Here is a 100,459-nt window from a genome sequence, read left to right as displayed (position 1 = left end):
TTATAAAGTTCTAAAGATTGCAGAAACAGGGGTTCGGCTTGGTCGTAGCGTCCTTGAGAATCGTAGAGTCTTGCCAGGTTGTTCAGGCTGGTGGCAACAGAGGGATGTGCATCTCCGAGCAGGCGTTTATAAAGTTCTAAAGATTGCAGAAACAGGGGTTCGGCTTGGTCGTAGCGTCCTTGAGAATCGTAGAGTCTTGCCAGGTTGTTCAGGCTGGTGGCGACATCGGGATGTGCATCTCCCAGCAGGCGTTTTCTCAGTTCTAAAGCTTGCAGATACAGGGGTTCGGCTTGGTCGTAGCGTCCTTGAGAATAGTAGATATGTGCCAAGCAGGCTAGGCTGGTGGCGACAGAGGGATGTTCTTCTCCCAGCAGGCGTTTTCTCAGTGCTAAAGCTTGCTGATAAAGCGGTTCGGCTTGGTTATAGCGTCCTTGAGAATCGTAAATTGATCCCAGGTTGTTGAGGCTGGTGGCAACATTGGGATGTTCTTCTCCCAAACGAGTTTGCACCGTTGATAAACATTGCTGACACCAAGATTCTGCTAGGGCATATAAACCTTGTTCTTCATAGAATCTACCCAAGCCAACGAAAATGTAAATTAAATCTTCATCTTGTACAGCAGCAGTCAGATTTTGTGCCACCTCAGCCAAATGGGGAATTGCCAGTTGCACTGACTTGATATGCTCAATAGTGAGAGAGTCAGGTATTGTCTTAGCAATTTCTACAAAAATTGTGGAAATCGCTTGTTGTAACTCGTTGGCGATTTTTGACTCTACCTGTTTCCCTTGCAAAAACTCCCTAATTAATGGATGAATTTTGTAGCAACTTTCACCTTCTGTTATGCTTTGAATCAAATGGTACTTATAGAGTTGCTTTCTTGCTTGGTCAACATTTGCTTTAGTCCAATTTAGCTGCTGACTAGCAGACTCGACTAATTGCCAAGGAATGATATCTGGGGCAAATAAACTCAACAATTTACCGACACGCTGTGTCATAGAGTCGAGTTGTTGCCAGCTTAATTCAAATACGGCTTCTAATTGAGATTTTTGCTGGGCTGGTAATCGCTGTAAAATCTCTGTTAAAGACAAATTTGGATCTTCTGCCAAATACGCGCCGACTAATTGCAAACCTAAAGGCAGATATCCCAGCCATTTACATAAATTTGCTGCCGTTTGTGGTTCCCGTTGCACCCGCCTATCATTCTCACCCAACAAAGCTATCAACAAATTCAAAGCATCGTTTGGTGAGAGTTCATCCAAAGTTATCTGTTGAACTGTTGAACCGAGATTTCGCAACCGAGTTGTCATCAATATACGGAAGCGGTTATCTGTTGGCAGTACTTGGCGAGAATTTTCCCAGTTAGTCACATCGTCAACATTGTCCAATACTAATAAGACTAACCCTGTTTGTGGTTGCCAATTATACCAGCACCATTTTGCTTGTTCCTGGGAAGTCAATAAGGTTTGCGGTACTTCCAGTTTCATATAAAACTTAGCAAACTCCACAATCTCTGCTGCTAAATCTGGTTTTCTGGCATCTAACCAGCAAAGCCCACCAGGATAATTGACTTTGTAGCGCTGTGCGTATTGTGTCGCCAGTTCAGTTTTACCGATTCCTCCCATAGCAGCCACAGCCAAAATTGCCGCGTTGTCATTTTGCAGCAACTTTTTATGCACTTCTACAAGTTTCTCATCCCGCCCGACAAAATTGGCGACACCCCGATAAGGAATATTATTAGGAGAAGATGACTGTAACTGCTGAGTCGGGTAATTGTTGATACGAATATCGCCTTGATAAACTGTTCCACCCTTAACCTCAGTTTCCCATCCCCTGGCATTATCCTGGTTGCTTTGGTTCATGATGGCTCAATTCAAGAATTGGGCGGTGCATGATGAATGTTAATCTCACCTTGATAAACTGTTCCACCCTCAACCTTAGTTTGCCATCCTTTGGCATTGTCTTGGTTGATTTGAGTCATATTGCTTTTGTCTACTATCTTACCAGCCTCAATTTCACGAGCCAGCGTTTCTACTTCTTTAGCAAACTCCGGTTCTTCGTGTAAAACTATCTGCAAGTAAGCAGCAACTCTGTCTAAATCTGGTTTCGAGCCTTTTTCAGCAGCAACGAGAGCTGTTTCTGCTTTCAGATTTCCCCGTAACTTACCCCAAATCTTTTTTCGCAGCTCATCCATTTTAACAAGGGCTGCTTCAGTGAATTTCTCGATAGTTTTCTCAAATGCTTTGGTAAAAGCGAGAGTTGCGATCGCACTAGCTGTGATTGGTTCCAAATTATCCTACCTTATCTGGCGACATCTTCACTGATGGATACAATAACAGATGTTTAGATTCCAGATAGATAGAGGCTAATCCAGTTTCTCTGGTGAAAGTTGAGGGTAGGCTGTCAGGGAAAACTTTCAACATTAGTTACAATTGTTTCAACATTGATAAGCAACATTTGAATGTTCGTAATAAATGCTTAAATGTTAGTCACAATTGTTTCAACATTGATAAGCAATATTTGAAGGTTTACCACAAATGCTTAAACGTTTTTTATCAATGTTTGAATGTTAGTCACAATTGCTTTAACATTGATAAGAAACATTTGAATCTTTACCACAAATGCTTCGATATTGATAATTATGAGCCGCCCCAGCCTTTGCTTATCCTACCTCGCCTCTACGTGAGATTTTTATCCCAACTCTACGTTGAGGATTTAAATAGGACAGATGTAAACAGCATCTGGAAGCAATTTACTATAATTTAATTCCAAATTTCACAAAATCTCTGCCAACTTTACCAGCAGACTATTTGCTAAATCTGTATCAATACTATTTTCTTCACCAGCTAACAAGTGTATTACAGCAGATAGCCTGTCATCTACTTCAGAAATTCTCCAAGATTCATCTAAGCTTACTGCAAAATCAAAGAGCGATCGCTCTCCTAAATGCTCTCTTACCCTAACAGCTACACTATCATTACTTACCAGAAATTCTTTAATAGTATCTAATTGAAAATTACCTAGTATTTCATCATGTCCCCACGTTTCTAGCCAGTCTCCCTCTACATCTTCAACGTAAATATTGACAAAATCAACTCCATAAGTCAGCCAGTTCTGCTGCATTTGTCGCGCCGTCGCTAAAGCTTCAGCAAATGTATCTACTTGATTGTTGCAGTGAGTTTCTCTTTTATTAGGCATAAAAGCTGTAATTAGCACGTAAGTATATAGGCTAGACACAAATCTGAAATATCAAATTCCTGAAAAGTCACGAAAATTTTAAATATTTGCCACCAGAAAGGTAATCACTGTTATACAGGGCCACGTTGACTAACTGGTTCACAAAATTAGTATCCTTGGGATTGTAGCTTAAGAACAATCCTCTCTCTATTTCCCACGATCGCAGTGTATTTTGCCAAGCTTGGTACTTTTGTTGATTGAGTTCTTCACTAACACTGGTAATTTGAATGCACAGTGGTTGATTGTTACGACTAACAATTAAATCTGTTGCCATTGAAAGGTCGGCAATATAACGCTGCCAAAAACTGCCTTCTCGGTGAACAATATCTTGAGCTATTGATCTAATGATATCATTATCAACCTGATTAAATTCGCCTGCCATCAATTTTTGCTTCCAAATATAAAACTTGGAGTCACTTGCATTAAACCATCTGGGAAAGAGATAACCATACCAATATCTCTCAATCGGTGTCATCATCTCGAACTTTGCTTTTTGTTCATCTTCTGAAGGTAAGGATTTAATCATCAGCCATATTGTCGAATCCGTAATCACCTCTAGCAGAAAGGCGATGACAAAGGGTTTTGCAGTCAGAGAACCTGGCTTGATGTTTTTTACCCAACGATTGATCTCATCTAATCTTCTCGCTAAATTATGATCTATCGAGGAGGCTTGCTCGATAAGGGACTTTAGCTGATCCTTAATTTCTTGTGCTTGCAATCGATGCCCTACTTTCAGAAGATTACGCTTTTTTTACACATTGATAACTAGATTTTAACTTGAAAATGTCTTTAGTTCGTTTCCTGATGTAATCAAATATTCTCTAGGTCGATGCCCTGTATACGTAAAGCCTCGCGCAGTCGAGCAATTTCTTGCTCTGCTCGTTCGGCACGTTCTTCTGCCTGTTCAGCGCGTAAACGTTCTTGTTCAGCCAATTCTTCTGATGATAGTATTAATTGATTTTCAGTAGTGAAGAATCTTAATTTACCTTCATAAACTCCTAAATAAAGTTCTAACTGCTGACTCTACAAACGTCCATCAGTGGTTACTTGGATTTCTTGATACTTACCATCAACTAAATGAAATCCCTGAAGTTCCATTGTTACAGGATCAAACCAGAAATAATCTGGTGTACGGAAGGTATCTTGGTAAACTTGTTTTTTAAACCTTTATCAACTGCTGTCGTTGAACTTGACAAAATTTCCACAATCAAGTTGGGATATTTGCCGTCTTATTGCCAAACTACCCAACTCTTACGGTCTTTTTTTGGGGTTCCCAAAACTACAAAAAAGTCTGGGCCACGAAAATATTCTGATTTTTTCTGGTTAGGACTATAGTAAATCGTCAAATTGCCAGAAGCATAAAAATCTTGCCTATCTCGCCACCATAATTTGAGAATGCGAATCAGCAAATCGATTTGTTCCCGGTGTAAGTCACTTTCCAAAGGTGGTTCGTCACTCAGTATATCGCCAGGAGGAAAAATAACTTCGTCTTCTGAAATCCCATCAGCGATCAATCCTAAAGTACCAGGTTCAGACATTAGCGATCGCTCCGCAATTTTCGTTCATTTTACTGAAAATTCGGTAATTTGCAGATAGCTTGGAAAATTTGTAATAACTCGATTGCATCTGGAGATTCATTCAGATTTAATAATGGCATTAACTGATAATTAGGCTGCTCACCATGTCTTAAATAAACAAATTGATAAAGCTGTCCATTAGTTACCAAACCCCAAACTGAGGGTTGTTGATCTAAACTTTTAAAAGCATAAGTGAGTAATTGAGGTAAACCCTCAATCACACTGACCGAACTATTTTTTGTTTCAATCACTAGAACCCAAAATGGGGGCGCAATATTACTTTGAGGACTGTTGATTGCTAAAATATCCATCCGTCCGGTAATTCTTCTGTCTTCATCTTCGACTGCGATCGCAATGCTGTCTTCCATTGTCAACCGAATCGGCACATCGTAAAATCCTGCTAACCGCATTAAGGGTGCGATCGTTAAGAATTTAACCAACCCTTCAGAAATTTTTCCTGCGCTTAAATAGCGATCAAAGTCGTTTCTGATTCTTAATAAATCCTGCTGTTCAAAGTCAGAGAGTGGTTCTAGAGTTAAGAAGTCTGTAAATGAAGCATTGGAAAGCTTTTCCAGTTTTAGAAAGCGATGAATATCATTAAGGGATAGGCTGCTAGCTTCGACGGTGAGCGTCATAGTTTCAGGCTTTATTTGTCAAGACTACTTACATTTTGCAACATTCCTGATAGATAGGTTGCAATGTAACATCTTTACATTTATCGATCGCTTGCTTTTGCTAGATGAAAATCAATGTAAACTAAATAACTCAGCAATTTATACCTAGCTTAACGAAAATCTAAACACTGTCTAGCACAACTGGGCTAAGAATAGTTTTTAATCACAATAGCGATCGCACTCATAACTAACCATGTCTCAACCAACTATAGAATCAATCCTCCAAGAGAATCGCCTCTTCCATCCTGCCTCAGAATTCTCGCAAAATGCTCATATCAAAAGCTTGGATGACTATCAGCGTCTCTACGATCAAGCCAAAGCCGATCCACAGCAATTTTGGGCAGATTTGGCTGGAAAAGAATTAGAATGGTTCCAAAAATGGGACACAGTATTAGACTGGCAACCACCTTTTGCTAAGTGGTTCGTTGGTGGTAAGATTAACATTTCTTACAACTGTCTTGACAGACATCTCACTACTTGGCGCAAAAATAAAGCAGCATTGATTTGGGAAGGAGAACCAGGTGATTCGCGTACCCTCACTTATGCCCAACTGCATCGGGAAGTTTGCCAGTTCGCCAATGTTTTGAAGCAACTAGGAGTACAAAAAGGCGATCGCGTTGGTATTTATATGCCGATGATTCCCGAAGCTGCGATCGCAATGTTAGCCTGTGCCAGAATTGGCGCACCCCATAGTGTAGTATTTGGTGGTTTTAGTGCCGAAGCTTTGCGCGATCGCTTAATTGATGCTCAAGCTAAACTGGTAATCACGGCTGATGGTGGTTGGCGCAAAGATGCGATCGTTCCTCTCAAGGCACAGGTAGATAAAGCCTTAGCTGATGGTGCTGTTCCTAGTGTAGAAAATGTCCTCGTTGTCAAGCGCACCGGACAAGAAACTTATATGCAGTTGGGAGGACGCGATCGTTGGTGGCATGATTTGCAAAAAGGTGTATCAGCAGATTGTCCCGCCGAGCCAATGGACAGCGAAGATATGCTGTTTGTCCTCTACACTTCTGGCAGCACGGGCAAACCGAAGGGCGTTGTGCATACAACTGCTGGTTATAATTTGTATACCCATATAACCACTAAATGGATATTCGACCTCCAAGACACTGATGTATATTGGTGTACCGCCGATGTAGGTTGGATTACGGGACACAGCTACATTGTCTACGGCCCGCTTTCCAACGGTGCAACCACGGTGATGTATGAAGGTGCGCCCCGTGCTTCTAATCCAGGCTGTTTCTGGGATGTAATTGAAAAATACGGCGTTAATATTTTTTATACTGCACCTACGGCAATTCGGGCATTTATTAAGATGGGCGAACAACATCCCAACGCCCGAAACTTGTCTTCGTTGCGTTTGCTGGGAACCGTCGGCGAACCGATTAACCCGGAAGCTTGGATGTGGTATCAGAAAGTAATTGGTGGCGATCGCTGTCCAATTGTTGATACTTGGTGGCAAACGGAAACCGGCGGTATCATGATTACACCGCTACCAGGAGCAATTCCCACCAAACCCGGTTCCGCAACTCTTCCTTTCCCTGGAATTATTGCAGATGTCGTAGATTTAGAAGGAAATACCGTACCCAATAATGAAGGCGGTTATCTAGCGGTGCGCCATCCGTGGCCAGGAATGATGCGGACAGTCTACGGCGATCCAGAACGCTTCCGCCGCACCTACTGGGAACACATTCCACCCAAGGATGGTAACTATACTTACTTTGCTGGTGATGGCGCGAGGCAAGATGAAGACGGCTATTTCTGGGTAATGGGTCGTGTTGATGACGTGTTGAATGTATCAGGACATCGACTCGGTACAATGGAAGTAGAATCAGCCTTAGTTTCGCATCCAGCAGTTGCAGAAGCGGCAGTAGTGGGTAAACCCGATGAACTTAAGGGTGAAGAAGTAGTTGCTTTTGTGACTTTAGAAGGCACTTATCAGGCAAGTGAGGAACTGATTAAAGAACTCAAACTGCACGTTGTCAAAGAAATTGGTGCGATCGCACGTCCGGGAGAAATTCGCTTTACAGACGCTTTGCCCAAAACGCGATCGGGTAAGATTATGCGGCGCTTGCTGCGGAATCTAGCTGCGGGGCAAGAGGTATCTGGAGATACTTCGACATTGGAAGATAGAAGCGTATTGGATAAGTTACGAGAAGGTGCGTAAATAATTTCAAATGAGCTTAGTAGGGGCGCACATATATGCTGCCCTTACCGTCTGTCTTGTGATGCATTACGCGCTAACGCAGGCTAATTTATCATAAAGATTAGAACATTATTGAGGCATTCAGGGCGATGAAGGTGAAGTGCAAATCCAAATCAGCATTTGTTCAACCTATTGGCTGCATGATGCTGAGTATTATCAGTGTAATGGGGATATCACCATTAGTCTTAGCGGTTCCTGGACAAGTTTCTTTACATTCGTCAGAACAGTCTGCACAGAGACAATCACAAAAAATAGCACAAGCTTCAGGTACAGATGCACCAGAGCGATCGCAACTCCTGCAACAAGCCAATGGTTTATTTAGTCAGGGAGACTTAACAGGTGCAGAGGAAAGTTTACGCAAATTAATTAAAAAATTCCCAGACGATGCCTTCGGACACTTTCAACTGGGAAATGTACTTTTTCGGCAAAAGAAACCAGAAGATGCAATTAGTTCCTATCGAGAAGCCATTCGCCTCAAGCCAAAATACGCTCTAGCTTACAATGCGATCGGTATTGTTTACGCAAGCCAAAGTCGCTGGCAAGAAGCTATTACTGAATATAAAAAAGCTCTGGAAATTAATCCTAATTATGGCGAAGGGCTGACCAATTTTGCAATAGCATTGTGGCAAACAAATAAAAAAGACGAGGCACTATCTTCTTTAGAGAAAGCTTTAAATATTTTCAAAGAACAGAATAGAGGTGAAAAAGTTAACCAAGTAGAGCGAATTTTAAAAGAGATCAAAACTGCTGAAGATCCTAGTGTTTCCTGAAAATCATATTATTCAGTGGATAAAAGTTAAGAAGAATTGCTGCGATCGGCTATAAGGATGCTTTGCTAGAAATGCGATCGGATACGAAGATTATGCGACAACTGCCGCATAATCTTCGCTTATGAATAAAAAACAGGTTTGAAACTGATGGTGATAAACTAGGAGAACCGTGTATGCAAGTAAGACAAGAAATTTTTGATACTTATTGGCGATTTGCTGCTATGCGCCAGGAAGTATTTTTCAACAAGATTAACAACTTACCACCACCGTGGACGAGTGACCCGATTATTAATACTTATAAATTTTGTAATGCATATCGAGCAAGCGATCGCGTTTCACAATATCTGATCAAAAACGTAATTTACGATCAGAATAGGAGCCAAAATCAAGAAGAAGTAGTTTTACGTATTCTACTATTTAAAATTTTTAATAAAATAGAAACATGGGAATATTTAGAGAATAAAATAGGAGATTATATTACACTGTCTAATTTCAACTCAAATGCATATTCAGATATATTAGAAGAGGCTATGAATATTGGATATGTTATTTACACTAGTGCATATATGTCTTGTGCCAGTAAAGAGTTTGGTTATGATAAGAAGCACCAGAATCATTTGGCATTAATTGATAAAATGGTTGTCCAAGATAGGGTAGATAATCGCATAGTCAAAGCTAAAAAATTTGAAGATGTTTTTCAGATTATTCAAGAATATCCATTGCTAGGTAAGTTTATGGCTTACCAATTAGCGACAGATATTAATTATAGTGAAATTATCAACTTTGACGAAAACAGTTTTACTATAGCAGGCCCAGGAGCCGAACGTGGTATTAGTAAGTGTTTCGTTGATACAGATGGTAAAACGTATACTGATGTAATTCATTGGATGACTGAAAACCAAGAAAAAGAGTTTCAGCGTTTGGGGTTAAATTTTCAATCACTCTGGGGTCGTCCATTACAAGCTATAGACTGTCAAAATCTTTTTTGTGAAACTGATAAATACTGCCGAGGAGCATTTCCAGAGTTGAAAAGTAATCGCAAAAAGATAAAATCAAAATTTACTTCAACCCCTCAAGCAATTGATTATTTTTATCCCCCTAAATGGTGTATTAATGATAAAGTTCAAGTAACTTTATCACAGAGATTACCACGATTAGATATTTCTGATTTGCAACAACTCAATAAGAGTAATTATCGGCAATTATCTTTGGAATTAGATTCGATTCTAAAAGCAACTTCTATAATTCCAGAAGATGTATCAAAACTAGATAAAACTTATGAGCAAGAGTCTCAATCTAACTATAAAAGTAATAAGAGTAAAAAATCAAAAGCTTTACAAAATACACAAATAGAAAATTCTCAACAGTTGTGCTTATTTTCATCAGACTGGGTACTATAAATCAGCAGGAATTCAAAATCAAGTAGATTGATATGGAAAAATATGCCAATATCGATGTCACTAGAAAGTATCGCTACTTACTAGGACGTAGATGGGATGCAAATTTGCCGCAAGTTACTTTTGTGATGCTTAACCCAAGTAAGGCTGATGATAATCAAGATGATCCTACTCTCAATAAATGCATTAAGTTTGCTCACCATTGGGATTATGGTTCTCTTGAAGTGGTAAATCTATTTGCTTATATTACTCCAAAACCTCGTGAACTTCGTCAAGTAGATGACCCTGTGGGTTCAGAAAATAACTCTTATATTAAATCAGCAACAGAACGCGCTAACTTAATTATTTTGGCATGGGGTTCAAGTAAGTATCCCAAAAAAAACTGTGACCGTGACAAAGAAGTTTTAAGTCTAATTTCTGATAAAAAAACTCTTCACTGCTTAAAGCTAACAAAGAAGGGATACCCAAACCATCCGCTATATCTTAAAGTTGAAGATAGTACAAAACTAATTATTTTCCCTAACTGTTCCCTACAAATATAGCTGAATTAAAAACTTTAATAGCAATGCTTTTTAAGCATGAGCATATTTGTATTTTATCCATATAAAAATCGCTATAATCAATAACTTTTAAATTAAAGGAATTTCATTATGAATTTTTCTGACTATCAAAGACAAGCACTGAATACAGACCAGATTCCTGCTGTGGAAGGTACTGAATTAATTATACCGCTATTAGGTTTAGTAGGTGAAGTTGGTTCATTGATGACTGAGTATAAGAAACATTTACGCGACGGTGAAGCACACAAACTGTTTAAAGAAGGCATTGCAGAAGAATTGGGAGATATGCTTTGGTATATTTCCAACTTTGCAAGCAAGTTTAACCTTAATTTGGAAGAGATTGCGGAAGATAATCTGAGAAAGTGCCGTGACCGTTGGGGATGGAGAGATTCAGCACAGATAGATGATAAAGCTACAATCTATATATTCGACAATGATTTTCCCAAAAATGAAAGTTTACCACGACAGTTTGAAGTAGAAATTACGGAGGTAAGCAAAGATAACTCAATCAAAATGAAGGCATTTATCAACAAACAACAAATTGGAAATGACCTCACCGATAATTCCTATACAAGCGATGGCTACCGCTTTCATGATATTTTCCATTTTTCCTACGCCGCAGTTTTAGGTTGGTCTGTTGTTACTCGTGGTATGCTTAAACGTAAGCGTAAAAGTAATTTTAGTATTGACGAAGTTGAAGACGGCGGTCGTGCAGTAGCTATTGAAGAAGGTATATCAGCACTCGTATTTGGCTATGCAAAAAATCACGGTTTCTTAGAAGGCGTTTCAACATTAGATTACCAACTATTAAAGACTATCAAAAATATGACATCCCATTTAGAAGTTTCTCAATGTTCGCTGGGTGATTGGGAGAAGGCAATTCTGATGGGCTATGATGTCTGGCGACAGGTAGAGAAAAATCGAGGAGGAAGGGTAGTCGTTGACCTTGATGCACGCTTGATAAGTTATTTAAAAGAGTCTAGTCTGCATTTAGCCTCTGTGGAAATAAAACATTCACTTAACAATATCTTGCAAGGAAAAAAATGAGTGTTTGGTCATCGCAAACTTTGAGTTCTCGTCTTCCTAGTACGGCAACAAAGTTTGTTAGATTTATTGAGATAATAAATAAAATACAAATATAATCTTGGTTGTGCCTATGACTTCCCTATCGGCATTAACTTTACCCGATCACACTCAGTTACCAGACTCAGACGGTACATTTGTGAAAAATCTTCAGGAGCATCCGCAAAGCATTTTAATCACAGATTCAATTAAACCTGTTCTAGAGCAACTTCATCCTGATGGTCAATATTGTATCGGACAAGATTCTGGTATCTACTGGCGATTGACAGATCCTCCTGAGAAAGGGGCTGAAGCACCAGACTGGTTTTATATACCCAATGTCCCACCGACACTTAACGGTAAAATGCGCCGTTCTTATGTGCTGTGGAAGGAGTATGTTGCACCCCTAATTGTGATTGAATTTGTCTCTGGAGATGGTTCAGAAGAACGAAATAACACACCGCCATCTCAAGGGGAAGGTGGAAATGTTGGTAAATTTTGGGTTTATGAGCAGGCAATTCGAGTGCCTTATTATGGAATTTATGAAGTAGCAAAAGCACAAGTGGAAGTTTACCACCTAGTTGATAATACTTATCAACTGATGCAACCCAATGAACGAGAACATTACCCAATTGCTCCTATGGGTGTAGAGTTAGGAATCTGGCAAGGATTTTATCAGAATGCAGAGTTACCTTGGTTGCGGTGGTGGGATGCACAAGGAAATTTATTGCTAACGGGTGAGGAACGTGCTGTGATTGAACGAGAAAGGGCGGAAGTTGAGCGACAAAAACGAGAGAGAATTGTAGAGAAATTGCGATCGCTCTCTGCTGATCAACTTAACGCTTTAGGAATTGATCCAGAAATGTTAGATTAGGAAATATTTTCATCTACCAATATTACATCTTCATATATTTCTGCGATCGCACAACGAAGATCAACGCTAGCTAAATGCACTTCTTCTCCTTTTTCATAAGGGTAAAGTACCCAATGTCCTTCCTCATTGCGGCGGAAGCATTCTACACTCATTCTATCTGGTGAAATTAGCACATATTCTTGTAGTGATTCTAAGTGTCGATAACTAGCAAATTTCTTCCCTCTGTCATAGCCTTCGGTTGATTCAGAAAGCACTTCAATAATTAAGGAAGGATAGCACTTAAAATATTCAAATTCTTTATCTCGTGTATCGCAAGTCACCATTACATCGGGATAAAAATAGCGATTTATAGCCTCGATTTGTGCTTTCATATCTAACATATAGACACGGCATCCACCACCCCGGAGATGGTTTCGCACTAGGGAAAACAAGTTTCCTACTATAGTGACATGAGCATCACTCGCTCCTGCCATTGCGTATACTTGCCCATCAATATACTCGTGTTTGATTTCACTTACTTTCTCGCCTTCTAAATATTCTTCTGGAGAGATATAGTACTCACTTTGGCTAATGACCATTTTAGTACCTTAGTAGTTTTATCAAACATTTTAACCCATACGACACAAATCTAATGAGCGACAGCGCCACCAGTTGGCTTAACCTTTTTGAGGAATAAAATAGCAATTCCACTGAGTAATAATGCAATCCCAATAAAGTAGAAACAATCGTTAAAAGCCATTACAAATGCTTCCCTGCGGACTATATTGGATATAGATGCGATCGCTTGATTTTGGGCTGTACTTAAATCTGCTCCGCGACTAATAAAATACTGCGTCATTTGGTCAATTCGCTGTTGAGTTTCTGGGTTATATAAAGATACTCCATCACCCAATCTATTCGAGTGAAATTGCTCTCTATTTGCTAATAAAGTCGCTAAAGAAGCAATTCCGATAGAACCGCCCAGATTCCGCATCATATTAAATAAACCACTTGCCGAACCTGCTTCTTTCGGATTCAAACCAGCAGTAGCAATAGAACTAAGCGGCACCATAATTAAGGGTTGTCCCATTGCACGCACAAATTGCGACCAGCGTAATTGATCTAACCCTGTTTCATTAGTCATTCCAGAGTTCATAAATGCACTGATGGAAAACAAAGTCACACCAAAAGCTACCATGAAACGCACGTCAATACGTTGCATCAATTTCGGGATGAGGGGAATAATAAATAGTTGGGGAATACCAGCCCAAATCAATACTTCACCGATTTGCAGAGCATTGTATTTTTGAATTTGGGCGAGATACAACGGTAAAATATAAATTGAACCATATAATCCTACTCCCAACGACACATTAACAATACTGGCTAAACCAAAGTTACGCCTAGATAAAAGCCGTAAATTAATAAATGGTTGCTTCCGAGTTAATTCTATAAAGAAAAATATTGCCAAGAAAATTGCCGCAATTACACTTAAGCGCACAATCAACGGTGAACCGAACCAATCTTTGCGGCTACCTTCTTCTAAAACAACTTGCAGAGAACCTAAGCCAATAGCCATTGCAATAATTCCCCACCAGTCACCTTGTTTAAGTAAACTGATTTGGGGTTTTTCTTGCTTAATTCCATACCAAACACCAGCTAGCATTAATGCGCCTGGAATTACATTTATATAAAAGTTGTATTCCCAACCAAAATTTTCTGTTAACCAACCTCCTAATGTTGGGCCAATTGAGGGTGCAAAAACTGCACTAAACCCAAATGCAGCCAGTCCGACTGATTGTTTTGATTGGGGTAAAGTTGTTAATACAACTGTCATCGCGGTGGGAATTAGTACTCCTCCGCTAAAACCTTGTAAAGCGCGAAAGAAAATCATGGAATTAAGATTCCACGCCCAACCACAGCAGATAGAAAAGAAAATAAATAGTGCAGTATTCACTAACAGATAACGCTGCAATGAAAACACCCGTGATAACCATCCTGTTAGAGGAATTACCACAATTTCTGCTACGAGATACGCGGTAGAAATCCAAGAACCTTCTTCGAGAGTTGCTCCTAAACTTGCTTGAATATCTTGCAGAGAAGCATTAGTGATTTGAATATCTAATACCGCCATAAATGCACCAAGCATACTGGCTAATACACCAATCCAGGTTCTTAGCGGTACACGCTCTGGTGGTAAAGCAGGATTTTGCCCTTGCTGACGAATTACACCTGTATTAGCCATAACTTTGTTCCAGTTTCAAGGTTAAGTAGCAAAAAACTTTATTATTAAATCTTATACCAATATTTTCTTTGCCCCTGCATGAGCTTGAATCAGCAACGCTAAAAATTAAAAAATAATTACTACAGAAAGCCCAATTAAGATAAATATAAATTTAAGTGCGGTTATTTATCTTAAACTTCTGGAGCCGTAAGAATGCCCTTTTGCTCATAAATTGGACGCATTATTTTCCTTAAAGCAGGTAACTGTCTGCTAAAAATGATTGACCCTAAAAGACAAGCTATGCCATCAATAATTAAAGTATTTGGAGCGCCAATATGACTTGCTAGGAAACCTCCTAATAAATTACCCACGGGAATCATTCCCAAAAATGACATTGTGTATAAGCTCATCAATCGCCCACGTTTGTCGTCTTCAACAATGGTTTGTAAAAATGTGTTGCTAGCTGCAATCTGGAGAATTGTTCCTAAGCCAACAAATAACATTGTAAATAAAGAGAGTGGTAAAAATCTAGATAAAGAAAAGGCAATTAAACCAGTTCCTAAAATTGCTGGAGCTAACGCAATCAATTTCCCAATTCCCAAGATTGTTTGGCGAGTAGCTAGATAAATACCACCAGTTAAAGCTCCAACTCCAGATGCTGCCATCAAAAATCCCAAACTTTCTGCACCACCTTTGAGAACTTGTTCGGCAATAACTGGGACAAGAATAGTGTTTTGCAGTCCCATCAAGCTGACTAAAGCTGATAGCAATAGAACGGCTCTAATGGGTGGGAAGCTAAAGGCATATATAAATCCCTCTTTAACTTTTTGCAAGGGATTACCGTCAGTTACGACATTTTTCCACGGTTTAACTTTCATCGCCAATAAAGCGGCGATTACAGCAACGTAGCTCAAACCATCAATTAAAAAACAATACCCAGTTCCAACGCCAGCAATTAATAAACCCCCGATCGCAGGGCCAATTAATCTAGCACCATTGACCATTGTAGAATTAATAGCGATCGCATTGGCTAAATCTTCTCTGCGTTCAACCAATTCTGGCACAAAAGCTTGGCGGGCTGGCGCATCTAAGGCATTAATAAATCCTTGCAACAAACTCAAGGCGATGATGTGCCATACCTCAATCACTCCAGTTAACGCCAGCGCTGCTAATGTTAATGATTGAATCATCGCCAAGATTTGCGTACCAATTAAGGTACGATACCGAGAAAAGCGATCTACAAATACTCCGCCAAAAGGAGCTAAAAAAAAGTTAGGAATTTGACTAGAAAATCCCACAACTCCTAGCATTAATGGGGATTTTGTCAAGTCATAAACTAGCCAAATTGTGGCAAGTTGTGTCATCCACGTCCCAATTAGGGAAATACCTTGCCCAGCAAAAAACAGCTGGTAGTTTCTTGACCTTAATGCAGGTAGTAGCGGTTTTTTCATCTCAGGCTTGTTTTATACCAATCTGCTTTCATAGATATCATCTCACCTCATCTCTATACGCCTCTCTTTAGATGTAGGAGAATGTCATAGATAGAAGGAGGTTTTTCAATCTGTTTGCAGCCAATTTCGTATTATGAATGATGTCCGATTGATTACTTACTAAACCCCAAGAACCCCACCCCGCCAAAGCTACGCTTTGTCTCCCCTCCCCGCAGGCGGGGAGAGGCTGGGGGGTGGGGTTCTTGGGGTTATGGGCAATTTACCGAACATCATATTACTTGACTTCCACCGCAACCTCCGCAGACATCCCAGGAGTAATCCGCGATTCGTATCCTTGAATGCTCTTTTGGTCGAAAACTACTTTTACTGGAATGCGTTGGACAACTTTAGTAAAGTTACCTGTAGCATTATCCGGTGGCAATAAGGCAAACTGAGCGCCGGAAGCTGGCGAAATACTGTCAACACGACCAATAAAGGTGTGATGAGGGAAACTATCCAGCTTGATTTCTACTGGCTCTCCTGGGCGCATCTTTTCTAATTGAGTTTCTTTGAAGTTCGCAACTACCCAATAGCTGTTATCCACGATCGCCATTAATGGTGTTCCTACTGCGACGCGGTTGCCAACTTCCACATTTTTCCTACCTACCCGTCCGGCACTGGGGGCGGTAACATTTACATAGGATAGTTGCAATTGCGCGTCTTTTAGCGATGCTTCTGATTGGGCGATCGCTGCTTTTGCCGCTTCGTATTGACTACGCTTAACTGTGGTATCTTGTCCGCCTGCGGTAGCTTGTTGCAATCCTCCCTTAGATGCTGCTAATTTAGCTTGGGCGTTGGTGACATTTTCTTGCGCTTGTGCTAATTGAGATTGGGCTTTGGCGACACCAACTTTAGCAGAAGCTAACTTGGCTTGAGCTTGTTGTACTCCCTGAATCGCAGCGTTTTTCTGTGCGGTCGCCACATCATAAGCAGCCTTCGCTGTATCTAATTGCTGACGAGGAATCGCACCTGTTTTATACAATTCGTTGTAACGATTGTAATCTGCTTGTGCTCTTTCCAAATTCGCGTTTGTTTGGGCTACCTGCGCTTGAGCGGCGGGAATCCCAGCTTGGGCTTCTTGGACTGCTGCTTGGGCGGCGGGAATCCCAGCTTGGGCTTCTTGTACTGCTGCTTGGGCTGTAGAAATTGCTGCTACTGCACCACTGACATCTCCTTGTGCTTGAGTTGTCTTACCAGTGGTGGTTTGTGAACTTAAAGCAATATTTGCTTGAGCGGCTTGCGCTTGACCACGAGCATTTTCGAGGGCGGCTTGTGCCTGTTGCACCTTACTTTGATAGTCCCGTGGGTCTAACTTCACCAACAATTGTCCCGGTTGTACCAGTTGGTTGTCATTCACCAGCACTTCACTTACTGTTCCGGGAATGCGACTACTAACTTGGTGAATGTTTCCCGCAACGGTGGCGTTGTCTGTTTCCTGGTGGGTGGAGGCGTATTGCCAGTAGTGATAACCAAAAGTACTTGCGGCGATCGCGCCCACACCTAATCCTGCCAAAATTAAACCAGTCGGTCTTTTCCGTTTCGGTGGAACTTCTTTCTCGATCTCAGGAGTTACGACAGGTGCTTCTGCTGTTGCGGGTGTCTCTGTGGTGACAGTTTCTAAAGTCTCTAAATCAGGAATCACTTCTTTTTCTAAAATTATGGTCTTGTGTCCGTTGCGTCCGTTAAAACTACTAGCACCCATGATTCTTACCTCGCTTGTTCGTTCAATAACTTGATTAATAGTCGTTTATTTAGAATGCGTAATATCACCTGAAAAAAATTCTTATTTCCTTAGTATGCGTAATATTATCCCAAAACATATCTTTACACTGCCTCCCCCGGTCGGGTGATTATAAAATCATCTTTAAGACAGGTTAGCGATCGCTCGATTCAAGATTTGGGAAAACAGTTCTCGGTCGGCAAAGGAAATACCATCCATTGCTTCATCACGCACGGCTGCGGCGATTGGCGGTAAAACAGCTTCTAGTTCCTTACCTGCATCCGTTAGCCAGATGCGCCAGATGCGGCGATCTTGAGTGTCGCGTTCTCGACGCACTAAACCGCGTTCTTCCATCCGATCTAGTACGCCTGTTAAAGTCCCTCCCACTTGTTTGAGTTTGTCCCCAATACTAGAAGTAGGTAAACCATCTTCTTGCCAAAGACAGCACAACACTAACCAGTGAAATGGCGTCAATCCAAAAGGTTCTAGCTTCTCAGTAAACTTGCGACTGAGCAGTTGTGAGACTAATTTGATTCTGTAGCCCAAATTGTATGGTGCCAGATTTTGCTGCCACGACTCTAAAGTTGGGGAGTGATTAGATGTAGAAACCATTTAGCAAAATACTTAGTGTACGTAATATTATAACTAAATTAATATTTTTTAGCAATAGTTACTTTACATCTATCTTAGGGAAGAACTTGAATTAACACCAAGAATATGGTAAGACCGAGGTAATTTAGGGGACTGGTCAGCATAGATCCAAGCATAGCTCAAAACTGGTATTTGCGAAATAGAGGCTACTTGTTGAGCATGAATGGGAAGATATAAATCGAGCATTACTTGGGTTTTCTTGTCAATTTGCACATATTAGGTAGGCTGAGAATGGAGCGATCGTTCTCTCGGTACACCCCTGAACGGCTACAATGATTTGTCACATTAAACTTGGCACATTGCATAAATTTTAGCTGAAATCTTGCATGGGTAAGCGACACCCCATCCTTTTAATCTAGACAGTTCGGCTTTCATGACCTTTCGTTCTGGGTAAAAAACAGAGCGTTGCTAGAATTATTGGTTTTATAAATTACCGCTCAGTACTTAAAGATTGTACAATCAGAAAAATTGAAAAAAGCTTTTGATTTTCCTAATTAACATCATTTTTTCAGACATAGACGCGTACAATGCTAATTTCACGATTACAAAAAGTTTTAACAGCACCTATTACTCAAAACAGCAAACAAAATCAATCTAGATTGACTGTTATTTTTTGGTACATTCTTAGCCTAACTTTTGCTGTTGGTTATATTTTGATGGGGCTGCGACAAGCTTTCACCAGCAAATATATAGTGAGCGACGATGCACGAGAATATATTTCTTGGATCTATCGTTACTTTAACCCAGATTTATTTCCTGGGGATTTAATTGCTGATTATTTTCAGTCAGTGACACCAATTGGGTATGGTATTGTTTATAAAATAATTGCAGCTTTAAATATAGATCCAATTTTATTTGGCAAAATTTTTCCATTAGTACTGGGACTAATTACAACTAGCTATTGCTTTGTAGTTTCTATGGAGATATTACCAGTACCAATGGTAGGATTTATCGCCTCTTTACTTTTAAATCAAAGCCTTTGCCTTCATGATGACCTATTTTCTGCTACACCTAGAGATTTTATTTATCCCCTGGTTTTAGCCTTTATATATTATTTAATACGCTCTTCTGTATTTGGCATATTAATTGTATTTGCGCTTCAATTTTTAATATACCCTATCATAGGTTTTATCAATTTATTAATTTTACTTTTGAGACTATTTCGCTGGCAGAATGGGCAGATAACTATTTCTCATAACCGAAAAGATTTTATTTTATTTGTAGCAGCCACTATAACTGCTGGCATCCTAATTTTACCTTATACTATTCAATCATCACAATTTGGCCCGACAATTACTGCTGCTGTTGCGAGAACTATGCCAGAGTACTGGGATGGAGGAAGATTCAGGTATTTTACTCATAATATTATTAGTTATTGGTTTGATGGTAGAGATAGCGGTTTTTTTGCTTTAATTGCACCTCCTCAACTATTATTTGGTTTATTATTACCAATTATCCTGAAATTCCAGTCTCACTTTCTTCTAACCAAACAAGTAAAGGATGAAGTCAAACTATTACTACAGGTAGTAATAGCTAGTCTAATCATGTTTTTTACTGCCCATGCCTTAGCTTTTAAACTGCACTGGCCTAGCCGCTATACCCATCATACTTTTAAGATAGTACTTGCTCTTGCAGCAGCAATCTCTATTACCTTAATTTTAGATGCTACATTTCGATGGTCGAGACAAAATGGCAGACAAATTTTAATCTTGGGGACTATTTCGATCCTTGGTGCAGGACTCGTTTTGTACCCTAGTAGCTTAAAAGTTTTTCCCAAAACCCCTTATTTAGAAGGTCAAGCCCCAACATTATATAATTTTTTGCAAAAGCAACCGCAAAATATTGTCATAGCCTCTACTTCCCAAGAAGCAGATAACATACCCATCTTTGCTCAAAGAACAATTTTGGTGGGTAAAGAATATGCATTACCGATCCATACAAAATATTACGCTCAATTTCACCAGCGGATGATTGACCTGATTAATGCCCAATATACTGATGATATTAATCAGATTAAAGACTTTATTCAAAAATACCACGTAACTTTTTGGTTATTAGAACGTTCTGCATTCCTTCCAGAATATATAACTAAAAACACTTGGCTACAACAATATCAGCCAGCGGCACAACAAGCGAACGCAAATTTACAGAAGGCTCTACCTGTTTTAGCAACATTAATTAACTCTTGTGCAGTTATTGAGACTGATAATTTAGTCCTTCTCAAAACAGAATGTATCAAAGCAGTAGCGAAGACTTGAATATAATGTCTTAGGGAAGAACTTGAATCAACTGGTACTCTTTGACAGCGCCGATAATGCGGTGAGGTCGAGATAATTGAGAGGACTGGTTAGCATAGATCCAAGCATAGCTCAAAGCTGGTACTTGGGAAATAGAGACTACTGGTTGAGGGCGAGTAGGAAGATAGAAATTAAGCAATACTTTTGTTTTAGCGTCCATGTCCACATAGTACGTAGGATGAGATTGGAGAATTGAAGCGATCGCACTTTGTTGTAAAAAAGTTTTTAAACCAGAGTTATAGTCACTTAATAGACCAATGCTACCTATCGCCGCCAAGGCCAGCCAACAGGGAATTAACCAACCTGCAATCCAATAACGCGCTGTGAGAAACTTTTTGTCAAAGTGGTAACGAGCAATCCACACCACAGGTAAAATTAACCAACCCAAGCCCATAGCCAAGCCAATACTTGCATACTTGCGGATATCAGAACTACCCCAACTAAAAATGCCAATACTCGCTATAACAAGTAAAATACCTAATCCACCCAAGCTATAACTGAGGTTTCGGGGAAGATTCTTCCTTGTAAAAAGGTTCAATATCTTTTTTTTACTTTTTTTAAGAGGTAATTGTGGGATAATTCCTATTTGATAAATATTCCCTAGCCAGTTTAAACCCACAGATGCAAACAAAGCGATGAACGGATAAAGGCAAAGACTATAGTGAGATAAACGAGTGCTAAAAATAGTAATTTCTACAAATAAAACAAGTGGAAAGCCAACTAATATTAACTGGTAACGAGGAATGGGACTACGGAGAGTTAAAAACAAACCTACAAGTCCGAAAAAAGCCCAAGGAAATGCGTTTACAGGAATATTCCAGACATAGAATAGTAGCCCATTATGCTTCCGCTCTTCAGAACCTAGTTGTACAACAAACTTGAGTAACTCTTCAAAACTATTATTTCCGAAGTGCAGCCAGCTTAACCACAGCCAAACACAGGTTGGTATTAAACCTACGAAAAAACCTAAATATAAAATTGGGTTAGTAAGATGATGATGACGGCGATGTTCCCAAATTAAATAAGGTAATAAAGCTATAATTGGCAAAAAAATCATCAAGCTTCTAACTAAGAAGCCTAAACCTAAACTTAAACCAGCTAGAAAACTCCACCAGGAGCGGTATTTGGGATGTAATTCCGTTTTGATTAAAGACAAAATAGCTAAAAGCACCAAGAGAACCATCGGTACATCAGGTGTACTTAAGCGAGAGTATTGTAGCCAGAGAAATTCCAGACTTAAAATTGCAGCAGCTAGCCAACCTAATTTTTTGCCTAGCATAATTTTGCCAATTTCATACACAAGCCACAAACTAAAAATGCCAGCAATCATACTAGGAAGACGCGCACTAGTATCACTGATACCAAACAGCTTGTAAAAACTGGCAATTAACCAATAAGGGCCAGGAGTTTTATGATGTGCTGTTTCCCAAGGAGCTATCCAATTACCAGAATCAAACATTAGACGGGCACGTGATGCGTAAAGCCCTTCATCATGTGCCATCAAGCTATTATGTCCAGAAGTAAATAGTAATAAGGGTAGTATCCAAACTAACAAACTAAAATAAGGTAATGATGCGACTAGGCGGATTTGTCGCCAAATATGCTGCAAGAAGTGTAGTTTATATAACATTGAATTGATAAAAATTGAATACTGCTATTTAGGTATCCTGCTGTTATTAAAATATGTTACATAGTGTTTGTGAAAAAATATCTGAAATTGCCGCAAATTTCGCAAACAGTACTCCAAAACAGAGATTTATGCAGTTAAGACCGAATCAGCGCCTGAAATTAGATGACACAGACGATAAACTGTTCTACGCCTATCCTCGCTTCGTCACCCATGTCGATGAAGGATTTATTCAACAGTTAACGGATTTATACCGCGATCGCCTCAAACCCAACACCCGCATTTTTGATATGATGAGCAGCTGGGTGTCTCATCTACCAGAAGAGATAGAGTTTGACCATGTGGAGGGGCACGGACTCAACGCTGAGGAATTAGCACGTAATGCCCGCTTAAATCATTACTTTGTGCAAAATCTTAACGAAAATCCGCAGCTACCTTTACCAGATGGAGATTTTGATGCTGTTCTCAATTGCGTATCTGTGCAATATATGCAATATCCCGAAGCAGTATTTTCCGAAATTTATCGCATTCTGAAACCCGGTGGTGTGGCAATCATCAGCTTTTCTAACCGGATGTTTTTTGAAAAGGCGATTCAAGCTTGGCGGGAGGCTTCAGAATCACAGCGAGTCGAATTAGTCAAAGCTTATTTCGCGTCAGTTTCAGGATTTACAACCGCAGAAGTTATAGCTCATAAATCAACATTACCAAATTTATTACAGTGGTTAGGTGCAGCTGGAGGAGATCCGTTTTACGCCGTTATAGCTTACCGTAGTTAAGTCAAATATTCATTAGTGCAAGAAGGCTTGTAGTAAGCACTTTAGTGCTTAAAAAATAAGGACTAAAGTCCTTACTACGAACTTATTTACCTACTCAAAATTAAAATGCTTTTGTATATGCATAATTTCTGTAAATGAATTATTGGTTAATGAAATCAGAACCAGAAGCCTATAGCATTGTTGACCTTCAACAGCAGAAAGAGACTATCTGGGACGGCGTTCGCAATTATCAAGCTCGCAACTTTTTGCGCCTTATGGATGAAGGAGACTTAGCTTTTTTCTATCACTCCAGCACGAATCCTCCCGGTATAGCTGGGTTAATGCGTGTAGTGAAAAAAGATATTGCTGACCCGACCCAGTTTGAGCCAGAAAGTAAATATTACGATCCAAAATCAAGTTCTGAATCGCCTCGGTGGCAAACAGTTGTAATGGAATTTGTTGAGGCTTTTTCTAACCCCATCTTGCTATCAATACTCAAAGAGAAGTTTAGTGCCCAAGAGTTAATGTTGCTGAGACAAGGAAATCGATTATCAGTGATGCCCGTCCCTGAAGCAGTAGCTTTGAAGATTCTGGCGATGAAAAACTCCTAGTTAAAATAATTCGTAATTCGTAAAATATTTTGAAGGAAGGTTGATTAACTGAACATAATCTGATTTATTAATTACTTAGTTCACACCCATTGCAAAGGATCTAATTGATAGTAACGTTGCAGTTGCTCATAAAGTGCCGGATGCTTAGACAGCAATTGGTGTGGTTTCTCAAAGAATGTCTCAGTCGCTACGGCGAAAAATTCTGCGGGATTTGTTGCACCATAGCTATCCATTACCGTCTTTGCACCTTGTAGAACATCATTACAAAGTTGCTGATATTCTTCTGTCATCACCTTCGCCCAAATAGCATAGTCTGAGTTGTTTTGCAGTATGGGAACTCCTTCAGCTTTACCATCTTCTTGATCTAACTGATGGGCAAATTCATGTAGCACAACATTACGTCCATCTCTCCAGTTATTAATGTCTTGTTTCACCTGTTCCCAAGACACTACTACTTGGTCATTTGTCCACGATTCACCCAGTCTTGCTACACGCCTTTCCTCAACAACATATTTTCCGACGGAATTCGTTTCCTGAACAAAATAAGCGTTGGGATACACCAGAATTGAACGAAGTCTGGGGAAGTACTGCCCACGTTCATTTAATAGAAGCAAACAGGCAACAGCAGCAAGAGTCAGTTGCATTTCTTCCGTTATCTGTAATCCTCTACAGCCAATAAATTGCTTTTCTGCTAAGAATACTTGAATATGTCCCTGAAGTCGTCTGATTTTATCGGGAGAAAGACAGAGATAAATGGGAAGATTATTCTCAATAATGGCATTCCAAAGTGGGGGAAAAGGACGATGTTTAAGACGATTCCTTCGCCTTTTTACCAGAATCGGATTGAGTAAAATCCCAGCGATAATCAACCCAATGATAAGAAAGAAAACTATTATTTTAATCATTGACTTTTGATCAGCTTACATATTTAATTCACTGGGAAGCAGAAAATTTAGAATAATGTTATTGTTGTGGCTCACTAACTACCGCTATTGGATCAGAATTATGCAAGATTGAACCTTGGTGGAAAGGCTATTTTGAAGTCCTTGCTCAACTTTAACAATCAGTTTATCAAAAGCCTCTTGATTTGCTGTTAGTTGCTCTTGAAGAACTTTTTCTAACTCAGGCTTTATTTGCTCACACATATTCTCAATTTTTTTGTCGCTCAAAAAATTAGAACGCATCCAACTAGGGACATCCACATTTGTCTTAATTACTTCTTGAACACTCTTACGATTTAGCTCCATTCCTGCTGCCATCACCGAAGCCCCATATACTAGTGCAATCGGCCAAGTTAAATGTCCAGTTAGTATGAGAGTGATGATGCTAGCCACTGCGCCTCCACCAATTACTACATTCACGATAAATGCTACTGTCTCAGCCAGAATAGCATCTCCAATTTGTAATTCTGGGTTAACAAAAGTTGGGTCAATACTATCCTCGAACCTTAAGCTGCTTCTAGGTATCTGAAACTTTCGACAGATTGGATCGGTTTGTGCGGCTAAATCTGGTTGTATTTTATTGCTAAACCAAAAAGCGCATTGATGATTAATTATCTGCACGGCGCGATCGCTTTTGAGCCACTGTTCTGCCCTACCGATCAAAGCTGTTTCCAAATCGGCTAAAGTCCGTATTTTGTTTTTTTGCCAATCTTTTAAACCTGGTTTAACTGCGTTGACAATTAAGCCATCCGCCAAAGGCTTAGTTAGTGATGCGATTAACTCTGGAATATGCCTTTCAATCAAACCTTTAAGCTGATTCGAGGTAAACAGTTTGTTCACTTCTTGCTTAAAAGCAGCAGCACGCAGATCCCATCGTCCTACTCTTGCTAAACCCATAGCAATGCACCGTTCTGGTTCAGGATCGGGGCGAAGCAGGGTTTCTGGTTCGGGAAATATTTCCTGACAAAGAATGTGCGTGAACTTCATGCGAGATGCACCGCCAGTCATCAACAAAAGTTTCGGCACGATTCCAAGTTTTTCCAGCTTTTCTTTTGCCTCCTTTAAAGAGTCACGAAATGATTTAATCCAACTATGATTTTCCAGTTCAGGTAAGGGTTGATTTAAAATTTCCTCCATCATCAATTTATTTACTTGGGGAATAAAATAAATCTGTTCGTTGATTGACTCGAACCCACGCGCAAAGGATTCAGAATCGCTGTATAACTGTTCATTAGAAAAGTAATCTTCTTTAGCTTTGCGGCAAGCAAGTTCACAACGAGCTTGGTGATGTGGATATTCCTGAAATACTTTTTCGAGTAATGCTTTTTGTTCGTGGTTGGCGAGAGTCCGGGCAAAAATAGCTTTGTCAATTAGGGATGCACCTAAAGTATTACTCCCGAAATCTATCGGGATTTCTTCTAAACTTTTAACCAGAGTAAAATCTGTGGTTGAAGAACCAATATCGACAATTAGCACCGATGCCAGAAGTTTGTCATACTCCAACTTCCCGGCTTCCTTGGCTTGCATGAAAGCAGCCCGCGATTCGGGTACAACATTGAGTTGGTGAATGCCAGCTTCTTGAAGTAGCTTTTGATATTCGGTGCGATCGCTAACTGACCATCCTGAAGGGCAACCAATGTAAAAATAGCTACTTTCTCCACCTGCAAGTTGTTTGCTTTCTTTCAAAAGGCGGTAGTAGGTTGCCACAAAAGTGCTAATTGTTTCTCGATATTTGGGATCGTTGTTGGGCTTTTGCTTGAAAGAAATTGTCAGTTGGGTAACACCAGCTTGAATTAATGCTTGTTCGCCGACCAGATAACCGAGTTTGGGATGCCAACCAAGGGCTGTAATTTGGTTCTTCTTGTTATTAATCTCCAACATCTGGGGAGGTTCGATGCTTTCCACGATCGCTTTAGCTACAGCCGTTTCACCGTGTCCCAAATCAAAACCGATTGTTTCTAAAATTTCCATACCCTTATTGTCTATTATTCTCTAGCAGAGGAATATGCTGGTTCAATTACCCTACCGCGTCTAATCAAGCGATCGCCTTTCAACAAAGCCGGTGTTAGAGTCACGTGTTCTTTGGTATCGGGGTCGATACTTGGCTCAAAGTCAAAATAATCGCGATCGCTATTCGATCGGTAAATTTGAGCGTTAATTCCCTGAGACATTAAAATCTGTGGCAGAAGTTTCGCCAGTTCATAAGCCATTTGGGGTTTATCAAGTTTGGATGCGCCCATTAGTCTTTGGAGAAAATTCAATAGCTCTGGCAGTTCTTCTATTGCTAAGTCGCCTTCATGTTTATTTGATTCTTCTACTCTAGCCACTGCTAGGTCAATAGTGTTGAGAGCATCGCCAAGATGATCTAGAAATACTTTGCTATCAATCCGAAGAATCGGTTGAGGTAATTCCAATACTCCTTCAGATATAGAATTATTTTGCTGGTTGTTTGATTCGAGTTGAAGTACAATTTCTAGTCCGATAAGTAGAGAGGTTAATAAGATAGCCATCCACGCACCTGGGGTAGTTTTAGTTAAGGAAAACAACGAACCCAAGATGCCTATATAAATTAGTCCCTTTAGCAGTTTCAGAATGAATCTGCTGCTAAACAACTTTGTCCCTGTATTAGTAATTTGCCATTGTTCTGTTGGAGCAACTTGAACATAGTTAGCCGCAGCCAGAGTGGCGATAGACTGCCGCAGCGTATCCAGGAAAAAGGAAGCCAGACGAACTTGAGCCAAATTAAGCTTTTCAATGTAAATTCTTTCGAGATTATCGAGCCGATTTTGAACCAGTTTAACTATTTGCTCAATGCCGATTGTATTATCAATATCTATCTGGAGTTGGTTGCGTTCTTCGCTAAAAAGTGAAGTAATTGTTTTCATTGCGTTGATTAAGACTTTAACGTTATTAATTAGGAGTGAAATGAACACTCGTTTTTTCATTTCACCCTGTAATCAGATAATGACGAAATAATTCATAATTACTAATTATGAATTAGGTTGATTGCAAATTACCCCATCAAAAGGAGGAGCAGAATGTTTATCTGCGTCATTGCAGACTACGGTACAGGAGATCCGGCATTTACTGAAGTCACACAACGTCTGCTGATGACTTTTCCCCATGCCCAAATTCATTTGCTTTCGGTTCCAGCATTCAGTACCTTAGCAACGGGATTCTGGATTGCCCAACTAGGACTTAACCCTGGCCCTAGCGATCGTCTAATTTATCACAACTGTGCGCCTCGTCAGGACGACCCTGAAGCTCGTCGAGATAATGAAGGTGAAGGGCTAACTTATGCCCTTCTATCCAATGGTGTAAAAGTAGTGGGTGTGAATGCAGGCTACACCCTCTCATTTATCAAAGACCATACAAAGGAGTTGCGAGTAGTCAACGTTTCCCGTGGTGGTTCGCAGTTTCGCTCGCGGGATGTATTTCCTCCGGCTGCGGCTGCGATTATGAATGAAGATTTTAGCATTCTGGGAGATAGCCTCAAGAGCGAGCAAATCCCAGATGTTCCATCAGATCGCATTGCCTGGATTGATGGCTACGGCAACATTAAAACAACTATTGGGGCACATACAGTTAACTTGGAGCCTCAAAGCAAGATCGCAATCCGAATTGGAGATGTGGTTAGTGATGCGGTATATTCTGATGGCAGTTTCAAGGTGTCTGAAGGGACTTTAGCCTTTGCTCCTGGTAGTTCCGGTTGGTCAAGAGGCGATTCAGGAGAACCATTGCGCTTTTTAGAGCTATTTTTGCGAGGAGGGAGTGCTTGGGAACGCTTTGGCCGTCCTCGTGTGAATCAGCAAGTAACTCAAATTGGGTGAAATTGGGTAATTAGCCTCTGTGTACTGTCAGTAGACCGAAAAGTTTTCCAGAACCCTTACCAGCCATTGATTAGAGTTTAGGAACACAATTTGCCTAAAGTCTGCTTTTCAAGGAACGAGCGTTGTTGGTGGTTTAAGGGGGCAGTACAAGCGTAGGCGCAGCTCGCACTTCGACATGGTTCGACTCCGCTCACCAGTCGCTCATTGACCATCGTAAACATCGCGATCGTCAACAGAAAAACTTCGTCTGAAACCCTCATTCTTTCGTTAACTTACAAAATTTTTCGATCTACTGACATTTAGTCTTAGCGTCAGTCTTAACGTGTTATTATTTGCTTCGAGATTCCTAGCTGTTTGTTCTGATAAAATACAGTGCTTGTTTTTGTTATCCCACTCAAAAGTGCACAAGTTTCCAACTCCTGGGAGCGTGTTACACAATTATTTGAAAGATGTGTTAAATCAGTTTGCAATCAAACTTCACCTAACTTTCACGTTATTGTTGTTTGTCACGAAAAGCCCAAAATAGAATTTACTCATCCTCATATTACATACATTACAGTTGATTTTTCCCCTCCAAACGAGCCTACTCCTGTAGCCAAAGGAGACACAGATAAAGGGCGTAAAATCTTAAAAGGATTGATGTATGCTCGTCAATTTTATCCCACTCACACGATGACAGTTGATGCTGACGATTGTGTGAGTGAAAAGTTAGCGAAATTTGTTCAACAACACCCTGATTCTAATGGATGGTTTATAAATAAAGGTTATAAATATCAAGAAGGCAATAATTACATCTATATTAAGAGAAGCAATTTTTATAAAATGTGCGGTACTTGTAACATTATTCGATATGATTTGAATGATTTGCCAGAAACCGCAGAATATAATCGTGGCTACGGATACTATAAATATTATATAGACCACGCTAAAGTCAGAGATATTTTAAAGAACAAAGGAAAATCCATTAAATCATTACCATTTCCAGGGGCGGTTTATATTTTGGCAACAGGAGAAAATCTTTTTGAAAATTCAAAAAGATTAAGATTTAGCATTTTTAATCGTAAATTATTAAATCAATCATTGAGAGACGAATTTGGATTATACAATCTACAGCAATCCAAAGAGATTTATCAACTATCAGAATTGTAAATTGTTTTTGAAAAAATCTCATAAATGGTCTTATCTGACAATACGGTTCAGTTAAGGAGAATTGTAGGTTGGGTTGAGGAACGAAACCCAACATTTTCAGTGGTTTGTTGGGTAACACTAAAGTTCAACCCAACCTACGCAGTTTATGGTTTTTGACGCTAACCCAAGCGTATTGTCTTATATGGTGTGTTAGCGGCGTGTAACGTACCAAAAGCTTGAAATTGTGCCGTAGTTTCTGCGCTAACACAACGCCAGTTACTACAACTTAAAGCCTTCTCTTCTCCCAAAGGGAGACGCTATGCGTAGCTTGCTTCCCTGTAAGGGTACGCCAACGGCATGACTTCTCTACGAGACTACGAGAGGCTGCGCCAACGCTTAGAGCAAGTCTCATGTGTCGGGAACCTCCGCAACGCACTGGCCCTACGTGTATTTTAAAATCAAATATTAGTCCTATATAATGGAGTATTTTGCGAGGCTGATAGGCTACAGTGCCACTATGCCAAAATTTAAACCAAAATCTCAGAAATCTAAAAAATCGAAAAAGCAGGCTAAAAAGGAAACTTCTACCCTTAGTCTCAAAGAACAGTTAGCCCAAAAGCGCAAATCTGCTCAAGTACGTAAAGAACTCACTAGCTTACTCACCACCGCCACTTTTGGCGGTGTCTTCGTTGGCATTCTACTTTTTTTCGTAGCTGGAATTAAAGCAGCAGTCCCTGGCGTGTTAGGGATAATAGTCATGTCCCTTTCCTACAAATATCCGCGCCAAGCCCTATATGCTTTCATCATTTACATACCTGTGGGAGGTACTGTTACCTACTACTTGGGCAATAGTCCCATACTCCAATTAGCTAAAGATGCTTTTTACGTTCCAGCGCTAATTGGACTTTGGCAGACTTGCCGTAGACAGGGGCTACCTATAATTATTCCCAAAGGTATTAAAATCCCACTTTATATTGTTTTGGCTTGCAGTCTGCTAACACTGTTGTTTGTCAATGGTGGACAGCAATTTAACCCGCCTAGTGCAGGACTATTAGAAAAAGCAGCCCCAGAAATACCATTAGGTATGGGAATTCTGGGATTAAAAGTATTTTTAGGCTATGTCCCCCTGATTGGTTGTGCCTACTATCTAATTCGCGATAAGCGGGATTTTCTATTTTTATTGCGCCTCCAGATTGTCCTCACACTGATTTGCTGCGCGCTGGGATTTATTCAATATTTTTTACTACTAACTGGTGTATGTCAGGGTACTAGAGGTCTTGAAGGAGATGCTTTATTTAGAGCAACACTTGAAGCCCGATGTTATTTTGGTGGAGCGCTAGTATATAGTCCCGAAGAAGGAGTTATTCGCCTACCAGGGACATTTGTAGCTCCTTGGCAGTGGGCATGGTTTTTAATTTCTAGCACCTTTTTTACCTTTGCCACCGGCTTCACCGATCCCTCGCCAATATGGCGGATCATCGGTTTAGCTTCTATAGTGGGAGTCTTTATCGATGCTGTCATCTCTGGGCAGAGAATCGCCTTAGCTTTAGTACCAATCTGCTTTGGGATTTTGCTATTGCTTACCGGACAACTTGGCAACCTGAAACGATTTATCCCCATAGGCGTAGGACTTGCCTTTATTCTGGGAATTGCGATGGTGAGTAACCCTGCTGTCGTACAAGAGAGAACCGAGAGTTTTATCAGTCGTTGGAACGCTTCACCACCTCAAGATTTTATCATCCAGCAATTTGAAGAAAATTGGAAAAACGTAGACGGGCCATTGGGAAGCGGCTTAGGACGAGCAACTAACTCTGCCCGTGTGATGGGTCAAACTAAGCTTGTGGAAACTTACTACCCCAAAGTACTTTATGAAGTGGGAATTTTTGGATTACTAGCGTTTCTGGGTTTGGTAACAAGTTTAACAATTCTGGGCTTTAAAACTTATCGCTCTATAAAGAACCGTAATTTCCGTAGTTCCGGAGCAGCTTTGTGGGTGTTTATATTGTTTATTAGCACCAACACTTACTACTATCCTCTGGATGTCGATCCTGTTGCTGCCTATTATTGGTTTTTTGCGGGAGTTCTTTTTAAGTTACCAGAACTGGAGAAACAAGATAAGGAAGATGCTAACCCTGAGCAAAAAAAGAAGAAAAAACGTTTAAAAACAATTTAAGTGAAATGAAAATGGCTAAAGATATGATTGAGGGTCAAAAATACCTCAGTATTTCAAACCTACCTCGAAATTCTCGCCATACACTTATTTTTCGATGATACTTATTGATGGGTAAGCAATTTCGTAGTCAGAGAAAAGAATGAAAGTAAGGTTTTCCAAAATCCGTGAAAATACAGTATGTAAATTAAAGCAATAGCCGCTTACTGAATTTCATGAAAATTAATTTCTACAAGGCTATTATAAAAACAGTAAAATTACTTAATAAAGGTTATGAATAATTGGCCATTAGTTACTGTAGTTATCCCGACCTACGGACGAGAGGAAGCGCTACGCGATAGCATTGTGGATGTCTTAAAACAGGACTATCCAAATTTTGAAGTTTTAGTTGTTGACCAAACCGCAAAACATCAACCAGAAATTCAAGCCTATCTAGAAGAGATGGCGGAGGCAGGTAAAATTAAATGGTTGCGCTTAGATTGGGCAAGTTTACCAGGGGCGCGGAATTATGCTGTCCGGCGGTCATCTGGTGAAATAATATTGTTTATTGATGATGATGTTCAGTTAACCCCTGGATTGGTAGCAGCCCATGCGAAAAATTATGTGCAAAACCCAGAGGTGGGGGCTGTAGCCGGTCGGGTCTTTGACAGAATGAAATTAGGTGATTCTGGAGGAGATTTACAGATTGAATATCTGCCTCCCGAAGCTATGGACCCAGGAATTGCTTGGTATCATATTGATTTGGTACATACCATCAAACCCCAACAAGTGCTGACAGCGAGGGGTTGTAATATGTCTTTTCGCCGCGAAATTTTTACGAAGTATGGATTGAGGTTTGATGAGAGGTTTGGCGGGAGTGCAGTGCGCGAAGAGTCAGATTTTTGTTTGCGGGTGAGACAGACGGGGTATAAGATTTGGTACGACCCAGAAGCCCATTTGGTGCATTTAGGCGAAGAAACAGGGGGTTGTCACGATATTAGTATGCGATCGCTCAAATATCAACTCACCTTTTACCACAACCATTTTTTACTAGGACTGAAAAACCTGACTGCAACTCAAGCTTTGCGCTTATATGGTCGTTTATTTGACTGTCACGTTCTCGGACGCCCACCTTGTCACAAAAGTGGTTCCCCCATCAAAATTGCCACTCGCGCTATTTTCTACATTTTGGGTTTTTTCAAAGCCTTGGGTACTGTCATCCAATCACTATGGAACGATGGTCAAATTTACAGTCGATTGGATGAACAAGTTTAGTTATTAGTCATTGGTCATTAGTCATTAGTGAATAACAAAGGATAGATGAAAATCTTAGTTGCTAGTCACACTTATATCGTAGACCTCAACTGTGAGAAATTACGCGCTTTATCTCAACTAGAACCTGACATTGAAGTGACAGTTGTAGTCCCAAAGCGCTGGAAACCAGGCGGTGTACAAAACAGAATTATTGAAACTGAATACCGTGATGAAGGCAGATTTAAAATAGTTCCAGTTTCTAATTTTAGTCAAAATCATCAGGGACTTCTTACCTTTGGCGCTGATTTAATATCTTTATTAAAACAATTTCGCCCGCAAATCATCCAAGTTGAACAAGGTTCTAGAGCCTTGGCTTATACTCAAATGATTGCCTTAAATCAGCTATTAGGACTCAAGGCAAAAAATGTATTTTTTACCTGGTGGAATCTTCCTTATGAACTGAAACTACCAATTTCTTTATTAGAAAAATATAACCTCAACCACAGCCACGGCATTATTTCTGGCAATCAGGATGGAGCAGAAGTTTTGCGACAACGGGGATATACAGGTGCAATTAAAGTCATGCCACAACTGGGTGTAGATGAAAGTTTATTTACTCCCAAAGCCAAACCAGAGTTAGCAGCTAAGTTGGGCATTGATAAAGATGATTTTGTAGTAGGTTTTGTAGGGCGCTTTGTGCAAGAAAAGGGTTTATTAACGCTTTTGCAAGCCTTAGCTACTTTGAAAAATAAACCTTGGAAATTACTGTTATTAGGACGCGGCGAGTTGCAGACTGAATTACTCAAAATCGCGGCAGAAAACAATATTAAAGAACGATTAACTTTGATAGAAAGTGTTCCCCATGATGAGGTTGCAAGTTATATCAATTTAATGAGTACTCTAGTATTACCTTCAGAAACAACTTACAAGTTTAAAACCTTAACTTCTGCTGGCTGGAAAGAGCAATTTGGTCATGTGCTAATTGAAGCGATGGCTTGCCAAGTTCCTGTGATTGGTTCTGATTCTGGTGAAATTCCCTATGTAATTGGTGACGCTGGCTTAGTTTTTCCTGAAGGTGATGTTCAAGCTCTTGCTAATTGCTTAGTTCAATTAATGGATAAACCAGATTTTGCTCATACTCTCGGTGAAATGGGTTATCAAAAAGCAATGATTCAATATACAAATAAAGCTTTGGCTAAACAGCAATTAGAGTTTTATCAAGATTTAGTGATTAGTCATTAGTTATTGGTCATTAGGTGAATAACAAAAGACAAATAACTAATGACAAATGACGAAGGACAAATGAAAAATGAAAAAAAATGAAAATATTACAAATTGTCCCCTCAATTTCTCTAATTTACGGTGGGCCGAGTCAAATGGTACTTGGATTAGCTCCAGCATTAGTAAAAGAGGGAGTAGAAGTTACAATTCTCACAACTGATAGTAATGGTGATAATGGTCAAACACCTCTGGATGTTCCCTTAAATCGCCCAATTAAACAAGATGGCTATGAAATAATTTACTTTCGTTGTGCGCCGTTTCGTCGCTACAAATTTTCCCTCGATTTATTAAACTGGTTAAAACGTCATGCTCACGAGTTTGACATAGCACACATTCACGCTCTATTCTCGCCAATAATTAGTGCTGCTGCTCTTGTGTGTCGTCAGCAAAAACTACCTTATATTTTCCGTCCTTTGGGTACTCTCGATCCGGCTGATTTACAGAAGAAAAAGCAATTAAAACAGCTTTATGTCGCAATTATAGAACGTCAAAATTTAGCTAGTGCAGCAGCAATTCATTTTACCAGCGATCAAGAAGCTAAAGTATCAGAACGATTTGGAGTATCTACGCCAGATTTGGTGATTCCCTTGGGTGTGATTCCCCGTCAATCTTCTATTAAAAATGTATGTAGTCAGTTAGAAATACCAAAGGATGTACCGTTGGTGTTGTTTATGTCACGAATTGACCCAAAAAAAGGGTTAAATTTGTTGATTCCGGCGTTAGAGAAGCTGTTAGCGGTTGGTTATAAGTTTCATTTTGTCTTAGCTGGGACAAATCCTCAAGATCCAGATTACGAACAAAAGATAATATCCCAAATTCAAAATTCACCATTGCGATCGCACACTACAATTACAGGTTTTGTCACTGGTGAACTAAAAGTTAGTTTACTACAAGCTGCTGATTTATTTGTCTTACCTTCCTACTACGAAAATTTTGGGATTGCTGTAGCTGAAGCGATGGTTGCAGGTGTACCCGTAGTCATTTCTGACCAAGTGCATATTTGTCAACAGATACGTGATAGTGAGTCTGGTTGGGTAGGCGCAACAGATGTGCAAGCACTGGTAGAGTTACTACAAGAGGCTTTAGAAAATCCCGCAGAACGCCAACGTCGGGGATTAAACGCCCAAAAATATGCCTTGGAAAATTTTAGCTGGGATGCGATCGCAAAGCAAACAATCCAAGCCTACCAAAAAATTCTCACAAACAAATGAATTTAACCCAACGCAGATAACAGCAGTTTTTGCCAAATAGGCGCTAGAACTGCTTTGACAACGATATCCGCAATCACAAAACCAATTCCAATTAACATATAAGTTTTCGGAAAGGGAGACTTAGGAACTTCGCCTCTGATGCGATTTAATAAATTTAATCCTAATGCAGCTAAAGCTACCCCAGTGGCGATAAACCCGATTATCCGCAGAAGTGACCAAGGATACCACCCTAAAATAGCTGCTAGCCAGGGTTTAGCACTAACTTTCACTAATTCTGCAACATAAAAATTCATGTAGTTCAGCATCCAAGTGCCGAATATCAATGCCGCACTACTTAAAGTGACAACGCAGAGAATACAAAAAATTCCGTATTGCAATAAATGGTCTGGTAGAAATAAACGGATTGTTCCTTCCATACCTTCTCCCGTGCGAATCCAGTGAAACATCTCTGTTGTGTATGACTGTCCACGGAGAATAACTTTTGCTGCTGTTTGTGGTGCGATCGCTGTTGCTATAATCACGGCAATACTCTGCAAAACTCCCCACAGTAACATCCACCAAAAAGCACTTTTATATTGTTGACGACGCACTTCTAAAAAGAAAATGGGATAGGGGACAGCAGCACCTAAAATCGGCATCAACCAGGGAACTCCAAAAACAAAACTCGCAGTGGTGCTGAGGATAACACCAATCACTAAAAAGATTACTATCATCATAAGTAATTCATAATTCAAAAATAATAAATATATTTTTAGTTTTTATTCGCAATTCGTACGTTATAAAAATTAAATTTTTAAGAGTTTGGAAACTTATCAAAATATTGTATCCATGCCAATAAAGGTTCCCGGAATTCTGCAATAATGTGGAAATGTTGTCACACAATAAGCCTAAACCTGCAATGGCTTGTAGTCAGCTATTGCCCTGATATTTGGAATTCTCTATGTAAAGAAAAACCTCTAAAAAACATATTAATTAAAAGCATACAGATGTATTTTAGTCAATAGTTTTTACCTCTCTTTCGTCCTTTATCCGAGAGCGCTGACAACCTAAAATTTTGTTTCAAACTGCTAAAGTCCGATTGGGAAATAGGGGTTTTATGTCATGATGGCATACTAGAATATATATGCCTTTCTAACTACAGGGAATCTCTCATGGCTCTCCGTCTAGGTGACACAGTACCCAACTTTACGCAAGCCTCAACACACGGCGACATCGATTTTTACCAATGGGCAGGTGACAGCTGGGTTGTGCTGTTCTCTCACCCTGCTGATTTTACACCTGTTTGTACAACAGAACTCGGCACAGTTGCCAAGCTAAAACCAGAATTTGATAAGCGCAATGTCAAAGCGATCGCACTCAGCGTTGATGACGTAGAATCACACAAAGGCTGGGTGGGAGACATTGAAGAAACTCAAAGCACCACTCTTAACTACCCAATTTTGGCAGATGCAGATCGCAAGGTTGCCGATCTGTACGACATGATCCACCCCAATGCTAATGCGGCTGTGACAGTGCGATCGGTCTTCGTGATTGATCCAAATAAAAAACTCCGTCTCTCTTTCACCTATCCTCCCAGCACGGGACGCAACTTTGATGAACTTTTGCGGGTGATTGATTCTCTACAATTGACTGATAATTACAGCGTGGCGACACCAGCTGACTGGAAAGATGGAGAGGATGTTGTAATTGTCCCCTCACTGAAAGATCCAGAAGTACTCAAACAGAAATTCCCCAAAGGTTATGAGGAAATTAAACCTTATCTGCGGATGACTCCTCAGCCTAACAAGTAAATCTGAGAATGATTTATGATAAAAAACAAAGACGCCAAGATATAACTTTGCGTCTTTGTTTTTTTGCGTGAGAATATAGTCAGTGGGCTAGCATCCGAACCTGGAGGAATGCCTATGTTCTCATCCCCTTTGGTTTTGCAAATTCCGTCATCAATGCAAATGACAGACGAACAATTTTTTGAATTCTGTCAGGTGAATCGTGATTTACGCATTGAGCGGAATAAATTTGGAGAATTGGTAATTATGCCTCCTACTGGTTCAGAGACAGGAAACCGAGAAGGTAATATATTTGGGTCGTTGTGGGTGTGGTCAGAAGAAGATACTACAGGTATCACTTTTAGCTCTAGTACCGGATTTAAGTTATCAACAGGTGCAGAACGCTCTCCAGATGCCTCCTGGATTAAACTAGGCATCACCGTGCCAAAACGGGAAAATTGTACGCTAAGGCTGAAAGCCATATCACCTAAGCATTTCAGCGATACTTGTGGTTATTCGTTGTTAATTGCTATGGCCCCGTTCACAATGCTTTCTATTAAAAGAGTTATGACATTAGTACTTAGCATCGCCTTTTGAAGTACCTCTATCGGCTTCACTGACTTTTCACGGGAAGTCCTCAAGCCTACTCAAATCGTAGCTGAATAATAATGATAATCAAGCTAAAGTATTGATACAAGCGACGTTTGTATCAGTCTTTTTATCCTCTACACGATAATCATTATTAGTAAAAAACTCGAATAAAAGTGAACTATAAATTTGGATACTCATTTCTGAAGCATATCATGAGTTAAAATCTCATTTTTTAGTTCAAATTACAGAGTTGAGCAAATTCTGGCATCGCAGAATGCGATAAATCAAGCCCTACAGCGGCGGGGACTGAGCGATACTTATGAACTTGATGTAGAGATTATCGGGCGGTACAGTTTGCGTCCAAAAGTTTAAGTGGAAAGATTGATATTTTATTTTGCTCGTTTATGATTCTTCTTATTCAAGACTATTATAATTGGATTATAGTTTGAACAGAGATACAAAGGTTGCAATCACTCTTCCGAAAGAATAAGCATTTCTGCCTCTTGGACGGCAACCTTTTACCTTAATGGGTGGGAAAATTTACCTTTAAGTTTCAAAAATAAGCTGATTATCTTTGAAAACATCCTTTCTTAATTTTACTAAAGATAAAAGGTCGCCTTAAATACTCTCCTAACCTAGTTTTGCAAGCAGGTAGTCCTAATTTGGCGCGAAATTCTTCGTTATATACCGCTTCTTCCCAATGTTGTGCCAATTTAATTTGCTCGGCTGTCAGATTTTTAGCATCACGAAAGTCTGTTCTATCTACGCTACTTTGAGTAAAGTCAACATTATGGAGGTTAGCACCTCTTAGATCATTTCCATCCAATTTTGCAGCATTTAATCTAGCACCACTTAGATCGGCATTCCTTAAGTTTACATTGACGATTGATTCGCTGTGGCTTAAATCAGCATTTTGTAAGTTTGCCGAGTGAAGGTTAGCATTGCCGAAGCTGGCGTAAGATAAATTAGCATGATTTAGATTTGCTTGTGATAAATCTACTTTTGTAAAATACGTACCTTTGAAGTTAGCACTACTTAAATCCGCAGCATGGAGATTACTATCAGAAATAAATAAGCCAGAGAGATTAGTACCAGAAAAGTTAACTGATTGTAAGTTAACTTTCTCTAACGAAACTTTATAGTCTACACTACAACTAAAATCAATATCACCGATTTCTGAGAATCCAGATTCTCCATGCTCATTTTCAGATTTATCAGTCCATCGCATCTCTGCTTGGCGTAGATCAGATCCTTGTAAATTTGCACCGTTTAATTTAGCATTAGTCAGTTCAGCTTCTCTTAAATCTACTCCAGCTAAATCAACATTTGTTAAATCTGCACCACCTAAGTCACACTTGAAACATTTTTTAGTTGTTAGTAACTGCTTTATATGATTGGGATTTGAAGTTCTTTTAGCCTCACAATCTGTACAACCAAAAAGGAAAGTGAGTAATATAGATGATGTAATTAACATTTTTACGTTCATATATACATTTAGTTTATACTTGGCTAAAAAGTTAATATTTACTGTTATTTTAACACAGTAAAATGTATTGAAAAGAACATTATTTCAATTTAATAAGTGGCTGATATTTACCTTTTTAAGCTTATTACTACTATATTATATTGCCCAAGTTTTAGTAAATAATCACAATCAGACAAAACCTCTTATCAACTTCATAAACAAATCCTTCCCTGTTTTGAACAGAGAAGAATTAGGAATAATTAGAAATCTTGTTGTGGCAATTCTAAATTAGATGACGAAAATATCACCTCCATCAATCAAAGGTTTATTAGATAGCGTTGCAATCTGCACCACGCCAAATCCAGTTTGATTGCCATCAGCATCAAAGAACAGCGCACCAGTAGAAGTGTTATAAATCGCTGACTAGCACTAGTCGCTCCTATAACGCCACTACCGATGAGGATTTGGTCTGCCATATTATTTCCTAACGTCCAACAAATTGGGGAAATTGTACGCTAAGGCTGAAAATTTTTGTATGTAAGGATTTGGGCTGTTATTTTTTGTTGGTGCAGAGTATTGTTACTACTCTGCACCAATCAACTGAGGGTAAACAGCCGCTTACGGGTGCTGTGAAAATTAGTGGCTAAAATGCCTGCTGGGTAAAGCTTTCAGCCTTAGCGTACAATTTTCCCGTTTTGGCACGGTGATGCCAACTAGAACGGTGGAATTCTCTGTCTCCAGAACAACAGCAAAAGTTTGCACCCATTTGTCCAGATTTTGTAGTTGAACTCAAATCTCCTAGCGACAACCTCCAGACTTTGAAAGAAAAAATGGAGGAATATATGAATGAGCCAGGAATACAGTTAGGCTGGTTGATTGACCGTAAGCAGCGTAAAGTTTATATTTATCGTCCTGGATTGCCAGAAGAATGTTTAGATAATCCTACTAGTGTTAGTGGCGAGTTGGTGTTGCCTGGGTTTATTTTGAATATGAGTAAAGTTTGGTAAGAAAATTTTATTTAAATTCAGGCTGGCCACGATACAGCAATTTAAATTGGGAAATTGCTGTGACATCAAAGGGTAATTGAATAGTAAAAGTGCTACCTTTGCCTAATAGACATATCCGAAAATAATCAAAGCCTGACGGGTATTTCTTGGGTAATGTTGCGCTTTTCCCAACAATCAGAACCCATGAACACAATAACTCGTTTGGCTGCTGGGTCGCCGTGGTATTCAAATAGTTGATATTATTTACCCAGTCATCGCAGCAAATTCATTCATGACTTTCTGGTTGATGTCTGCACAAGCTAGATAGTAAGGATTGACAGTTTCTCTAGCTTGAAAGAATATTCAGGCGATGAATCAAGACACTTCTAGAAAAGCTAGTTCAAACTCGTTGCCTTGACGCACTTCACAATAAGCTTGGTGACACTCTGGACATTCATTCAGTTCGCTAGTCGGGTGAAATTCAATGTTGCAATTTGAGCAATAACAAACAATAGGAATATTTTCTACTTGCAGTTTGGCATCTTCGGCTATTGTTCCTTTTTTGGCAACATCAAAGGCAACCTCCAAAGAATCTGGCACTACATCAGATGCCTCACCCACTCGCATTTGTACTAAACGAATGTGTTGAGCGCCTTCGTCTTTAGCTCGTTTAACAGCAGCATCAAGAATATTTTGCATCATGCCAACTTCATACATAATTTTTTCCTCGCAGTTTTGATTAAGTGGTTTATTTTATCAAATGCTATCTCTATTCCTTGTTCAGCAAGAGGTGATAGATTCTCATCCAATTCAAAGTTCACTCCTGGTACTGTCACCCACCAAGCTGGTGGACAATGACCTACAGGGCTTGACGCGGTATGTCCAGTGATAACATTGGAAGAGTTAGGTAAGAGCGATTGTACTTGCAGCTGGGAATTTTCGGACGCTAAATAAGCATCACCGTAACCAATTGCGATACCTACGGCGGGCGTTCGCGTAGCGTCTCGTAGAAAAGCCATCGCATTACAATTCATACTTCTTAGTTATCCAACCCTATTTTTAATTTAGATAAAAAACTTGAGGAACTTGTGAGGAAATATTTGAATTAAACAGTTTTTTGATCTATTAGAAATAAATTCTCAAAATTGAGTATTCAAAATAGGTTAAAATATATATATAAGCTGGTAAAATATTAGTAACAATCTGCAACAAACCTTAATATACAGGTTAAGAACAAGTGGGTTTTGTTAGCATATATTAGATGAAGTTAAGGAGGTAAATATCATGCACAAAGAATATATGGAAATTTTAGAATCATTAATTAATAAATTGACATTATCTGCAATATTAGAAATGTTAGAGCGAATATGTCACAAAAAAGCGGAACATCTGAGAACTCATTGGGAAGATGAGACTTCAGCAAAGCTTTGGGATAAAGCTGCTAGACAGATAGAACAGATAAATGTTGATGTTTGATTGAAGAAGAATTCAGAATTTAGCAGTCAGAATCAATGGGTAAATGATTCAGAGCCGCTATGTGTTGTCAATGAGTTTTATGAGCTTTTTGAGTGATGCAGATGGCTACCTATTTGCAAAACAGTATGCTCAAATGGATGATTGAGCATTAAATAATACTAGTTTGGTAATAAGTAAGTAGACATAATTAAATATAAAATAAACTCCTAGTTTGTAGTGAGCGATTTATCGCTCAGAGCAAGGATTATCAGGACTAAAGTCCTTACTACAAACTTTAAATTTATTTATGCCTAGATACTTACTGTTTAGCGATCGCGCTTAAGTTAAAGTGTATTTGCACTGTAGCGACACAATAATTCTACTCACATTCTTAAGCCAAGCGTATTGCTTTATACGCTCATTGCATGACTCTACTATCAATTGGTAGTGAAAAATCACGAGACCATTCATTCCAAGAGCCGAAATAATTTCTAGCAGAAATTCCCGCCTCTTCAAGGGCTATTAATGTATTCGCAGCCCTTGAACCTTTAAAGCAGTAAATATACACAATTGACTCGGAGGTAATACCTACTGACTGACAAATTTCTCGGATTTCATCTGGCGATCGGAACGTAGGGATTTCTGATTCAGAATTCATCAGATGATGCCATTCTAACCATACAGAGTTAGGGATTCTACCTTTGCGGGGACAAAAATCAGGATGGTAAGGAGAAGAACTCAAACCAAGCCATTCGTTGCGATCGCGCACATCTAATTTAATAATTGCTGGATTCTCAATTGCTTGCAACATCTCGGTGGTAGTCACCATTATGTCAGCATTGGGATGCAATCTAAATATGCTGCTTTCACGCTTCGGTACTTCATCGGTAGTAGGTAATCCTGCCTTGATCCATTCTCTATATCCTCCGTGTAAAATAGATACCTGAGTGCAACCTAAATATTTCAGCAAGAAAGCTGCTCGACAAGATTGACCATAACCTTTATTTAAAGCATCTTCATAAACAATTAACTGTTCTGTACCAGATATTCCTACCCTGCTCATGATTTCTGTAAAATACTCTTGCAATTCCTTTAATCCTGCTGGGGAGGAATTCTCTAAAAGATAGGTGAAAAAATCTCTAATATTTATGGCTTGAGAAATATGACAAATAGCATAATCTTCTTGACTTCGCGTATCGATAATGACAGTCTGTGATGATTTCTCTGCTAGTATTGATGTGAGTTGTTGAGGAGAAATGAGGAGTTTCTTCTTCACGCTTTCATGCTTCTGTTATTGTACCATTAGGCATTATCGCCGTTGGTAGATTTACGTTTTGGAATGCAAATTACAGAAGAATGAATGTTAAATGTTATTAGAGAACTTTTATGGATGTTTTGTTTTTAAATAAGAATTCTGAATTCTAAATAAATTACTCTCGCCAAATTTCTTTTACAATAAACGGTGTAGTTTTTCGGCAGCTTTAGGAATTCTAACCGCAAGAATGCGATCGCCTGCTAAAGCAGAAGCTAATAAATGACTCACCGGATAAATTCCACAAATCCGCGCCGTAATTCCTGGCATTTCCCAAAGCGGACGATCTTCACAAAACTTTTCAAAACCACGAAATTTTGTGACATGAAACCGAGCATCACTGACTTGTCCGCTATCATCCAAGTAAATAAAGATTTTGGCGTGTCCTTCAATGCGGGTAACTGGGTCGATAATATTGCTCACAATTTGAATTAACAGCTAAAAATGTGAGCTTTCTAGATGGTGTTGTGATTGATTAACCCTGGTGTGCAGCCGCATCCATTTAAAAGCAGTAATGTTTAATAATAAACCCACAAAAAATAACAAGACCATCAAGGCTATCTGATACCACAAAACTGGCTGTACAAATAAATCTACAATCACGTGTAGTAAGTTCATGATGCTGTAAAAGATAGTTAAGCCAAAATGAATGATGCGATAACGTTTTGAATCGGTAAAAGCAGTGACGATAATTCCGAGCATTGGTAGGGCAAAAAAGCCCAGCATCAACCACATAATTCCAGAAATATCATTGAGATTTGTCGCTTTTTGAGATTCGACAACAGATAAACCGTGAAACAGTGGCATTAACCCTAGTTGTGTATGAAACAGTATTCCTAACAGAAATACTGTCCAAAGAGCAATAATTCTTTCCCGATAATTAACTGCCATAATTGCTTCTCAAATTATTTTGTAATTACCTTACTTTCAACTTAGATAAATAATTTGAGTAATTTGTGAAGTTTAACCAAACTTAATAAATTCACGATACAAGCTTTTAGCCAAGGACAGAAGTTTTTGTTTTACCAGACGCCTTTTGTATTTTCAAGAATAGATGACGGTTTCTTTAATTAAAGCCAAATATTCATCCCGAAAATATCACAAGCACCTAAACATTTGATCGCAGAAGATTTAGTTGCGACACTGTTGAAATAGCATTAAATAAAATTGGCGTTGCATATTTGCGGAATGATTTAGCAACTTCCAAAATTCTCTCCTAGCTCCCCTGCTCCTTGGTAACAGAGCGTAGCCGTACCCCGCCGGGGAAGCAAGCTACGCGCAGCGTCTCGTAGAGAAGTGCTGCTCCCCTGCTTGCCCCAATTCATCCCACTGTTCTGTAACGCCGAAATTGGCTCTCACTTAATTATTACTCAAGCAACACTGTTACATTTTTAGCTTTACACTTTTGTTTTAATCTTCAATCCAGTCTTCACGACCCAACAGATCGATAATCTTATCTCTGAGTAAAAAGTCATTTTCTTCTAGCTCAAGCTCAACACAAATCCAATCTCGACCAGGAATGTACTGACACAAAGCATAAATTGGCTGGTTACGTCTTACAAGTCCTTTGTGAATAAGTTGGCGCGCTTCTTCTTTAATAACTTCTAGGTCATATTTGACAGCAGTATCCATAACTCTTCTCCCAGCTATTTAAGTTCTGCAAAACCAGAACAATTCATGCTTTGGCTTTACCTTAAACTTACCAAAAGAATTTGAGGAAATTGTGAAAATGACAATAATGATACATAAGTTTATTCCTAGACAATCTTGACTTTGTAAGTATAATTTTTCACAATAATCAAAGCCCAGTTGCTTGGAAAATGACAATGCCTTTCTCATGAACAATACCTTTGCCAAAATAAGAGCCTAGAAAATTTTGGCAAAGGTATTGTTGCAGTAAAGCTTGCAGGTATGAAAAACTTGACTTCTAATTTGTCGCTGAGGTCAAATAATTTGTTGCTCTACATTTTTCGTGAAAGTCCATCAAAGCCAGTTCTGCAATGACTCAAACCGAGCAAATTCAGACTCTAGCTGCCATTGAATCCGCGCGCGATCGCTCTTGTTCAAAAAAGCACTGCACCCTTGAGAAACAGAGGTTTCACCAGGGATATCGCTTGCACAAGCTGGAACCATTGTCTTAAACTCAGACGACTTCCAGAGACTATTTCCCGGAGCGAAACTATATTCTAAGCCATTGCGAGCCAGTCGCTTGAGGTCTTTATATCCCAGCCCATATCTCGTTGTTGCTAACAGATACTCATGACTCAAATCGATGCGGGAAATGCCTTCATCATCAGAAGCAAGGGTCATTGGTACTCCAGCCTTCCAATACTCCCTAAAAGGATGCTCATCTCCCTGGACATTTAAAATGACCTCATTACTAGTCAGGCAGATTTCGACCAACACGCCGAGTCGCCGCATTTGCTCCATCAACTCGAAGGGACGCTCCTCAAAAAGAATATCCACGCCATGTCCGATGCGAGATGCCTGTGCCACTTCTACAGCTTGCCGAATATGAAAACGTAAATCCTCTGTCGGAACCAACCCCAGAGTTAACTCTCCGGCATGGAGCGCGACTTTGACATTGGGATATTGGCGTTTGAAAAATTGCAGCATTTGCATTTGCAGGGTGTAGTCGCGCAGTGCAATCGGGTTGTCTTCTGGGGCGACGAGATTGATGCCAACTACCCGCGAATCTGATGAATCTAGTGCAAAGGCATAAGCTAACTGAGCAAACACTTCAACGGGTGACTTTGTTCTTGTCGTTTGCTGCAAATAGCGCACCGTCACTGCACATCCAGGCTGTGCCGATGGAGTGCCGCAACCGAGTGTTTTCGAGACTTCGCGCTCCAACTGTGCAAATTGCTGGTTGCCGAGTGTCACTAGCTTGCTTAATCCTCGTTTGAGCAATTGACGGTGCATCTCTTGCAAATCTTTATTCCAACCAACTTCACGCCCTAGCTGTCGAACCTCACTGCCCTGAACGGTAAGCATTAACTCTAGATAGGTAATATGCTGCGAAGCTGCCCGATTTGCTATTTCTGCAACCATATCATCTCGACGGCTCATAGAATCTGATATTGGCCCAAAACCACTAAAAGCTTCAAAAAATTGGTCGTGTCCTGATTTTCCAGCAAATTGGAGGTTACGAGTAGACCAACGATTTATTAGGGAATCATAAACAGATGTTCGGTTTAACAATTCTGAGGCTGGAAAATAGCTACTGTCCTGACCGCAAGCCTTAGGTTCAACTAAAGCCCCCGCCTTTGGATTCACACAATACCCATCGGTGGCAGCCCATTCCAGATAGTGTTCTGCGTACACAGCCCCGCTTAGATGACTGTGGATATCTCCTCCCTTCGGCATTCGTTGTACAAATGCTCGTAAAGCGCCTGGCTGTGTGCGATGGGCTTCAAACCAACTAGCAGTTTCAGCTTCGCTCCGAGCCGAGGACTGCTGCGAATTAGATGGGACTTGGGCTGCTACACTGAAAATCAAACAGCTAGAACTTGTTAATACTCCTAAAAAGAAATAATATAAGGGCGCTCGTCTATGCATATAAATTTATTTTTTTGTAAAACATGGCCAGTATGAATGTAGTTATCATGCTGTTCAAAACCATCAACTATCAATCTTTATAAGCTAGATAAACTATAACCTAAGATAGATACGTATTAATTAATTTTATTTAGTCCAATCAGAACTTATCATTTTTTAACATTTTTTGTTCGCTACTTATAAAGCCTTGCTCATCGGGCGATCGCATACTCTAACCACCGAGGTACTTTAAAGCTACGATGACTCAACAGACGATGGTAGCCTCAACAAACTCCGATGCTGCCAAATAGCCAGTGTAGAAACATAGCTATATCCAATGCGCCCCAGGAGAAAACCAAGGAGCCAGCAATGCTAGTGCGCGAACAGTAGTAAACCTGATAAATCTCCCATGTACCGAGTATAGGCATGAGCAATCAGTGCAATAAGAAACAAGATCCCCGACTTTGTAAAAACAAGTTGTCGGGGATCTTTAGATTTCATCTAGATTTCATTAGATCATTAGATCATTAGAATTAGAAATATATTAGGTAAGATTTATGCAACTGCTATTTTTAAGGAATGGCTTTTTAGCGCTAACTTTTACTGCGATCGCTTCAGCAGGTGGGTTAATTACAGGCTGTACTAGTACTGCTTCCCAGAACCAAAGCCAAGCGCCAAAGGAAACCGCCACCAATGCTAAAGACAAGCAGATGATGAACCACGGTGGTGGCGTGATGAATCACAGTATGGGCATGGATTTAGGCCCAGCCGATGCTAATTTTGATTTACGATTTATTGACGCTATGATACCGCACCATCAAGGGGCTGTGGAAATGGCGAATGTTGCGCAGCAGAAATCAAAACGTTCTGAAATCAAAAAATTAGCAGACAATATTATCAAATCGCAAAACCAAGAAATCACTCAGATGAAGCAGTGGCGACAAGCTTGGTATCCCAAGGCGGGAGATAAACCAATGGCTTACAACAGCCAAATGGGTCACATGATGGAGATGTCGTCTGACCAGATGCAAACTATGATGATGAGTCAAGACTTAGGTGCAGCCGATGCTGAATTTGATTTGCGCTTTATCAATGCAATGATTCCTCACCACGAAGGGGCTGTAACAATGGGAAAAGATGCCTTAAGTAAGTCTAAACGCCCTGAAATCAAGAAATTAGCCCAAGAAATTATCAAAGCCCAAGATATAGAGATTAAACAAATGCAACAGTGGCGAAAAGCTTGGTACAACAAGTAATTTGTAATTCGTAATAAAGTTTTCAGGTCAATATCAAGTGAAAATGCTTGTAGACATTGATGGCAAAAAAGTAGACGGGCGTTTTATGTTATGCTGCATTAGTTCTCACTACAATCCAAGTGTATCTCTCAATGCTTGGTCAATATTTGCTGTTGGTAGTGAGCCAATTACTTGATAAATTGCGGAAAGTGTAATTGTTGCCAAGTTATCAGCCATTACTACTTAATCTGCTAAAAGCCCGGATTGTTTTCCTTCTGAGGAACTTAGCAGTATAGTGACACGGCTAGGATATCCTGCTCGAAACATCTGGCTGGTAATCATAGCAACGATAACTTGGGGCAAACCTGTTTGCAAATTATCTGCTTGTACAATCAGAGCAGGTCGTGTTTTAGCAGTAGTCAGGTTAGAATTTGGAAATAGTACCAGAACAACATCACCTCGCTTAGAGGTTTGTTTTGGCTACGTCATAGTTATCATAGATACTCATTTCCTGGCTATCCCAATCATCTGCAAAGGTTGCTAAATGCGATCGCAAAATCTCAGCTTGCGCTTTGTTAATTCCCTGAGAAGCTAGGTCAATCTCATTCGACCTCACAAAAGTCACAATCACTCGTGTTCCTTCATGTATATCAGTGGGTTGTTCGGTGAGTTCCACTCGACCATTACGATAGATGCCTTCAATATTATTCAGCATTTTTAACCTCATTGCTTGTGAATAGTTAAATAGTGTGGCTTATGGCAACAATTTCCTTCTGATTAAAAATAGCTAGTCATATTTCTATACTACTGTTATTTGCTTTTCTGATTTGTTGCATTTATGCTTTTAAACCTCTTAACCTTTTCAAGATATCTTTTCCTTTTTCATATCTAATACCTAATTTAAGCAATTGACGACATCGATGCATCTTTAAATGCTGTCGGTTAGGAATTTTTAACTCACCTTCATTTGTAGCAATAATTCCAGTAATTTCGTATGATTTTTTGCCAATATAATGCTTTTCCTTTTTCTTGTTACTACGTAATCCGTAACGATGAAACTGCTTTTTGACCTGCCCAATCAACTCACCTGGAACACGATCGCCTGAGATTGTGACATCATCTATGTAGACAGTCAAAGTGCAATTTGCCAAATCAACAATTTCGTTGATTGCTTCCCACATATCTATATGTGCAAAGTAGGAAAGTATAGGACTCGATGGGCTTCCAGTTGGCAGATGATCTTTGAAAGTTGAGAGCTTGGTTAAAATGTCAACGACATCTGAAGAGCATTTCATCTGTTTACGGAAGAACCAATCAATACGCTTGGCGATCGCAGTAGGATACTGACAGGATAATCCTACCTAAACGTTTTCCTATAAAGGTTCAAACGGCTGCAAACGATATTTTGTTATGAATCAAAATAAACTTTTTAACCTAACGCGAGTACGTTTGGCTCTGTGTATACAATCATCAATGCTGTGAAATTAATTTTAGCCGTGGGATTGCCTACAACGATGGTTGTAGTTAGTGTTGCTAGTTGGTGGTTAGCAAGATTAGCGATGTAACCTATTTATCAATCCTATAGACAAATCCAACAATTTACAGCAGATGTAGCCCATGAATTACGAACACCTTTAGCTGCGACACAAGCAACGGTGGAATCAGCTTTGTTGATGCCGAAATTGGATGAAATCGAAGTACGGGACATTCTACAAACTATACAGCGTCAGAATCAGTGACTCACTACTTTAGTTGTTGATTTACTGCTGTTAGCTCGCCTAGATCGGCAACATATCCCATTACGACATGAACTCTGTTGCTTGAATGATATTGTCAGTGACTTAATAGAGGAATTTGCAGCGATCGCCTTTTCTGCTCAAGTGACACTAACATCTGCAATTCGAGTCGAGCAACCTCTAAATATCGTAGATGATTCTGACCAGCTTTATCGTCTCGTTTCTAACTTAATTATCAATGCAATTCAATACACGCCACAATCTGGAAAGGTGACTGTTGCGATTGCCAAACAATGATTCTACCCTTCACGCCGTTTACACTGAACGATCTTTTCTAATATCTGAAAACTTTGCAACAGTTTGCAAAATGAGGGAATGGGCATTGGAAGAGGTAGAAGTGGAGAGGGGAAAGAACTTCTCCTCGTCGGTCACTGAGCGACTTGCCCTGACTTGTGCAGAGCATCTCGACTTACTTCGACTACGCTCAGTACAAGTCGCTCGATGGAGCCGGAGCCGAGGTAGCGTAGTCGTACCCCTCCGGGGAAGCAAGCTACGCATAGCGTCCCGTGGGGAAGGGAGCCGAAGTGCTGCTCCCCTCATCTTCCTATTCCCAGTGCCTATTTACTAGAATGGGACTTTTCTGGCATGGCTATATTAGTATGGCTTGCCTTGCCATTTTTGCCGTTAGTATGTCCGTTACCATTGCGGGGATGGATGACACCATAACCGCCGTGGTTACGTTCGTAAATTACATTAATCTCTCCAGTTTCAGAATTATGGAACATATAAAAGTCGTGTCCTACGAGTTGCAGTTGTTCTAGGGCTTCTGCAACAGTCATCGGCGGCATGGAAAAATATTTGGTGCGGACGACTTCGTTGGGCAATTCGGCGGTGCGATCGCCAATTAAATCTGTTACTATCGACTCTGGAATAACTACTTCTGTTGGTTGAGTATGAGTTTTGTGGTCTTGACGCCGTTCTTTATATTTCCGCAGTTGACGAGCAATTTTATCTGCAACTAAGTCAATGCTGGCATATAGACTTTCGCTGCTTTCCTCGGCACGAATAATGCTACCATTAGCATAAATAGTTACTTCAGCCGCTTGTCTTGGATTAATTCGGGGATTCCGGGCGACGCTAAGATGCACATCCACTTCATTTGTAATGCTTTGAAAGTGACTAACTGCTTTTTCAATTTTTTGATGTACATACTCACGAATCGCATCGGTGATTTCAATATTTTTGCCGTGGATGACAAGCTTCATGTAATACTCTCCCGCTGAATATTTTAGATGTGTGAATTTGCTTTGTATGAAAAGAAATTGCGGTAAGGTTTATTACTCCCGCCAAAACAAATTGTGAACTATATTGTATCTACTGCTGTTAAGCTGTCTCTCAGCTTGCTGCATCTGAGGAATTGTCAAGTATACCCTTGATTTACCTCCTCATCTCTGCGCTGATATCTAATTGTATATCCAATTAGCACTCTTGAGTGAGGAAATCTAATTGTAGCTCCTATGACTACCTTTTCCTTTAAAGGAATGCTTGCAGAACTGTTGATAGTTGCTCCTTCTGTGTTCGATTGAGGTTTGCTTGCTGTTGTTCAAGAATACAAGGCTTTGTGGAAGTTTGATTCTGTTTGAAATGCAAACAATTATATTAAAGTCATCAGCCAGTACATTCTTCCTTATTGTCTTGGCATAATGCTTATTGCAGAGAATTCCTCCTAAAACCTATTGAGGTTATATATTCAAGCTAGCACTTTGTATTTTCTAATGCATGTTCCCTTGACTTTCCTTTAAAATCCTTTGCAAAGCTTGACAATTGTTGATTCTAATCCTGTAACTTGAAATATATTTAGTTCTTTATACGGTTGAATTTTGGCATGATCCATAGTATAAAACCACAAAAAAACATTTGTTTGTTGTACAATCAAGGGTTAATGCCTTACTTGGAAGCTCATGGATGGCAGCGATCGCTCGTCACTAAGCGCATTCATGACCCAAGTCTAGATGACGTATTAATTTTGCTAGAACATCCTCCTGTCTACACTTTGGGACAAGGAAGCAACTTAGACTTTCTCAAATTTGATATTGACCCTTCTCTACGAGACGCTGCGCGTAGCTTGCTTCCCCGGAGGGGTACGGCTCCGCTCAGGGTAAACAGTGAGTATGATGTGCATCGAGTTGAACGAGGCGGCGAGGTTACTTACCATTGTCCCGGTCAACTGGTGGGCTATCCAATTTTAAATCTGCAACGTTATCGTAAAGACCTCCATTGGTACTTACGGCAACTCGAAGAAGTAATAATTCGCGTATTGGCAATTTATGGATTGCAAGGAGAAAGAATTCCGGCTTTTACTGGCGTTTGGTTGCAAGGGCGAAAAGTTGCAGCTATTGGTATTAAAGTCAGCCGTTGGATTACTATGCACGGCTTTGCGTTAAATGTTTGTCCAGACATGACAGGCTTTGAGCGCATTGTCCCCTGCGGTATTTCTGACAAACCTGTAGGCAGTTTAGCCGAATGGATTCCAGGTATCACCTGTCAAGAAGTGCGTTTTTACATAGCAAAATCTTTTGCGGAAGTCTTTGGCGTGGAATTAGTAGAATCTCAGCCTCAAGGATTTTTCCGGTCTGAGTAAATTCAGCTTGTAATATGTAATAAATACTATAGCAGTCCTATTTAAATTGTGAGACACTTATAAGAGCAGTCCATATTTAATACTATCAAAATAACTATTTAATACCCATTTGAAAAAATAATGTGATAGATACAACCCTGAGAAGTCAAATTAAATCAGACTTTTTGTATTTTGAATTGGTATGACTGCGGTTGTCAAAGCTAGAATTTGATTATTTCTAAATTTTTATATTAACTTTTTACCGCTGTTAAGCACAACTTTGCGCGTGAATTACTCAAATAATCTCCAGGTATATGCCCCATCGATAACATCTCTCAGAGAACGTGATTGGACAGCTTTGATAGAACTATTTGATAGAGACGACGGTGATGAAATTGAAGCCGACATCAGCGGTAGTTTATTTTGGCTAATACCTGAACCTTGTTGGGAAGACGATCCCTTTGATTTTTTGCGCGAGTATCTTTAAAGAGTGCTGAGTGATTTTAGCGGTAGCGGTGCGTTTAGCCCGTGATGAGTCCAAAAGAAGCCTTTAATTTATAACTCCTAACTCCTAACTCCTAACTCCTAACTATCTAACGTTGAGGCGACTTAGGAAAATACGTAGGCGATCGCTTTGGGGATTGGTCAGCACTTCATAGGCTGGGCCTTGTTCTGTCACAATACCTTTGTCTAAAAATATCACTTGATGGGCTACTTCTTTTGCAAACTGCATTTCATGGGTAACAACTACCATTGTCATCCCTTCTGCTGCCAATTGTTGCATTACTTGCAGAACTTCGCCGACGAGTTCGGGATCTAAGGCGCTGGTGGGTTCGTCAAATAGCATGATTTGGGGATTCATACATAAACTACGAGCGATCGCTACTCGTTGCTTTTGTCCGCCAGAAAGTTGTTCGGGATAAGCAGAGGCTTTGTCAGATAAGCCAACTTTTTCTAAAAATAATCTTGCTATTTGCGCGCTTTCTTTTGGTGTTTTACCCAAGACTTTACGCAGTGCGAGTGTCATATTTTCTAAGACGCTGAGATGGGGAAACAGGTTGAACTGTTGGAAAACCATGCCTACTTGTGTTCGTAGTTGCCGTAGTTGGCTATAGTTGACAGTGGGCTGAGATAAGTTAATTCCGTTGATGATTAAACGCCCTTTGTCAATGGTTTCTAGGCGGTTGAAGCAGCGTAGTAGGGTACTTTTACCACAACCGGAAGAACCGATAACTGCAACAACTTCTCCCCGGTTGATTTCGCCAGTAATCCCTTTGAGAACTTTAAGGGAACCAAAGTTTTTTTCGATATTGTCAAAAATAATGGCGGGGATGGTATTATTCATTACTTATATAAAGCTGCTCTACAGTTGATTGTAATATTTTAAGAAACCGCAAAGGCACAGAAGGAGAGAAAATAATATGGCTAAAGTTGGTTTTATGCGTTGGCTGTATTTATGTGTCTTCGTAGGTTTTAGTTGTTTATTACTGATTAGCTGTGCTGTGAACTCTAGCGCGAGGAAAACTTTGCGGGTTGCTACAGAACCGGCGTTTCCACCTTTTGAGTTTCAAGGAAAAGGTGGCGAGTTGCAGGGATTTTCCATTGATTTGATGAATGGCATTGCTTCTTTTGCTAACTTTAAAGTTGATTTTCAAAGTCTGCCTTTTGATGGCATTATCCCAGCTTTGCAAGCCAAAACGGTAGATGCGGCCATTAGTTCGATTACGATTACTGAGGAGAGGGCGAAAACGATTTCTTTTTCCCGTCCTTATTTTAAGGCTGGGTTAGCGATCGCAATTCGTGCAGACAATCAAGATATTACTGGTTTTGACAGTCTCAAAAATAAAAAAATTGCAGTACAAATTGGCACAACTGGAGCTGCAAAGGCTAAGAGTATTCCTGGGGTACAAATTCGCAGTTTTGATTCTGCACCCATAGCCCTGCAAGAATTGCTCAATGGTAATGTGGATGCAGTAATTAATGATGCACCTGTGACTTTATATGCAATTAATACAGGCAATCTTCAGGGAATTAAAGTTGTACAGCAATTGTTGACGGAGGAGTTTTATGGAATTGCTACAGCTAAAAACTCGCCAAATTTGACATTGATAAATGATGGCTTGGATAGAGTGCTGAAAAATGGCACTTATACCCGAATTTACCAGAAATGGTTTAAAGTTGAACCACCATCACTACCAGCTAAATCACCATTTGAGAATCAAACTAACACTGGCGCACCTAAAATATTAACTTCAATTAGTGTGGTATTGCAGGCTTTTCCAAGTCTATTGCAGGGTGCATTGATCACGTTGCAATTGACGATACTTTCTGTAGTATTTGGTTTAATTGGCGGTTCCTTAATTGGTATTGTTCGCCTTTCTCCTATTGCACCTGTGCGTTGGTTGGCGAGGGGGTATGTAGATTTTTTTCGAGGAACGCCTTTGCTGGTACAAATTTTTATGATTTACTTTGGTTTACCAGCAATTTTACAAGAACTTGGTTGGACATTTTCTTTCGATCGTCTCAGTGCTGGGGTAATTGCCTTGAGTTTGAATAGCGCTGCATACATTGCCGAAATTGTTCGTGCTGGGATTCAATCGATTGAACCAGGACAAGCAGAAGCAGCAAAATCATTAGGTTTAAGTTCTGTGCAAACTATGAGTTATGTAATTTTTCCTCAAGCTTTCCGGCGGATGATTCCACCTTTGGGTAATGAGTTTATCAGTTTGTTGAAAGATACTAGCTTAGTTTCTGTGATTGGGTTTGAAGAATTAGTACGTAAAGGACAGTTAATTGTTGCTGATAACTATCGCGCCTTTGAGATTTACGCAGGTGTAGCGGTGGTCTATTTATGTTTGACGCTACTTTCTTCCCAAGCATTTAGCCGATTAGAAGCTTGGATGAATCCCATCAAGCGCTGAGATACTTTCAAAAATAATTTCTCAAAATCCAGAGAATGATAATTAATATAATTACTTAAATAATTAGGCATATCATTATACCTTTTTTATTGCAATTATAATTGATTGTTTAATTTTAATTAATATTTTGCGGCGAATCCAATAAAAAAAGTTATGTAACATCAATCAGATAACACTATTGTTATCATGGACTTGTAATCATTAAGAAATGTAAATAGTAACTATAAGTGTAAGTCAATTTAACTTAATGATTTTGTGCTTGCTATTTCAGGACTGAGTATGCCAGTACAATTACGTTGCAATTAAAACTCAGTGAATAGGCTTGAACTATTCAATGCAAGTCTAGTTTCGGCTGCATTGTAACAGTTCACCTTGGCAGCCAAAAATTAAAAACTTTTCATTAGAGGAGAAGCAAATGAGAAATTTGAAAGCAATCATAGACAAATCCTCATTGACTAGTGAAGTACCGGCATCATTTGTGGTGTTTCTTGTCGCCCTTCCTCTTTGCATGGGTATTGCGATCGCTTCGGGACTTCCGCCATCTCGCGGCTTAGTTACAGGAATAGTAGGCGGAATTATTGTTGGTGCTGTTTCCGGTTCACCAATGCTAGTCAGCGGCCCTGCTGCTGGGCTGGCTGTAATTATTGCAGAAATAGTTAAAGAATATGGCATTGAAATGGTTGGGCCAATTTTGCTGCTAGCGGGTTTAATTCAATTACTCGCAGGTATATTTAAACTTGGCCAGTTGTTTCGCGCTATGTCACCGGCTGTGATCTATGGAATGCTTGCAGGTATTGGGATATTAATCTTAGCTTCCCAATTTCATGTCATGTTAGACGATCAACCGCGTATACACGGCATTGAGAATTTAATTTCTATTCCCAACAGCATTTACAAAGCTTTCTTCCCTATTGATGGTAGCGTTCATCACGTTGCAGCACTCATAGGTGTAATAACTATTATCACTCTTCTGCTGTGGGAAAAATTTAAACCCAATAGTTTAAAGTTAATACCTGGTGCGCTTGTCGGCGTTGTAATTGCCACTGTTATTGCAACAGTGTATCGATTACCGATACAGTATGTTGATGTACCTGGAAATCTGGCACAAGCAATTCAATTACCAACACTTGCTAGCTTACCACGCTTAATTCAAGCACCAGTTTTGATTGATGCGATCGCGATCGCATTTATTGCTAGTACAGAAAGTTTGCTTTCAGCTGTAGCAGTAGATCGACTGCATACCGGGACAAGAACCGATTTCGATCGCGAATTAACGGCGCAAGGAATTGGCAACATTATATGTGGGTTCTTGGGTGCTTTGCCGATGACAGGAGTGATAGCCCGCAGTTCTGTAAACGTAGAAGCTGGTGCTAAAACTAGATTATCAACGATGCTTCATGGTTTATGGCTGTTAATTTTAGTAATTGCAGCCCCAACCTTGCTAAAAATAATTCCCATTTCTAGTCTGGCAGCAATTCTAGTTGTTACTGGTTACAAACTAATCGAAGTAGAACATATTCGCCAGTTAAAGAAGTATGGACGTTTTCCTCTGGTAATATTTGCTGCTACTTTAATCGGGATTGTTGTTACTGACCTAATAACAGGTGTTTTAATTGGTATTCTGTTGACAGGAATTTTACTAATTCACAAAATGTCCGTGCTGAATATCCAAATGATTAAGCACGAAAATAATCAGCGAATAGACATTCATTTACAAGGCGCGGCAACATTTGTGAGGCTACCAAAATTGGCAAACATTTTAGAACTTGTGCCTCCAGGAAGTGAGTTGCATGTTTATATGCAAGACTTGGCTTATATAGATCACTCTTGTCTAGACTTACTATCGGTGTGGGCAAAACAACAGGAAAAAATGGGAAGCACCTTAACTATGCAATGGGATCGTCTAATAGATCGTAATCGCAAACCATTTACTCTGTAGTAGTCAAGCTAGATTGAATTTGCTTCACGGTAGGGTATCACAGCTGTGCTACCCTACCAATTGTTTGTATTCTATGTAATCAACCAGGGGTTAAAATAGGTTTTATATAGGGAATTTGCATTGAGTTACGCCTGAATTAACCAAAAATATATGACAATTCTCAACGCTCGCAATTTATCTTTAGAAGAAGTTCAGCGTCTGTTTGGGTTTCAAAGACAGTACAATGACTCATTTTCTAACTACTTATCTTTGGAACCTCTCACTGAAGCAGAACAGCAGGAACTCAAACAAATTCAGCATGACTTTGATAGATACCTGACAATAGGCAAAGTTTCTGAGGGTCAGGTAAAGTTTCTTGCGGTTGCGCCTTTACTAAGATTAGCTGGTTTTTATCGCTATCCGATAGAGATTGTTTTGGAGGAGAATATTGCTGATATTGAAGTTGAAGATGAAGATATAAAAATTAAAGGAAGGTTTGATATTTTAGCTGTTAATAAAGCTAAAACTACAAAACCTCAAACATATTTTTGGGTACTGTTGATTGAATCTAAAAATTGTCAAGTTGATATATCAACAGGTTTGCCTCAGCTACTTACTTATGCTTATAAAAATTTAGAGAATCAAAAATCAGTTTGGGGATTAACGACTAATGGTAGAAGTTATCAGTTTGTCTATATCGAACAAGGAAATCCCCCTATTTATTATCTGTTGCCAGAATTAAATTTAATGGAAAGAGAGCGTTCAAGCCAGTTGCTACAAGTTTTAAAAGCAATTTGTCAGCTTTAAAAGCATTGATGATTAAGACAACATACAAGCCAAGGTAAAAATTTATGACTCAAGCGATACCAAAACTAGTAAGCTTTGAAGATTTTGCAGCTTGGCGTCCTCAAGGCGGAAGATACGAATTACATGATGGCGTGATTGTTGAAATGCCGCAACCAACTGGCGATCATGAAGATGTTGTTGGCTTTATCGCTAGAAAACTAACAGTAGAATTTGACCGATTAAATTTACCTTATATAATCCCTAAAACTGCGCTGATAAAACCTTTTAATTCGGTATCAGCCTACTCTCCAGATGTGTTGATATTAAATCGTCTTAATTTAGTGAATGAGCCGCTATGGAAAAAAGAATCAACTGTATCATATCCGGCATCAATTCCCTTGGTAGTTGAAGTAGTTAGTACTAATTTGGATGATGATTATTACACAAAACAAGGTAAGTATGAGGGGATTGGAATTCCTGAATATTGGATTGTAGATTATCTCGGTTTAGGCGCTAAAAAGTTCACTGGCAATCCCAAACAGCCTACTATGTCTATTTATCAATTAATTGATGATGAATACCAAGTTATTCAATTTAGAGGCACAGATCGTATAGTCTCGCCTACTTTCCCAGATTTGAATTTAACCACCGAACAGATTTTTCAAGCTGGAGGTTTCCCAAGTAGTTAAAATTACCGAGAGAGCTTTTTACAACTTCTCTAATTACGAATTACGAACTTGTACTGAGCGTAGCCGAAGTATTACGAATTAGTATGAGACTACCTTGGGATGAATGGGAAGCAAGTAACCAAGAAATAGAAAAAGTAGCGAGCAAATTTATCTTTGCTAATTGCTATGACACCCAAAAAGCTAGCATTGTACTACAAGTATAACAGTACTAGGTAACGGAAACGTAAAAACCGGAATATTTCGTGCGAAATGACTTGTTTGTAAATTTTTATAATTTCCTGTAAGCCTTATATATTAGGCTTTCTAAGTCTCCATACGAGAGAAGAAACTGACCAAACTCATCCGAGGAACCTTTGCTACGTATGTAGCATAGTCTCCGTAACGTCGGCAGAATTTAGTTGGCAAATGTCCCAGTGGAGAATTTGTTGTGAAGGTCAGGTCTGAGTAAGATAACCAGTATTTAAAATACGTTCCTTTTCGCCATCCTACACGATCGCTGAATTTTTCGTAGTCTTTTTCGACACTGTTCCAAATGCGCTTTTGCACGCTAAACCCAAAGCGTCCATTGCTGCATCTTACCCACAGTTGGTCAATGGTGCGTAAGTCAGTGCAAGGAAAATTGCTAAGAGATTTGCTATCAAGCCAGCGTCGTTGTTCTGTGCCTGATGCTTTGAGCATAACAGCCAGAGTTTCTTGATCTGCTTCTTTGTACTGCCCTGCTTTAAGTAAATCGCGCAACCGCCTATAGTCTACGCCTTTCTCAGAGAGGAGATCGTTATCAGTAGATTGCTCTTGTAGTCGCAGCTTTTCGGCTTTTTCTTGTTCTCGTTGTCTTTGTAGCCTATCTGCCTCTTCTTGTTCTTGTTGTCTTCGTAGTCTTTCTGCTTGCTGTCTTTGTAGCCTATCTGCTTCTTCTTGTTGTTCCTGTAGCCGCAGCCTTTCTTGTTGCTTTTGTTGTAACTTTCTATTTTCCTCTTCTTGTTCCCGTAGTCGCAGCCTTTCTGCTTCCTGTTTTTGCCGTTGGTCTCTTTCCTTCTTTAGCTTCTCCGCAGCCGCTCGAATTCCTCTAGCTACATCTGTGAAGGCTTCATCTCTATCGTGCCAATTCCTTGAAACCACAGGTTCAGCATTCTTAGGCAAAGCTTGAAGTTTTCCAAATGGTGCGCCATTCCAATCAACGCTTCGCAGAATAACCGGGATAACACAAGCCTCTCCAGCATGGTGACGTTCTATTGCCTTCTTAACTTCCACATCCCAGCAATATTTAGAAAAAAGAAAATCTGAACTGATGAGTAACAGAATGATGTCGGCAGTGTTTAAATTATCATTAATTTGGTAATCCCACTCCTCTCCAGGTACTATCCTGCGATCGTGCCAGCTTGAAATCACACCCTGCCGTTCTAATATGGTCAGGTGTTTAGCTAGTTCATCCCGTAGAGCTTCGTCTTTGTGAGAGTAAGAAAAGAAAAGCTGTAACGATACCTCTGGCATTTTTGGTCTAAGGAGTAGGATAAATCACGCTTTAAGCAAATTATAGTGTTTTTAGCTGATTTCCTTGAGAACTAACGCCCTAAGTGCGATCGCAATACACTTGACCAAAGCTATGATCGGGATGAATCTCAATCACCATATCAACCACTGTTGCATCTCCTAACAACGGCGTGATGAATAATTCCGGGTGAAGCGATCGCCAAAAATAATTGACAAATTGCTCTATCTCTGCATTGCTCATCCCCGATTTTCCCGCAGCAATCATCTGCTGTTCTGCCTGTTTGCGCCACTCCAAAGAACAGCGGTAATCGGTAGGATACAGCACAATTAAACTGTCTAATCGCTCCCACAGTGGTAAATAATCGTGGAGGCGAAGATTCATCTCACGGGCGAATACTCTATCTTCATCTGTGACAATTGGCGGCGGTGCAGTATCAAATAAATCTGGCTCGATTGGTCGCACACCCACAAACCAACCTTCAAATAGTACAATATCTACATCCGTCACCATTTCGGAAGTAGTGCGATCGCCAGCACCTCCAAAAGCTGATTTATCAAAGCGGGGAAGCATCACCGGGCTTTGCAACTCACGGATTTGATCTAGTATATTTAAGCCTAAGTCTATATCGTGGGTTCCTGGTGGGCCGCGCCAAATTAAGCGGGGATCTTGCTGTGTCAAAAGTAAGCGATCGCTGTAAGTTTTATATAAGTCATCCAAAGATAAACTCACAGTCCTGTATCCCAAATGATCGAGAATCAAAATGAGAATTTTGGACATTGTGGTTTTACCAGTACCTTGTCCTCCCAATATTCCTTGAATCAGTGGGCGTCCCGACTGTTGGCGCTGCGATGCTAGTTTGATCCCCAAAGGCAGCCACAAGTCCCACAATACCTGTAACATTTCCTGGGGTTGTACTTGGAGAGTAGCTTGACAGAATTCGCTAAAAGCTGGAAAGACAGATTTTAGTAAATGCGATCGCCTTTCGATCATTTCATCAACATTTTCCGGTACGGTCCCAAAAGCTTCTGCCCTTAACCGATCTGCCAGCGCTGCTTCTCTTGCTTCCTGCTTCCAAGTTTCCGCCGCCCCATTGCTTGCCAAAACACTCAACCACAAATTCATAAATTCTCCATCTGACTACGATCCCAGCTTAAAAGCTTCGAGAAACAGGCTGTAGATGAAACCAACTTTGAGGAGATTTAGTGAGTCTATCAAGAGCGATCGCCTATCCAAAAAGCTGCGACTATAAAATATCCGGCTGGTAATTTCCGTTAACAATACTAAAAAAGCCGCTACCACAATATCCAATACACCTTCTTGTCCAGCGGTTGTGGAAACTGCGTTTCCCAGAAAAAAACCGAACAAAAAACTAATTATCAGCAACGATAGCCGTCGCCAAGGATTTAAAAACCATTGCCCAAAGCGTGTAGCAATGGCATCGAACAAGTTGTTGAGACGAGTGTTTTGCATCAAAGGGACTTCTGGGAAAAGTCAAGATATCTTGAAATATATCTATATTAAGGTAAGAAGGATATTGGTTTTAGCATCAGCTTGTTTGTTAATATTGTAGATATCTACTGGAATTACAGTATTTATTCAAATTTGAATATTCTATCATCTTCAGAGAAGTACACTTTCTTAGAGGATGTTTGGAAACAATAAATATTTAGTTTGATCCCCACGAACAAGCCTTAAAAAATGGGAAAATGATTCAAAATTCCTCTTTTGAAAGGAAGCAAGTCCGTTAAGTGGGTTTGCTGACTTGTATTCATGTATGGAAGTAAGCTACTCGTAGCCTCTCCCAACAGGAGAAGGGACTTGCGTAGATTTAGTAAGGAGGATTTCTAAGCACTGGCTATATACCAGGCACTTTCCAAACATCCTCTTCAGGTGCTTTTCATAGCAGAAGATAAAATACATCACTTAAATTTATCTGACGTTTAGCACAGGACGCCTTGTTGAGGTTGCTAGCGGTTTCAGGAAAATTTTATTTTTTATACAAATGAATTGGCTGAGTAGGTATCAAATTATCTGGTTTCTATGCATACTTACGGTCAATTTTCAAAGTAATAGGTGTCTGTACCTCTTGTTTTTCAGACATCCAAGAAATTATTTACTTCAAATGTTTTCTAATCAAAATGCTATTTATAATACATTGGTGTTCCTAATTTTAGGAAAGTCTATATTCGGCTATTTTGTGTGATTGTCTTTTGGGATAATAGGCTACTATTTGGTCAAGCCTAGACAAAATATTTATTTCTAATAACTATCAATATGAAATCTTCAGTGTATCGTAATGTCGGTATTACAGCTTCTTGCTTGGGACTGCTTGTTGCTCTGGTGGGATGCTTTGGAGTGAGCGTATCTTTTGAGCCTACAACCCCAGATACATCTTCAGAAGTGCCAACAGAAACTCAAGAGTGGCAGACAACTTCGGTTTTATCTGAAAAAGGTATTTCCGCTAGTTTATCTACTCCAGCACCTACCCCAACCAATCAAGTAGAACATAGCAGCAAACAGAATACTTATCCTGTCTTGGCAGAGCGCGATAAATCAACAAGCATTGCCAAGGATGGAGGTACTTTGCGAATGAGCAATCAAACAAATCAGCCTGTACGGCTGGTTCTCCTGGCACGACAGTCAGTAGCAAAAGGAGCTAGTAAAAAACAAACTCACTACGATGTACCGGCACATTGGGATTTTGCTCCCGAAGAAGGTAGTGAGAAGGGACTGGTTCTATCCCTACCTCAGAATAATTTAAAGCTGGAGAAGGGAGATGTTTTAGTTGCTTTTGCACAAGATGGTTCCCGTCGTTACTGGGGCCCTTATATTATTGGCGAAACTCAATTACCTAAGTGGAATTCCCAAAACAGAGAATGGCAACTTGTGCTGAGTCAATAAACTTCTTGGCATTGTGGGGATAAGGGGCAGAGGTAAAGGTATGAAATTTTCCCTTACCTTTTAAGATGCACCCCAATATCTTGAAAAAGTAACTTTTGCAATGATGTTTAATAAATATGCTCAAACCTTTATTTTTACATCCTTACCCTACAGTTGGTAAAGTGTTAAGTAATGGATAGAGGAAAATTGTTGAATTAAAAACTCCGAAGAACAAAAGATAGATAACCAACGACTATTGATTAGTGATTGTTGACTATTGACTAAATGAGCATGAAATTGAGTGTTAAGCACACTGTTGATCGGTGGTTCAACAAAATAGCAAAAAATCCAGCCCTGAGTCTAACTGTGTCGATTTTGTGGTTGATAGTGGTTGGCTGGGTGGCTTTTGGGTGGAATTTGGGCAACATTGGCTTAATTGATGAGACAGAGCCGCTATTTGCCGAAGCTTCCCGCCAGATGTACGTTACAGGTGATTGGATTACCCCATTTTTCAATGGTGACACTCGTTTCGATAAACCTGCTTTAATTTACTGGTGTCAGGCGATCGCATATCATCTGATTGGCGTGAATGAATGGGCAGTACGCCTTCCTTCTGCGATCGCAGCATTCGGCTTAGTTTGTTTAGCTTTTTACACCATCCAGTGGTATCTGGCTAAACAAGACGAATTAGAGCAAGTTTCACGTCCTACTCGTCGCTACTTAACATCTTTTATCGCAGCCGCGCTCATGGCACTCAATCCCGAAACTATTATTTGGGCGAGAACGGGTGTCTCTGATATGCTGCTCACCGGATGCATAGCATCGGCTTTGTTATGTTTCTTTCTAGGGTACGCAGGGAAGGAAGGGAGCAGGGGAGCAGGGAGCAGGGAGCAGGGGGAAAATTCCTCTCCTCTGCCCCCTGCCCCCTACCCCTCTGCCTCTTCTGCCCTATTCCCTAATAAGTGGTACTTAGCTTTTTATGTGCTGATTGCTGGCGCAATTTTGACCAAAGGGCCAGTAGGAATTGTTTTGCCGGGGCTAATTGTTGCTGCCTTTTTGCTTTACGTGGGTCAAATGCGAGAGGTGTTGCGAGAAATGCACCTTCTTGTAGGTACACTGATAATTCTCGCTTTGTCAGTGCCCTGGTATGCTTTAGTAATTTGGCGCAATGGCTGGAATTACATTAACTCCTTTTTTGGTTATCACAACCTGGAACGCTTTACAGAAGTAGTTAATGGTCATTCAGCACCTTGGTATTTTTACTTTTTAGTCGTGCTGTTGGGTTTTGCACCATACTCAGTGTATTTACCAGCTTCTATAATCAGACTAAAGTTTTGGCAGCGATCGCATTGGCGATCCGTTGAACGTTTTCAGCAATTTGGTTTATTTGCCTGGTTCTGGTTTGCTAGCATCTTTGCCTTTTTCAGCATTGCGGTTACTAAACTCCCTAGCTACGTATTGCCTTTAATGCCAGCAGCAGCAATCCTGGTGGCTCTGTTGTGGAGCGACCTTTTTTCAGATACACAGACACGGCAAACAATTCCTGTTTCCCCCTCTCCCAATCCCCCCATCTCCACGTCTTTGCTGCGAATGAGTGGTTGGGTGAATGTAGTATTTTTATCAGTTCTGGCAACAGCACTGCTCAACATAACCCATATATTAGGTACCGATCCAGCGATAAGTAACTTCCACGAACTAATTCAACAATCTGGTTTACCAGTAATTGCGGGTATAATTTGGCTAGTTTCTGCTGTTTTGGTTGCGGGTTTATTATTGAGCCGCCGCTGGAACTACATTATCAGTATTAATTTAATCGGGTTTGTGGCGTTTGTAATTTTTGTCTTAACGCCTGCTTCGTTCTTTATCGATCGAGAACGTCAATTACCCTTAAGGGAATTGTCTGCGGTCATTCTAGAAGCAAAACAACCAAACGAAGAATTGATCATGCTTGGCTTCAAAAAGCCTAGTGTAGTATTTTACAGCCACATCCATGTAAATTATTTAAAATTTCCTCAAGAGGCTGTGGAGCATATTAAAAACCAGGCTGCTAAAGGACTAAAACCTTCCTCAGTGCTGCTGTTGGCCGAACAGAAAAAGTTTTTGAAAATGGACTTACAGCCAGATGATTACAAGAATTTATCGACCAAGGGTGCTTATAACTTGGTTCGAGTTCCTTTTAAGAAAATGAAAAAAGAAAAAATAGACATATCATAACGGCAAATCACAGCTTCGCAAGTTTTATGGCTATTGGGGGAAATATAATCTAACTTCAAAAACAGATAGATGCTTATTTATGAAAATGTCATTGCAGTCAAGCTCGGTCTAGCGATCGCAGCGCTATCTGTTACCGTGACCAGTGCAAGTGTGTATTACTTCTACTCCACAACCTATGAACTGATCTTGCACCAGATGACAGGGCGACTCAAAGACATTGGACATTTAGGCACATTCTTGTTTGATCCAGAAGTTCGTGAGAGCATCGTCCGCTTAAAGGCAGCTGTCGATCGGGATTCCCAGGTCATCGGATATTTGAGTCCTTTGAGCAAGTTGAAGGGTCTGCCCGTCGGCAGTATGGAGGTACTGGGTTAGGGTTGGCAATTACCAGAAACCCGATCGAATTACACGGTGGACGGATCTGGGTAGAGTCATTGGCTAAGGGATCGGTGTTTACCTTCACCTTACCGATTTGTGAGCAACAAGCCAGTATAACTCCTGTGTTGCTGTCCAATTACCCGTTAGCCGAGGCTGTATCTGATTTGCAACCAGAATTTGTTTTGAATTCGGTAGCGAACTCATCGCCAGAATGTCTAAAACAATCTTCTATTGAAGGGGTGTTCCCCCACATCTTGATTGTGGACGACGAACCGATCAACCTTCAGGTGTTGAAAAACTTTTTAAAATTTCAAAATTATACGCTCACCTTTGCAAGCGATGGGCAGCAAGCCCTGACATTGCTAGAACGAGGCTTTAACCCTGACATTGCTAGAACGAGGCTTTAACCCTGACATCATTTTGCTTGATGTCATGATGCCAAGAATGACTGGCTATGAGGTCATTCAAGTGATTCGGCAAAAGATTTCTGCCGATCGCCTGCCAATCATTTTGCTTAGTGCCCGCAACCAACCAGAAGATATTAGACTTCTTGCATAAGTCGGGAAAAGGGTAAGGGGGAAGGGGAAAAGGTTCTGTATTGTCCCCTTCCCCTTTAACCTTTACCCTTTTCCCCCTCTTGCAAAAAGCACTTTTGCAAGAGGTCTATTGTGTTGGGGTTAGAGGTGGGTGCTAACGATTATCCGATCAAACCCATTAGGAAAGATGAACTATTAGCTCGGATTCACACCCACTTGCAAATTAGACAGCTTGAGAAAGAAAGCATCCGTCTCGCGATCGCTCATGAGCATCAAATGGCTCAATTTCTGGAGGCTCTACCCGTTGGCGTTGCTGTTCACAAGCCAGATGGCAATGTTTTATACTTCAATCAAATGGCTAAACAGCTTCTCCAGCGTAGTGTTTTGCCAGATGTGGACACTAACGAACTCGCCTTTGCTTATCAAATCTATTGGGCAGGCACAAACACCCTGTACCCAACAGAGCAACTTCCAGCTATCCGCGCCCTGCAAGGAGAACGGGTAAGAACTGAAGATTTAGAGATTCATTTGGATGAGACTGTCATCCCGTTGGAAGTGTTAGGAACGCCCATTCTGGACGATCGGGAAGCAGTTGTGTATGCGCTCGTTACTTTTCAGGACATTACGGAGCGCAAACGTTCTGAGCAGATTTTAGCAGACTATTCTCGTGAACTGGAACTGGAAGTAAGCGATCGCACCGCTGAACTCGCTCAAACCAATGTGCTGTTGCAGCAAGAAATTACCGAACGAGAGCAAGTCTATCTTGCTCTACAGATTGCCAATCAGGAATTGCAGCAGTTAGCAATAGTAGATGGGTTAACAAAAATTGCCAATCGTCGTTGCTTCGATCAACGGTTACAGCAGGAATGGCTGCGTTTAGCACGGGAACAACAACCCCTGTCTCTGATTTTGTTTGATGTCGATTATTTCAAACGCTATAACGACTGCTACGGACATCAAGCTGGGGACGCCTGCTTGGTGCAGATAGCACAAGTTGCCAAGCTTGGGGTGAATCGTCCCGCCGATTTGGTCGCCCGCTATGGGGGTGAAGAATTTGTCGTGATTCTGCCGAATACAGATCGGCAAGGGGCAATAACGATCGCCCAAGGTATCCGACAAGCGATTAGAGGATTGAAAATTCTCCACGAGAAATCCGATGTGAGTGAGATTGTAACCGTTAGTCTTGGGATTGGCAGTACAATTCCCATACCGGGAAATTTACCAGATACACTGATTTCCCTAACGGATCAAGCTCTTTATGTGGCGAAACAGCAGGGACGAGATCGATATTCAGTAAATAACTGAGTCAAAGTATGGTTTTGTTAGTACATTTGGATATTTGTCACTCAGCAACAGTAATTATCGCATCGGCGTAGCCCGCCGTAGCCATCGCCACCAAATTTTTCCTCAATAATCATTAACATTTGCCATTGTAACCATTGACAGCTAAAGCTTGATTGATCTGGCTTAATAGGTCTTCCATTGATATCGATCGCGGTAATATTTGGGTAGCGATCGCACCAACAACAGTTTCTATCGATTCCAAACCATTCTTCTTCTGCTTGTTAATTCCCTTATAAGCTACTCCTTCCTGGAAACTGGTTTCTAAGTGATTTAATCGCTGATTTAGTACCAAAATTGGTGGCAACTTTAAAGGCGAATCTCCTAATGTTTTCAGTGCTTTGAGCACATCTTTGTGGATAGAGGTTTCTCCTAAACAAATTAGCAATAAGTCAACGCTTTCGTGGCGAATTTGTTGCAGCACTTCTGCCCAACAAGGACTCATCGCTGCTTTGAAGCCTGCTGTTTGCAGGTATTGAATTAAAGCTTGGAACCACTCAGATCCCCGTTCAGCAGTTTCACTACTAATTGAGCAATTTTTTTCTGTCCGATAACCCTTAGCTGGCTTACGTCTTACCTGGGGGAAATCCCGCAGCATTGTTAAATCCACTACTAAGATGTTGGGAGGGCAGCAAATACCAGAAGCAATTTCTAGTACTGATAATAAAGCATCTGTTTTCTCAGTGCGACTGCTGTTATCTTTAGCAAATGGTGTTAAGTAAGGAAATACAGATAGCCCCGGTATTTTAGAAGCGATTAAGGTAGTTGCAACATCGCAAGTCACCAGTGGTATAGCTGCTAAACGTGGATGTCCAATTAGTTGTTGCAAATAAATTTGGGCGGTAGTACTTTCGACATCTAGCAAAATCACATCAAACTGCCATACCCGCGCCAAAAGTTCTGCCTGATCTAGGTCATCCACTTCAATCACCCGATGTTCTCGAAGTGAGGGGTGGGGATTGACCGATTCCAACTGAGGATTCACCAACCTGAGAATTCGCAGTGGGGTTTTTGTTGGGATAATTGCATTATTGTTTAACCCTAGCTGCGGAACAACTTGTGCTGTACATAATTTTTCTAAAGCTGGTGCTAAGACCTGATGCTCTACTGGCAAGCTTAAGAAACCATCGGCTCGGTTAGCAAATGCTTGCTCCTTTTCGGCTCCCGTCGCTGTGACAATTACAGGTATATGACGGGTTGCCGTGTCAGATTTTAGTAAAGTTAGCACATCCCAACCTGAGAGCAGGGGTAGCAACGGATTTAAAAATATCGCTATTGGTTGCAAGCGCCGCGCTTTTTCGACTGCTTCTGTGCCCGATCGCGCAATCACTACCCGATATCCTAAACCTTTGAGTTGTTCGGTCAAGTCTTCAATATATCGAGCTACTGCCTCGACTACCAAGACCAATCGTTGCGAACTCGCAAGATGATGCTGTATGGGCGTACTAACTTGCTGACGAGCGGCGGCGGAGTTTTCCCGTGTCGGTTGATATCGTGTCTCCTCGTCTTCTCTGATTCCCATATCTGGTTCCGAAAAGCCTGTTTTCGGAGGGCTGGGCGGCAGAAGTAGGGTAAACTGGCTACCTTTACCTTCACGCGATAAGAAACTGACATCTCCTCCGTGGAGGCGAGCCAAGGCGCGAGTTAATACTAGCCCTAAACCAGTGCCTTCAAATTGGCGGGTGAGAGGATTTTCCAGTTGTTGGAATTTTTGAAAGATTAAGTGTTGCTGGTGTTCGGGAATGCCAATGCCTGTATCCCAAATTGTAAAGGCAATCCATCCTTCCCAACGGCTCACCCGCAGCCCAATTTCACCAGATATTTCGGTGAATTTAAAAGCGTTGGAAAGTAAATGTACTAGCATCTGGCGTAAGCGCAATTCGTCTGCCACCATCTGATCTAAACCTAGTTCAATGGAAAGACAGAATTGAGGAGCAGATGAACGCGCATTTGCAGGTGGCGGTGCAGATGTCGCTTTGGTGGTTTGAGTGTGGATAGCTTTGGCTTCCGCTAGGGCGCGATCGCACACAGCCTGAATTTTCACCGGAGTCAGGGTCAAATCCATTTGTCCCGTCTCCATCCGGGTCAAATCTAAAATGTCATTCACCACACTCATCAGGTGGCGTCCGCTTTGATGAATCAGTCCCGCATAACGGGCTTGACGCTCGTTAAGTTCTCCCAACTGCTGATCCACTAGCAAGCGCGATAATCCCAAAACCGCAGTTAGGGGAGTTTTGAGTTCATGGCTAATACAAGCTAAAAACTCGTCTTTTAACCGATTTAATTGAATTAAATCGGCATTTTTCGCTGCTAGTTCTTTACAAAGTTGCTGCTGTTCAGTGACATCAGTAGCTAAAACCAACCACAAATCAGTGCTGAGTGCAATCTCCTCTTGAGCACTCATAACTTTAAACTCAGGACTATCTAAGGGAATTTTGGCAAACTGCCAGATTCGCTCTTGACCATTTTGGACTTCAACAACGCAGGTACAAGTACCCACCTGACTATCCAAATAGCATCGGCTGTATGCAGCATCACCTGATGCTTCTTGCTGAATCAGTTCTTCTTCATCACCATGCTCATTCTCCTTACCATTGGGATGAACCTTGATGGCTGGTTGGGTGACATATTCTGCTATTTCGGAGCGTTTAGGGACAAGTATTGCCTCCACCTGTTGCCTAACTCCTTCTGGATCTTTCAAGGTTCCTAATTGCTGCCACCAAGCGGGATTTCGCGCTACCACCTCGCCAGTACCCGTTTGCAACATCAAAGGCCAAGGCAGTCTTTCTAGCAAGTGTACTAATGGCTGATGTCCTAACGACTTAGGTTCATTTGGCCCACCATCATACTCATGACGATGCTCGCTAGACTTTTGTAACCCACCCAGGCGTTCTTTAGCCAGCGATCGCAACAGGCGCGAACTATCCAGCAGCCCTAAATATCGACCCTCAGAGTCAATCAGCGCCCAATCTAAGTTTTGAGGTTTTTCGACTTGTGAATCGGACCAGCGCAAGCTTAACCGCTCTACACGCTCAGAAGCTGATATTGTCTGTATTGGCTCAATTAGACCTTGACCCCAGGTAGAGAGCGATTGTTGTAAATTTAGATTTTTATCGTCACTATGTGTTAATAATTTTGGGATTAAACGGGCAGAATACAGCAATCCGATGGGGCATTGCTGTTGATTTACTACTACCAAGCGATCGCACTGCTCTTGCTCAAAAATCTCCAACACCACTGCCAGAGAACTTGTTTGGGGGCAGCTAGGTACGGTTGCCTGAAAGTCATAAAGCGGGTAATCTAGCATTAACATAAGGATTTGGGGGTCATTCTTCCTGTGGAACCCTCCGGCATTTCCATCTGCCAGTTGATGGTCTTTTCGCCTGAAGTCATATCCTTTAAGAAGACTCATATAAGCAACTCTGGTTATTTCAACGCCATTAAAACAACGGGATTTTCCTTAACGGACACTTGCTTGCAAACGAGTGCATTTTTTCAAGAGGCGACGTTTCTCATTTCTAGCAACTAGCCTCTCCAGTGTCTTACTGGTATTTAAACTCCTCATCGATAGCGACGGCTAAAACAATTATGGCCCCAAAGATTCGCTTTAGAACCTTGAGGAATTATAATGATTTGGAATGCGACAATCCTTTAAGTTCGTTTAAGTATCTTATCAAGGAGCAAAATAAAAAAATCTATCTATTTGTATACATAGATATGTAAATCATGAGTTAATTATTGTGTCTTGCTATGCCGACGGATACCTCATCATCAAAGACCTACTAAAGTTCTACCAGTTAGTTGCCGCACTAGATTGTTAAGGGTATAGCACTATCTGCTCGCATAGAGCGTTATTTTGGGGTTAAATCACGCGTTGACTGCACACCCAGTATCCCCTACAAGCGTTAGCCAAACTTATCAGTTTGCGTTTATTGGTCAGGGCGATCGAGGAGATATATTCAAGAATAGATGTTATTACCGATATTGATTCTGCAATCTAATGTTAACAAATGCTTAAATAATCCAGTTGACTTAGCCAACCTAAAAGGTTTGAGTACGTGGGTAGGGCAATTCATGGACGCAATTATTGCTCAATTTTGCTACTTACCTGTTGCTGCAACAACCTCTGGAAAAATTAACTATTTACCAAATAGGCCGCCACTAAATTCAAGTAAGGCATACACTACCAAGTATGTTTATGTATTTGCCAGTCAGATGCAAAAAAGCCAGCAGTATTTTCAGGAGATGACTCCGGCTGAAAGAGAAGGATTATTAAGACAGCTTAAAATAGATTATAGCCTGATTCTTATAGATTATTTTACTACAGACAAAACACTCAAAGATAAAATTGATAAATTTATCAATACTATATTTTATGCTAATATTCCTGTGCCCCAAATAATTGAAATTCACATGGAGATAATTGAAGAATTTTCTAACCAGCTAAAATTAGAAGGTAGGAGCAATGAAACATTACTTGATTACCGCCTAACGTTGATCGATATATTGGCTCACCTGTGCGAAGTCTATAGGAGTTCGATTTCTAAATAAATTAAGTTTATCGCTGTATATTCAAATTGGAACCAGCTACTGCTGTTAGTTACTCCCAATGCGCGAACACCTCTTGTTATTTTTATGCTCATGACTAGTTATTAATGTATATGAATAAAGCCAGAAAAACCTACGTTCTCAAGCTTTACGTAGCAGGTAACACCCCGAATTCAGTCCGGGCATTAAAAACACTTAAAGAGATTTTAGAACAGGAGTTTGAAGGTGTTTATGCTTTAAAAGTGATCGATGTATTGAAAAGTCCGCAACTGGCGGAAGAAGATAAAATATTGGCAACGCCAACATTATCTAAAATTTTGCCTCCACCCGTTCGCAAAATTATTGGGGATCTTTCAGATAGAGAAAGAGTGTTGATTGGATTGGATTTGCTCTATGAAGAACTGAGTGAAGAAGATTTTGAAGAGTAAATTTTTCATCATAAAAAATTGAGTCAAAACTTTAGTCATAAAAAAACAGGTTTTAATATCCTTTTGTGATCGAGCAATGATTGAAAACGAGCAAGTAGAACCAAAACAACCACCAATAATTAGGGGTGTAGAAAAAATTCGGACGATGATCGAAGGGTTTGACGATATTAGTCATGGTGGTTTACCAATTGGTAGAACCACCTTGATTAGTGGTACATCCGGCACAGGTAAAACCTTATTTTCTCTTCAATTTCTCTATAACGGTATCACCTACTTTGATGAACCAGGAGTATTTGTAACCTTTGAAGAATCACCGAGTGATATTATTAAAAATGCCAATATTTTTGGTTGGAACTTGCCTCGGTTAATTGAAGAAGGCAAGTTGTTTATTCTTGATGCATCTCCCGATCCAGAAGGTCAAGATATTGTGGGAAATTTTGACCTTTCTGCACTCATTGAGCGCTTGCAATATGCCATCCGCAAATACAAAGCTAAACGAGTTTCAATCGACTCAATAACAGCAGTATTTCAGCAGTATGAAGCGATGGGAGTAGTGCGGCGCGAAATTTTCCGCCTGGTAGCACGTCTCAAACTACTGAGTGTCACCACTGTAATTACCACTGAACGTAGTGAAGAATATGGGCCCGTTGCCTCTTTTGGAGTGGAAGAATTTGTTTCCGATAATGTAGTAATTGTTCGCAACGTTTTAGAAGGAGAACGCCGCCGTCGCACAATTGAAATTCTCAAATTGCGCGGCACAACTCACATGAAAGGCGAGTATCCCTTCACGATTACTAATGAAGGTGTTAACATCTTCCCACTCGGAGCAATGCGCTTGACTCAACGTTCTTCTAATGTCAGGGTATCTTCTGGTGTCAAAACTTTAGATGAAATGTGCGGTGGGGGTTTCTTTAAAGATTCAATTATTTTAGCAACAGGAGCTACAGGTACTGGTAAAACCCTGTTAGTAAGCAAATTTATTCAAGATGGCTGTCTCAATGGAGAACAGGCAATATTATTTGCTTATGAAGAATCACGCGCCCAACTATCTCGTAATGCTTCCTCTTGGGGAATTGATTTTGAAGAATTAGAAGATCAAGGTTTACTCAAAATAATTTGTACCTATCCTGAATCAACTGGTTTAGAAGACCACTTACAAATTATTAAATCAGAAATTGCTATTTTCAAACCTGCTCGGATTGCTATTGATTCTTTATCAGCACTAGCTAGAGGAGTTACGAATAATGCATTTCGGCAGTTTGTAATTGGTGTGACAGGTTATGCTAAACAAGAAGAAATTACTGGTTTCTTTACTAACACAACCGATCAATTTCTAGGAGCGCATTCGATTACTGACTCTCATATTTCTACGATTACCGATACAATTCTGATGTTACAATACGTAGAAATTCGCGGAGAAATGTCGCGGGCAATTAACGTATTCAAAATGCGCGGGTCTTGGCATGATAAAGGAATTCGTGAGTATAATATTACTGCTGACGGGCCCGAAATCAAAGATTCTTTCCGAAACTACGAACGGATTATCAGCGGTGCTCCTACTCGCGTTAGTATCGATGAAAAGGCGGAACTTTCTCGCATTGTTAGACGTTTTGAAGACAAACAGAGTTCCGAACCCTAAATTTAGTATCGTAGTATATTCTTTCCTAAGTTTAGTATCGTGCTATATTCTGTGGTGAAGAAAGGTTTTCTGCCGCTAGATTGATTTTCGTGTGAGGGATGCGGTGAAAGGACAGCAATTATTTTATAGCTTCTTACCTGGTGTAACGGCAGCAGTTTTAACAACTCAGCCTGCTTGGGCTGGTACTGCGAAACTAACTGGGATACAACTGGCATCTTCTCCTAGCGTTTTGACTTCTACTTATGGTCAAGGCTTGGTTGTGGATACCATGAATACGCAACTGTCTAACAGTGCAAATGTTAGTGTTCCAACCCTAGTACCTGCTTTGGGTTTTACTAAACTTAGTGTAAAACCTTTAAGTAATAACAGTATTCCAGTATTTACGGCTGAAAATACTGTTGTGCCAATAAAACAACTACTTAAGAAAGATAAAGGTAGATTTTTCAGTTTGACACCTACCTCTAATCCTTCCCAAGCTCAAAAGAACCAAAAACAGAGTAATTCAAGTGCTGATGGGCAGAAATTAAAGAAGATAGTAGTTCCCAACTACACTTCAAAACCCCTTTCTGTCCAAAAAGAAATTTTGTCCCTGTCTTCTGCACAGCAGCCAGTGGTTCAAAAGATAAATACTGTTACTCCGTTGCAAACATTTTTACAAACTTCAGCCACAGGTGCAGGAGCAGCAAAACTGTTGTCAGCGCAGAGGTGTCCACAGGAGTTGAGCAAAAGCAAAACTGACTCCTTGGCTGTGCTACTAACCTCAAACACCTGCTTACGACAAAACGCTATTGGTGGTCGCTTGGCTCAGAGTAATACCACGATTCCGACAGATTCGACGCCAATCACTGCGCCAGGAACTGTAACTCCTACACCAGAGGGTTCGACGCCAACTCTAATTCCGCCAGGAACTGTAACTCCTGCACCAGGGGGTTCGGTGCAACCTGCCACTGTGCCAACAACGGTGACTCCAGTACCGTCAGGGGCAGTGCAAATTCCAGAGAACCTGATTCCTAACTCAAATCCCCTACAATTTCCCACCAAAGCGGAGGAAGTGAGACTTCAGGCAAATCAACCAATTACTTTGGCACAGGCTCTGGAGTTAGCACGGCGTAACAATCACGAGCTACAGGTGTCCTTATTGGAGCTAGAACGCAATAAAGCGGCTCTACGCGAGGCACAAGCTGCTTTATTGCCCACTCTGGGAGTTAGCACGGATCTGACTCGTAGTCAGTCTTCTAGCAGTCAGCTTCAGGACGAATTAAACGGGCGAAATGGCTTACTGTCTAACCAAGATCAACCCAGTACATCTTTTTCTGGTCAAGCACAGCTGTCGTATAATATCTACACTTCTGGGAGAGTGCAATCTAGCATCAAAGCGGCTGAAGAACAAGTACGTTTCAACGAGTTGGCTGTAGAAACTCAGTCTGAGACAATCCGTTTAAATGTTGCCACAGACTACTACAATTTGCAGCAAGCGGATGAACAAGTACGGATTGCCCAATCGGCTGTGCAAAACTCGGAAGCTAGTTTACGTGATGCAGAAGCTTTAGAGCGAGCTGGGGTTGGTACGCGGTTCGATGTGTTGCGATCGCAGGTGAATTTAGCAAATGCCCAACAAAATTTAACTAATGCTAGATCCCAGCAGACAATTTCCCGTCGTCAATTAGCAACTCGGATAAGTTTGCCGCAAGCAATAAATATCAGTGCCGCTGACCCTGTACAATTAGCTGGTCTTTGGAACCCAACCCTAGAACAAAGTATTGTGTTGGCTTATCAAAATCGTCCAGAATTGCAACAGCAGTTGGCACAACGTAATATTAGCGAACAACAGCGTAGGCAAGCTCTTGCGGAACTGGGGCCTCAAGTTAGTTTGGTCGCTAGCTATGACCTGCTAGACCAGTTCGATGATAATGTCAGCGTTACTGATGGTTATTCATTCGGAGTTAGGGCAACCCTAAATTTGTTTGATGGGGGAGCCGCAAGAGCAAGAGCAGCTCAACAGCAAGCTAATATTGCGATCGCAGAAACTCAATTTGCTGAACAGCGCAACCAAATTCGCTTTCAGGTAGAACAAGCCTATTCTACCCAGCAATCTAGTTTGGAGAATGTTCAAACCGCTAATACCGCTTTAGAACAAGCCAGGGAAGCTCTACGTTTAGCGCGTTTGCGATTCCAAGCTGGTGTAGGTACTCAAACTGATGTGATTAACTCTGAAAACGACCTCACCCAAGCTGAAGGTAATCGAGTCACAGCAATTTTGGATTACAACCGCGCTTTAGCTCAGTTACAACGGTCTGTTACCCTCAGAGCATTCCGCTAATTAGCTGAAACTCAACTGAATCAGTACTTTTGACTGCTGCTGTGTTGATTGGAGCATTATACAATCCAGTAGCGTTTCTGATAAAAGCTAGCTAAAAGCCTCATTTATTCAGTGTATTTACTGGAAAGATGAGGCTTTTTAGTCCAAAAGGCAGTATTGTAAATTGTGATTTTTTAGAAATTCTTTAGCGATCGCTAAAGGATAAGGGTCTACTCAATACTGTTCGGTTAAGGTAAGAGACGGCGATGAATCGCGTCTTTGTGATGATTTATCGAATCTTTGCGATCTAAAATTTTCATCAAAAAACCTTAACCAAACCGTACTGAGGGTCTACTATATCTAGTCCGAGAATTTTACTCCCCTTCTTCCAGTAATAAAAATTTTTCCGCTCCTCTTAAAAGATGGTTAGGGAGAGGTAGTAGGGAAGGAGTTATTTTTGTGAGGTCTGTATTGGACTTAACAGAGAAGCGCTATAGTCAAATTTGGACTAACATAACTGAGTGTTCGATCGCTTGCCTTGTCAAAGACTAATGACTAAAGTAACATCTCAAGAAATTGCACAGTTTCGCTCTCAATTGGCAGACGATCCTAGCGATATGGAAGCGCTGGATTTAATTGAAGACTGTGATGGAGATTTGGAAGATGCAGCAATGACGCTAGCTATCCGAGCAGGACAACAACCAGAAAGAGCAAATTCTGAGTGGTTAGATGCCTTGGCTAGAAAATGGCGTGCGATCATTTGCGAACAAGAATATCGAGAAGATTTGCTTAATACTTCTCTTCAAAAGATGATGGAACATCTAAAAACAACGCCAACATTTCCTAAGATTTTGGCAACGCCAGTTTTGCTATATGTCCTCAAGCAAGGCGTAAACAATTTTTGTGAGCCACTAGATTTGCTCAAATGAGCGGCCCGCATTTTAATCGTGAGATTAAAATCGCGGCTACCCAAACATAGACGCAAAGCGGCTTCAAAATCCTTAATCTGACCTTAGTCCGTGCAGGCGGACTACCTACTGCGTTTGTGTAGTCCTTCTAGTAGTTCGCCAAGGAAACTTGGCGGGGTAAAGGGTAAGGGGTAAGGGGGAAAGGTTTTAAATGCCTTACCCTTTTCCCTTTACCCTTTCCCCAGCCCTCACCTAACAATTTTGGGTTGGCAGACTACTAGTGCTTTGGTGTAAGATGTGAGCCTGCTAACTTCTGATGTAAGTCTTAGAGTAATTCAGGTCTGTGACTTCTAGTCATGCGAGGTTCAATCCACCAGGACTGATACGCTGTTAATTAAGGCAAAACTTCTATTAGACAAATTGTAAAATCAATGAATTACCTTGTTGCCGTATTACCAGACCGCATTCAAGCCGAAGCTGCTTACTTAGCTTTAGAAAAAGAAGGTATTAACAGCACTATTTTGGGGAGGGGGTATAAAACGGCTGACGAGTTTGGCTTAATTGACCCCCAAGATCAAGCTAAAAAGCAAGCAAAACAGATGGCAACCTGGCTGATACCATTTGGCTTTTTTGCAGGTTTTACATTCAGCCTGATTACTGGTTTAGATACTTTTGCCTGGGCGGGTGAAGTTGGCAATCACATTGTTGGCGGACTGCTGGGTGCTGCTAGTGGTGCGATGGGTGGTGTGGTTGTTGGTGGCGGAGTCGGTTTACTCATCGGTGGTGGTGATGCTTTACCTTATCGCAACCGCTTAGATGCAGGTAAATATTTAGTAGCCGTTGAAGGTTCTGAAACTCTTACTCGCCAAGCAACCAAAATATTACGTCAGTTCGATCCAGAAAATATCCAAGGTTACGCCGACACAAATACTGTGTATTGAATAAATCATAGTTTACACATCGCGACACAGCGGCTTGAGTTACTTTCCTATTCTTTGGAGATAGCGTAAGCCGCTGCGATCGCCAAAAAATCTCAAGTATAAAGGCTAACCCAATCTGGACAGGAACTGTAGAAATGGGAATTAAAGCTAGAATCAGGATAGTAATAGCAGATTAATTCTCAATTCATAACTCATAATTTTTAAGAATGTTGCCACGAGAAGAACTTTTAAAAAGTGTTGAAAATCGAGATAGTGTCGCTCGTGCAATCGATCAAGCGGAGCAAGCGATCAAAACTTGGGAAGTAGTTTTGACAGATTTTCTATCTCCCCCAGAATTGGCAGAAATTCAACGGGTATTTAACCGATTAACAGAAGTGCAATTAGTCGCGTGGGGTGGATATCCGCAAGCTGAACGCCAAAGAATAGCGATCGCTCGTTCGGAACTTCCGTTAGAACAATCTCAAGTCAGCCTTGTAGCTGTAGAAATTGCTGGTAATTTCCTGTTTGATACCGCCTCTCACCGCGACTTTTTAGGCGCAATGTTAGGGACAGGAATTGTTCGTGAAAAGACGGGAGATGTGATTGTCTTGGGAGAACGTGGGGCGCAGGCGATTGTTGCACCAGAGTTGGTGGAATTTTTGTCAATGAGCCTCAAACAGGTGCGATCGGTTCCTGTGAAAACTCAGCAGATTGAGCTAACTGAATTAAAGGTTCGGGAACCCAAGAAAAAAGAATTAACTACTGTGGAGGCTTCTTTAAGATTAGATGCGATCGCATCTGCTGGTTTTGGTATGTCCCGCAGCAAAATGGTTGATTTCATTGATGCTGGTGATGTCCGCGTCAATTGGAAGGAAGTTACCCAAGCTAGTTCTCAAGTCAAATCAGGCGACTTAATTGCCATTCGTTCTAAAGGGCGTTTAGAAGTTGGCGAAATCGCCGTTACAAAAAAAGAGCGTTATCGAGTTCAATTAACAAGATATATGTAATAAGTTAAAAGTAAAAAGTTAGGAGTGAGGAGTTTTAAATACATCAGTTTATTTAACTCCTAACTCCTAACTCCTAAATATATACTTAATACTTAGGTTTTAAAGCGTTTTGCTAACATATTCAGTAGAAGTTTGCGCGGTACAAGCCGAGATAATTTGCTTCTAATTTGAGTAGTACTATCAGAGCTAATAACAGTTGGATAGCCTTTTTCTAAAGCCTCTAAAGATTCCCAAACCACTTTTTCGGAAGAATAGACTTTATCTGTACTGCCTGCCAGCGCTGGAGGAAAATTAGCTTCTGCAAAAAAGTTTGTTTCTATTGGCCCTGGACAAGTGACTAAAATACGGACACCATACTGATAATTTTCTGCCCATAATGCTTCACTAAAGCTGAGAATAAAAGCTTTACTAGCAGCATAAACAGAAAGATATGGTATTGGTTGAAATGCGGTAATAGAGGATACGTTAATAATACTTCCAGAACGACGTTGCCGCATCAAAGGTAAAAACTTATGAGTTAAATCTACCAACGCTAAAATATTTAATTGTACGATTTTGACTTGTTTTTCTCCATCCCCTTCAGCAAAGTCGCCATAGCAGCCAAAACCAGCATTGTTGATTAATAAGTCAATAGTTAATCCCTTTGCTTTTGTGGTCTCAAATACACTAGTAGCTGCATTAGGTTCTGTGAGGTCTTTTACTATAACGTCTACTTGAATGTTGTGTTGTTCTTGTAGTCGTTTAGCTAATTGGTTTAGTTTTTCTTCAGAACGAGCAACGAGTACAAGATTTGTCTTACGTGCAGCTAGTTCTTGAGCAAAGGCTTTACCAATACCACTAGAAGCACCAGTAATTAAAGCAGTTGGCATTCTACATATTCAGATAATTTTTAGGCACTTATAAATCTTAGCTATGTTGACTATAAGTTTTAACTACCCAAAGTGATATATCCAAAAGGGTAAAAGCAGCACTTAGTACTATGAAATATGAGTGAAGGTTTACTCCACTCAAAACTTTTCCTTACCTAAAACTTGACTTTTGGAAACTATATTAATTCTTCAAATATACCGACATGGGAGATTCTTAAATCTTCTTCATCTAGATATTTTTTATTAGACTCTTGCACAAATGCAAAATTTGCCTGCGGTATATTGCTACATCCCTCAACCCCTTTTCCCGATTTTGGGAGAGGGATTTAGTATGAGGGTTTTTGATTGATGTAAGAAGTTTATTAAATCCGATGTCACAAATAATGATTTTTATCATGGTGATGCAAATTCATTTTGAATTGCTAATTACCATTTTTCAGACCAATAGATAATTTCTGAAGTGGAACTATTAATAGCGACACCATAGCTATCTCCATGATTCCACTTAAAGCCAGGTCTACCTTTGTCATTTGTATTTAATACCAATATTTCATAAGTAGCTGGAAAAGATTCTGTAGAAGAATCACTAGTATAGAAGAAAGTTGTCGGCACTCCGTTAGGTTGGTTTATGTGGTCGTTTGTGTCACCACCTATATATTTGTGCTTGGCACTATTTCTATATTGTGAAAGTAATTTTTCTATCTTCTTTGGTGGCTCTTTTAACCTAATTTGAAAAAAACTACTTCCTTGCAAAACTTTGGGAGAGTAAGCAATACGAACGTCTTTAGCATCAGGGGGAATCTCATTAGGAAAATGTTTTACTTGGTCATTTTCAGACCGTAGTTGATTACGAATTTCTTTGTAGCGTGATGTATCAGTTATGATTTTAGGCTCGCTAGTATTGCTAAAAGTTGTTCTCAGAAAAAAGCTCCCCCCGACAATACTAAGACTAGCAAGGGCTAATAGAAATTGCGATCGCTTCATCAAGTTGGGTGTATCTAACTTTCATAGTCATATACCCAACTAATAAACTAAATTCGTACTATTGCGGATATCGAATCAGAGATATTAACAGAAACTTTGTGTATTCAGAGGAAAATGGGGATAATTGTAAAATTAATGTGAAGTTGGTCAATGATTACCTAGTTAAATACCGTAGGCGATCCTCGTTGAAACTAGTACTACCGTTGTAGCTAACGAAATCAATTCCACAGCCATGCATTTTTTTCAATTCTTCCTGATGCAGCAACAACTAAAGCGGATATATAAATAGTAGATGCACCTTAATTAAATCACAGCCTTCAGCTTTTAGTTGAGGGCTTTTTTTTATTTTTGATACTTTTTTATTCTGCAATAAAATAAATTTGCTTAAAAGTATAATTTTCCCGGATATGGCAATAAATAAAGCGGATTAATAAATGGTAGATGCACCTTAATCAAATTACAGCCTTCAGCTTTTAGTTGAAGGCTTTTTTATTGCTGATACTTTTTTATTTGGGAATAAAATAAACTTGTTTAAAAATCAATACGGTTCAATTAAGAAGAATTGTAGGTTGGGGAGCCACTGCGTTGGGCGGGTTTCCCGACTTGTTCGCGCAGCGTCTCCCCTTCTCCCAAAGGGAGAGGCTAGCGCCAAGGGAGAAGCAAGTGGCGTTTGAGGAACGAAACCCAACATTTTCAGTGATTTGTTGGGTTTCATTTGATTCAACGGAACCTACGCAGTTTATGGTTTTTGACGCTAACCCAAGCGTATTGGTTTAAAAGTCTAATTTGCCCGGATATGGCAATAAATAAAGTGGATTAATAAATGGTAGATGCACCCTAAAAATTTACAGCCCTCAGCCAAAAGCTGGAGGCTTTTTTATTGCTGATTTTATTCTGCAAGAAAATAAATTTGTTCAAAAGTATAATTTGCCCGGATATGGCAATAAATAAAGCGGATTAATAAATGGTAGATGCACCCTAAGAATTTACAGCCCTCAGCCAAAAGCTGGAGGCTTTTATTATTTCAATATCGATGGCAACAAACTGGGAGCTAACCACACTGCATAACCAATAAATCCAAACAGTAAAGTAATTAGGGCAGTAATGCCGTAGCTGATGCAAATTAATAAACCGTCAGATTCAATAGTGGCAACAGTCAAAAGTAAAATACCGATAGTCGGGATAGGATTTGTAAACGGGATTGGTAATATTAGTAATACTGTTAATAAAGAGATACAAAACCCATTAATTCGCCAAATTAAAGGATGATGGGCTATTTTTGCTAATCGGGGACGGGCGATTTTATGGAAAACTTTGGTAAGCCGTCCCAAATTTTGCAAAAGTAACTGGGCAAAGGAACGAGGGAATTTGTAGTTAGCGATTCTTTTCGGTAGCCAAGGCGATCGCCTTCCTAAAAGCATTTGCACTGACAATAGTAAACAAGCACCACCAAAGGGGCCAGTTAATCCCGGTGGCATAGGAAGCAAAAAAGGCAAAACTAATAATGTAATTACCAGACTGAAGCCCCGTTCTGAGGTTTCTGTCAGAATATCGCCTAGAGTCAGAGGTTGTTCAGCTAGGCGTTGCAACAGGGATTTTATATCTTGAGAAAATCTCAGATGCATTTGGCGTGAGTTGATGCGAGTTCCCACTTTGTAGTAAAGCGAGATGAGGGAGAATAACTTCTAAAATCTGCCAATTTTAGATTTTGGATTGAAGGAAAATCTAAAATCTAAAATTGAATGACTCCTAACTCTTGCTTTCTGGAGGTACAAAAACAGCTATAGCTTTAGGTATAACCCGAAAATGAGCAGGTGTGTAGGTAGTAATTTCACCATCTGTATTGATAGGACGAGGTTTGCGAGTATGTATCTCTATTTCTTGACCTTGATGGGAGCGTACACTCTGCCAATGTATGTGTCGCCCTTGTCGCATTGAAGGTAGTAGTAATATAACCTGCCACCAGTGTTCAATCTCCAAGCTATAAAGGTCTAGCCTTTGATCGTCTATTGTGGCATCGTCAGCCACTGCCATACCACCACCGTAATAGCGGCCGTTACCGACTGCAATTTGCACTGTTTTGACGCGAACCAATTCACCGTTGATCGCAATTTCTGCTGTAAAAGGTCTGGCTTCCAAAATCACTTGCAATGCAGTGGCAGCATAAGCAAATACTCCCCAACGGCGCTTGACTTCTTTGGTAAGTCGTTGGGTAATTTTTACACTCAATCCCATACTGGCAACGTTAAAAAAGTGCTTGCCATTCACACAACCCAAGTCGATGCGCTGTAAATGTCCATCTGCAATAATTTTGCAAGCTTCGTTGAGGGAATTTGGGATTCCCAAAGTTCTCGCTAGATCGTTGGCAGTTCCCAGAGGCAAGATTCCCAAAGGTAACTGAGTTTCAATTAAAGCATCTACGGCAGCGTTTAGAGTACCATCTCCTCCGCCAATAATTACCAAGTCAACTTGATGCTTATAGCGAAGTATAACTTCAGCAAGATGTTTGGGATCTTCTGTAGACTCCTCAATTAAATCAAGGCCAAGTGTTTTCAGACTTTGAATCGCTTCCGACAGACCCTTTTGCCCTTGGCGAGCATGACGATTTACTAACAGCAGTGCGCGGGAACTCATGGGTGGTACCTTTTGTTGTTGATATGTCCAATTATCCGCATCTATATATTCTGCTTGAAGTTGACTACAAAAAAGTATTTAGGCTGTGATGAAAGTTATCAACAATTCATTTCCCTAACACTTATTATATTGTGACTAATAATTTTTAATTTTTCTTTTTCTTTAGTTTAGCTTTACTAGCCCTCAGTGTGTTTATCTTCAGCAAATATAATTATTACTCCTTAGATACATGAATTTTAGGTGTTTTTATTTATAAAATAGCGAGTTTTTCAAATATTATTATGCCAAACACAAGAGATTTTTTTCATTCAAATAGATACATATACAGCAGATTGCAACTTGTCTACGTTCGCGCAGCGTGTCGCAGACAGAGGTTATGCCAAGGTGAGGTACACATTATTGTAATACCAATTCTGTATGAAGATGCGCTAAACCATCTTTAAGTAGAAGAAAGAAAAAAGAAAAACGAACCACATTCGCGTTAGCGTCTCCCCTTGGGAGAAGGACGCAAAGGACACAAAGAAAGTAAAGAAAGAAGTTAAAAGAGTTTGGCGCAGCCTCACAAAGAAATGGTATAAGGACACAACAATCTTGTGCCCCTATCTGTGTACGTCATTTACTTAAAAAACGAATGCTGTATATAGCGCTTCTGTGTTGAATCCAATACAGCGCTAGTTGGTTGCTTAACGGCGGGAAATCCCTATCTTCATTTGGAATTTTGGTTTTATGACTTTTTCGGGTCGGTGTTGCGACCAATAATTGCTTGAAACACGTCCCCTAGTAAAAAGAAAAACGCCGCAACTAACACTACAAGCATTAAACCCGCAAGGACCGCAAAGGGAGAGATGATAAACAAGATTAAAAGTGCAAACATCAAAATCTTTAGTAATGTCTTATTCATCTTTTTTCATATTGAATAATATGTATGTTCTCTACAAATAATCGATGAATTAACAATCTGTCACCTGTCCTCTGTTAGATTTAATCTGTGCGCGCTTACTTTTGTGGTCAAGGCGTTTTCTTTGAGAACTGCGAGTTGGTTTAGTGGGTTTGCGTTTGATTGTTACGACAACTGCGCTTTGAATGAGTTCTTGAAGTCGTTTCAAGGCTGACTCACGATTGTTCTCTTGGCTTCGGTGTTCTTGGGCTTTTATTACAACTACTCCTTCTTGGTTAATGCGTCGATCGTTGAGCTTTAAAAGCTGTTGTTTATAATAATTGGGTAATGATGAAGCCGCAATATCGAAGCGCAAGTGGATCGCGGTAGAAACCTTATTTACATTTTGACCTCCTGCTCCTTGCGAGCGAATCGCGGTAATTTCAATCTCAGTCTGTGGGATAATAACATTATTGGAAATTTGCAGCATTACTCACAAGGCAAAAGAGAAACTTGTAACTTTGGGATAAACTTTCTTTACTCGGTTTGCTCGGCTAAATCTATCATTACATCTGGGTCTTCATTGTTGTTTAAATTCACTTCTAAAGTCTGTCCTTGGATTGTCACTTTATCACCCGGTACTAGTCGCCGTCCTCGTCGAGTTTCCAGCATCCCGTTTACTTGGACATCACCACCTTGAATCATCAGCTTGGCTTGGCCTCCTGTTGGCACTATACCCATCAACTTTAAAAATTGATTTAACTTAATTGTATTGTCTCTAATTTTCTTCATAGTAAATAAATGTACACAATCTTAATTGTATCGTGGCCTTCTCAAGCCAAAGCGTAAATTTGTTACACCACATAATCAGCTAAGTACAGTATTTGATTAATTCGTAGCAAATTTAATTTGCAATACCCTGCAATAGCATTGTGTTGGCAAACATTTAACAAAGTCACGCTTTTAGGCAAAAATTTGCTGAGAAATGTAACTTTACAGCAGTTTTCATTTAATTGAACTGTATATGTTGTAAAAGCACAACAATGCTGTACCTCTACTGTGTGGTGTATTTACCTGAAAATTGCTAATTTTATTAATTGGCTGTGATGGAGCGACGCCGATAGCGAACGCGAGTGCGTCTCGTAGAGAGCGTCATAGCCCGTCTTAGATATCGCTCTAACAAAAACTGTAATACCAGTTATTATCTATAATGTTGATCGACAAAACTGCCAGATATGGGCTAAAAACTAGTCTGGAAGGTTCTTTTAGTGTGTTCAGGGGACTGGATCTATGATTAAGCTTGGTTTATTGGTACAGTCCCAGAATAACTCTTTGGGTATCGGAAAAGTTACGGAAATATCTGATGCCAATGCAAACGTTGAGTATTTCTGCTCTATAGGCCAACGTCTCCAAAAAACTTTACCTTTAAGTTCGCTCTCTGAAGTCAAGCTGGAACCCCAAGCTCGATGCTATATTAAGTCCCAAACTCAGAATAAATGGATAGTGGGCAGAGTTTTTATCTGGGATGATGATACAGAAATGTATCAAATTGATTTACCAGATAAGAAAACTGCGATCGCTTCTGTTGAAGATATTTACGTTCGGTGTAATCTACCAAATACAGACCCCATCCAAACTCTGGCGATGAAGGGTCACGAAACGCCCTATTTCCACGACAAAAGATTGGCTTTCGTGAAATCCTTGACTCAGCAACGCGCGGTGAGTCGCGGGATGACGGGACTGATTTCGGCAAATATTAATCTTTATCCTCACCAAGTTGAAGTAGTCAGGCGGGTACTGGAAGACCCAATTCAACGCTACTTGCTAGCAGATGAGGTGGGACTGGGAAAAACCATCGAAGCGGGTGCGATTCTGCGTCAATTTCTTCTTGACGAGCCGAAAAAAGGTGCGGTGGTGATAGTTCCGCAATATTTGCTCAAACAATGGCGGACTGAGTTAGAAAACAAGTTTTACATCTCCCATTTTGGCAAACGGGTAGCGGTGCTGGCGGTTGAAGATATTCACAAAATCAACCTGAAAGCAAGGATAGGCTGCTTAATTTTAGATGAAGCTCATCACATCGCCGCAATGGCAACCTCTAAGGATGCAACAGTGCGCCAGCGTTTTCAGACTTGCAAAGAACTTGCTCATAAAAGCGATCGCTTACTTTTATTATCTGCCACTCCGGTTCTCAATCACGAGCAGGATTTTCTGGCGATGTTGCACTTACTCGACCCGACAACCTATAAAATTGGCGATCTAGCAGGTTTCCGCACCAAAGTTGAAAGCCGTCAGCAAATTGGTAAACTTCTGCTTTCTTTTAAAGAAGGTGCAGAGCCAGAGGTTCTTAAAAGCAACTTGCAGCAATTGCGCAACCTCTTGGCTGAGGATCGGTATTTACTGAAGCTGGCGGATGATTTGGAAAATTTACAAGCAAATTCTACCGAGCAAGAGCAAATCGTCCAAGCGATTCGTGTCCATGTCAGCGATATCTATCGACTACATCGGCGAATGCTTCGCAACCGTCGCGCTGCGGTGGAAGACGTGATATTTGACCGCAACTTTACGCCGAAAGAAGAGTATGATTTAGACGAGCGATCGCTTGATATCCACGAACTCCTCAATCAATGGCGGAGTGTTGCGCCTGCTGAAAAGCAATATCAGCGAGTTTTTCTGCTGTTATTTCTCGCTGCTGGTACTTGGTTAGGCATTTTAGAGCAGGTAATTACGGCGCGTTTAACTGCGAAACCTCATGCTAAACTGATCCACGAGTTTAAAGAAGATGATATTCGCCTATTAACTACAACCCCCAAATTCTCAGGGGAAGAAGAGATTCTCCAATCCTTACTAAAAATTATTCGTCAACCTCAAGAGGACGGACAACGGACGGAAAATTTGAAAACAGTGCTGCTGAATCAGCTAGGTACTTATTTCAAAATTCCCGCAAACGTTCGGAAGAATCAAAAGGAATTCATCACCAGGATACAGCAGAGAATTAAGAGACCAATTACTGGCGACATTCTGCCCAAATTCGTTGTATTTACCAGTTTTGTGCAAACTTGTGGCGAAATTGTCCGGTATTTATCTGATACCTTTGGTGCAGAGACAATAGCTAGCCATCAATTTGGAGAATCACCAGACAAAGTTGAAGAAGGCTTAAATCGGTTCAAAAATAACCCCAACTGCTTTATTTTAGTATGCGATCGCTCTGGAGAAGAAGGACGTAACCTCCAGTTTGCCGATTGGTTAATTCATTTTGACCTGCCTTGGTCGCCTAATCAATTAGAGCAAAGAATTGGCAGACTTGACCGCATTGGCAGCAAAATTGGCATCCAATCTAGTGCCTTGATTGGCCCCTACTTGGAAGATAGCCCTCACAATGCTTGGTATAAAGTATTAAAAGATGGGTTTGGTATTTTCCAACAATCAATTGCCAGTCTCCAGTTTTATGTGGATGAGAAACTCGCCGAATTAGAAACAGTTTTGTTTCAATCAGGTGCGACTGGATTGTTAGAGATGGTTTCACCAATTCAAGCGCAAATTGAAGCGGAAATAGCCAAAATTAGCGAACAAAATGCTCTAGATGAAATTGATGCAAACGATGAAATTGCTACCGAGTATTTTCAAGAGCTAGATAATTACGATGCTCGTCATCTAGAAATGAAACGAGCAATTGAAGGCTGGATTTGTGACGCGCTGGGATTCAGAGGACTGAATAACCCTGATTCATCAGAGATGCGACGTTATCAACCAACAACGCGGACATTGGTGCCGATAAATGATTTACAAAACCGTTTTGCTGAGAGTTCCCTAGACCAATTTGGTACTTATAATCGCAGAGTAGCAAACCAAAATGCTGGTGTTAAACTCTTTCGAGTTGGGGAAGGATTTGTCGAAGCACTCTCGAACTATATCAATTGGGATGACCGAGGTGAAGCCTTTGCTCTGTGGCGCACTGATGCATCTTGGGACGCGAAAGAAGGGAAAGAGTGGTTCGGTTTCCAGTGCAATTATGTAGTGGAGGCAAATTTAAGAACTGCCAAACAAGTTTTACTAGATAACAAACTAGATAATTCTCAATTCAAAAACTTGCAGCGCCGCGTTGATGCTCTATTTCCGCCAATTATAGAAACTATCTATGTTGATGGTCGCAAGCAGCCAATCCGAGTTGTTGAGGATAAAGCGCTTTTAAGTATTCTGCAACGTCCATATAAAGACAAAAACAATAATCAAGGACGAGATTACAATCTAGCAAAAGAGCGCTTAGGAATTATTGACGATTTTGTTGACCCTAGTAAATGGCAAAATTTTTGCTATGAAATGCGTAACGCTTCTTCAGAATTACTTGCCAATCGCCCCGATTTTATTGACTTATGTCAAAATTGTGCTAAAGTCGCCGAAAAGAAATTAGCCAATAGAGTAGAACAATTACGCCTACGTTTAAACCAGCAAAGTTGGGATAATGCATTAGCTGAAGAATTGAAGATAGAAACTGCTTTAAATGCAGCCATTCTAGAGGGAATTCGCCAGCCACTTCTGAGGCTTGATTCTGTGGGTTTTATTGTAGTATCGGGGCGATCGCTTGTGCAATTTGAGTGATATTATGTGCGATTAAATAGCTTCGGTAATTCTAATTGATTTCCAACAATTGAGAGCTTAAGATCCCCGACTTTTTAAATAAGTCGGGGATATTTTTATTTTGGTGTTATTGATGACATTGCTGTAAAAACCAGGGCAAACGCATCTAAATATTGACGAGACTAGATAATAAGAGCGGACTTTAGTGTTTCTAGTCTGTAAGTGTGCAGCAAAGAGTTTCTCAGAAGTCTGTCTACTGAAATTAGATGCATTTACCCTGAACTTAGTCCCTCCTTTTGCTCAATTAAGTTTTATACTGAGTGGAAGTCAATAGGCAATAAAACACATTTCTACCCAATGGCGTTTTATAGTGAGTATAACATTTTACTAGAAGTAAAACACTTATAATATAGTATGCTTAATCAACACGATCTGTCACTGAACAGTACTAAAGACAATTCATTCTCACCTGCTTTTTTTTCATTATTGTTAGGGGCTTTTATTTTATCATTTGCAGCAATTTTCACTCGACTTAGCGAAAATGAGCTTGGTCCAGCAGCAACTAGTTTTAATCGCTTTTACATAGCTACTATTGTTTTATTTATATGGGAGGGAATTCAATATGGAATTGGCGATCCGTCTAAACCTAATGAGGTCATTAAGTTAAAAGATTGGTCGATTTTGCTTTTGTCAGCAATTTTAGGAACCACTGCTAGTGTTTTCTGGGCTTGGTCATTGACTCAAACCAGTGTTGCCAATTCTAATTTGCTCCATAATCTAACCCCTATCTTTGCAACATTATGTGGATGGCTATTTTTTCGTCAAAGCTTTGATTATAGGTTTTTGTTAGGAATGGGGTTAGCAATAATTGGAGCAGCTACCATTAGTTTTGGAGATTTTCAAGAAGCGGCTGATTCGCTTGTTGGTGATTGCTTGGCTCTCTTATCTGCTGTTTTCTATGCTCTCAACTATCTGGTTCGAGAACACCTTCGTTCCAAATTTTCAGCGACCACTATACTAGTATGGTATTGCTTATTCTGTGGATGCTTTACTTTCTTACTTACATTAACTACTGAGAGGCAATTATTTCCCACTTCTTGGCAGACTTGGCTCGCCGTTATTTGTCTAGGGGTTCTGTGTCAAATTATAGGACAGGGATTGCTCATTCATAATCTTAAGCAATTTTCTTCAGGTTTTGTGACTCTTTTTATGCTCCTTGAACCCTTGTTAACAGCTTTATTTGCCTGGGCAATTTTTGCACAGAAATTGACTCCTCTCAATTGGGTGGCATTTTTCTTGGTTTTAGCTGGTATATACCTGGCAAAACAAAGTAATGATTCAGAAAAGCTAGCAGATGATGAGTCCTATCTTGAGTAGGCGTTGAAAGTAGGGTCGAATTAGTAGACGGAAAACTTTGTCTAATTAACTATTTTGTCAAGAAATCTCGGCTTTGAGAAAATGTTCATCCAGAAGTTAGGATCAGCCCTTCCATATTGCTCGGATGAATACTGCGCCGAGAGAACCGCGCTCAAACAGATCGATATATTGTAAATACTCATTGCTGAGTTGGGCATAGCCAATATCTCCAATTTGTTTGATAATGTCCGATATGGCATCAAAAATCTGATTTGCAAACTCTTTATACCAGCGACAATATTCGGCAGAGACATCCTCCAGCACGTCAATCTGCCAGCCTGTTCCATCAAACATTCTGGCTATAGCATCGTCGTTTTCAAACGGAAAAGAAAACGGATCGGAACCTGCAACAGATATGGGAGACAATTTATATCCGCCTAGATCGCGAAAATCAGAAATGAAAATACGAGCATTAAAATTAGCAGTTTGCCCTATCTTTGTGAGGAGTTGCTGCTTGTCAGATATATGAATAAAAGTATTTATTGACACAAAATGAGAAAACCAACCCAACTCTGCTGAGTTAATGTTCATTGCGTCTAGCGTATAGAACTTCCCATTTGGAAATCTTTCACGAGCAACCTCAATAGAGGCGTTGTTGAGATCGATTCCAACTAGTTCTTGCCAGCCTACTTGATGGAGGTGTTGCATAGTTCCTCCAAGCCCGCACCCTATATCTAGCAATCGAGAATGTTCGCCTGGAATTTCATCTACAAGGCGATCGATGTGAACATTGCCTCCTGCATGAGCATGGTCATTGTTCCGAATTTGAGAAAGTAGCTTAGAATATTCGACTCTCGTCAACCCCTCTATGGGCGATTCTTTTTCGATTTTCTGATTCATTTTACCGCAATCCAACCAGCAAAGTTCATCCATCGCCAAAAACAGTCAATTTCACTAAACCCAGTGAACCTCAACTGCTCGATATTCCATTCGGCAGTCTGCGGGACTAGCACATTTTCTAAACTCTTCTGCTTGGCTTCAATAGCCTCCCAGGAGTATCCACGCGAATGCTTAAAATCATGATAGTTTTTTATCATCGTAGAATCTAACCCTGAAGAGCTTCCTAACACCTTTTCAACGAGCAGCACAACCCCCCCTGGAATCGTATGATCGTAGACCTGTCGTAGAATCTTCACTCTGTCTTCGATAGGAACAAATTGCAGGGTAAGAATCAAAAGAGTAACACTTGTTTCACAGCTTGGGTAGCTGTTTCTAATATCCATTTGTTCAATGGTAAGACGATGAGCATTGGGATGATTTCTGAAAAACTCTCTGATCTTATCTATCATTGGCGCGCTGTTATCCACGGCCACATAACGACAATCGAAAGTATCATCGATCAGGTCTCTCAAGGAACCACCTATTGAACATCCGAGATCGACTACCGCCGTTTCAGGCTTCCGGTAATTCCGAGCCAACTGGACACAACAGTTCCTCATCTCCCCATACTGTGGAATTGATCTGTGCAACATATTATCGAACACCTCAGCAACATCTTCATCGAAGCGCCATGCTGAAGTTGGCATTGTGCGATCAATCTCTGAAGCATCGGGCAGACTCATCGTAGATTCTCCAAAATTTTTTCTCCTTTGCCATTGAGAATTTCCTTGCCTAACCGCTAAGAAAACGTTATAGTACAATATTTGAACTGACAGATGCAATACTGTTGACCCGTAATGCCTACTGTCTGGCAGATTTATCCTGAGCAGCAGTATTCAGACGCAGATGGCCAAGTATCTATGAAGCGATAAAAGATACCAGACCAGACTGCGATAAATTAATGAAGTTATATATTCGTCTCCTTAGAGCAGCTAAAGATCAGATTGTTTGGCGCTAATTCATATTTTGATTTAGCAACGCCGATCGCTTTATTTTAGCCGAACCGTATTGCATCAAGTTTGATTAATCACTTATGATTACCGCATCTGTGCAAAAATTGCAAAAGCCTTCTTTCCCCCTGCTCACTGAGCGCAGTCGTTGGCGCAGCCTCTCGTAGAAAAGTGTGCCCCCTACGTCAAATGATAAGTCTTTAGCCAGACACGATATTACACGCTTAAGGAAGGCGCTAGGGCTAAAGTTTTTGTCAAATCGGTAAGAAGAACGCGATCGCAGAGGTTAAACAATTCTGCCTCAGTAGAAGTATGCCGCATCAGCCGTAAAAAATCACCTTCAGTGTCAACACTCAAGGCAATGTAGTTGAGGAACATTTTTAAGTAGCCGACGCGCGATCGCTCTGGCATAGTTGCTGCTGTGGGGGTTTGCCATAAACGATCGATATAGTTGCGTACCTCCGCTAAAGGAACGGGTGCGATCGGTTCTTTTCGCAAAGCTTGCCGAATTTGATTAAAAAGCCAAGGATTCCCAATCGCCCAGCGTCCCACCATCACACCCGCCGCACCCGTTTGAGAAAGCACTTCAACAGCAGTTGTCGCCGAGTTGATATTGCCATTAGCAAGCACTGGACAATGAACTCGTCTAACTGCTTCAGCGATCAAATCATATTTCACTGCCCCGTGGTACATATCTTTTACCGTGCGACCATGCAAAGAGAGCAAATCAATGCTGTGGCGATTGATGATATCTAGAATTTTGTAAAAATTATCTGTATTTTCAAAGCCTACGCGCATCTTGACGGTCAAAGGGCGATCGCTAACTGCTTGCCGCAGTTCTCCCAAAATCCGATCCACTTTTTCCGGCAAGAGCAGCAATCCACCCCCAACATTTTTGCGATAGATTCTAGGTGCTGGACAGCCCATGTTCAAGTCAACTCCAGCGATATTATAGTTGCAGAGTTCCTTTGCTGTTCTGACTAAATCTGGAATACTTTCGCCAATCATTTGTGCAAAAACGGGGCGACCTGTGTCGTTTTCGGTGATTGCTGCCAGAATGCTACGATTGAGCCGTGAGGTATCATTGACGCGGAAATATTCGGTGAAAAAGTAGTCAGGGCTGCCGTAGTGGGCAATCACCTTCATAAACCAGAGGTTGGTCACATCCTGCATGGGCGCAAGAGCGGTGAGAGGTAGGTGTGGATAGAACGATTGGGGGAGCGATATCTGGGACATAAAGATGAAGAGCGATCGACAAAGCTCACTGTTAAATTATAAGTAGCTAGACGTAAATAAATTAAAGTTTGTAGTGTACCTCTTCGGGGAAGCAAGCTACGCATAGCGTCTCGTGGAGAGGACTTTAGTCCTAATTATCGTTGCTTTGAGCGATGAACCGCTCACTACGAACTAGAAGTTTATTAGTAATCTTATTATCAAAACTAACTAATACCACAAGCTGCTAATTTTACAGCTAAAGCATCAGGGTAGCGCCACGGTTGAGAACCACCAATCCAAATACGTGAGGGTAAATGACCGATTGGTGCTTTGAGACTAAAATTGAATTCTGAATTTGCATAACTATAATTGTATATATGCCAACCAACTTGATGACAAAAAAATCCATAGTCGCCATTCACGTTTTTGTAAATAATTGTCTGTACGCTAAAACCAAAGCGTTTCTGACTGTAATTCACCCATAAAAGGTCAATAGTCTGCAAATCTTCACAGGGAAGTTTCTCAATATCGCTACTAAATATATAACTACCTCTAGGCTTTGCCAGTGCTTGACACATTAGTTCCCAAGTTTCTTTATCTGCTAATTGCCATTTTCCTTTTGCTAATAAATCACGTAAATGTGTATAGTCAATAGTATTTACTGTACGATAATTAGAAATATTTAGCAATTTTTTTGGTTGTTGCTCCAGCATCTGTAAAACTTCTGTTGCCGATTGGAAGCGTTGCGAAACAGCATTTTGTAAAAGTTTATCTAAGATTTCACAAAGGTGAGCGCTAACCGTATTGTTTGCTGGTAAATGTTCTTGCCATACCCAGCGATCGCTAGCTATATCGAACAAATCAAAGGGAGAAACATCGGTAAGCAAGTAAATACATGTTACACCCAAGCTGTAAAGATCGCTGGCTGGTAATGCCTTTCCTCGCATTTGTTCGGGAGCGATATATTCTGGGCTACCTACTATGGTGCCTGTACGAAGTTGCTTCATATTATTGGCGAATTTAGCAACTCCGAAATCGATTAATACCAAGTCTCCTCGACCCGAACGGCGCATAATATTTTCCGGTTTAATATCTCGGTGGATTACTTGTCGGGAATGGATAAATTGCAATGTGAGCAATAAACTTTTTAATATCTCCCAAATTTGCGGTTCTTGAAAAATGCCTTTTTTTTGTAATTCCTGGGCAAGTGTTTGTCCATCTACTAATTCCTCAACAATATAAAACTTTTGATTTTGTTCAAAATGCGCTAGTAATTTGGGTATTTGAGAGTGTTCTAGTTCATTGAGACGAAGCGCTTCTTGATGAAATAAATTGACTGCCTTATGCCAAATCTCAGTATTTTCTCTTTGAAAACATAGTTGTTTAACCGCACATTTGGGTCGATCTGGAAGATGTTCATCAATAGCTAAAAACGTTCTCCCAAAGCCACCGCTTCCAATGATGGCGAGTAGACGATATCGCTGTTTAAGTAATAATTCCTGACCACAACTATTGCAAAAACGAGAACTGTCAGAATTTTGTGGACGTAGGCAATCAATATTGGTACAGTAGCTCATACTACAGGATTTCTATTTGTTGGAATTACTATATATAAAGTATTCCCATGAGAAGGGCACTCTTACTAGTAGAAAAGACAGCGATGCCTAGCTTGGGCTACGCCTACGCACTTTAGAAGTTTTAGCATAGTAGTAGTGTATTGCCTGTTCCACGCGATCGCTGCTTTGGTACAACTTTGACTCTTTGAATTTTTTGTCAGATACAAGGGTGATATAACCAAATAGAAGTATCAAAAGCTACTGAAAACAACATTGAGTTGCCTCTGCAATGCGTTCCCCAAAGCATTATTCTCTGTTATTCTTCTAAAAGAAAATTCTTTTGCTCCAAGTCTTTCTCCTATTTATATTAACTAAGTATGTGTCTCAATGATGTAGTGATTGACCGTGCCAGCCTCAGTGATGTTACTGCAATCGTCAAGTTGGCCCAAGCCAATGACGCAGAACATGGTGGCATGTTGTTAGGTCATCTTGAGCCAGAGGCTGTGATGATGACTATCTCTCAAATGCCGAGCGTTGTAGCCCGAAAAAATGGTCAAGTTGTAGGATTCTTACTCAGTTGGTCAAAGACAACTGCTAATCTACCAATTATAAAGGTGATGTTACAAACCTATTCTGGTACAAAAGATGCTTACTTATATGGCCCCATTTGTGTTGATGAAACGATGCGTGGGCAAGGTATTGCTGCGGAAATGTTTGCTAAGTTGAAAGATTTTCTACCAAAGCGGGAAGGAATACTGTTCATCAATGCAAACAACAAAGCATCACTTCAGGCACATCAAAAGATGGGTATGTGCAAAATGGCAGAGTTCATCTATGAAGGCACTGAATTTTTGATATTCGCGTATAATAGCTAACTACTTTATAGGTTCTCTTTAAAGTTAGCGATGGAGGGCGATAAGGCTCTAAGCTTTAGCTGACTAGCCTGAGCCGGATCAATTTGAGTGGCGTCCAATTACTAAACATTCATTTTGTACCCTGGTAAGCATATCGTTAAAAGCAGGAGTATAACAACCATCTTTATCAACAACCCTACGGAGAGTATACTCACCAGCCCGAGAAAGTCCGCCGAACCAAACGTTCTTTCTGTGCCAAATATCTCCATTGAGAGAATTGTTGTCTTGGGACATTGTGAAACTAACAATCGATTTTGGAACTGATATTCCTAGAAAAACAGGTGTGATTTGAGCTTGTTGCAAAGTTTCATCTTCAAACTGAATTTTGTAACTTACTTTAAACCATTGAATTGAACGTAGTAATATCCAGCCAGCAATCGAGTCATGAAAAGTCCACTGTAACGGGGCAAATATCGGTAAAAGCAAATTTCTATTCTCTATATCCCATTCTAAATTGTACATAGTAATGCAAGTATCTGGCAGTGGATTGCCATCCATAAAAAACACACCTTTAAGTACAGATGGTAAGTTTGTTTCTTTGATTGGAATCATCCAGGTTGCAATATTATTAAGTTGCTTTTTTTCAATTAATTCAGCCATATAATTTGTAATTACTTCCTTTCGGCTAAAAGAATACCTAAATTTGTAAAGAACCGAATAAGAGAGAAGATGAGTAATCTGGCGCTAGAAAAAGAGTAAAATCAACATGAGAAGTAGAGTTTCACAGATGTGCATTGGTGTCAACTTAAGGTGAAAGCCAGCCTAGAAAAAGCTTTTAGATATTGTCTCGTTGTCTCGTTCCCCTGCTCCGACTGGGAATGCCGTTCTAGAGGCTCCGCCTCCCTTGCTGGCGGCTCTGCCGCCAGGAGCAGCAACGAGATTTGAAAAGGCTTTCAGCTTAAGTTGACACTAATGAAATCTGTGCGCCCCGACTGGAAGTCCCTTACTCACAGTCGTTGAGCAAAACCTTGTAGTACTAAATTATTAGGAGTAACGGCAGTCACTTTTTCAAAATCCCATTTGACTTCTGTAATTGAGTCCCATTGATAGTTGTGAAACAGATGTAAACAGAAAATTTTGATAAAGCCAATTGATAAGGATGTACCAGGACAGGCTCGTTCATGCCCTTCGCCGTTCCAAGATAAGATATCTGAAAAATTTCGTGTGAGGTCAAAATCATCTGGATTTTGGTATCTATTGACATCTCGATTAGCTGTAAGAATAGAGCCAAGCAAGCGAGTACCTTTTTGGAATGGACATTTTTGTTTTCCAATCTCGACTTCACCCGCTTCAGTGGTGAGTTGGCTAACAAATCGCACAGGTGGATAGAGACGAGCCGTTTCTAAAATCACTTGATTGAGAAGTGTTAATTTTTCTAGAGCGTCTGAGTCTAAAGTTTTCTTGCCATTCCAGACTGCATTCACTTCTGATACTACATCATTTCTGAGAGTATTATCTAAGCAAAGAACACCAATCACAGATCCTAAAAGCGCACTCGTGCCGGCTGTTCCGGCGATATGAATCATATCGAAAAGGGTATTAGCAATTTGGTGTTCGTTCAACTGATACTTAGCGCCTGTTTCAAAGTAAGATGCCCATTTAGCTGATTGTTTATATCGCTTAGTTAAATATTGACGATGCCGAATTTTTGGCGCTGTTAATATTGCCAGCAGATACTTGCTGATAAAATTAGGCAAGGATGCAAGAGCCAAACCTTTAATGTAACTATCGGATGCTGTGATTTCTTCCTCAGATAAAGATATTTGAAAAACTAGTTGGTGCAAACTCGACAGCATAATTTTTGGCAAATCGTTGCCGATGTGTAATTTGCCTTGTTTAGCAGCTTCTAACAACCCTTGCTCAACTAAATCCCCTAAAAAGTCTATCTGCCCTGACGGTTCTGGTAAGGCTTGTAAGATTACAGTACGTAGTCCTGTGTGTTCGTTACCGTTTGTTCCCAAGCTCAGAGGATTATCCAGGAGGTAGCTAGGAGCTAATATTCTGATGATGCCTAAATCATTTCCTCGCAGTTGTGGTTGGGTTTGCATTAATTCTCTCACCTGCGAGTGAGAGGAATGCATAATTGCTTGATCTACTGCAAAATACTTGTCTCCAATATTATCCTTACGGATGTAGAGAAAGTCCCGCCATGCGTTGAGCATGATTGACGCATCCATGTAATAAAAAATCAAGCGAAGAAACTTGCCGATCGCAGTATCGTAACCTACTTTAGCTAGTATAGGTGCAAGCCAAAGCTGGCGATTGTGACCTTTGAGGACTTTATCTTTAAGTGTCATAGTATTTATTTTGAGTCATTTGTCATTTGTCATTGGTCATTTGTCATTTGTCATTTGTCATTGGTCATTTGTCTCTAATTCAGATATTGATGCTCTGAGGAATTTTAGAAGGAAGTAGATACTCATAGGGTGGACGGTGTAAATTACGTTGCTTGATGGTATCTTCTACCTGCTGAAGATTACTTTGGAATGCTTGTAGCAATGGTTTTACTTTTTGGTCTGTAAAGTATCCTTGCTGATAATCACCCAACTTGTTATAGTACACAGATCCCAATAAGCTGAGTAGGTTGTATTGCCGTTGCGCCTGATCTAAAGGGGGGAGCAAATTAAGGTAGTCTTGCTCAGTAACTTCTCTTTTGAGAGTTGATGCTGGTAAATAACCTGCCAATGGTATGGCTGCGGCGTAGCCCATAAAATCTTTTTGCGGAAAGTTAACGGCAGCGTGTTGGGCGCTGGCAGTGAAAATAATCAGCGTAGTGGCATCAATTAAGTAATTGCGCGTTTTGATGCCCCCATCTTCGCCAAAATCGGGGATGCGACCACCATCGTAAGCTGGGATTTCGGCTGCCCACGCTTGCAATGCTTTGTCTTTTTGAATGTCTTCATCCGTGGTGTAGTAAAGGTTCAGGTAGTCCCAAACCCATTGATGGATTGCATTCCAGACTAATAGCGCATCATCCCGGTAAGGATAAATAGGCAAGAGGTTGGGATCGTCTACACCGCGCTGTTGGAATTGCTTAGGTAAGATGGCGCTATTAAAACCATAACTTTGCAAGGCTAGCACTGCTAAAACGCGAGAGTTATCGATTGATGATGAGAGTAATCTATCGACACCACCACCTGGAGCTATGAGAATCCGTTGAGCGGCATCGTTAATTGCTAAAGTGCTGTCAAAATGCGGGTGTAGTAGAATTCTTAGGGGATGGGTAAGTGGTAGTTGTCTTGCAGTGGCGATCGCAAAAACACCAATTAACAAGTGAGTTCTTGCTAGGTGAGTAACAGCTTCGTGGTAGTTGGCATCTGCTATTTGGACTATTGTTTTGGCAAAAAGCCAAGAGTATTTACCGGAGTTAGGGGTAACAATTGGATAATCTGGGCCTGGGGTTTGACCGCATTGAATGGCTATCGGACGCAATAAACGGGTGGGGTCTGAGCCTTTGGGTAAGGCAAACAGTGCTAAGGGAGCATAGAGATATTTTTGCTCGTGTGGGAATGTACCGTTGACCGCACCATCTAAAATTTTATAGTCAGCTAAGTAGAGTCTGCCTTCAAGTCCGGCTGCTGCTAATGAATCGTCAGTCCCCATCACGCCTTGGTAATGTTCGTCTGTGACTGGGAAGCGATCGCCTGGAGTCGTTACTCGCGCGATCGTGACGGGATTGTAGCCAGCCACTCGCATGTAGGCAAATACTTCATCTTCTTGGTAAGTTTTGGCGATCGCTGGTACACCAATCACTGGAAACAAATTTTCGTAGTCCTTGAGACTGGTTGCATGTCCTGTCGGCTGTCCTTCGTATAGAAGGTTAATTATCCTATTTAGGGCATCTCTAAGAATCACAAGTCCGTTTTCTTTCAAAATAGAATAAAAAAGATCGTCGAGTTCTCTAACATCTTTAGATATGCTTTTGAGCAAAAACTGAGGGATAATTTGTAAGATTCTTGCCAGAATACTGATTTTTACTGGTACTGCTCCCTTGAGAAAAGCTTCTAAAATAAACCTTTCGACATCATCACGAATCGATTTAGAACCTTGATTGCCTCTGTTGACAATCAAGGTATTAATAAACACAATTCGTAACTGCTGGGCTAATAAAAAATACCAGTTAGTAGCGAACTCTTCCGCAAGAGAAAGCCGATCCAGCATCGCAATAGATGGAATATGGACGTAGTTATATTGATACTCTTGCCTAGCTATATCTAAAGTATGAGTACTTGATGAGCTGATTGAATTTTCTGGTGATGAAGCAGTCATTGACTCTACTCATGTTTAGTACGGGTAACTTTAATAGTTTAGGATAAACAGGTTTGAGTTACCTAAATGTATTATCGCAATCAAGTTTAAAATTACGATTTTTCTAAAGAAATTTTCTGGATTTTATCAACTATTGAACCACGCGCTAAATGTTTAGAAATCTCTGTAAAGAATATTTAGCAATACAAATAATATTTGCCAAGATTTAG

Annotated in this window: 88 protein-coding genes and 6 pseudogenes; 43 read left to right on the top strand and 51 right to left on the bottom strand. The window is 40.4% G+C overall.

What is annotated here, in order from left to right:
* The 6 genes and pseudogenes from V7K53_RS13435 to V7K53_RS13410 form a co-directional block, all read right to left on the bottom strand.
* Nucleotides 1-1,859: tetratricopeptide repeat protein (locus V7K53_RS13435; protein WP_335197991.1), on the bottom strand; the 1,859-nt coding region annotated here is incomplete at its 3' end.
* 11 nt (nucleotides 1,860-1,870) lie between these two features.
* Complete coding sequence (locus V7K53_RS13430; RefSeq protein WP_335197990.1) at nucleotides 1,871-2,287, bottom strand: hypothetical protein; 417 nt, start codon at nucleotides 2,285-2,287, stop codon at nucleotides 1,871-1,873.
* 485 nt (nucleotides 2,288-2,772) lie between these two features.
* Nucleotides 2,773-3,195, bottom strand: coding sequence for a hypothetical protein (locus tag V7K53_RS13425; RefSeq protein WP_335197989.1), 423 nt, complete (start codon nucleotides 3,193-3,195; stop codon nucleotides 2,773-2,775).
* 67 nt (nucleotides 3,196-3,262) lie between these two features.
* Entirely contained in the window at nucleotides 3,263-3,952 is a 690-nt protein-coding gene (locus tag V7K53_RS13420) for a hypothetical protein (protein ID WP_335197988.1), read from the bottom strand.
* Nucleotides 3,953-4,044: 92 nt separating this feature from the next.
* A pseudogene (locus tag V7K53_RS13415) lies at nucleotides 4,045-4,772 on the bottom strand (Uma2 family endonuclease).
* A gap of 29 nt (nucleotides 4,773-4,801) precedes the next feature.
* Nucleotides 4,802-5,446, bottom strand: a complete 645-nt coding sequence (locus V7K53_RS13410) for a restriction endonuclease subunit R (RefSeq protein WP_335197987.1) — start codon at nucleotides 5,444-5,446, stop codon at nucleotides 4,802-4,804.
* Between the two features lie 232 nt (nucleotides 5,447-5,678).
* Between V7K53_RS13410 and acs the strand changes: the two genes are divergently transcribed.
* The 6 genes from acs to V7K53_RS13380 all read left to right on the top strand — a co-directional run bounded on the left by acs (nucleotide 5,679) and on the right by V7K53_RS13380 (nucleotide 12,354).
* A complete protein-coding gene (gene acs / locus V7K53_RS13405; RefSeq protein ID WP_335197986.1) occupies nucleotides 5,679-7,652 on the top strand; it encodes an acetate--CoA ligase in 1,974 nt (657 codons plus the stop codon).
* Nucleotides 7,653-7,780: 128 nt separating this feature from the next.
* The gene (locus V7K53_RS13400) at nucleotides 7,781-8,461 is read left to right on the top strand and encodes a tetratricopeptide repeat protein (protein WP_335197983.1); all 681 of its coding nucleotides are present in this window, start codon (nucleotides 7,781-7,783) and stop codon (nucleotides 8,459-8,461) included.
* Nucleotides 8,462-8,634: 173 nt separating this feature from the next.
* Nucleotides 8,635-9,861 (top strand): nucleotide kinase domain-containing protein, encoded by a 1,227-nt coding sequence (locus V7K53_RS13395; protein WP_335197982.1) that lies wholly within the window; start codon nucleotides 8,635-8,637, stop codon nucleotides 9,859-9,861.
* Nucleotides 9,862-9,893: 32 nt separating this feature from the next.
* Nucleotides 9,894-10,400, top strand: coding sequence for a DUF1643 domain-containing protein (locus V7K53_RS13390; protein ID WP_335197981.1), 507 nt, complete (start codon nucleotides 9,894-9,896; stop codon nucleotides 10,398-10,400).
* Nucleotides 10,401-10,508: 108 nt separating this feature from the next.
* Nucleotides 10,509-11,465 carry a nucleoside triphosphate pyrophosphohydrolase family protein gene (locus tag V7K53_RS13385; protein WP_335197980.1) on the top strand — a complete coding sequence of 319 codons (957 nt, stop codon included), beginning with the start codon at nucleotides 10,509-10,511 and terminating at the stop codon, nucleotides 11,463-11,465.
* A gap of 109 nt (nucleotides 11,466-11,574) precedes the next feature.
* Nucleotides 11,575-12,354, top strand: coding sequence for a Uma2 family endonuclease (locus V7K53_RS13380; protein WP_335197978.1), 780 nt, complete (start codon nucleotides 11,575-11,577; stop codon nucleotides 12,352-12,354).
* Here V7K53_RS13380 and V7K53_RS13375 read toward each other — a convergent pair.
* The 5 genes from V7K53_RS13375 to V7K53_RS13355 form a co-directional block, all read right to left on the bottom strand.
* Nucleotides 12,351-12,932, bottom strand: a complete 582-nt coding sequence (locus tag V7K53_RS13375; RefSeq protein ID WP_335197976.1) for a Uma2 family endonuclease — start codon at nucleotides 12,930-12,932, stop codon at nucleotides 12,351-12,353. The two genes, V7K53_RS13380 and V7K53_RS13375, sit on opposite strands and share 4 nt — an antisense overlap.
* A gap of 50 nt (nucleotides 12,933-12,982) precedes the next feature.
* Nucleotides 12,983-14,578, bottom strand: a complete 1,596-nt coding sequence (locus V7K53_RS13370) for a DHA2 family efflux MFS transporter permease subunit (protein WP_335197975.1) — start codon at nucleotides 14,576-14,578, stop codon at nucleotides 12,983-12,985.
* Between the two features lie 170 nt (nucleotides 14,579-14,748).
* Nucleotides 14,749-16,008: an MFS transporter gene (locus tag V7K53_RS13365; RefSeq protein ID WP_335197973.1), complete on the bottom strand. Its 1,260-nt coding sequence runs from the start codon at nucleotides 16,006-16,008 to the stop codon at nucleotides 14,749-14,751.
* 274 nt (nucleotides 16,009-16,282) lie between these two features.
* Nucleotides 16,283-17,749 (bottom strand): HlyD family secretion protein, encoded by a 1,467-nt coding sequence (locus V7K53_RS13360; RefSeq protein ID WP_335197971.1) that lies wholly within the window; start codon nucleotides 17,747-17,749, stop codon nucleotides 16,283-16,285.
* A gap of 162 nt (nucleotides 17,750-17,911) precedes the next feature.
* On the bottom strand, nucleotides 17,912-18,379 hold the full coding sequence (locus tag V7K53_RS13355; protein ID WP_322692702.1) for a MarR family winged helix-turn-helix transcriptional regulator: 468 nt from the start codon (nucleotides 18,377-18,379) through the stop codon (nucleotides 17,912-17,914).
* Between the two features lie 566 nt (nucleotides 18,380-18,945).
* Between V7K53_RS13355 and V7K53_RS13350 the strand changes: the two genes are divergently transcribed.
* The gene (locus tag V7K53_RS13350) at nucleotides 18,946-20,676 is read left to right on the top strand and encodes a hypothetical protein (protein WP_335197969.1); all 1,731 of its coding nucleotides are present in this window, start codon (nucleotides 18,946-18,948) and stop codon (nucleotides 20,674-20,676) included.
* A 10-nt stretch (nucleotides 20,677-20,686) separates the two neighbouring features.
* On the opposite strand, the gene V7K53_RS13345 is transcribed toward V7K53_RS13350, so the two are convergent.
* On the bottom strand, nucleotides 20,687-22,345 hold the full coding sequence (locus V7K53_RS13345) for an ArnT family glycosyltransferase (protein WP_335197967.1): 1,659 nt from the start codon (nucleotides 22,343-22,345) through the stop codon (nucleotides 20,687-20,689).
* A gap of 128 nt (nucleotides 22,346-22,473) precedes the next feature.
* Here V7K53_RS13345 and V7K53_RS13340 point away from each other — a divergent pair, with 128 nt between their 5' ends.
* Nucleotides 22,474-23,118 carry a class I SAM-dependent methyltransferase gene (locus V7K53_RS13340; RefSeq protein WP_335197966.1) on the top strand — a complete coding sequence of 215 codons (645 nt, stop codon included), beginning with the start codon at nucleotides 22,474-22,476 and terminating at the stop codon, nucleotides 23,116-23,118.
* Between the two features lie 134 nt (nucleotides 23,119-23,252).
* Nucleotides 23,253-23,708 carry an EVE domain-containing protein gene (locus tag V7K53_RS13335; RefSeq protein WP_335197965.1) on the top strand — a complete coding sequence of 152 codons (456 nt, stop codon included), beginning with the start codon at nucleotides 23,253-23,255 and terminating at the stop codon, nucleotides 23,706-23,708.
* A gap of 80 nt (nucleotides 23,709-23,788) precedes the next feature.
* Here V7K53_RS13335 and V7K53_RS13330 read toward each other — a convergent pair whose 3' ends face one another.
* The 3 genes from V7K53_RS13330 to V7K53_RS13320 form a co-directional block, all read right to left on the bottom strand.
* Nucleotides 23,789-24,613, bottom strand: coding sequence for a zinc-dependent peptidase (locus V7K53_RS13330; protein ID WP_335197963.1), 825 nt, complete (start codon nucleotides 24,611-24,613; stop codon nucleotides 23,789-23,791).
* A gap of 84 nt (nucleotides 24,614-24,697) precedes the next feature.
* Nucleotides 24,698-26,620: an Hsp70 family protein gene (locus tag V7K53_RS13325; RefSeq protein WP_335197962.1), complete on the bottom strand. Its 1,923-nt coding sequence runs from the start codon at nucleotides 26,618-26,620 to the stop codon at nucleotides 24,698-24,700.
* A gap of 14 nt (nucleotides 26,621-26,634) precedes the next feature.
* Complete coding sequence (locus tag V7K53_RS13320; protein WP_335197961.1) at nucleotides 26,635-27,534, bottom strand: hypothetical protein; 900 nt, start codon at nucleotides 27,532-27,534, stop codon at nucleotides 26,635-26,637.
* A gap of 153 nt (nucleotides 27,535-27,687) precedes the next feature.
* Here V7K53_RS13320 and V7K53_RS13315 point away from each other — a divergent pair, with 153 nt between their 5' ends.
* The 6 genes from V7K53_RS13315 (at nucleotide 27,688) to hpsP (ending at nucleotide 35,502) form a co-directional block, all read left to right on the top strand.
* Nucleotides 27,688-28,479: an SAM hydrolase/SAM-dependent halogenase family protein gene (locus V7K53_RS13315; protein WP_335197960.1), complete on the top strand. Its 792-nt coding sequence runs from the start codon at nucleotides 27,688-27,690 to the stop codon at nucleotides 28,477-28,479.
* A gap of 372 nt (nucleotides 28,480-28,851) precedes the next feature.
* Nucleotides 28,852-29,628, top strand: coding sequence for a glycosyltransferase family A protein (locus tag V7K53_RS13310; protein ID WP_335197959.1), 777 nt, complete (start codon nucleotides 28,852-28,854; stop codon nucleotides 29,626-29,628).
* Nucleotides 29,629-30,124: 496 nt separating this feature from the next.
* The gene (hpsL, locus tag V7K53_RS13305; RefSeq protein ID WP_335197958.1) at nucleotides 30,125-31,780 is read left to right on the top strand and encodes a hormogonium polysaccharide biosynthesis protein HpsL; all 1,656 of its coding nucleotides are present in this window, start codon (nucleotides 30,125-30,127) and stop codon (nucleotides 31,778-31,780) included.
* Between the two features lie 270 nt (nucleotides 31,781-32,050).
* The gene (gene hpsN / locus V7K53_RS13300) at nucleotides 32,051-33,031 is read left to right on the top strand and encodes a hormogonium polysaccharide biosynthesis glycosyltransferase HpsN (protein ID WP_335197957.1); all 981 of its coding nucleotides are present in this window, start codon (nucleotides 32,051-32,053) and stop codon (nucleotides 33,029-33,031) included.
* A 45-nt stretch (nucleotides 33,032-33,076) separates the two neighbouring features.
* Entirely contained in the window at nucleotides 33,077-34,252 is a 1,176-nt protein-coding gene (gene hpsO, locus V7K53_RS13295) for a hormogonium polysaccharide biosynthesis glycosyltransferase HpsO (RefSeq protein WP_335197955.1), read from the top strand.
* 77 nt (nucleotides 34,253-34,329) lie between these two features.
* Entirely contained in the window at nucleotides 34,330-35,502 is a 1,173-nt protein-coding gene (hpsP, locus tag V7K53_RS13290; protein WP_335197954.1) for a hormogonium polysaccharide biosynthesis glycosyltransferase HpsP, read from the top strand.
* A 2-nt stretch (nucleotides 35,503-35,504) separates the two neighbouring features.
* Here hpsP and V7K53_RS13285 read toward each other — a convergent pair whose 3' ends face one another.
* Entirely contained in the window at nucleotides 35,505-36,218 is a 714-nt protein-coding gene (locus V7K53_RS13285) for a hypothetical protein (RefSeq protein WP_335197953.1), read from the bottom strand.
* Nucleotides 36,219-36,653: 435 nt separating this feature from the next.
* Between V7K53_RS13285 and V7K53_RS13280 the strand changes: the two genes are divergently transcribed.
* Entirely contained in the window at nucleotides 36,654-37,292 is a 639-nt protein-coding gene (locus tag V7K53_RS13280) for a peroxiredoxin (protein ID WP_094348143.1), read from the top strand.
* Between the two features lie 114 nt (nucleotides 37,293-37,406).
* The gene (locus V7K53_RS13275) at nucleotides 37,407-37,865 is read left to right on the top strand and encodes a Uma2 family endonuclease (RefSeq protein ID WP_335197952.1); all 459 of its coding nucleotides are present in this window, start codon (nucleotides 37,407-37,409) and stop codon (nucleotides 37,863-37,865) included.
* Between the two features lie 562 nt (nucleotides 37,866-38,427).
* Here V7K53_RS13275 and V7K53_RS13270 read toward each other — a convergent pair.
* Both V7K53_RS13270 and V7K53_RS13265 read right to left on the bottom strand, forming a co-directional pair.
* Nucleotides 38,428-39,345: a pentapeptide repeat-containing protein gene (locus tag V7K53_RS13270; protein WP_335197951.1), complete on the bottom strand. Its 918-nt coding sequence runs from the start codon at nucleotides 39,343-39,345 to the stop codon at nucleotides 38,428-38,430.
* A gap of 296 nt (nucleotides 39,346-39,641) precedes the next feature.
* Nucleotides 39,642-39,800 (bottom strand): hypothetical protein, encoded by a 159-nt coding sequence (locus tag V7K53_RS13265; RefSeq protein WP_335197950.1) that lies wholly within the window; start codon nucleotides 39,798-39,800, stop codon nucleotides 39,642-39,644.
* A gap of 234 nt (nucleotides 39,801-40,034) precedes the next feature.
* Between V7K53_RS13265 and V7K53_RS13260 the strand changes: the two are divergent.
* Nucleotides 40,035-40,331, top strand: a pseudogene (locus V7K53_RS13260) (Uma2 family endonuclease); the annotation flags it as partial.
* A 354-nt stretch (nucleotides 40,332-40,685) separates the two neighbouring features.
* Here V7K53_RS13260 and hypA read toward each other — a convergent pair.
* Together hypA and V7K53_RS13250 are read right to left on the bottom strand one after the other, a co-directional pair.
* A complete protein-coding gene (gene hypA, locus V7K53_RS13255) occupies nucleotides 40,686-41,027 on the bottom strand; it encodes a hydrogenase maturation nickel metallochaperone HypA (protein ID WP_335197949.1) in 342 nt (113 codons plus the stop codon).
* Entirely contained in the window at nucleotides 41,009-41,344 is a 336-nt protein-coding gene (locus V7K53_RS13250) for a hypothetical protein (RefSeq protein WP_335197948.1), read from the bottom strand. The genes hypA and V7K53_RS13250 overlap by 19 nt, the downstream gene beginning before the upstream one ends.
* Nucleotides 41,345-41,594: 250 nt before the next feature.
* Between V7K53_RS13250 and V7K53_RS13245 the strand changes: the two genes are divergently transcribed.
* Nucleotides 41,595-41,786, top strand: a complete 192-nt coding sequence (locus V7K53_RS13245; protein ID WP_335197947.1) for a hypothetical protein — start codon at nucleotides 41,595-41,597, stop codon at nucleotides 41,784-41,786.
* Between the two features lie 397 nt (nucleotides 41,787-42,183).
* Here V7K53_RS13245 and V7K53_RS13240 read toward each other — a convergent pair whose 3' ends face one another.
* From V7K53_RS13240 to V7K53_RS34045, 7 genes and pseudogenes are all read right to left on the bottom strand, one after another.
* Nucleotides 42,184-43,041, bottom strand: a complete 858-nt coding sequence (locus tag V7K53_RS13240; protein ID WP_335197946.1) for a sulfurtransferase — start codon at nucleotides 43,039-43,041, stop codon at nucleotides 42,184-42,186.
* 177 nt (nucleotides 43,042-43,218) lie between these two features.
* Nucleotides 43,219-43,503 (bottom strand): annotated as a pseudogene (locus V7K53_RS13235) (nickel-dependent hydrogenase large subunit); the annotation flags it as partial.
* Nucleotides 43,504-43,515: 12 nt separating this feature from the next.
* Entirely contained in the window at nucleotides 43,516-43,968 is a 453-nt protein-coding gene (locus tag V7K53_RS13230; protein ID WP_335197945.1) for a hypothetical protein, read from the bottom strand.
* A 519-nt stretch (nucleotides 43,969-44,487) separates the two neighbouring features.
* Nucleotides 44,488-44,709 (bottom strand): DUF4327 family protein, encoded by a 222-nt coding sequence (locus V7K53_RS13225; RefSeq protein WP_335197944.1) that lies wholly within the window; start codon nucleotides 44,707-44,709, stop codon nucleotides 44,488-44,490.
* 351 nt (nucleotides 44,710-45,060) lie between these two features.
* Nucleotides 45,061-46,635, bottom strand: a complete 1,575-nt coding sequence (locus V7K53_RS13220; protein WP_335197943.1) for an adenosine deaminase — start codon at nucleotides 46,633-46,635, stop codon at nucleotides 45,061-45,063.
* Nucleotides 46,636-46,832: 197 nt separating this feature from the next.
* Nucleotides 46,833-47,014, bottom strand: a pseudogene (locus V7K53_RS13215) (acyl-CoA desaturase); the annotation flags it as partial.
* Nucleotides 46,987-47,115: a biliverdin-producing heme oxygenase gene (locus V7K53_RS34045; protein ID WP_442940489.1), complete on the bottom strand. Its 129-nt coding sequence runs from the start codon at nucleotides 47,113-47,115 to the stop codon at nucleotides 46,987-46,989. The pseudogene V7K53_RS13215 and the gene V7K53_RS34045, both read right to left, overlap by 28 nt.
* 56 nt (nucleotides 47,116-47,171) lie before the next feature.
* Between V7K53_RS34045 and V7K53_RS13210 the strand changes: the two genes are divergently transcribed.
* The gene (locus tag V7K53_RS13210; protein ID WP_335197942.1) at nucleotides 47,172-47,870 is read left to right on the top strand and encodes a DUF305 domain-containing protein; all 699 of its coding nucleotides are present in this window, start codon (nucleotides 47,172-47,174) and stop codon (nucleotides 47,868-47,870) included.
* 222 nt (nucleotides 47,871-48,092) lie between these two features.
* Here V7K53_RS13210 and V7K53_RS13205 read toward each other — a convergent pair.
* The 3 genes and pseudogenes from V7K53_RS13205 to V7K53_RS13195 all read right to left on the bottom strand — a co-directional run.
* Nucleotides 48,093-48,302, bottom strand: a pseudogene (locus V7K53_RS13205) (type II toxin-antitoxin system PemK/MazF family toxin); the annotation flags it as partial.
* 10 nt (nucleotides 48,303-48,312) lie between these two features.
* The gene (locus tag V7K53_RS13200; protein ID WP_335197941.1) at nucleotides 48,313-48,564 is read right to left on the bottom strand and encodes a hypothetical protein; all 252 of its coding nucleotides are present in this window, start codon (nucleotides 48,562-48,564) and stop codon (nucleotides 48,313-48,315) included.
* Between the two features lie 121 nt (nucleotides 48,565-48,685).
* Nucleotides 48,686-49,144 (bottom strand): reverse transcriptase domain-containing protein, encoded by a 459-nt coding sequence (locus V7K53_RS13195; RefSeq protein ID WP_335197940.1) that lies wholly within the window; start codon nucleotides 49,142-49,144, stop codon nucleotides 48,686-48,688.
* 174 nt (nucleotides 49,145-49,318) lie between these two features.
* On the opposite strand from V7K53_RS13195, the pseudogene V7K53_RS13190 reads away from it, so the two are divergent.
* A pseudogene (locus V7K53_RS13190) lies at nucleotides 49,319-49,870 on the top strand (sensor histidine kinase); the annotation flags it as partial.
* Between the two features lie 332 nt (nucleotides 49,871-50,202).
* On the opposite strand, the gene hpf reads toward V7K53_RS13190, so the two are convergent.
* Nucleotides 50,203-50,850 (bottom strand): ribosome hibernation-promoting factor, HPF/YfiA family, encoded by a 648-nt coding sequence (gene hpf, locus V7K53_RS13185; protein WP_335197938.1) that lies wholly within the window; start codon nucleotides 50,848-50,850, stop codon nucleotides 50,203-50,205.
* A 620-nt stretch (nucleotides 50,851-51,470) separates the two neighbouring features.
* Here hpf and lipB point away from each other — a divergent pair.
* Nucleotides 51,471-52,226, top strand: a complete 756-nt coding sequence (gene lipB / locus V7K53_RS13180; RefSeq protein ID WP_335197937.1) for a lipoyl(octanoyl) transferase LipB — start codon at nucleotides 51,471-51,473, stop codon at nucleotides 52,224-52,226.
* Between the two features lie 265 nt (nucleotides 52,227-52,491).
* A complete protein-coding gene (locus tag V7K53_RS13175) occupies nucleotides 52,492-52,692 on the top strand; it encodes a hypothetical protein (RefSeq protein WP_094348136.1) in 201 nt (66 codons plus the stop codon).
* 102 nt (nucleotides 52,693-52,794) lie between these two features.
* Here V7K53_RS13175 and V7K53_RS13170 read toward each other — a convergent pair whose 3' ends face one another.
* Nucleotides 52,795-53,550 (bottom strand): amino acid ABC transporter ATP-binding protein, encoded by a 756-nt coding sequence (locus tag V7K53_RS13170; RefSeq protein WP_335197935.1) that lies wholly within the window; start codon nucleotides 53,548-53,550, stop codon nucleotides 52,795-52,797.
* A 76-nt stretch (nucleotides 53,551-53,626) separates the two neighbouring features.
* Here V7K53_RS13170 and V7K53_RS13165 point away from each other — a divergent pair, with 76 nt between their 5' ends.
* The 4 genes from V7K53_RS13165 to V7K53_RS13150 all read left to right on the top strand — a co-directional run bounded on the left by V7K53_RS13165 (nucleotide 53,627) and on the right by V7K53_RS13150 (nucleotide 58,519).
* Nucleotides 53,627-55,126, top strand: a complete 1,500-nt coding sequence (locus V7K53_RS13165) for an ABC transporter permease subunit (RefSeq protein ID WP_335197934.1) — start codon at nucleotides 53,627-53,629, stop codon at nucleotides 55,124-55,126.
* A 415-nt stretch (nucleotides 55,127-55,541) separates the two neighbouring features.
* Entirely contained in the window at nucleotides 55,542-57,065 is a 1,524-nt protein-coding gene (locus V7K53_RS13160) for a SulP family inorganic anion transporter (protein WP_335197933.1), read from the top strand.
* Between the two features lie 150 nt (nucleotides 57,066-57,215).
* Nucleotides 57,216-57,851 (top strand): restriction endonuclease subunit R, encoded by a 636-nt coding sequence (locus V7K53_RS13155; RefSeq protein WP_335197931.1) that lies wholly within the window; start codon nucleotides 57,216-57,218, stop codon nucleotides 57,849-57,851.
* Between the two features lie 44 nt (nucleotides 57,852-57,895).
* Nucleotides 57,896-58,519: a Uma2 family endonuclease gene (locus V7K53_RS13150; protein WP_335197930.1), complete on the top strand. Its 624-nt coding sequence runs from the start codon at nucleotides 57,896-57,898 to the stop codon at nucleotides 58,517-58,519.
* Nucleotides 58,520-58,822: 303 nt separating this feature from the next.
* On the opposite strand, the gene V7K53_RS13145 is transcribed toward V7K53_RS13150, so the two are convergent.
* The 3 genes from V7K53_RS13145 to V7K53_RS13135 form a co-directional block, all read right to left on the bottom strand.
* Entirely contained in the window at nucleotides 58,823-60,010 is a 1,188-nt protein-coding gene (locus V7K53_RS13145) for a GUN4 domain-containing protein (RefSeq protein WP_335197929.1), read from the bottom strand.
* A gap of 79 nt (nucleotides 60,011-60,089) precedes the next feature.
* Nucleotides 60,090-61,133 (bottom strand): glycerate kinase, encoded by a 1,044-nt coding sequence (locus V7K53_RS13140; protein WP_335197928.1) that lies wholly within the window; start codon nucleotides 61,131-61,133, stop codon nucleotides 60,090-60,092.
* A gap of 15 nt (nucleotides 61,134-61,148) precedes the next feature.
* Nucleotides 61,149-61,481 carry a DUF565 domain-containing protein gene (locus tag V7K53_RS13135; protein WP_335197927.1) on the bottom strand — a complete coding sequence of 111 codons (333 nt, stop codon included), beginning with the start codon at nucleotides 61,479-61,481 and terminating at the stop codon, nucleotides 61,149-61,151.
* Between the two features lie 804 nt (nucleotides 61,482-62,285).
* Between V7K53_RS13135 and V7K53_RS13130 the strand changes: the two genes are divergently transcribed.
* The 6 genes from V7K53_RS13130 to V7K53_RS13105 all read left to right on the top strand — a co-directional run bounded on the left by V7K53_RS13130 (nucleotide 62,286) and on the right by V7K53_RS13105 (nucleotide 67,324).
* Nucleotides 62,286-62,912 carry a hypothetical protein gene (locus V7K53_RS13130; protein WP_335197926.1) on the top strand — a complete coding sequence of 209 codons (627 nt, stop codon included), beginning with the start codon at nucleotides 62,286-62,288 and terminating at the stop codon, nucleotides 62,910-62,912.
* A gap of 264 nt (nucleotides 62,913-63,176) precedes the next feature.
* The gene (locus V7K53_RS13125) at nucleotides 63,177-65,105 is read left to right on the top strand and encodes an ArnT family glycosyltransferase (protein WP_335197925.1); all 1,929 of its coding nucleotides are present in this window, start codon (nucleotides 63,177-63,179) and stop codon (nucleotides 65,103-65,105) included.
* A gap of 135 nt (nucleotides 65,106-65,240) precedes the next feature.
* Nucleotides 65,241-65,480 carry a hypothetical protein gene (locus tag V7K53_RS13120; protein WP_335197924.1) on the top strand — a complete coding sequence of 80 codons (240 nt, stop codon included), beginning with the start codon at nucleotides 65,241-65,243 and terminating at the stop codon, nucleotides 65,478-65,480.
* Nucleotides 65,417-65,890, top strand: coding sequence for an ATP-binding response regulator (locus tag V7K53_RS13115; protein ID WP_335197996.1), 474 nt, complete (start codon nucleotides 65,417-65,419; stop codon nucleotides 65,888-65,890). The genes V7K53_RS13120 and V7K53_RS13115 overlap by 64 nt, the downstream gene beginning before the upstream one ends.
* Before the next feature lie 25 nt (nucleotides 65,891-65,915).
* On the top strand, nucleotides 65,916-66,041 hold the full coding sequence (locus V7K53_RS13110) for a hypothetical protein (RefSeq protein WP_335197923.1): 126 nt from the start codon (nucleotides 65,916-65,918) through the stop codon (nucleotides 66,039-66,041).
* Nucleotides 66,042-66,151: 110 nt separating this feature from the next.
* Nucleotides 66,152-67,324 (top strand): diguanylate cyclase domain-containing protein, encoded by a 1,173-nt coding sequence (locus tag V7K53_RS13105; protein ID WP_335197922.1) that lies wholly within the window; start codon nucleotides 66,152-66,154, stop codon nucleotides 67,322-67,324.
* 112 nt (nucleotides 67,325-67,436) lie between these two features.
* On the opposite strand, the gene V7K53_RS13100 is transcribed toward V7K53_RS13105, so the two are convergent.
* Entirely contained in the window at nucleotides 67,437-70,772 is a 3,336-nt protein-coding gene (locus V7K53_RS13100; protein WP_442940488.1) for an ATP-binding protein, read from the bottom strand.
* Between the two features lie 557 nt (nucleotides 70,773-71,329).
* Between V7K53_RS13100 and V7K53_RS13095 the strand changes: the two genes are divergently transcribed.
* The 7 genes from V7K53_RS13095 (at nucleotide 71,330) to V7K53_RS13065 (ending at nucleotide 79,109) form a co-directional block, all read left to right on the top strand.
* Nucleotides 71,330-71,911, top strand: a complete 582-nt coding sequence (locus V7K53_RS13095; protein WP_335197920.1) for a KaiA family protein — start codon at nucleotides 71,330-71,332, stop codon at nucleotides 71,909-71,911.
* A gap of 110 nt (nucleotides 71,912-72,021) precedes the next feature.
* Nucleotides 72,022-72,336 carry a circadian clock protein KaiB gene (gene kaiB, locus V7K53_RS13090; RefSeq protein ID WP_322670816.1) on the top strand — a complete coding sequence of 105 codons (315 nt, stop codon included), beginning with the start codon at nucleotides 72,022-72,024 and terminating at the stop codon, nucleotides 72,334-72,336.
* Nucleotides 72,337-72,412: 76 nt separating this feature from the next.
* Complete coding sequence (gene kaiC / locus V7K53_RS13085) at nucleotides 72,413-73,975, top strand: circadian clock protein KaiC (RefSeq protein WP_335197918.1); 1,563 nt, start codon at nucleotides 72,413-72,415, stop codon at nucleotides 73,973-73,975.
* Nucleotides 73,976-74,078: 103 nt separating this feature from the next.
* Nucleotides 74,079-76,295 carry a TolC family protein gene (locus V7K53_RS13080; protein WP_335197916.1) on the top strand — a complete coding sequence of 739 codons (2,217 nt, stop codon included), beginning with the start codon at nucleotides 74,079-74,081 and terminating at the stop codon, nucleotides 76,293-76,295.
* A 530-nt stretch (nucleotides 76,296-76,825) separates the two neighbouring features.
* Nucleotides 76,826-77,203 carry a hypothetical protein gene (locus tag V7K53_RS13075; protein ID WP_335197915.1) on the top strand — a complete coding sequence of 126 codons (378 nt, stop codon included), beginning with the start codon at nucleotides 76,826-76,828 and terminating at the stop codon, nucleotides 77,201-77,203.
* A 410-nt stretch (nucleotides 77,204-77,613) separates the two neighbouring features.
* Entirely contained in the window at nucleotides 77,614-78,123 is a 510-nt protein-coding gene (locus V7K53_RS13070) for a hypothetical protein (RefSeq protein WP_334719365.1), read from the top strand.
* Nucleotides 78,124-78,329: 206 nt separating this feature from the next.
* Nucleotides 78,330-79,109 (top strand): photosystem II S4 domain protein, encoded by a 780-nt coding sequence (locus V7K53_RS13065; protein ID WP_335197914.1) that lies wholly within the window; start codon nucleotides 78,330-78,332, stop codon nucleotides 79,107-79,109.
* A gap of 92 nt (nucleotides 79,110-79,201) precedes the next feature.
* On the opposite strand, the gene V7K53_RS13060 is transcribed toward V7K53_RS13065, so the two are convergent.
* From V7K53_RS13060 to V7K53_RS13025, 8 genes are all read right to left on the bottom strand, one after another.
* Nucleotides 79,202-79,978: an SDR family NAD(P)-dependent oxidoreductase gene (locus V7K53_RS13060; protein ID WP_335197913.1), complete on the bottom strand. Its 777-nt coding sequence runs from the start codon at nucleotides 79,976-79,978 to the stop codon at nucleotides 79,202-79,204.
* A 426-nt stretch (nucleotides 79,979-80,404) separates the two neighbouring features.
* Nucleotides 80,405-80,962, bottom strand: coding sequence for a hypothetical protein (locus V7K53_RS13055; protein ID WP_335197912.1), 558 nt, complete (start codon nucleotides 80,960-80,962; stop codon nucleotides 80,405-80,407).
* A gap of 538 nt (nucleotides 80,963-81,500) precedes the next feature.
* Entirely contained in the window at nucleotides 81,501-81,677 is a 177-nt protein-coding gene (locus V7K53_RS13050) for a hypothetical protein (RefSeq protein WP_335197911.1), read from the bottom strand.
* A gap of 304 nt (nucleotides 81,678-81,981) precedes the next feature.
* Nucleotides 81,982-82,587: an exopolysaccharide biosynthesis protein gene (locus V7K53_RS13045; RefSeq protein WP_335197994.1), complete on the bottom strand. Its 606-nt coding sequence runs from the start codon at nucleotides 82,585-82,587 to the stop codon at nucleotides 81,982-81,984.
* A 124-nt stretch (nucleotides 82,588-82,711) separates the two neighbouring features.
* Entirely contained in the window at nucleotides 82,712-83,596 is an 885-nt protein-coding gene (locus V7K53_RS13040) for a lipid kinase (RefSeq protein WP_335197910.1), read from the bottom strand.
* Between the two features lie 724 nt (nucleotides 83,597-84,320).
* Nucleotides 84,321-84,497, bottom strand: coding sequence for a hypothetical protein (locus tag V7K53_RS13035; protein WP_335197909.1), 177 nt, complete (start codon nucleotides 84,495-84,497; stop codon nucleotides 84,321-84,323).
* 49 nt (nucleotides 84,498-84,546) lie between these two features.
* A complete protein-coding gene (gene arfB, locus V7K53_RS13030) occupies nucleotides 84,547-84,963 on the bottom strand; it encodes an alternative ribosome rescue aminoacyl-tRNA hydrolase ArfB (RefSeq protein WP_335177773.1) in 417 nt (138 codons plus the stop codon).
* Nucleotides 84,964-85,010: 47 nt separating this feature from the next.
* The gene (locus V7K53_RS13025; RefSeq protein WP_289797304.1) at nucleotides 85,011-85,265 is read right to left on the bottom strand and encodes an RNA-binding S4 domain-containing protein; all 255 of its coding nucleotides are present in this window, start codon (nucleotides 85,263-85,265) and stop codon (nucleotides 85,011-85,013) included.
* Between the two features lie 498 nt (nucleotides 85,266-85,763).
* Between V7K53_RS13025 and dpdE the strand changes: the two genes are divergently transcribed.
* Together dpdE and V7K53_RS13015 are read left to right on the top strand one after the other, a co-directional pair.
* Nucleotides 85,764-89,072 carry a protein DpdE gene (gene dpdE / locus V7K53_RS13020; protein WP_335197908.1) on the top strand — a complete coding sequence of 1,103 codons (3,309 nt, stop codon included), beginning with the start codon at nucleotides 85,764-85,766 and terminating at the stop codon, nucleotides 89,070-89,072.
* 393 nt (nucleotides 89,073-89,465) lie between these two features.
* Nucleotides 89,466-90,428, top strand: coding sequence for a DMT family transporter (locus V7K53_RS13015; RefSeq protein WP_335197907.1), 963 nt, complete (start codon nucleotides 89,466-89,468; stop codon nucleotides 90,426-90,428).
* Nucleotides 90,429-90,530: 102 nt separating this feature from the next.
* On the opposite strand, the gene V7K53_RS13010 is transcribed toward V7K53_RS13015, so the two are convergent.
* From V7K53_RS13010 to V7K53_RS12995, 4 genes are all read right to left on the bottom strand, one after another.
* Nucleotides 90,531-91,307, bottom strand: coding sequence for a class I SAM-dependent methyltransferase (locus V7K53_RS13010; RefSeq protein ID WP_335197906.1), 777 nt, complete (start codon nucleotides 91,305-91,307; stop codon nucleotides 90,531-90,533).
* Nucleotides 91,304-92,029, bottom strand: coding sequence for a methyltransferase domain-containing protein (locus tag V7K53_RS13005; protein WP_335188220.1), 726 nt, complete (start codon nucleotides 92,027-92,029; stop codon nucleotides 91,304-91,306). Before V7K53_RS13005 ends, V7K53_RS13010 begins: the two co-directional genes overlap by 4 nt.
* A gap of 483 nt (nucleotides 92,030-92,512) precedes the next feature.
* A complete protein-coding gene (locus tag V7K53_RS13000; RefSeq protein WP_335197905.1) occupies nucleotides 92,513-93,532 on the bottom strand; it encodes a tRNA-dihydrouridine synthase family protein in 1,020 nt (339 codons plus the stop codon).
* A 203-nt stretch (nucleotides 93,533-93,735) separates the two neighbouring features.
* Complete coding sequence (locus V7K53_RS12995) at nucleotides 93,736-95,088, bottom strand: serine/threonine-protein kinase (RefSeq protein ID WP_335197904.1); 1,353 nt, start codon at nucleotides 95,086-95,088, stop codon at nucleotides 93,736-93,738.
* 356 nt (nucleotides 95,089-95,444) lie between these two features.
* Between V7K53_RS12995 and V7K53_RS12990 the strand changes: the two genes are divergently transcribed.
* Nucleotides 95,445-95,942 carry a GNAT family N-acetyltransferase gene (locus V7K53_RS12990; RefSeq protein WP_335197903.1) on the top strand — a complete coding sequence of 166 codons (498 nt, stop codon included), beginning with the start codon at nucleotides 95,445-95,447 and terminating at the stop codon, nucleotides 95,940-95,942.
* A 78-nt stretch (nucleotides 95,943-96,020) separates the two neighbouring features.
* On the opposite strand, the gene V7K53_RS12985 is transcribed toward V7K53_RS12990, so the two are convergent.
* The 3 genes from V7K53_RS12985 to V7K53_RS12975 form a co-directional block, all read right to left on the bottom strand.
* Complete coding sequence (locus V7K53_RS12985; RefSeq protein WP_335197902.1) at nucleotides 96,021-96,581, bottom strand: hypothetical protein; 561 nt, start codon at nucleotides 96,579-96,581, stop codon at nucleotides 96,021-96,023.
* 347 nt (nucleotides 96,582-96,928) lie between these two features.
* Nucleotides 96,929-98,278, bottom strand: a complete 1,350-nt coding sequence (locus V7K53_RS12980) for a cytochrome P450 (protein ID WP_335197901.1) — start codon at nucleotides 98,276-98,278, stop codon at nucleotides 96,929-96,931.
* A gap of 79 nt (nucleotides 98,279-98,357) precedes the next feature.
* Complete coding sequence (locus tag V7K53_RS12975; RefSeq protein ID WP_335197900.1) at nucleotides 98,358-100,250, bottom strand: lipoxygenase family protein; 1,893 nt, start codon at nucleotides 100,248-100,250, stop codon at nucleotides 98,358-98,360.
* Nucleotides 100,251-100,459 lie beyond the last annotated feature (209 nt).

This window comes from Nostoc sp. (assembly GCF_036917355.1).
Lineage (GTDB): Bacteria > Cyanobacteriota > Cyanobacteriia > Cyanobacteriales > Nostocaceae > Nostoc.
This window is presented reverse-complemented; position numbering and strand designations above follow the sequence as displayed.

Coding starts and splice junctions, on each gene's coding strand:
- V7K53_RS13230 (WP_335197945.1), bottom strand. CDS start 43,968: ATGGCAGTTAATTATCGGGAAAGAATTATTGCTCTTTGGACAGTATTT.
- V7K53_RS13400 (WP_335197983.1), top strand. CDS start 7,781: ATGAAGGTGAAGTGCAAATCCAAATCAGCATTTGTTCAACCTATTGGC.
- V7K53_RS13350 (WP_335197969.1), top strand. CDS start 18,946: ATGCTAATTTCACGATTACAAAAAGTTTTAACAGCACCTATTACTCAA.
- V7K53_RS13320 (WP_335197961.1), bottom strand. CDS start 27,534: ATGAAAACAATTACTTCACTTTTTAGCGAAGAACGCAACCAACTCCAG.
- V7K53_RS13360 (WP_335197971.1), bottom strand. CDS start 17,749: ATGGGTGCTAGTAGTTTTAACGGACGCAACGGACACAAGACCATAATT.
- V7K53_RS13125 (WP_335197925.1), top strand. CDS start 63,177: ATGAGCATGAAATTGAGTGTTAAGCACACTGTTGATCGGTGGTTCAAC.
- V7K53_RS13425 (WP_335197989.1), bottom strand. CDS start 3,195: ATGCCTAATAAAAGAGAAACTCACTGCAACAATCAAGTAGATACATTT.
- V7K53_RS13035 (WP_335197909.1), bottom strand. CDS start 84,497: ATGAATAAGACATTACTAAAGATTTTGATGTTTGCACTTTTAATCTTG.
- V7K53_RS13270 (WP_335197951.1), bottom strand. CDS start 39,345: ATGAACGTAAAAATGTTAATTACATCATCTATATTACTCACTTTCCTT.
- V7K53_RS13380 (WP_335197978.1), top strand. CDS start 11,575: ATGACTTCCCTATCGGCATTAACTTTACCCGATCACACTCAGTTACCA.
- V7K53_RS13045 (WP_335197994.1), bottom strand. CDS start 82,587: ATGCATCTGAGATTTTCTCAAGATATAAAATCCCTGTTGCAACGCCTA.
- V7K53_RS13055 (WP_335197912.1), bottom strand. CDS start 80,962: ATGAAGCGATCGCAATTTCTATTAGCCCTTGCTAGTCTTAGTATTGTC.
- dpdE (WP_335197908.1), top strand. CDS start 85,764: ATGATTAAGCTTGGTTTATTGGTACAGTCCCAGAATAACTCTTTGGGT.
- V7K53_RS13365 (WP_335197973.1), bottom strand. CDS start 16,008: ATGAAAAAACCGCTACTACCTGCATTAAGGTCAAGAAACTACCAGCTG.
- V7K53_RS13060 (WP_335197913.1), bottom strand. CDS start 79,978: ATGCCAACTGCTTTAATTACTGGTGCTTCTAGTGGTATTGGTAAAGCC.
- V7K53_RS13280 (WP_094348143.1), top strand. CDS start 36,654: ATGGCTCTCCGTCTAGGTGACACAGTACCCAACTTTACGCAAGCCTCA.
- arfB (WP_335177773.1), bottom strand. CDS start 84,963: ATGCTGCAAATTTCCAATAATGTTATTATCCCACAGACTGAGATTGAA.
- V7K53_RS13225 (WP_335197944.1), bottom strand. CDS start 44,709: ATGGATACTGCTGTCAAATATGACCTAGAAGTTATTAAAGAAGAAGCG.
- V7K53_RS13145 (WP_335197929.1), bottom strand. CDS start 60,010: ATGCCAGAGGTATCGTTACAGCTTTTCTTTTCTTACTCTCACAAAGAC.
- V7K53_RS13330 (WP_335197963.1), bottom strand. CDS start 24,613: ATGATTAAAATAATAGTTTTCTTTCTTATCATTGGGTTGATTATCGCT.
- hypA (WP_335197949.1), bottom strand. CDS start 41,027: ATGTATGAAGTTGGCATGATGCAAAATATTCTTGATGCTGCTGTTAAA.
- V7K53_RS13070 (WP_334719365.1), top strand. CDS start 77,614: ATGAATTACCTTGTTGCCGTATTACCAGACCGCATTCAAGCCGAAGCT.
- V7K53_RS13130 (WP_335197926.1), top strand. CDS start 62,286: ATGAAATCTTCAGTGTATCGTAATGTCGGTATTACAGCTTCTTGCTTG.
- hpf (WP_335197938.1), bottom strand. CDS start 50,850: ATGAAGCTTGTCATCCACGGCAAAAATATTGAAATCACCGATGCGATT.
- kaiC (WP_335197918.1), top strand. CDS start 72,413: ATGATTGAAAACGAGCAAGTAGAACCAAAACAACCACCAATAATTAGG.
- V7K53_RS13010 (WP_335197906.1), bottom strand. CDS start 91,307: ATGAATCAGAAAATCGAAAAAGAATCGCCCATAGAGGGGTTGACGAGA.
- V7K53_RS13275 (WP_335197952.1), top strand. CDS start 37,407: ATGTTCTCATCCCCTTTGGTTTTGCAAATTCCGTCATCAATGCAAATG.
- V7K53_RS12995 (WP_335197904.1), bottom strand. CDS start 95,088: ATGAGCTACTGTACCAATATTGATTGCCTACGTCCACAAAATTCTGAC.
- kaiB (WP_322670816.1), top strand. CDS start 72,022: ATGAATAAAGCCAGAAAAACCTACGTTCTCAAGCTTTACGTAGCAGGT.
- V7K53_RS13000 (WP_335197905.1), bottom strand. CDS start 93,532: ATGTCCCAGATATCGCTCCCCCAATCGTTCTATCCACACCTACCTCTC.
- acs (WP_335197986.1), top strand. CDS start 5,679: ATGTCTCAACCAACTATAGAATCAATCCTCCAAGAGAATCGCCTCTTC.
- V7K53_RS13335 (WP_335197965.1), top strand. CDS start 23,253: ATGAATTATTGGTTAATGAAATCAGAACCAGAAGCCTATAGCATTGTT.
- hpsP (WP_335197954.1), top strand. CDS start 34,330: ATGAAAATATTACAAATTGTCCCCTCAATTTCTCTAATTTACGGTGGG.
- V7K53_RS13410 (WP_335197987.1), bottom strand. CDS start 5,446: ATGACGCTCACCGTCGAAGCTAGCAGCCTATCCCTTAATGATATTCAT.
- V7K53_RS13395 (WP_335197982.1), top strand. CDS start 8,635: ATGCAAGTAAGACAAGAAATTTTTGATACTTATTGGCGATTTGCTGCT.
- V7K53_RS13385 (WP_335197980.1), top strand. CDS start 10,509: ATGAATTTTTCTGACTATCAAAGACAAGCACTGAATACAGACCAGATT.
- V7K53_RS13370 (WP_335197975.1), bottom strand. CDS start 14,578: ATGGCTAATACAGGTGTAATTCGTCAGCAAGGGCAAAATCCTGCTTTA.
- V7K53_RS13155 (WP_335197931.1), top strand. CDS start 57,216: ATGACAATTCTCAACGCTCGCAATTTATCTTTAGAAGAAGTTCAGCGT.
- V7K53_RS13210 (WP_335197942.1), top strand. CDS start 47,172: ATGCAACTGCTATTTTTAAGGAATGGCTTTTTAGCGCTAACTTTTACT.
- V7K53_RS13165 (WP_335197934.1), top strand. CDS start 53,627: ATGGCTAAAGTTGGTTTTATGCGTTGGCTGTATTTATGTGTCTTCGTA.
- V7K53_RS13355 (WP_322692702.1), bottom strand. CDS start 18,379: ATGGTTTCTACATCTAATCACTCCCCAACTTTAGAGTCGTGGCAGCAA.
- V7K53_RS13170 (WP_335197935.1), bottom strand. CDS start 53,550: ATGAATAATACCATCCCCGCCATTATTTTTGACAATATCGAAAAAAAC.
- hpsO (WP_335197955.1), top strand. CDS start 33,077: ATGAAAATCTTAGTTGCTAGTCACACTTATATCGTAGACCTCAACTGT.
- V7K53_RS13220 (WP_335197943.1), bottom strand. CDS start 46,635: ATGCATAGACGAGCGCCCTTATATTATTTCTTTTTAGGAGTATTAACA.
- V7K53_RS13015 (WP_335197907.1), top strand. CDS start 89,466: ATGCTTAATCAACACGATCTGTCACTGAACAGTACTAAAGACAATTCA.
- V7K53_RS13095 (WP_335197920.1), top strand. CDS start 71,330: ATGTTATTACCGATATTGATTCTGCAATCTAATGTTAACAAATGCTTA.
- V7K53_RS13075 (WP_335197915.1), top strand. CDS start 76,826: ATGACTAAAGTAACATCTCAAGAAATTGCACAGTTTCGCTCTCAATTG.
- V7K53_RS13160 (WP_335197933.1), top strand. CDS start 55,542: ATGAGAAATTTGAAAGCAATCATAGACAAATCCTCATTGACTAGTGAA.
- V7K53_RS13325 (WP_335197962.1), bottom strand. CDS start 26,620: ATGGAAATTTTAGAAACAATCGGTTTTGATTTGGGACACGGTGAAACG.
- V7K53_RS13390 (WP_335197981.1), top strand. CDS start 9,894: ATGGAAAAATATGCCAATATCGATGTCACTAGAAAGTATCGCTACTTA.
- V7K53_RS12990 (WP_335197903.1), top strand. CDS start 95,445: ATGTGTCTCAATGATGTAGTGATTGACCGTGCCAGCCTCAGTGATGTT.
- V7K53_RS13065 (WP_335197914.1), top strand. CDS start 78,330: ATGTTGCCACGAGAAGAACTTTTAAAAAGTGTTGAAAATCGAGATAGT.
- V7K53_RS13285 (WP_335197953.1), bottom strand. CDS start 36,218: ATGATGATAGTAATCTTTTTAGTGATTGGTGTTATCCTCAGCACCACT.
- V7K53_RS12975 (WP_335197900.1), bottom strand. CDS start 100,250: ATGACTGCTTCATCACCAGAAAATTCAATCAGCTCATCAAGTACTCAT.
- hpsL (WP_335197958.1), top strand. CDS start 30,125: ATGCCAAAATTTAAACCAAAATCTCAGAAATCTAAAAAATCGAAAAAG.
- V7K53_RS13050 (WP_335197911.1), bottom strand. CDS start 81,677: ATGAAACCCAACAAATCACTGAAAATGTTGGGTTTCGTTCCTCAAACG.
- V7K53_RS12980 (WP_335197901.1), bottom strand. CDS start 98,278: ATGACACTTAAAGATAAAGTCCTCAAAGGTCACAATCGCCAGCTTTGG.
- V7K53_RS13110 (WP_335197923.1), top strand. CDS start 65,916: ATGATGCCAAGAATGACTGGCTATGAGGTCATTCAAGTGATTCGGCAA.
- hpsN (WP_335197957.1), top strand. CDS start 32,051: ATGAATAATTGGCCATTAGTTACTGTAGTTATCCCGACCTACGGACGA.
- V7K53_RS13245 (WP_335197947.1), top strand. CDS start 41,595: ATGCACAAAGAATATATGGAAATTTTAGAATCATTAATTAATAAATTG.
- V7K53_RS12985 (WP_335197902.1), bottom strand. CDS start 96,581: ATGGCTGAATTAATTGAAAAAAAGCAACTTAATAATATTGCAACCTGG.
- V7K53_RS13345 (WP_335197967.1), bottom strand. CDS start 22,345: ATGTTATATAAACTACACTTCTTGCAGCATATTTGGCGACAAATCCGC.
- V7K53_RS13250 (WP_335197948.1), bottom strand. CDS start 41,344: ATGAATTGTAATGCGATGGCTTTTCTACGAGACGCTACGCGAACGCCC.
- V7K53_RS13315 (WP_335197960.1), top strand. CDS start 27,688: ATGTTTATCTGCGTCATTGCAGACTACGGTACAGGAGATCCGGCATTT.
- V7K53_RS13150 (WP_335197930.1), top strand. CDS start 57,896: ATGACTCAAGCGATACCAAAACTAGTAAGCTTTGAAGATTTTGCAGCT.
- V7K53_RS13195 (WP_335197940.1), bottom strand. CDS start 49,144: ATGAAATGCTCTTCAGATGTCGTTGACATTTTAACCAAGCTCTCAACT.
- V7K53_RS13040 (WP_335197910.1), bottom strand. CDS start 83,596: ATGAGTTCCCGCGCACTGCTGTTAGTAAATCGTCATGCTCGCCAAGGG.
- V7K53_RS13135 (WP_335197927.1), bottom strand. CDS start 61,481: ATGCAAAACACTCGTCTCAACAACTTGTTCGATGCCATTGCTACACGC.
- V7K53_RS13140 (WP_335197928.1), bottom strand. CDS start 61,133: ATGAATTTGTGGTTGAGTGTTTTGGCAAGCAATGGGGCGGCGGAAACT.
- lipB (WP_335197937.1), top strand. CDS start 51,471: ATGATCCATAGTATAAAACCACAAAAAAACATTTGTTTGTTGTACAAT.
- V7K53_RS13265 (WP_335197950.1), bottom strand. CDS start 39,800: ATGGCAGACCAAATCCTCATCGGTAGTGGCGTTATAGGAGCGACTAGT.
- V7K53_RS13005 (WP_335188220.1), bottom strand. CDS start 92,029: ATGAGTCTGCCCGATGCTTCAGAGATTGATCGCACAATGCCAACTTCA.
- V7K53_RS13375 (WP_335197976.1), bottom strand. CDS start 12,932: ATGGTCATTAGCCAAAGTGAGTACTATATCTCTCCAGAAGAATATTTA.
- V7K53_RS34045 (WP_442940489.1), bottom strand. CDS start 47,115: ATGAAATCTAAAGATCCCCGACAACTTGTTTTTACAAAGTCGGGGATC.
- V7K53_RS13025 (WP_289797304.1), bottom strand. CDS start 85,265: ATGAAGAAAATTAGAGACAATACAATTAAGTTAAATCAATTTTTAAAG.
- V7K53_RS13340 (WP_335197966.1), top strand. CDS start 22,474: ATGCAGTTAAGACCGAATCAGCGCCTGAAATTAGATGACACAGACGAT.
- V7K53_RS13200 (WP_335197941.1), bottom strand. CDS start 48,564: ATGCTGAATAATATTGAAGGCATCTATCGTAATGGTCGAGTGGAACTC.
- V7K53_RS13100 (WP_442940488.1), bottom strand. CDS start 70,772: ATGAGTCTTCTTAAAGGATATGACTTCAGGCGAAAAGACCATCAACTG.